Below are 104,484 nucleotides of genomic sequence, written 5' to 3' on the forward strand. Positions count from 1 at the left end.
GACCAAGGACGGCAAGCCGATCACGGTCAAGGGAACGGTCACGCAGCGGCCCTCGACCTCCTGCGTGACCGTTCCCTTGACCGTGATCGGCTTGCCGTCCTTGGTCTCGCCCTGGCAGTCCACGTCGGCGACCTGCCGGGTGGTGCTGCCGGCCGAAGGGGTCGCGCTGGGGCCGCCCTTCAGGTTGGCGGTGCAGGTCAGCCACTTGATCGCGACGTGCTGGTGCTGCAGCGCGGCGGTCGCCGTCTGGTCCGTGGTGACCGCGACCGCGGCGGAGTTGAGCCCGCCGACCGGGTCGCAGGCGGCGGCCCCGCCGATCGCCAGCGCGGCCATGGCCACGGCCGGCAGGGTTCGGTACGCCCTGCGGCGGGCGGTGTGTCGTGCTGGGCGGTGCGACCTCTTGGCCCCCATGAGCGCCAGGGTGCCACCGCGGCACCGGGTGCGGTAGACCCCTTGCGGCCATCCCGTCGCGTTCCGGGGTGGCCCGGTCGCGGTCCGGTCGCGGTCCGGCTGCCGCGCTGGAGGGTCAGGACCAGCGCCCGGTCCTCGCCATCAGTACCGCCGCCCCCACCGTCCCCGCCGTCGACGTGCGCAGCACGCTGCTCCCCAGGCGGTACGGCTTCGCGCCCGCCTCGGCGAACGTGGCCAGTTCTTCCGGGGAGACGCCGCCCTCCGGGCCGACCACCAGGACGATCTCGCCCCGGGCGGGCAGGTCCGCCGTGGACAGGGCGGCCGAGCCGGAATCCCTGTCCTCGTGCAGGACCACCGCCAGGTCCGCCCGCGCGAGGAGCGCCGCGACCTGCTTCGTCGTCATCGCTTCCCGTACGTCCGGGAAGCGCACCCGACGGGACTGCTTGCCCGCCTCGCGGGCCGTACTGCGCCATTTCGCGAGGGACTTGAGGCCGCGCTCGCCCTTCCACTGGGTGATGCAGCGCCCGGCCTGCCAGGGGACGATCGCGTCGACGCCGGTCTCGGTCATCGTCTCCACGGCGACCTCGCCCCGGTCGCCCTTGGGCAGCGCCTGCACCACGGTGATCCGTACCGCGGGCTCCTCCTCGGTGGCGCGAGCCGTGACCCGTACGACCAGGCGGTCCTTGCCCTCGGCCGCGACGACCACCGCGTCCGCCCAGTTCCCGGCGCCGTCGGTGAGGGTCACTTCCTCGTCCGCGTGCAGCCGTTTGACGGAGACGGCGTGCCGGCCCTCCGCGCCGTCCAGGACGAACTCGCCGCCGCCCGGCACCTTGTCGACAACGAAGACCGGGGCGGTCATGACGCACTCCTCATGTTCTTCAGGTTCTGCAGTGTCTGGGTCAACTCCGCTGCCGCGTCGTCGAGTTCGGCGGCCAGGACTTCAACGAGCCTGCCCGCCGGGAGCTCCCTGGCGAGGCGGTGGCCCTGGCCCGCCCACAGCGCCATGCCCTGGGGGTCGCCGGCCTCGGCCGCGGCCTTGCGCAGGCCCGCCGTGAGCTGGTGCACCTGCGGATACGCGGCGGGGGCGTACGGCCCGTGCTCCCGCATGAAACGGTTCACCAGGCCCCGCGCGGGCCGCCCGGAGAACGCCCGCGTCAACTCCGTACGCACGAAAAGGGGATTGGTCAGCGCCTGCTTGTGCAGCACGTTCGCGCCCGACTCCGGGCACGCCAGGAACGCCGTGCCGAGCTGCGCCGCGTCCGCTCCCGCCGCGAGGACCGCCGCGATCTGCGCGCCCCGCATCAGGCCGCCCGCCGCGACGATCGGCAGCTGAACCGTCTCCCGGACGAGCCCGATCAGCGTGAGCAGCCCGATGCCGGCCCCGCCGACCTGCGGATCGTCCCGGTACGTGCCCTGATGGCCGCCCGCCTCGACGCCCTGCACACACACCGCGTCCGCCCCCGCCCACTGCGCGGCCTGCGCCTCCTGGGGGGTGGTCACGGTGACGATCGTGTACGTACCGACCTTCGCGAACGCGTCGAACACCGGGCGCTCGGGGCAGCCGAAGGTGAACGAGACCACCGGCACCGGATCCTCGCGCAGGATCGCCAGCTTGGCCTCGTAGTTGTCGTCGCCCCCACCGTCGGCCTCGCCCAGCGGGGTCTCGTACCAGGTGACCTCGCCGGCCAGCTGGTGGCGGTAGACCTCGATGGCGGCGGGGTCGGTGTGCGGGTCCTGGGGCATGAACAGGTTGACTCCGAAGGGCTGGTTCGTCAGCCCCCGCATCTGCTTGATCTCCTGGTACATGCCGTCGGCGGTCTTGTACCCGGCGGCCAGGAACCCGAGCCCCCCGGCCTCCGAGACGGCCGCGGCCAGCGCCGGACCGGAGGCGCCGCCCGCCATGGGCGCCTGCACGATCGGATACCGGCAGAGATCGGTCAAAGCCATGCCCGCATCGTGCCACGCTGTTGCTCTCGCACCGAATCGCCTGTTCCTCCCGGGGTGGGTGAGGCCGGCCCCCTGCTCAGGGGCTCCGCCCCCGAACCCCCGCTCCTCAAACGCCGGAGGGGCTGGATTTTGGCTGAGGTCCACTTTTCAACCCGCGGACCGAAGGCCTCGGGGGTTTGGGGCGCAGCCCCAAAAGAAAAAGGGGGCTCCGGGGGTCACCCCCGGAGCCCCCCCTCACGGCTCAACGCCCGTTGAACGCGTCCTTCAGCCGGGAGAACAGGCCCTGCTGCCCCGGCTGGAACTGGCCCGTGGGGCGTTCCTCGCCGCGGAGCTTGGCCAGCTGGCGCAGGAGGTCCTCCTGCGCGGGGTCCAGCTTGCTCGGGGTCATGACCTCGACGTGCACGATGAGGTCACCGCGGCCGCCGCCGCGCAGGTGCGTGATGCCGCGGCCGTGCAGCGGGATGGACTGGCCGGACTGGGTTCCCGGGCGGATGTCCACCTCCTCCATGCCGTCGAGCGTCTGGAGCGGCACCTTCGTGCCGAGCGACGCCGCCGTCATGGGGATGGTGACCGTGCAGTGCAGGTCGTCGCCGCGGCGCTGGAACACGTCGTGCGCCAGCTCGTGGATCTCCACGTACAGGTCGCCGGCGGGGCCGCCGCCGGGGCCGACCTCGCCCTCGCCCGCGAGCTGGATCCGGGTGCCGTTGTCGACACCGGCCGGGATCTTCACGGTGAGGGTGCGCCGGGAGCGGATGCGGCCGTCGCCCGCGCACTCGGGGCACGGGGTCGGGACCACGGTGCCGAAGCCCTGGCACTGGGGGCAGGGCCGCGACGTCATGACCTGGCCCAGGAAGGACCGGGTGACCTGGGACACCTCGCCGCGGCCGCGGCACATGTCACAGGTCTGCGCGGAGGTGCCGGGGGCGGCCCCCTCGCCCGAACAGGTCGTACACACCACGGCGGTGTCGACCTGGATCTCCTTGGTCGTGCCGAAGGCCGCCTCGTTGAGGTCGATCTCCAGGCGGATCATGGCGTCCTGGCCGCGGCGGGTCCGCGAGCGCGGGCCGCGCTGGGATGCCGTGCCGAAGAAGGCGTCCATGATGTCCGAGAAGTTGCCGAAGCCGCCCGCGCCGAAGCCGCCGGCACCGCCGCCGCCCCCCGACGACGACAGCGGGTCGCCGCCGAGGTCGTAGACCTGCTTCTTCTGCGGGTCCGACAGGACCTCGTACGCGGCGTTGATCTCCTTGAAGCGCTCCTGCGTCTTCGGGTCCGGATTCACATCCGGGTGGAGTTCGCGTGCGAGGCGCCGGAACGCCTTCTTGATCTCGTCCTGTGATGCGTCGCGGCGCACGCCGAGTACGGCGTAGTAGTCCGTGGCCACTTACGACTCCGCCAGGATCTGTCCGACGTAACGTGCCACTGCGCGTACCGCTCCCATCGTTCCGGGGTAATCCATGCGGGTCGGTCCGACCACGCCGAGTTTGGCGACCGCCTCGCCGCCGGAACCGTAGCCGACCGATACGACGGACGTGGAGTTCAGTCCTTCGTGGGCGTTGTTCTCGTGCCCGATGCGTACGGTCATGCCCGATTCCTTGGCCTCGCCGAGCAGCTTGAGGAGCACGACCTGCTCCTCAAGCGCCTCCAGCACCGGCCTGATGGTCAGCGGGAAGTCGTGTCCGAAGCGGGTGAGATTGGCGGTGCCGCCGATCATCAGCCGCTCCTCGGTCTCTTCGACCAGGGTTTCGAGGAGGGTGGCGAGGACCGTCGAAACGGTTCCTCGGTCCTCCGGTTCAAAGGACTCCGGCAGGTCCTGCACCAGCTGCGGCACGTCCGCGAAGCGGCGTCCCACCACTCGTGCGTTGAGCCGGGCCCGCAGGTCCGCGAGCGAGGCCTCGCCGAACGGCGCCGGGCAGTCGACCATGCGCTGCTCGACCCGCCCGGTGTCCGTGATCAGCACCAGCATCAGCCGGGCCGCCGCGAGTGAGAGGAGCTCCACATGCCGCACCGTGGACCGGGTCAGCGACGGGTACTGGACGACCGCCACCTGCCGGGTCAGCTGCGCGAGCAGCCGCACCGTACGGGCCACGACGTCGTCCAGGTCCACCGCGCTGTCCAGGAAGTTCTGGATCGCCCGGCGCTCCGGCGACGACAGGGGCTTGACGCCCGCGAGCCGGTCGACGAAGAGCCGGTAGCCCTTGTCGGTCGGGATCCGGCCGGCGCTGGTGTGGGGCTGGGCGATGAAGCCCTCCTCCTCCAGAACCGCCATGTCGTTGCGCACGGTCGCCGGGGACACGCCAAGGGCGTGCCGCTCGGTCAGGGCCTTGGACCCGACCGGCTCCTCGGTGCCGACATAGTCCTGGACGATGGCGCGCAGCACCTCCAGCCTGCGTTCACTGAGCATCGCGCACACCTCCAGTTGCCGTCCGTTTGGCACTCACTGTGTTCGAGTGCCAGCAATCCCCCGGCCAGTGTACGGCCGACCGGTACGCCCCTAGCAAGGGCGGCCGACCACGCTACCGTGCGGCGTCGCCCCTCGATTGCGGATAGCGTCGCGTCATGGACGTCAGTTGGGAAGAGTTCGGCTGGGAGCGCCTCGGCGACGGGGTCGGGCGCAGGCGCCTGCCGGTCTGGGACGCCACGGCCGCACTGGTCGCCGGGGAGAGCTCGCTCCTCTTGTACGACACCGGCGCGACGCTCCGCGAGGGCGCCGAACTCCGGACACAGGCCGAGGCCCTCTTCGGCCGCCGTGTGACCCATATCGCGCTCAGCCACCCCCACTTCGACCACGTCCTGGGCACGGCCGCCTTCTCCGGCGCCGAGGTGTACGGGGCCGTCGGCATCGAGCGGGCGCTGGGACGCGACGAGCTGCGCGACGACGCGGCCCGCCAGGGGGTGTCCGCCCAGGACGCGGCCGAGGCGGCCGACCTGCTGGTCGTGCCGCACCACGCGGTGTGCGGCGAGTGGACGCTGGACCTGGGCGGCCGCCAGGTACTGCTCGCGAACGTCGGGCCCGGTCACAGCGGCCACGACCTCGCGGTCCTGGTCCCCGCGACCGGCGACTCGCCCGAGATCGTCTTCTGCGGCGACCTGGTCGAGGAGTCGGGCGAGCCCCAGGCGGGCTCCGACGCGGTGACCTCGCGCTGGCCGGCCGCCCTGGACCGGCTCCTTTCGCTGGGCGGCGAGGACGCGGTGTACGTGCCGGGGCACGGGGCGGTGGTGGACGCCGCCTTCGTACGGGCCCAGCGGGACCAACTCGCGGTGCGGTTCGGGGTGTTGTAGCCCCGGCCCCGATCCGGCCCCGGCCGCGCCACATCGTCGGGGGCCAACCCCCTTTCCTCCCGGCCACCCCGAATAATGGGCCCATGCGTAGCTATAGCCCCGATCTCACCCCGCCCTGGAAGAAGAAGCAGGTGCCCGTTCCTGAGGTGCCTGCCGAGGTCGACCTCGTCGTCGAGGAGGTCTCCACGGGATTCTGCGGAGCCGTGATCCGCTGCGAGAAGACGGCCGAGGGGCCGACGGTCACCCTGGAGGACCGCTTCGGCAAGCACCGCGTCTTCCCGCTGGCACCCCGCGGCTTCCTCCTGGAGGGCAAGGTCGTCACACTCGTGCGCCCCTCCGCTTCGGCCCCCGCGGGGCCCGCCCGTACGGCCTCCGGATCGCTGGCCGTGCCGGGGGCGCGGGCCCGGGTCGCGCGGGCGGGGCGGATCTATGTCGAGGGGCGCCACGACGCGGAGCTCGTGGAGCGGGTGTGGGGGGACGACCTCCGGATCGAGGGCGTGGTCGTCGAGTACCTGGAGGGCATCGACGACCTTCCGGCGATCGTCGCCGAGTTCGCCCCCGGGCCGGACGCGCGGCTGGGGGTTCTGGTCGACCACCTGGTCCCGGGCTCGAAGGAGTCCCGCATCGCGGCGTCCGTGACGCATCCGGATGTGCTGGTCGTCGGGCACCCGTACATCGACGTGTGGGAGGCGGTGAAGCCGTCGTCCGTGGGGATTGCGGGGTGGCCGGTAGTGCCGCGGGGGCAGGACTGGAAGACGGGGGTCTGCCGGGCGCTGGGGTGGCCCGAGAACACGGGGGCGGCTTGGCAGCGGATCCTGTCGGGGGTGCGGTCGTACAAGGACCTGGATCCGTCGCTGCTGGGGTCGGTGGAGCACCTGATCGACTTCGTGACGGCCCCGTAGCCTTTCCCCACCCCACCCCTTCCCGAGACCCTCCGGGGGAATTCGTTCGGCTGACGGCCGGTACTCCTGGGGCTCCGCCCCAGACCCCGTTCGCGCCTGAAAGGCGCTCGTCCTCAAACTCCCCCAAGGCCTCAAGGGCCAGGGGGGACCCCATGACGGGCTGAAGATGTCGGTGCCAGCCAGCGTCAATCCCGCTAGGGGCGCGAGGAACTGCGCGACCGACCACCCACGGGCCGAGGCCGAAAGCTGTTTAGGGGCGCGGGGAACTGCGCGACCAGCCACGCACGGTCCGCAGTCGACCCACTCGCCCCGGGAGGGAGGGCGGTTCAGTCCACCAGGTCCCGAACCACCGCATCCGCCAGCAGCCGACCCCGCAGGGTCAGCACGGCCCGGCCCTCCGTGAAGGACATCGCGTCCAAGAGGCCGTCCTCCGCCGCGCGGCGGGCCGCCGTCAGGCCCGTCGGATGCAGCAGGGTCAGCGGGCAGCCCTCTCGCAGGCGGAGTTCCAGGAGGATGCGTTCCACCCTGCGGTCCTCCGGGGACAGAACCTCCCGCCCCGCGCCGGGGGAGCGGCCGGACGCCAGGGCCGCCGCGTACGCGCCCGGGTGCTTCACGTTCCACCACCGCACCCCGCCCACATGGCTGTGGGCGCCGGGACCCGCCCCCCACCAGTCCGCCCCGCGCCAGTACAGCTCGTTGTGCAGGCAGCGGCCGGCGGGCGTCGTGGCCCAGTTCGAGACCTCGTACCAGGAGTAGCCCGCGGCGCCCAGGACCTCGTCCGCGATCAGGTACCGGTCCGCGTGCTCGTCGTCGTCCGTCATCGGCACCTCGCCGCGCCGGATGCGGCGGGCGAGCTGCGTGCCCTCCTCGACGATCAGGGCGTACGCGCTGATGTGGTCGGGGCCCGCGCCGACGGCCGCGTCGAGCGAGGCCCGCCAGTCCTCGTCGCTCTCGCCCGGCGTGCCGTAGATCAGGTCCAGGTTGACGTGGTCGAAGCCCGCCGCGCGGGCCTCCGCGACGCACGCCTCCGGCCGGCCCGGCGTGTGCGTACGGTCGAGGACCTTCAGGACGTGCTGCCGGGCGCTCTGCATGCCGAAGGAGACCCGGTTGAAGCCGCCCGCCCGCAGCTCCGCGAGGTACGCCGGGTTCACCGACTCCGGGTTCGCCTCGGTCGTGATCTCCGCGTCCTCGGCCAGGCCGAACTCGTCCCGCACCGCCGCCAGCATGCGCACGAGGTCGGCCGCCGCGAGCAGTGTGGGCGTGCCGCCGCCCACGAACACCGTCCGCACCGGGCGGGGGTCCTCGCCGAGGACCTTCCGGGCCAGGCGGATCTCCTCGACGACCATGTCCGCGTAGTTGTCGCGGGAGGCGAGGACGCCGCCCTTGCCCACCAGCTCGCTCGCCGTGTACGTGTTGAAATCGCAGTAGCCGCAGCGCGTCGCGCAGTACGGAACGTGCAGGTAGAAGCCGAGCGGCCGCTCCCCGGCGCCTTCCAGGGCAGCGCGGGGCAGCGACCCGTCCTCGGGCATGGGCTCACCATCGGGCAGTACGGAAGGCATGCCCCCATTGTCCGCCACCCCGGCCAGTCCGATGACCGCCCCCGCACAGGCACCCCCTGGGGCGCGGAACCGCGCGGCCAGCCGCCTGCGGCCCGCACCCGAGCCCCCGCCCGTCCGGCACTGTTCACGTCACCCCTCTCCCTCCCGACCCCGCCCGTACGCCATCGTGTCCCGCGGAACAGACACACCTTCAACCCACCGAAGGGCATCCGGCCCCAACCACCCGAAGGGCAACCGCACATGATGATCCGTCAGCGAACTCTTCTCGTCTCCGGCAGCCTCGCCGCCGCCACCGTGCTCGCCCTGTCCGGGACGGCGGGCGCCGCCGTCGTCAAGCTCAGCCAGTCCGCGGCCGCCTCCCAGCTGTCGGCGGCGGGCGTGACCCACTCCTCCAGCGGCGGCTGCACCACCCGTTCCAACTCCACCTGCACCTCGTACGAGCAGATCAACCAGGCCACCGTCGACGGGCTCAGGACGCTCAAGTCCGCGAGCAAGTGCGCGATCAACGTCACCGGCGGCACCGAGGTGGGTCACGCGGCCGGCACGTACAGCCACTACAACGGCTACAAGGCCGACATCTCGCGCAACACCTGCGTCGACTCCTATGTCACCAACAGCTTCACGCGCATCGCCACCCGTAGCGACGGCGCCACCCGCTGGCGCTCCTCGGCCGGCAACGTCTACGCCAACGAGGGCACCCACTGGGACATCACCTACTGCGGCGGCGACGCCTCCTGCACCGCCGCCGCCAGCGCCTGAGAGCAGCGGCGGGAAGGACCCAGGCCCGCCCGGCGCCGACGGGCGGGCCTGGTCAGTTCGCCCGGAGGACGAGGAGCGCGAGATCGTCCGCGGGCGGGGCCTCGTCGAAGTCGTACACCGCCTGCTTGATCCGGCCGGCCACCCCGGAGGCGGTCAGGCCGACGCAGCCGGACAGTTCCGTGGCGAGCCCGTCGGCGTCGTCGAACATGCGCGGGCCCGAGCGGCGCTCGGTCACCCCGTCGGTCACGCACAGCAGGGTGTCGCCCGAGGTCAGGCGCAGGCTCTCGCTCTCGTAGCGGGCGCCCTCGACCACGCCGAGCAGGACCTGCGGGACGGCGGCCGCCCGGACCGAGCCGTCGGGCCGAAGGAGCAGGGGCAGCGGGTGTCCGGCGCTGGCCAGGGTGCAGCGCACTCCCCGGGCGTCCGGCACCAGCTCTCCGTACAGGAGGGAGAGGAAGCGGGCCTGCGGTCCTTCGGCCTCCCCCACGGGCTCGGCGGTCGCGAGGCGGACCGCCGCCTCGGCCGCCTCGGTGGCGTCGTCGACCAGCAGCTGGTTGAGCCGGTCGAGCACCTCGTGCACCGCGTAGCCCTCGCGGGCGAGCAGCCGCAGCCAGGGCCGGGCCAGGCCGGTCACCACGGCGGCTTCGGGGCCGCTGCCCTGGACGTCGCCGAGTGCGAAGCACCAGCGTCCGTCGGCGCCGGGGAAGACGTCGTAGAAGTCGCCGCCCGCCAGCGCCTCGTTGCTCGGCTCGTAGACGAAGGCGCTGTCGATGCCGGGGATCTCGGCGACCCGGGTGGGCAGCAGGCCGCGCTGGAGCACCCTGCTGATGGTCGCCTGCCGGGTGTACTGGCGAGCCGCGCCGACCGCGAGGGCCACCCGGCGCAGGAAGTCCTCGATCAGGCCGGTGACCTCGTCGGGGATGCGCGACAGGCCGGCCCGGCCGAGCAGCAGCACGCCCACTTCGCTGCCGCCCGCGACCAGGCGGTAGGCGAGCGCCGCGCCGTCCGCGCCGAGCTCGGGCGTGCGGGGCCAGGGCATCGGCACCGGGCCGCCGCGGGCGGAGGCGGGCAGCCGGGGCGGCTCCTTCTCCACGGCGGCCCGCAGCGGCTCTATGGCGGCTTCCTTCGCGTGCCAGACCCGGGCCAGGCGGGGCGCGGCGAGCGGGCCGCCCGCGTCCTCGTCGAGCCAGATCGCGCACCAGTCGGCGAGCCGGGGCACCAGGAGCTGGCCGGCCAGGGCCGCGATCATGTCCTCGTCGAACTGTCCGGCCAGGAGGTCGGAGGCCTCGGCGAGGAAGGAGAGGGCGCCCCGGTTGACCCAGTCGCGGTCGTGCCGGCGCGGGGTGCGGTGCGGGGCCGGGGCGAGGATCTCGGCGGCGCGCAGGCCGCGTTGGAGGAGTTCGTCGCGGTGGCCGGCGGGCGGCTCGGGCGGCTCGTCGGCGTCCACGGTGAGGCGGGCCCAGACGGTTTTCAGCCCGCTGCGGTAGGTGATGCCCCAGCATTCGGCGAGGGCGGCGACGACGTGCAGGCCGCGCCCGTACTCGTACGCCGCGTGCTCGTCCCGGGCCCGGTGCGGCTCGCTGGATACCGCACGGGAGGGATGGTGGTCGGAGACTTCGATGACGAGGGCGGCCGGTTCCTGGCCGTCGCCGCGCTCCAGACGGCACAGCACGTCGACGGTGGTGCCCGCGTGGACGACCGCGTTGGTGACCAGCTCGTTGACGAGGATCGCCGCGTCGTACGTGAACTGGTCGGTGAATTCCGGGAGTTGACCTGATACCGGCGGGCCGAGCCCGGCCCAGTCGGCGAGCGCGGCCCGTATGAATCGCCGGGCGGCGCAGGGGGCGAGCGGGTTGCCGGGCAGGCTGGTGCGGGCGGTCGGGCAGGCGCCGGGTTTCGCCGCGGCGGACTGAACGTGTGCCGCCTCGGTCGGGTCGTAGGAGGTCGGGGAATACGGGCGGTTCATGCTCCCCCGCTGCGCTGGAAAGGGTCCCACGGTGCGGCTCCTGACCGTTCTCGCGAATGCGCCGCTCACGACACCGACAGAGTGACAGACTGAGCGGGCCCATTAGCTCCGAGTCACCGAAGTGGGCCTGCATGAACAGAGACAGTGCTATGCCACCGGACGAGGGCGGCTGGGTCCGTGCCTCGGAGCTCCGTCCCCTCATCGCGGCGATGACGGCCCTGCGCGACGGCGACTTCCGGGTGCGGCTCCAGGAGGTCCACGAGGGGGTGCCGGCCGAGCTGGCCGCGCTCTTCAACCAAGTGGCCGTGCGCAATCAGCACTTCACCGACGAGCTGATGCGGGTGCGCCGCGAGGTGGTCCGGCACGGGCGGCTCGACGAGCGGCTCGCGGCCAGCCCCGGGCAGGGCACCTGGACCGCCGGCATCAGCCATGCGAACACCCTGCTCGACGCCCTGGTGGTGCCGGCGGCGAACGCGACGCGGGTCCTCGACGCGGTGGCGGGCGGCGATCTGACCCAGCGCGTCGATCTGCACGACGGCAACCGGCAGCTGCGCGGCGATCTGCGCCGGCTCGGCCGGGCGGTCAACAAGATGGTCGACCAGCTGTCGCTGTTCACCGGCGAGGTGACCCGGGTCGCGCGCGAGGTGGGCACCGAGGGGCGGCTCGGCGGGCGCGCCAAGGTGCAGGGCCTGAGCGGGAGTTGGCGCGATGTCACCGAGGCCGTGAACACCATGGCCTCGCGCCTGACCGCGCAGGTCCGCGACATCGCGGCGGTGACCACGGCGGTGGCCCGCGGCGATCTGACCCGTACGGTCACGGTCGAGGCGACCGGCGAGTTGCTCGAACTGAAGCTGACCGTCAACACGATGGTGGACCAGCTGTCCGCCTTCGCTGATGAGGTCACGCGCGTGGCCCGTGAGGTCGGCACCGAGGGTCAGCTGGGCGGCCGGGCGCAGGTGCGGGGCGTTTCCGGGGTCTGGAAGGACCTCACCGACAACGTCAACTTCATGGCGTCCAACCTGACGTCCCAAGTGCGCAACATCGCCCAGGTCACCACCGCCGTCGCCAACGGCGACCTGTCCCAGAAGATCACCGTCGACGCGCAGGGCGAGATCCTGGAGCTCAAGTCGACCATCAACACCATGGTCGACCAGCTCTCCGCCTTCGCCGACGAAGTCACCCGCGTGGCCCGCGAGGTCGGCACGGAAGGCAACCTCGGCGGGCGTGCCCAGGTGCGCGGGGTGTCCGGGGTCTGGAAGGACCTCACCGAGAACGTCAACTTCATGGCGGACAACCTGACCTCGCAGGTCCGCAACATCGCCCTCGTGTCGACCGCCGTCGCCCAGGGCGACCTCGGCAAGAAGATCACGGTGGAGGCGAAGGGCGAGATCTTGGAGCTCAAGTCGACCATCAACACCATGGTCGACCAGCTCTCCGCCTTCGCCGACGAAGTCACCCGCGTGGCCCGCGAGGTGGGTACGGAAGGCAACCTCGGCGGTCAGGCGCAGGTGCGGGGCGTTTCCGGGGTCTGGAAGGACCTCACCGACAACGTCAACTTCATGGCGTCCAACCTGACGTCCCAGGTCCGCAACATCGCCCAGGTCACCACCGCCGTCGCCAACGGCGACCTGTCGAAGAAGATCACCGTCGATGCCCGGGGCGAGATCCTGGAGCTGAAGGACACCGTCAACACGATGGTGGAGCAGCTGCGCGCCTTCGCCGACGAGGTCACCCGCGTGGCCCGCGAGGTCGGCACGGACGGCCGGCTCGGCGGGCGCGCCCAGGTGCTCGGTGTGTCCGGCGTGTGGAAGGACCTCACCGACAACGTCAACTACATGGCGGACAACCTGACGTCCCAGGTCCGCAACATCGCGCAGGTCGCCACGGCGGTGGCCCAGGGCGACCTGTCGAAGAAGATCGACGTGGACGCGCGCGGCGAGATCCTGGAGCTGAAGACCACCATCAACACCATGGTGGACACGCTGTCCTCGTTCTCCTCCGAGGTCACCCGGGTGGCCCGCGAGGTGGGCTCCGAGGGTCAGCTCGGCGGCCAGGCGCGGGTCGAGGGCGTGTACGGGACGTGGAAGCGCCTGACGACCAACGTCAACGAGCTCGCCCTGAACCTCACCACCCAGGTCCGCGCGATCGCCGAGGTCGCCTCGGCCGTCGCCCAGGGCGACATGTCCCGCTCGATCACCGTGGAGACCCGGGGCGAGGTCTCCGAGCTGAAGGACAACATCAACCTGATGGTGTCCAACCTGCGCGAGACGACCCGGGCCAAGGACTGGCTGGAGTCCAACCTGGCGCGTCTGGCCGGGCTCATGCAGGGCCACCGCGACCTGATGGAGGTCGCCGACCTGATCCTGCGCGAGCTGACCCCGCTGGTGAACGCCCAGTACGGCGCGTTCTTCCTGGCCGACCCGGACGGCGACGGCACCCCGTCCCGCACCACCAGCACCTCCAAGGGGCTCGCCTTCATCGCCGGGTACGGCTCCGCGCAGGGCGCGACCGTGGACACGACCGGCATGCCGGGCCACGGCCTGGTCCGGCAGGCGGCCCTGGAGAAGAAGCGGATCCTGCTCGAAGAGGCCCCGCCGGACTACATCAAGATCAACTCGGGGCTCGGCGAGGCCTCGCCCGCCAGCGTCGTCATCATCCCGATCCTCTTCGAGGACAAGCTGCTCGGCGTGATCGAGCTGGCCTCCTTCTCCCGCTTCTCCGATGTCCACCTGGCCTTCTTCGACCAGTTCGTGAACACCATCGGCGTCGCGATCAACACCATCATCGCCAACTCCCGCACCGAGTCGCTCCTGAGCGAGTCCCAGCGGCTCGCCGTCCAGCTCCAGGAGCGCTCGGACGAACTCCAGCGCCAGCAGGCCGAGTTGCAGCGATCCAACGCCGAACTGGAGGAAAAGGCCGCCCTGTTGGCTACCAGCTCCCAGTACAAGTCGGAGTTCCTGGCGAACATGTCGCACGAGCTGCGCACCCCGCTCAACTCGCTGCTCATCCTCGCCCGGCTGCTCTCCGACAACCCGGACGCCCATCTGTCCGACCAGGAAGTGCAGTTCGCCACGACGATCCACCGGTCGGGCTCCGACCTCCTCCAGCTGATCAACGACATCCTGGACCTGTCGAAGATCGAGGCGGGCCGCATGGACGTACGCCCCAAGAAGCTCCCCCTCATCAAGGTCCTCGACTACGTCCACGCCACCTTCCGCCCCATCACGCTCGACCGCGGCCTCGCCTTCGACGTGGCGGTGGGCGAGGAAGTGCCGCGCGAGATGTACTCCGACGAGCAGCGCCTCCAGCAGATCCTGCGCAACCTGCTGTCCAACGCGATCAAGTTCACCTCCTCGGGCCGCGTCGAGCTGCGCGTCAGCCGCATCAAGGACCCGGAGAACGGAGTGCTGCGCGGCTCCGACGACCTGATCGCGTTCGCCGTACGGGACACCGGCATCGGCATCGCGCCCGAGAAGCTCCCGGTGATCTTCGAGGCGTTCCAGCAGGCCGACGGCACCACCAACCGCAAGTACGGCGGCACCGGCCTCGGCCTGTCCATCAGCCGCGAGATCGCCGGGCTGCTCGGCGGGCGCATCATCGCCGAGAGCGAGCCGGGCCGCGGCTCCACCTTCACCCTGTACGTCCCCGTCCTCTACCCGGGGCACGTGCCCAGCGAGGCCGAGCAGCAGGGCTCCGAGCTCACCCTCGACACCTCCGACCGGCTCTCCGACGACCATCTCCTGCTGCCCGACCAGGACGACGGCTGGCCCACCGCCACCAGGCTGGAGGAGTGGAAGCGTGGCCGGCCCGGTCAAGTCCTGCTCGGGCGCCGGGTGTTGATCGTCGACGACGACATCCGCAACGTGTTCGCGCTCACCCATGTGCTCGGCCGGGTCGGCATGCCGGTCCTGTACGCGGAGAACGGGCGGGAGGGCATCGAAACCCTGGAGCGCAACCCTGACATCGAACTGGTCCTGATGGACATCATGATGCCCGAGATGGACGGCTACGAGACGATCGAGGCGATCCGGCGCAGCCCGCTGTGGACCGATCTGCCGATCGTCGCGCTCACCGCGAAGGCGATGCCCGGCGACCGGGAGAAGTCGATCGCCCAGGGCGCCAACGAGTACGTACCCAAGCCCGTGGACGTGGACCTGCTCCTCGGTGTCGTCTGCGCCCTACTGGACCCCGAGGGCCGGGCGGAGGAGGCTGACGACACCACCCCGTCCGTCCCGGAGCAGTCGAGCGGCGCCGGGGAGACGGCGGCTGCACCACCGAGCACGTGAGGCGACCTGGCATGAGCACAGAGGCACCACCCGGCGAGCGGGCGAGCATCCTCCTCGTCGACGACATGGAGGACAACCTGATCGCCCTGGAGGCCGTCCTCAGCTCCCTGAACGAGCCGCTGGTCAGGGCGCGTTCGGGTGAGGAGGCGATGAAGGCCTTGCTGCGGCGGAAGTTCGCGGTGGTGCTGCTCGACGTGCGGATGCCGGGCATGGACGGCTTCGAGACGGCGTCCAACATCAAGCGGCTCGACCAGACGAAGGACGTGCCGATCATCTTCCTGACCGGCACGGACGGCGACAACGGCTACGCGTTCCGCGGGTACGCCACGGGCGCGGCGGACTTCCTCACCAAGCCCTTCGACCCCTGGGTGCTGCGCGCCAAGGTGAACGTGTTCCTCGAACTGCACCGCAAGAACCGGCAGTTGGAGCGGATGCTGGCGGGCGAGCAGAAGCAGCTCGACCAGATTTCCGCGCGGCTCGGCGCGATCGAGGACGAGCTGACCCGGGGCGGGCTCGCCGAGGTGACCGAGCTGCGCCACCAGATGGCCCGCCTGGAGGACGCCCTGCGGGCCCTCAGACGGGCCCGCAGCATTACGTGAACGGAACGGTCAGGCCTCCCGGGAGCCCGCGTACATCTCGTCGATCAGGGCCCGGTACTGGCGCTCGACGACCGGCCGCTTCAGCTTGAGGCTGGGCGTCAGCTCGCCGTGCTCCACGTCGAGATCGCGCGGGAGCAGCCGGAACTTCTTGATCGTCTGCCAGCGCTGGAGGCCCTCGTTGAGGCGCTTGACGTAGCCGTCGACCAGCTCCACCGCCCTCGGGTCCGCCACGATCTCGGCGTACGAGCCCTGGATGCCCTGCTCCTTGGCCCAGCCGAGGATGGTGGGCTCGTCGAGGGAGATCAGCGCGGTGCAGAAGTTCCGGTCGGCGCCGTGCACCAGGATGTTGGAGACGAACGGGCAGACCGCCTTGAACTGGCCCTCGACCTCGGCGGGCGCGATGTACTTGCCGCCCGACGTCTTGATCAGGTCCTTCTTGCGGTCGGTGATGCGCAGGTAGCCGTCGGCGGACAGTTCGCCGATGTCGCCGGTGTGGAACCAGCCGTCGGACTCCAGGACCTCGGCGGTCTTCTCGGGCAGCCCGTGGTAGCCCTGCATGATGCCGGGGCCGCGCAGCAGGATCTCGCCGTCGTCCGCGATCCGCACCTCGGTGCCGGGCAGCGGCTTGCCCACGGTGCCGGTGCGGTAGGCCTCGCCCGGGTTGACGAAGGAGGCGGCCGAGGACTCGGTGAGGCCGTAGCCCTCCAGGATGTGGATGCCGGCGCCGGCGAAGAAGAAGCCGATCTCGGGCGCGAGCGCGGCCGAGCCGGAGACGCAGGCCCGCAGCCGGCCGCCGAACGCCTCGCGGATCTTGCTGTAGACGAGCGCGTCGGCGACCTTGTGCTTGGCCGCGAGCGCGAAGGGCGCGCCGGGCCGGCCGGTGCGGCGGAAGTTGTCCTGGCTGGCCTTCGCGTACTCGCGGGCCACCCCGGCCGCCCACTGGAAGATCTTGTACTTGGCCCCGCCGCCCTCGCGGGCCTTGCCCGCGACGCCGTTGTAGACCTTCTCGAAGATGCGGGGCACCGCGGCCATGTAGGTCGGCTGGACCACCGGCAGATTCTCGATGATCTTGTCGATGCGGCCGTCGACGGCGGTCACGTGCCCGACCTCGATCTGGCCCGAGGTGAGCACCTTGCCGAAGACGTGCGCGAGCGGCAGCCACAGGTACTGCACGTCCTCGCCGGTCACGAGGCCGGTCGCGGCGATCGCCTTGGCCATGTACGACCAGTTGTCGTGCGGCAGCCGTACGCCCTTGGGCTTGCCGGTGGTGCCGGAGGTGTAGATGAGGGTGGCGAGCTGGTCGGCGGTGATGGCCGCGATCCGCTCCCTGACCGCCTCGGGGCTCTTCTCCAGGAGGGCGGCGCCGCGCGCCTCAAGCTCGGCGAGGCTGAGCACCCAGCCTTCCGGGTCGCCCTCGGCCGCCTCCGCGCCGGCCGGGTCGATGACCACGACGTGCCGCAGGTTCGGCAGCTCAGCGCGGCGCTCGCGGGCCTTGGCCAGCTGGGCCGCGTCCTCGGCGATCAGGACCCGGCTCTCGGAGTCGGCCAGGATGAACGCCGACTCCTCGGCGTTGGTGGAGGGGTAGATCGTGGTCGTGGCGGCGCCCGCGCACATCACCCCGAGGTCGGCCAGGATCCACTCGACGCGGGTGGCGGAGGAGAGCGCGACCCGCTCCTCGCCGCGCACCCCGAGGTCGGCCAGGCCCGCGGCGATCGCGTAGACCCGCTCGGCGGCCTGGGCCCAGCTGAGCGACTTCCACTCGTCGGGGGCCTGCCCCGCACCCGGTACGGGGTAGCGGTAGGCCTCCGCGTCGGGCGTGGCGTCCACGCGCTGGACGAAGAGGGTCGCCACGGACGGCGGCCGATTCTCGATCAAGGTCTGTGTGTCGCTCACGACGTCCTCCGGGCTGGCCTGCGGCAAGGCTGCGCGACTGGTTGGTTCTCCGGGTGCTCTGGCTGTCCGACGCTTGTTTAACTGGCGAGTAACCATCGGGCGTGATCAGAGTAGAGCGCCGTCGCCCGGCGCGTAAGAGGCAACGGAGAGTGGTTTCATAACGAACGGACCCCCGCGCGAAGGCGCGGGGGTCCGTTGTGGCGGCGGTGCGGAGAGCCGGTGATCGAGGGCGTACTACTTCTTCTTGCCGCCCGACTCGTCGCTGGAGAGCACCGCGATGAAGGCCTCCTGGGGGACCTCCACGGAGCCCACCATCTTCATCCGCTTCTTGCCCTCCTTCTGCTTCTCCAGGAGCTTCCGCTTACGGGAGATGTCGCCGCCGTAGCACTTGGCGAGGACGTCCTTGCGAATGGCGCGGATCGTCTCGCGGGCGATGACCCGGGAGCCGATGGCGGCCTGGATGGGCACCTCGAAGGCCTGGCGCGGGATGAGCTCGCGCAGCTTGCCGACGAGCCGCACACCGTAGGCGTACGCCGCGTCCTTGTGGCAGACGGCGGAGAAGGCGTCGACCTTGTCGCCGTGCAGCAGGATGTCGACCTTGACCAGGCTGGCGGCCTGCTCGCCGGTGGGCTCGTAGTCGAGCGAGGCGTAGCCGCGCGTCTTGGACTTCAGCTGGTCGAAGAAGTCGAAGACGATCTCCGCGAGCGGCAGGGTGTAGCGGATCTCGACCCGGTCCTCGGAGAGGTAGTCCATGCCGAGCAGGGTGCCGCGGCGGGTCTGGCACAGCTCCATGATCGAGCCGATGAACTCCGACGGGGCGAGGATCGTGGCCCGCACGACCGGCTCGTACACGTCCGAGATCTTGCCCTCGGGGAACTCGCTCGGGTTGGTGACCGTGACCTCCTTGCCGTCCTCAAGGACGACCCGGTAGACCACGTTCGGCGCGGTCGCGATCAGGTCGAGGCCGAACTCGCGCTCCAGGCGCTCGCGGATCACGTCCAGGTGCAGCAGGCCGAGGAAGCCGACGCGGAAGCCGAAGCCGAGCGCCGCGGAGGTCTCCGGCTCGTACACCAGGGCGGCGTCGTTGAGCTGGAGCTTGTCGAGGGCCTCGCGCAGGTCGGGGTAGTCCGAGCCGTCCAGCGGATACAGACCGGAGAAGACCATCGGCTTCGGGTCCTTGTAGCCGCCGAGCGCTTCGGTGGCGCCGTTGTGCAGGCTGGTGATGGTGTCACCGACCTTGGACTGTCGGACGTCCTTCACGCCGGTGATGATGTAGCCCACCTCGCCGACGCCGATGCCGTCGGCCGGGGTCATCTCGGGGGACGAGACGCCGATCTCAAGGAGCTCGTGGGTGGCGCCGGTCGACATCATGCGGATGCGTTCGCGCTTGTTGAGCTGGCCGTCCACCACACGGACATAGGTGACGACGCCTCGGTAGGAGTCGTACACCGAGTCGAAGATCATGGCGCGGGCGGGCGCGTCGGCGACGCCGACCGGGGCGGGCACGTCGCGGACCACGCGGTCCAGGAGCGCGTCCACGCCGACGCCGGTCTTCGCCGAGACCTTCAGCACGTCCTCCGGCTGGCAGCCGATGAGGTTGGCGAGCTCCTCGGAGAACTTCTCCGGCTGGGCGGCCGGCAGGTCGATCTTGTTGAGGACGGGAACGATGGTGAGCTCGTTCTCCATGGCCAGGTACAGGTTGGCCAGCGTCTGCGCCTCGATGCCCTGGGCGGCGTCGACCAGGAGGACGGTGCCCTCGCAGGCGGCCAGAGAGCGCGACACCTCGTACGTGAAGTCCACGTGGCCCGGGGTGTCGATCATGTTCAGGATGTGGGCCCGGCCCTGGTCGGGGCCTTCGGTGGGGGCCCACGGCAGCCGGACCGCCTGGCTCTTGATCGTGATGCCGCGCTCGCGCTCGATGTCCATGCGGTCGAGGTACTGGGCGCGCATCTGCCGCTGCTCGACCACGCCGGTCAGCTGGAGCATCCGGTCGGCAAGGGTCGACTTGCCGTGGTCGATGTGCGCGATGATGCAGAAGTTGCGGATCAGCGCCGGGTCGGTACGGCTCGGCTCGGGCACGTTGGGAGGAGTCGCGGGCACGCAGGGTCCTGATTCTTGAGGCCCGCGGTCAAATCGCGGCGCCTCGTCTCGGGTCGACGACGGTTCGATACGTAAGTAGCGCCTCTATGGTCCCACGCCTGCGGGCCTGTGCTCGGTTTGGGCTGGTCGGCGGGCGACTGGTACCGTGGACAGCTGTGTCTCGTCACCCTTGTGGCGGCGGGGCCGACCTAAGATCGAATCATCGAACCTGCAAAGGCTCTTTCGTGGCGAACATCAAGTCCCAGATCAAGCGGAACAAGACGAACGAGAAGGCGCGCCTGCGCAACAAGTCCGTCAAGTCCTCCCTGCGCACCTTCATCCGCAAGGCCAACGAGGCTGTCGCCGCCGGCGACGTCGAGAAGGCCACGGCCGCGACCCGCGCCGCTTCGCGTCAGCTCGACAAGGCTGTCTCGAAGGGTGTCATCCACAAGAACGCCGCCGCCAACAAGAAGTCGGCGCTGGCGCACAAGGTGGCCGGCCTCCAGGGCTGAACACCCCGCTTCATCTGATCGACCCGCCCGACGGGACCAAGCGGCCCCTCTACCGCTCCCCGACGGCACCCCAGTGCCGCGCGCGGACGCGTTCGCCACGCGGGCGCGGCGCTAGCCATAAGTAACCCGAAGGCCCCGTTCCCTCCTTCCCCAGGAGGAAACGGGGCCTTCGTGCTGCCCGGGATCAGTGGTGGACGCGGCCGACCAGGTCGACGACCTCGCCGAGGAAGCCCTCGTCGAGCATGGTGGAGACGGCGGTGTCGCCCTCGTCGCGCAGCCCCGCGTCATGGCAGGCCACCCCGACCAGATAGCCGCCGTCGAGCTCGAAGGTGTCGAACGCCCACTCGCCGTGCGAAGCGGGCTCGCCCTGCGGGGTGAGTAGCGTGGTGGCCTCGGCGTCGAAGCCGAACTGGGTGAAGCCCATCCGCATGCCCTGCCCGAGCGCCTTGGTGTACGCCTCCTTCAGCGTCCAGGTGCGCACCAGGCGGCGCTGCCGTTCGGCCTCGTCGAGGGCGCCGAGCCAGCGGCGCTCGGCGGGGGTGCACAGGTGGCGCTGGACCGCGGAGTACTGGATGCGGCGGTCGGCGAGCTCGGTGTCGACGCCGACCCGGCCGCGCCGGTTCAGACCCACCACCAGGAGGTCCCGGGTGTGGCTGAGGCTGACCTCGATCTGGTCGCAGCCGCGCAGATAGGGGCGCCCGCCCGCCTTGGAGGCGAGCTCGACGGTCTCGGGCGGGGTCTGCAGGGCGGCGCCCGCGGTGTACTTCACCAGGAGCCGGGAGGCGGCGAAGCGGTCGCGGGCCTCGGGGTCGGCGAGGTTGTTGAGGCGCTGCCAGTCGCGGGCGCCGAGCAGGGGGCGCAGCTGGGGGTCGGCGATGGCCGCGGGCAGCCAGTCCCGCCAGTTCGCGTGGACGACGACATGGCCGTGCCAGGCCATGGACTGCCGCACCCGGCTCCATGGGCTGTCCGGTCCCGGCATCAGAAGGGGTTCGGCGATGCCCGTCCTTGTGAGGGGGCTCATGGGGTACCTGCTTCCGCCAGAGGCGCGTCGTGAAGATCGAAACTGCGGCCGGCCCGAAAGCGCGCCAGCAGCTCCTCCGCGACCCGGTCGACGCAGTCCGGCGGCAGCGGAGGAAGGGTGAGGCCGAGCCTGCGCCCGTAGCGGTGCAGGGCGAGCACCAGCCAGGCGGGGTCGGCGAGGAAGCCGGTGGTGTGCCGGTGGCGCTCCCACACGGCGAGGGCCGCGCCGGCCGCGACAAGGACCGAGTGCCGGTCGGCGAGGGCTGCGGTGGCGGGGCTCGCGAGCGCGGCCCGGTCGCCGGGCTCGATGAGGAGGCAGGCCTCGCGCACGGCGAGCAGGTCGGCGTGGAAGGCGGCGGCCATCGTCCGGAGCACTTCGCCGTACGGTCCGGTGGCCGCCGATCCGGCGAGGCGGGCGGCGGACGCGGTGAGGGAGGCGGCCAGGAAGTCCCCGCCGCCCGCGACTTCCAGGCCGCCGATGTCGAGGTGCGGTACGGGTTCGGCGCCGCGGAACAGGGCGGCGGGCGGTTCGGCCTCGCGGCCCCAGAAGTGCCGTGCCAAGACCGGGAGTTGGGGGATGACCACGGCCTGGCAGGAGGCGGTCCCGGCGTGGCCGAGCCCCGCGGCGGGCAGGTCGCGCAGGAGCTTGGTGAGCATGCCCTGGTCGGTGTCGCGGCTGTAGCCGCCGGCCCCGAGCACGGTGGCGAGCTCCTCCAGGTCGTCCCTGAGCAGATCCGGTACGAGGTACTTGAGTTCGGCGGCGGCCAGATGGGCCGCCCCGGGCAGCAGGGACAGGGCGCGCAGCACGGCGGTGGCCATGGCGTCGCCCGCGAGCAGATCGGCGAACACCCCGGCCAGCACGCCGCGTTGGCGCCTGCCCAGGGTGTCCCCGGCTGGCGCGGCCCGCACCGCGGCGCGCAGCACCGTGTCGACGGAGGCGATGACGGCGCCGGTGATGAGGGTGCGGTTGAGCTGGAACGTACGCAGGGAAAGGCGTACGCCCGCGCCCGGTTCGCCGACCAATGCGTCGCCCGGCACCTCGCACGCGTCGAACTCGTACCCGGCGAAGCGGCAGCCGCGCATGCCCGTGGTCGGCCGTCGCTTGAGCAACTGGACGCCTTCTGGCGGGAGTTGTGCCGGGTCGAGCAGGAACACCGAGTGCGAGGCGGGTCCCGGCGCGGGGTCGGTGCGGACGTAGGCGACGACGGCGCCCGCGCGCTCGGCGTTGATGACGACGTCCTTGCGGCCGTCCAGGACGAAGCCGCCGGAGTACTCCATGGCGGTGAGCTCGCCGCGCAGCATCGCTGTGCCGTGGGCGAGCGAGCGGTGCACGATGGCCGCACGGCCACCCGCCACGAGCAGCCGGGCCACGCTCTCGCGCTGCCGCGGCGACCCGGCGGCGAACACCGGGGCCGCCGCGAACAGCGAGGTGATGCCGTAGCCGAAGGCGAGCGCGACATCGCGGCGGAAGACCGGCCGGAGCATCCGCATCAGCTGGTCGGCGTCGCGCAGCCGGCCGCCGAGCGCGAGGGGCACCAGCTCGGCGCCGAAGCCCTCCTGGTCGAGCAACTCTTCGGCGGCGCCCAGGAGTTCACTGTCTCCGTCGGCTGCGAGCAGGGCCCTGAAGCCCAGCGGGTTGGCCGGGTCGCAGGGGTCGCCGAAGCGGAATTCGAGCCGCTCGGCCCGGTGGCGTACGTCCGGGTCGGCGGCGGCCCGGACGGCGGCGATGGGCATGGACTCAGCCTCCTTCTGCGGCGTACGGGGGCGCCGACGCGTACAGCGGGCGCAGTTCGCCGCGCAGGTAGAGCTCGCGCATCAGCGAGCGGCGGACCTTGCCGCTGGTGGTGCGGCGGACGGTGCCGGGGCGGACCAGGACGACGCCGCCAAGGGACGCGCCGAACTCCTGGCGCAGGCAGCCGCGGACGCGCTCGGCGAGGTCGGCGAGCTGGCCGCGGCTCCAGCCGGCGCCGCGGATCTCCTGGATGGCGACGATCTCCTCGCGCTCGGCGGGCGCGGAGAGCACCACGGCGGAGCCGAACGGGGCGCCGGACTGGGCGAGTTGGCGCTCGGCCTCCTGCGGGTGCAGGGTGCGGCCGTCGACGAGGAGGGCGTCCTTGATGCGGCCGGTGAGGTAGAGCTCGCCGTCGCGCAGCGCGCCGAGGTCGCCGGTGCGCAGGAAGCCGTACTCGCCCGAGGAGGTGGCGTGGCCGAAGACGGCGGCGGTCTCCAGGGGGCGGCGCCAGTAGCCGTCGGCGACGGCCTCGCCGCGCACCCAGATCTCGCCGACGGCCCCTTCGGGAAGCACGGCCGAGCTGTCCGGGTCGACGATGCGCACGGTGACGCCGCGCGCCGGTCCGCAGCCGGCCAGGGTGCGCACCGGGTGGCCCGGCACCGGCGGTCTCAGCTCGCCGTGCTCCAGGCCTTCGGCGGACACGGTGGCCGGGGCGGGCGGCAGCCCGTCGGCGAGGCTGACCAGGAGGGTGGCCTCGGCGAGCCCGTATCCGGCCGCGAGCGCGCCGGGGCGCAGGCCCGAGGCCGCGAAGCGGTGGGCGAAGGCGCTGAGAGTGACGGCGGAGACCGGCTCGGAGGCGTTGACGGCGGTGGTCAGCGCGCTCAGGTCCAGGTCCGCGAGGTCGTCGTCGCCGGCTTCGGCGAGGCAGCGGGCGTACGCGGAGTCGGGGGCGGCGGTGACGGTGACGCGGTGCCGGGCCACTTCGCGCAGCCAGCTCAGCGGGGCGGCGGCGAACAGGCGCTGGGGCATCAGGACGGCGGTGGCACCCAGCCAGAGCGGGTGCAGCAACTGGCCGATCAGGCCGAGGTCGTGGTGGAGCGGGAGCCAGCCGCCGATGCGGGCGTCCTCGTCGGTGCCGAGCGCGGCGCGCAGGCTGTCCATGGTGGCGAGCAGGTTGGCGTGGGTGACCTGGACGCCGCGCGGGGCGGCGGTGGACCCGGAGGTGTATTGCAGGAGCGCGACATCGGCGCCGGTCAGGGCGGGCGGCTGCCAGTCGGCGCCGTCGTCGGGCAGGCAGTCGACGGCCAGGCACACCACCGCGGAACGCCCGGCCTCGGCGAGGCGCCGGGAGAGTTCGGGGGCGTGCGCGGACTCGGTGAGCATGACGGCCGCGTCGGTCTCGGCGGCGATCGCGGCGGTACGTTCGGCGGCGGCCCGCGAGCTGTCCGGCGGCGGCACGGGCACGGCGACGGCGCCCGCGTACAGGCATCCGACGAGGGCGGCGACGGTGTGCGGGCCGCCGTCCATCGAGATCAGGACGGGCGCGCCGGCCGCGCGGCGGCGCAGCAGCGCGGCCGCGACGGACCTGGCCCGTACGTCGAGTTCCCGGTAGGTGCGGTGGTCGGCGTTGCCCTCACCGTCCAGGCAGAGCAGAGCGGTCCGTGCGGCCCGGTCGGCGAACCGCGCCGCCAGTGCCTGCGTGAAGCTCTTGGCTGGGGTCATCCTCTGCTCCCTGGTGCTCGGACGATGGATGGTTGGTCCTCCTACTCTGTGCCTCGGCCCTCGACGGGTACTTGAAGATCAACTGTGTGGGGGCGGCCGGGCCGCTCATCCTCTGCGTCCGGGCACCTCGTTCAGCAGGTCCTGCAGGAGCAGGAGCTCCTGGCGGGTGAGCGGGACGTCGGGGCGCAGCCGCTCGGGGTGGCCCGGCGGCGGGCCGTCGTCGTCGGTGCGCAGCATCAGGCGGAACCCGCTGTCGAGCGAGCGCAGCCGGGCCCTGTTCCCGTCGGCGGCGGTCAGATACATGTCAACACCGCCGTGCACCATGAGGGCTTCGCCCACGGGTCGCAGGCAGCGGCCGATGAAGCGGCGCCATGTGCCCTTGGGACGGCGGCGGGCGGAGCCGTCCCGTCCGTCCGGAACGTCCTGGTTCTTCCGGCGGGCCATGTCAGTGAACACCTTCCGAGCTGGGGTGTCCGTTCATGTTCACGTCACCTCTCCCTTCCCCCTGGCCGCCGGACGGCGCCTGGGTGGAGGGAGGATGGGAGCGACCACTTGAGCCGTGGTCGGGTTCTGGCTGAAAGGCGCGGGTGCGGAACCGCTCGTACCGGTCCTGAAACGGCATGTGCCGGATTAGTCTCAGCCCCGGGTCTTGGCCACGGCCTATTGCATAATCCTTAGCAACCGACCCATGATCCAGCACAACGGGGGGCACCATGGTGCGAGTTCTGATTGCCGAAGACATGCATATGCTGCGCAAGGCATTGGTGTCGCTCATTGAACTGGAGTCCGACCTGGAAGTGGTCGCCGAGTTGTCGTCCGGTACGGACATCGTGCCGACCGCGATGGCCATGCGGCCGGATGTCGCCGTTCTCGATATCGACCTGCCCGGCACCGACGGGATCACCGCCGCCGCTGGGCTGCACACCTCGGTACCGGAGTGCCGCACGCTCATCCTGACCAGCCTCGGCAGACCCGGGAACCTCAGACGGGCGCTGGCAGCCCACGTCTCCGGTTTCCTTCCCAAGGACTCCGATCCCGACAGTCTCTGCGCCGCGATCCGCCAGGTGGCGGCGGGCGAGCGGGTCATCGACCCGCAGTTGGCGCTCGCCACGCTCGACTCCGGCCCCTCGCCGCTCACCGACCGCGAGCGGGAAGTGCTCCAGCTCGCCTCGGAGGGCATGGAGGCCGGCCAGATCGCGTCCCGCCTCCACCTCTCCTCCGGCACCGTTCGCAACTATCTGACCTCGGCCGTCAGCAAGCTCAACGCGCGTAACCGGGTCGATGCCATCCGTATCGCCCGCGAGGCGGGCTGGCTGCACTCGGTCTGAGCACCGGGCCGGAGCTGCCGCATCAGCCCCGGCCGAAACGTTCCTGCCGCCCCTGGTCTCAGGCGGCGAGGAGTTCGACCTCGGCCCTGAGCTCGAACCGGCCGTCGGGCCTCGGCCCCGCCGTGAGCCGGCCGTTGACCGCCTCGACGCGCGTCGTCAGATTCCCGATCCCGCTGCCGCCGCCAAGGCGTGAGGCGAGCGAGGGATCGCCGCTCCGGTCCGCCCCGTCGTTGACGAGGCTCAGCCGCACCGCGCCGGCCGTCCGCTCGGCGGTGATCTCGCAGCACTCCGGTCTGCTGTGCCGCAGCATGTTGGTCAGGCCCTCGCGCACGAGTGTGGCGAGCACGGTCTCCACGTCGCCGGGCAGTTCACCGCAGTCGAGCCGGACGGTGGCGTGGATGCCGGCCCCGGCGAGCATGGCCATGGCGTGCTCGGCCTCGGCGCTCAGACACATCCGCCGGCTTCCGCCCGCCACGGTGCGCACATCGGCGAGCGCCTCGTGGACGATGCCGAGCACCTCGGTCAGCTCGCGCCGCGCCTGCACCGGCCGGGTCGGCGCGAGCCGCCGTACCAGTTCGCACTTCAGCGTGATCGCGGACAGGCTGAAGCCGAGCAGATCGTGCAGGTCACGGGCAAAACGCAGGCGCTCCGTCGTCACCGCCAGGCGGGCGATCTCGGCGCGGGAGCGGTGGAGTTCGGTGGCGAGCTGGGCCATCCTGGTCAGGCCGAACACGACGACGGCGCAGATCGGCGTGTACGCGGTCTCGTAGATCACGTCCTGCGTCGAGACGCCCACCGCGTACTGCGCGGCATCGCTCGCCACGGTGACCAGGACCAGTACCGGCCACGCGGCCACCGCGGGCAGGGCGAGCAGCGCCGATCCGGCGAGGAAGCCGGGGATCCCGGCCCAGGCCTCGCCGAACACCAGGAACGGCACGAACTGGAGCAGCGCCTGCGCCCCCAGCGCCCCGTACCGCAGGCGGCCCTTCCAGCTCGGCCCCCAGGCGAAACGCCGGTGGAAGGACTCGGCGAGCTGGAGCGCGAGGCAGCCGAGCAGGCAGAGTTCGACGGTGGGCAACCCGTGCGCGTAGGGGGCGTACGACCAGCCCTCGGCCGAGTACGACAGGAAGTAGCCGACGAGGACGGCGAGGGTGATCGCGCCCGCCGCCCGGGGCATCATGTCGGTGCGGCCCGGGCGCGCCGCCCTGCTCCGGTCGCCGGTGGCCGAGGTACGCCGCCGCGGCCTCGGCGCCTGTGCGTCCTGCCGGAGCGGGACGACCGCGCGCAACCGGAACCAGCCGCGCCCGTCGGCGCCGTGGGTGAGGGTGCCGCCCAGTTCACGCAGCCGGGAGTCGAGCGCGGCGAGGCCACTGCCCGGCTCCGGCCCGGCCGTGCGGCCGCGGCCGGCACCGTCGTTGCCGAGCACCAGGACGGCGACGCCACCGCCGCACTCGGTGGTGATCACGCAGCGCTCGGCCTTGCTGTGCCGCAGCATGTTCGTCAGGCCCTCGCCGAGCGCGGTGGCGAGGACGGTGTCCACGGGGGCGGGCAGCTCACCGCAGCGGTGGCGCACGGTGGTGTCGATGCCCGCCGCCGACAGCATCGAGACGGCGGCGTTCGCCTCGTCCGACAGGGACATCTGACGGTAGCCGCGGCTCACCGAACGCACATCGGCGAGCGCCTTGCGCGAGGTGCGCAGCACTTCGCCGACCTCGTCGTACGCCTTCTCGGGCGCGTCCGCGAGCAGCCGGTACGCGAGTTCGCACTTGAGGGAGATCGCGGAGAGGCTGAGCCCGAGCACCTCGTGCAGATCGCGGGCGAACCGTAACCGCTCCCCCGCCACCGCGAGGCGGGACAGTTCCTCGCGCGACGCGTGCAGCCGGTCGATCATGTCGGACATCCGCGAGAGCCCGATGACGACCAGCGGAATCAGCACCGCCTCGATGGCCCCGTACACGAAGTCCCCGGCGTCGAAGCCGAAATGGCCGAACAGCGCGAGCTCCCCGGCGACCGCGCAGGCGAACAGCGGCCAGCCGAGCGCCGCCGGAAGGACGAGCACCGCCGAAGCCGCGAAGAACTCCGTCATCCCGCCCCACGCGGCCCCGAACGCGATGATCGGCAGATAGGCGAGCAGGCCTTGGAGCACCCAGGTCGCATACCGGTAGCGGCCGAGCCGCAGGATGAACCCCGGGAAGGAATGCACCAGTTGGAGCCCCATGATCGCGGCGAACCCGAGCACGGCGGCCACGGCGTGCCACACCGACGGGTGTTCGGCCCAGACGTGACTGCCGTCGATCACGAAGAAGCCGAGCAGCACCCCTGCGGTGATGGCGATCGCGGTACGCCGCGGCAACGCCCGCCCGGCGGCGCGGCCCGGGACCCGGTGGCCCTGGGCCACCGGGTCCCGGGCCGCCGGGTTCCCGTCCGCCGGATTCCGGTCCACCGGTTTCCGGCCCGCTCGGCCGACTGCATCGGTCCTCAAGTGTCCCCCGTGAGCTTGCTTTTCTTCGGTTGTGGGCGGTGCGTCGCGCGTAGACCGCATCGTGGTGAGGCCTGTGAACGCCTTCCGGCAGGATTGACGCCTCGACGCGTCAGGCAGCCGCGGCGAGGAGCTCGACTTCGGCCTTCAGCTCGAACCAGCCGTCGGGCCGCGCCCCCGCCTCCAGGCGGCCGTTCACCGCGTTGACCCGCGTGGTCAGATTGCCGATCCCGCTACCGCCGTTGACCTTCGAGTCAAGCCCCGGGGCGGCACACCCGTCCACCCCGTCGTTGACGAGAGTGAGCCGCACCCCGGCCGCCGTGCGCTCCGCTGTGATCTCGCAGTGGGCGGCTTTGCTGTGCCGCAGCATGTTGGTCAGCCCTTCCCGCAGCATGGTCGCGAGCACCGTCTCCACGTCGCCGGGCAGCTCACCGCAGTCGGTGTCCACGGTCGCCCGGATACCCACCCCCGCCAGCATCGCGGTCGCATTCTCCGCCTCCGCGGTCAAACTCATGCGCTGGCGCCCATCGGCCACCGTCCGCACATCGGCGAGGGCCTGGCGTGCAATCTGCAGCACCTCGGTCAACTCAGCCTGCGCCTGCACCGGCCGGCTCTGCGCAAGGCGGCGTACCAGCTCGCACTTGAGCGTGATCGCGGACAGGCTGAACCCGAGCAGATCGTGCAGGTCACGGGCGAAGCGGAGACGCTCCGTCGTCACGGCCAGACGGGCGATCTCCGTGCGGGACCAATGGAGTTCAGAGGCCAGCTGCGCCATGCGGGACAGGCCGAAAACGACCAGGGCGCAGATGACGGTGTAGGCCGTTTCGTAGATGAGATCCGTGAGAGTCCCGTCAACCTGGCAGAAGACGATGTCGGTGAGCACCGTCAGAGCAGTGACCAGCCCCCAGCCTGCAGCCGTCGGCAGCATGAGGAGCGCCGAGCCGGCGACGAAACCGGGCATTCCCAGCCAGGTCGGGCCGAGAAAGAACCAAGGCACGCATTGAAGCAGCAGCATTCCAGCGAGGGCGCCGTGGCTCAGCAGGCGTGGGTGGCGGGTCGACCAGGCGTATCGCCATTGGAAGGAGACAGCGAGCTGGATCACGAAAGTTGCGAATATGAGCAGTTCCGTCGCCACGGCCTTGCCGAACGGCGGCTGGTAGGACATGGCGATCAGGGAATACGCGAAGAAATAGCCCACCAGGACCGCGAGTGTGATCGCTGCGGCGGCCCGGGGCACCAGATCCCGGTGGCCGTGGGGTTGCACCGGTGATTGTTCGGCGTCATCCGTGTCGGAGACGGTCACGAGGTCCGAGCCCCGATCCTCTCCGGCCCGTTCTGGCAGCGGCACGACGGCTTCGAGGCGGAACCAGCCCTGGTCGTCGGAGCCGTGGCTGAGGGTGCCGCCGAACTTCTTGATTCGACAGTCGAGTGCGGCGAGGCCTCCGTCCGTGCCGCCCTTGGGGAGCCTTGCACGGCCGATGCCGTCGTTGGCGAGCGTCAGGACGGCGCCGGCGCCCACGCGCTCGGCCCGGATCTCGCACTTCTCGGCCTTGCTGTGCCGCAGCATGTTGGTCAGACCCTCCCGCAGCGCGGTCGCGAGGACGGTGTCCACCGCTGCGGGCAGTTGGCCGACCTCGAACTTCAGCGTCGTGCGGATGCCCGCGGCAGACAGCATCGACACCGCCGCTTCGGCCTCGCCGGACAGCGACATCTCCCGATAGCCCCGGCTGACCGAACGCACATCGGCGAGCGCCTTGCGGGAGGTGCGCAGCACTTCACCGAGTTCCTCGTTCGCCTTGGCCGGCGCGTCCGCGAGCAGCCGGTAGGCAAGCTCACACTTGAGGGAGATCGCCGACAGGCTGAAGCCGAGGACGTCGTGCAAGTCGCGGGCGAAGCGCAGTCGTTCACCCGCGACCGCGAGTCGCGACAACTCCTCGCGGGAACGGTGCAACTTCACGATCATGTCGGACATCCGCGACAGCCCGATGACGATCAGCGGGATCAGCGCGCCTTCGACGACGTTGTAGAGGACGGTGTTGGTATCGCGGCCGCTGTACAGACCCCAGCAGGTAAGCACTCCGGCGCCGAAGAGCGGCCAGCCGATCACCGCCGGGAAGATCAGGACCGAGGAGGCGGTCAGGAACTCCGTCATCCCGCCCCACGCGAAACCGAACAGGGCAAGGGGGACGTAGGCCAGGACCGCCTGGAGGCTCCAGGTCGCGTACCGATAGCGGTAGACGCTGGGAAGTAGCTGCGGAAAGGAGTGGGTGAGTTGCAGACCCAGGATCGCGACGAAGCCGAGCAGGGCGACGATGCGTTCCCACCATGGCGGATTCTCGGCCCAGATGAAGACGGCGTCGATCACGAAAAAACCGAGGAGTGCGGCCGCGGTCACGGCTATTGCCTTACGCGGTGGAAGCACCACGCTGCCGACGTCCGCGGATATTCCTTCCGTACGGTCGACTACTTCTGCTTTCAACTGTCCCCCATGGTTCACGGTGCTCGGTCAGAAGCACGTCTCCGGTCCGGATCATAGGTAATCCGGAGGCCGAATCTGTAGTGCTCGACCGGTTCTCACAGCCGGGCGGCACCGTTGAGATCCACCGCGGAGAGCATTCCGGCGGCGACCGCGTAGGCGCGGGCGGCCTGGACGACGGTCCCCGGAAGCGGAACGTCCAGCGGTGACCGAAAATCGCCCTTCCCTCCCTGCAGATGGAGCAGCAGCCGCGGAGCGTCGGGGCCGTGCAGCTCGATGCGGTGGTCGCAGCCCTCGTACGAGAGCACGGGATCGCGTCCGGGCCTGCGCAGCACCGCTTCCTTCGGCACGCGGAGTTCGCCTCCGGGGGCGACCGGCGGCGGGTGGAACGACGCCCGCGGTGAGAGCGGGATCACGCTCAGGAGCGGCGAGGCGCCGATCGCGAGGTGGCGCACGATCACGTGCTGGAGCGGGGCCAGGGCGTCGAGCAGTTCCCGCGAGGCCTCGTTCCACTCGCCCTCGGGCACGTCGTAGCCGGGAAACCCGGGCACCACATTGGCGAGCGACACGGGCCCCAGCTGCATCCGGCGCAGAGCCTCGCACAGCAGCGGCCCCGGCCGCTCCAGACGCAGCTCCCCCCACGGCGTGCGCAGCACGGTGCTCTGGCCGAACAGCACCGTGACGTCCTCGCGCAGCGACCAGAACTCACCGAGTTCACGGGCCGCGAGGCGGTCGATACGCATGAGAGAGGGTCCTTCCACCGGCAGGGTGTGGTTCGCGTGCGGGTTCAGCGGGTTCAGAGGAAGAGCGGGACCGGGTTGAGGTCCTCGTACGGGGTCGGCGCGGCCAGTCTGCCGAGCTGCACCGGGACGTCGAAGAGGCGTCCGGGGGCGTAGCGGGCCCAGTGCGGTCTGAGTCCGGGCACCACGACCTTGACCACCGGCAGGCCGACGTCGGGCCGCGTCTGGTCGAGTACGAGGAGTTCCATCCCCTTGCCGCGCAGCAGCCCTACGACCGCCTCGATGTCCTCGTACAGGTCGTCGTTCGGAGTGTAGGGGTGCGTGTCCGGGCCCGTCGGGGCGCAGTCCGCGGGGAGGAGATACGGGTGGTCTTCCACGGTCGCCGTACGCAGCCATTCGCGTACGTCGGGGTCCTCGGCGGCCGCGCGGGAGACGCTGCCGTCGGGTGCCACCACGTGCGGCATCATCTGGTTCAGCTCGGTCAGGGCGCGGCGCAGCGCGATCGCGGGGTCGAAGTGGGCACCGAAGCCGAACATGATGTCCTGCCGCTGCCCGGGTTCGGCGCCGACAATCCTCGACAGTGCGGCCATGACCGGGATGCCGAGGTCGGCGGTCAGGTCGAGGACCCACACCTCACGGTCCAACGAGGCGTGCACACGCTTGAGTTCACTGATCCACGGGTCGTCGAAGGCGTCGAGGTCCACGGCGGGGTGGCGGGTGCGGTTGTACCACCACAGGGCCAGCGCGTCGCGCTCGACGAGTTCGAGGAAGCCCTGGAGTACGGCGTCCTCCACCGTTCCGCCGGCTGCGGTGCCGTTCGAGGTGGCCAGGCAGGAGAAGGCGCCGGGCGGCTGGGGCACGCCGTAGTAGAGCAGCGCGGTCGGGAGCAGCTTGTGCCGCTGCTCGGTCACCGACCACAGCGGTGTCCAGTCGGTCGCCGTGTCCTCCTCGAAGGGGTCGGCCACGTACTGGAACGGGCCGTGCACCTCATTCCATGCATCGCGGCCGGTGAACTGCCGCTCGTCGTAGAGCTGGACCGTGTTGGGGTGGATGGCATCGGCGGCCAGTTCGCGGTAGCTGCCGCGGACCGTGGCCTCGCCGCCCTCGAAGTGGCCGGAGTGGCGTTCGAGGGCCTCGGCGAGGGCGCTGACCCTGGCCTGGATCTCGGTGGCACCCTTGCCGCCGCAGGAGGCACGCAGTCCGCCGCGTATCGCGCCGAGACCCTGGTTCCCCGCAGCCGGGTTGAGGCCCGCGGAGAAGGAGTTGAAGAATCCCGGGCCGCATTCGTTGCGCACTATGTCGCGCACCAGCCCAGTCACCGGATCGACCAAGTGGCCGAAGCGGTCCAGAAGTTGCTGAGGCGTGAGACTGCGATGGCCGTTTCCGTTGGTGTCCCGCTTGATCCGCGAGCGCAGCACGATCGGGGCCTGCACCTGGGCGGTGGTCATCGCGGGCTCGCCGCAGGTCGGGCACTGCGGGCGGCGTACGACGGGGTGGAGTTCCCCGGCGAGGGTGAGACCGTCGAGCGTACGCAGCGCCTGCTGGCTCGCATCGCGGTATCCGGCAAGCCACTTGGCGGCTTCGAGGCCGGCCAGCTGAAGGGCGGCGAGCCGGGCGGCGGGCAGCGTGCAGGAGGGCCGGGGCACCGGGCCCGAGCGGCCCAGCATGCGCTGGACGTGGGCCTCCACCGGGCGGGTCCGCCACAGGCGTTCGGCCAGGCAGGACCAGCAGGGCCCGTCAGGGTCGCCGAAGAAGGGGCCGATCCACATCTCGGTGCCCTCGGTCTTCACCGGCAGCCAGCGTCGGCCCGCGGCGCGGAACTCCGCGTCGATCACGGCGAGTTCGGGGTCGAGATAGTCATCGCAAAGGACAACCGTGAGGTCGGCGGGGTCATTGCCGGTCGCGGTGGTGAGTCCTGCGACGGCGAGGCTCGCGGAGAGTTCGTCCGCGTCCGCGCTGCCGACGGAGGTGACGCGTACAGCGCCGTGGGCCAGGGCGGTCGCCGCCCTTGTTCCGTCCAGTCCTGCTGCTTCCCAGTACGCCTGCTCGGCGGCCTCCTGCGCGGTCACCTGGCGCTCGCGGCCGCACAGCAGCCCGGCGCCGGTCAGCCGCGACACCAGCCGGGCGGCCTGCCCGGAGGGGAGCGAGTCCGCGGTGTCCTGGGCGATGCGCTCCAGGGGGCGGGTGCCGTCGAGGAAGGGGGCGAGGCAGGCGATCTGCTCGCCGTGCAGTGCGGTGACGCGCTGGTCGGAGATCAGGTACACCGCTTCACCGGGCACCTGCTCGACCCGCAGGTGCGGCTTGAACCCCAGGAGCGGGGCGGCGGTCTGGACGGCCCCCATCAGACGGTGCGCCGGGCGGTCTCGGCGGTGGCCGACACCGGTATCTGGGTGACGCCGGAGCCCCAGCTGGCATACGCGGGCTGGCTCAAAACGGCGTACCGCCCGAACTCCTCGATCACAAGATCATCACTGACGGACACTGCGAGGCCGATGTTCGCGTTCATAGGTCTTCCCCCAGGCAGACAGCTGTTGAAGGCGAGGGGGACCTGACCCCCTGGCCGTCGCCCCTTGAGTTCTGGTCGAGGCGACGTCCAGAACTCTGCCGGGTCGGCCTAATCCGCCCCAGTGCCGCGGTCACGGGATGCACATGAAACTTTCATACCCGGCCCCAGGACACTCACATGCCGGGTTCAGGAGCCCGGCACTGCCGTAAGTCGGGGCTGGGTGACAGCTTTTGAGGGTGCTTGGAGCCGGGTCCGAAAACCATCGGGTCATCCGGCAGATCCGACCCCGGAGGAATCCCATGGAGATCAAGGTTCTCGGTCCGCTCATGGCCGAGTCGGGCGGCACGTCGGTCGTCCCGAGCGCCGGCAAGCCCCGGCAGATACTGGCGCTGCTCTCGGTGTACGCCAACCAGGTCATGCCGGTGCCGACGCTGATGGAGGAGATCTGGGGGGCCGACATGCCCCGCAGCGCGCTGACCACCTTGCAGACGTACATCCTTCAGCTGCGCCGGCTGATCGCGGGAGCGCTCGGCCCGGACAGCCCCTACACCGCACGTGAGGTGCTCGCCACCCGGCACGGTGGCTACCTCCTCGAAGTGACGCCGGGTGCGGTGGACGTGCACGAGTACGACCGTCTGGTGGCCACCGGGCGCGGTGCCGCCGAGCGCGGTGACGACGAGAGCGCCGCCGCGCTCTACCGCGAGGCGCTCGGCATGTGGCGCGGTCCGGCCCTGGTCGACGTCCGCCTCGGCCCGCTGCTCGAAATCGAGCTGGTGCGCCTGGAGGAGAGCCGGCTCGGTGTGCTTGAGCAGCGCATCGACTCCGACCTGCGGCTCGGGCGACACATGCAACTGCTCGCCGAGCTCACTTCTCTGACGGCTCGTCACCCTCTGCACGAGGGCCTGCACGCCCAGTGCATGGTGGCGCTGTACCGCTCGGGCCGGCAGTGGCAGGCGCTGGACGTGTTCCAGAACCTGCGGCGCGGGCTCGCCGACGAGCTGGGGCTCGACCCCTCGGCGCGGCTCCAGCAGCTGCACCGCGCGGTGCTCGCCGGTGACCCGGCGCTCGACTCGCACCTGGCCGGGCGTCGCCCGGTGCTCGACCTCTTCGCCGCCTGAGCGGCGCGCGGGCGGCCCGACCGCCCGGCAGCAACGCGTCCGGACCCCGCCCTCTCCCCCCACAGGGCGGGGTCCGACGCGTGCGTGGCTCGATCCGGCCTCTAGGCGATCGACGCACAGTGCCCCCCGAACGTCGCCAACGACACTGGGGGTTACCTTGCGAGTCATCGATCTGTCGTCGCCCGTGGACGCGGCCGGCTGGGAGCCGGACCCGATCGTCCACGAGATCATGACGCCCGCCGAGGGCGCCGCGCACATGGCGGCGGAGATGAAGGAGCACTTCGGGCTCGACTTCGATCCGGCCGACCTGCCCGGGGGCGAACTCCTGTCCCTGGACACCCTCACCCTGACCAGCCACACCGGTACGCACGTGGACGCGCCCTCGCACTACGGCTCGGTCGGCGACTACGGGCGGCCCCGGCACATCGACGAGATGCCGCTGGACTGGTTCCTGCGTCCGGCCGTCGTGCTCGACGTGAGCGATGTGGGCATCGGCGCCATCGGCGTGGAGCGCATCGAGAAGCAGATCGCCGAGATCGGGTACACCCCGCAGCCGCTCGACATCGTCATGCTGCACACGGGGGCCTCACAACACTCCGGTACGCCGCGGTACTTCACCGATTTCGCCGGCCTCGACGGCGCCGCCACCGACTACCTGCTCGACCTCGGGGTGCGTGTCATCGGCACCGACGCCTGGAGCCTGGACGCGCCCTTCGGGCACATGATCCGTACCTTCCAGGAGACCGGCGACAAGTCCGTCCTGTGGCCGGCTCACTTCGCCGGCCGGCGCCGTGAGTACTGCCAGGTCGAGCGGCTCGCCCAGCTCGACACGCTGCCCACGCACGGCTTCCGGGTGTCCTGCTTCCCCGTGAAGATCGCCGGAGCGGGGGCGGGCTGGACCCGGGCCGTCGCCCTGATCGACGAATGAGAACCGAGAGCGCCGCACGGGAAGACACCGTGACGCCCTGGTTGTTCTGCTTCCACCACGCGGGCGCCGGGATCTCCTCCTTCGCCAAGTGGCAGAAGATCCTCGGCGACACGGCCGAGGTGGTGCCGGTGCTCCTTCCGGGCCGCGGGCCGCGCGCCAAGGAGGCGCGGATCACCGACGCCACTGAACTGATGAACGAGCTGAGGGAGTTGATCACTCCGCTCCTCGACCGGCCCTACCTCCTGTACGGGCACAGCCTCGGCGGTCTGGTCGCGCACGCGCTGACCCGGACCCTGGAGGACGACGGGCTGCTGCCGCCGGCCCGCCTGGTGATCGGCGCCGTACCGCCGCCGCATCTGCGCAACACGCTGCTGCGCGGGGCGCGCCTGCCCGACCACGAACTCATCGATCTGCTGGTCGACTTGGAGGCGGCGCCGCCGGAGGCCGCCGGGCGGGACCGTTCGCTGTGGCAGCGCCAGGTCATCCCGGCGCTCCGCGACGATCTGCGCCTGGGCGAGGCGCTGTGCCAGGTCAACGCCGACATGGCGGTCGGTACGCCGCTGATGGCGCTTGCCGGGCGGGACGATCCGATCGCGCCGCTGTGGGAGGTGGCCGAGTGGGCCGACTACTCGGTGACCCGCTTCCGGCTCCAGACGCTGCCCGGCGGCCACTTCTTCGTACGCGAGCGCGTGGTGCCCGAGCTGCTGCGCGAAGTGGCCCTTGAGCTGCGGGAGTCGCTCAAGGGGAAGTACGACGGCGAGTCGAGCGGGCGTCAAGAGGGCGGGACGAGACTCCTTCCAACAGCGGATCTCACAGCGGACCTATCAGAGAGGTGACGCAGCCGTGCTGCACATTCCCGGGGCGCACCCCCAGGCCCAGCCCAACGAGGGGGACAGGTGAGCCGACGCGTAGTCATCACCGGAATCGGTGTGGTCGCCCCCGGGGGCGTTGGCACCAAGGAGTACTGGTCCCTGCTGACCGCGGGTCGCACCGCGACCAGGGCCGTCTCGCTCTTCGACGCTTCGGCCTTCCGGTCGAAGATCGCCGCCGAGGTGGACTTCGACCCGGTCGCCCAGGGTCTTACCGAGGAGCAGGCCGGACGCCTCGACAGGGCCGCCCAGTTCGCGCTGGTCGGCGCCCGTGAGGCCGTCTCGGACAGCGGCCTGGACATGGCCGGCGTCGACCCCTTCCGCACCGGCGTCACCATCGGCAGCGCGGTCGGCGCGACCACCGGGCTCGACTACGAGTACGCGGCGGTCAGCAACAACGGCGCCGAGTGGCTGGTCGACCACGAGCGGGCCGTGCCGCACCTGTACGACTACTTCGTGCCGAGCTCGTTCGCGGCCGAGGTGGCCTGGGAGTTCGGCGCGCAGGGTCCCACGGCCGTGGTCTCCACCGGCTGCACCTCGGGCCTGGACTCGGTCGGCCACGCCGTCGAGCTGATCCGTGAGGGCAGCGCCGACGTCATGATCGCCGGGGCCACCGAGGCGCCGATCTCGCCGATCTCGGTCGCCTGCTTCGACGCCATCAAGGCTACCTCGAACCGCAACGACGAGCCGGAGACCGCCTCGCGGCCCTTCGACAAGTCCCGCAACGGCTTCGTGCTCGGCGAGGGCAGCGCCGTGTTCGTGCTTGAGGAGTACGAGCAGGCCGTGGCGCGCGGCGCGCACATCTACGCCGAGATCGCCGGGTTCGCCTCGCGCTCCAACGCGTACAACATGACGGGCCTGCGGGCCGACGGCGCGGAGATGGCCGAAGCCATCGGCGCCGCGCTCGACGAGGCCGGGATCCCCGGCACCGACATCGACTACATCAACGCGCACGGCTCGGGCACCCTGCAGAACGACCGGCACGAGACGGCCGCGTTCAAGAAGAGCCTCGGCGACCACGCGTACGCGACGCCCGTCTCCTCCATCAAGTCGATGATCGGGCACTCGCTCGGCGCCATCGGCTCCCTGGAGATCGCCGCGTCCGCCCTTGCCATCGAGCACGGCATGGTGCCGCCCACCGCGAATCTGCACGAGGCCGACCCCAAGTGCGACCTCGACTACACGCCGATCCACGCCCGCGAGCGGGACATCAACACGGTGCTCAGCGTGGGCAGCGGCTTCGGCGGATTCCAGAGCGCGATCGTGCTCACCAAGCCCGAGCGGAGGAAGACGGCATGACGAGCGAGCTGCTCGAACGTACGGCGGTGCGCTCCGCCACCGCGGTGTTCACCGGGATCGGCGTCACCGCCCCCAACGGCCTCGGTACGGACGCCTGGTGGCGGGCGACGGTGGCGGGCGAGAGCGGCATCCGTCCGGTCTCCCGCTTCGACGCCTCCGGCTACCCTTCCACGCTGGCGGGCGAGGTGCCCGGCTTCGACGCCGAGGAGCACATCCCGAGCCGGCTCCTTCCGCAGACCGACCACATGACGCGGCTCGCGCTGACCGCGGCCAAGGAGGCCCTGGAGGACTCGGGCGCCGACCCGGCCGAGATGCCGCAGTACTCGGCGGGCGCGGTCACCGCGGCCTCCGCGGGCGGCTTCGAGTTCGGCCAGCGCGAGCTCCAGGCGCTGTGGAGCAAGGGCGGCCAGTACGTCTCCGCGTACCAGTCGTACGCCTGGTTCTACGCCGTCAACACCGGCCAGATCTCCATCCGGCACGGTCTTCGCGGCCCCAGCGGCGTGCTGGTCACCGAGCAGGCGGGCGGCCTCGACGCGGTCGCCCAGGCGCGGCGCCAGCTGCGCAAGGGCAGCAAGCTCATCGTCACCGGCGGGGTGGACGGCGCGGTCTGCCCCTGGGGCTGGACGGCGCAGCTCGCCGGCGGCCGGATGAGCCCGGTCGCCGACCCGGCGCGCGCGTTCCTGCCGTTCGACAGCGAGGCCAGCGGTTACGTCGCCGGTGAGGGCGGCGCCATCCTCGTCCTGGAGGACGCCGAGGCGGCCCGCGAGCGCGGCGCCCGGATCTACGGACAGCTCTCGGGTTACGCCGCCACCTTCGACCCGGCACCGGGCCGCGGCGGCGAGCCGGGCCTGCGCCGAGCGGCCGAACTCGCCCTCGCCGAGGCCGGGTTGAGCGCCTCCGACGTGGACGTCGTCTTCGCGGACGCGTCCGGGGTGCCCGAGCTCGACCGCCAGGAGGAGGCGGCGCTGACCGCGCTGTTCGGCCCCCGCGGCGTGCCGGTGACGGCCCCCAAGACCATGACGGGCCGGCTGTCGGCCGGCGGCGCCTCCCTCGACCTGGCGGCGGCGCTGCTCTCCATCCGGGACGCGGTGATCCCGCCGACCGTGAACGTCACGTCCCCGGTCGCGGCCGACGCGCTCGACCTGGTCACCGAGGCCCGGCGCGGCCCGGTCCGTACCGCACTCGTCCTGGCCCGCGGGACCGGCGGCTTCAACGCCGCGGCCGTCGTGACCGCGGCGAACTGAACTCCCATTTGTTGGCATTGAGAGAGGCGAGCTTCATGAATCTCAAGGAACTGACCACGCTGCTGCGCGAGTGCGCCGGTGTCGGCGAGGGGATCGACCTGGACGGTGACGTCCTGGACGTGCCGTTCGACGACCTGGGGTACGACTCGCTGGCGATCCTCCAGGTGACGGGGGTCATCGAGCGGGACTACCAGATACAGCTGTCCGACGACACGGTTGCGGAGGCGGCCACGCCTCGGCTGTTGCTGGAGTTCATCAACGAGTGCCTGTCGTCTACGGCGGCGGCGTAGCCCCTCCGGGGTTCCCTGTGCAATCGGCTGCCCACCCTTTACGGGGTGCGGCGGCCGTTTGCGTTGCCCGGGATGCCCCCCGCGAGGCAACCCCCTGGGGAGTTTGCCCACCCGCCCGCCCGTGCAGGGGGTCTGGGGCTGAGCCCTGGGGCTGAGCCCCAGACCCCCTGAGGGGCTGCGCCCCTCGAACCCCCGCCGGGGGCTCCGCCCCCTGCACCCCCGTTCGCGCCTGAACGGCGCTCGGCCTCAAACGCCGGCCGGGCTGGGGATGCCTGCATGGGCATCCTGCCGAGGTCAACCCTGATAGGAGCGCGGGAACTGCGCGAGCAACCACCCACGGTCCGCAGCCGAACACTTACCCCCGGCGGGTTTCGGGAAGGGGTGGGGCGGAGCCCCAGCGCACGTCGCCGGGCCGCACGCACAGAAGTGCCCGCACGCCGGGGGATTGCGTGCGGGCACTCGTTCTGGGGTGGGTCAGACCAGGTCGTCCCGGGTGATCTGGCGGTCCTCGATCTGCCAGGCGCCCTCGACCCGCACGATGCGGTCCTCGCACAGCGTGCTGGCCTTGATCTCGGGACGTCCGCCCCGCGGCGTCTCGATGACCAGGGCGTAGCAACGCGCGTTCACCGCGCCGTCGGTGACGCCCTCGACCGAGACCATGCCCAGCCAGTGCCGACGCTGGACGCCGGCCTTGGCGTACGCCTCGGTGGCGGCGGCCGCGGCCGCGGTGATGGCCTCACGGCCCACCGCCGGGACCGGCTGCGCGTTGGCGGCGAACACACCGTCGGTGGTGAAGGTGTGGGCCCACTCCTCGACCTTGCCGTCGTCGAGCAGATGCATCTGCTGCGCGTAGAACTGCTGGATCTCCGTGTACAGCCCGGCGGTGGTGGCGGCCTGCGGCAGCTCGGTGACGCTCATGGGGGTCCTCTCCTCCTGGATCTTCCTGCTCCCTGAGCATCACGGCCCCCGCTCGACCCGCGCTGGTGCGCCGGTGGGGGGCCGGAGCCCCGCGAAGGGGTCCAGCCCCGCTCGATACCCGTTCGAGTGCACCGGCGCACGTTGGCCCCCGTACACCAACCCACCCGAGGAGATTCGTATGACTCAGCCCAAGGTCACCAGCGAGCGCCGGGTCGCGCTCATCACCGGGGCGACCAGCGGGATCGGTCTGGCGTCGGCGCGGGCGCTCGGCGCGGCCGGGCTCGCGGTGTTCATCTGCGCGCGCAGCGCCGAGTCCGTGGAGCTCACCGTGAAGGAGCTCCGTGAGGAGGGCCTGGAGGTGTCCGGCGCGACCGCCGACGTCCGCAGCCCCGAGTCCGTCAAGGAGCTCGTGGCCGCCGCCGTCACCGCGTACGGCCGCGTCGACGTCGTCGTCAACAACGCCGGCCGCAGCGGCGGCGGCGTGACCGCCGACGTGTCGGACGAGCTGTGGGAAGACGTCATCGACACCAACCTGAACAGCGTGTTCCGGGTGACCCGCGAGGCGCTGAACGCCGGCGGGATGCGCGAGCGCGGCTGGGGCCGGATCATCAACATCGCCTCCACCGCCGGCAAGCAGGGCGTGGTGCTCGGCGCCCCCTACTCCGCGTCGAAGCACGGCGTGGTCGGCTTCACCAAGGCGCTCGGCAACGAGCTCGCCCCCACCGGCATCACCGTGAACGCCGTCTGCCCCGGCTACGTCGAGACGCCGATGGCGCAGCGCGTGCGGCAGGGCTACGCCGAGGCGTACGACACCTCCGAGGACGCGATCCTCGCCAAGTTCACCTCGAAGATCCCGCTCGGCCGCTACTCCACCCCCGAGGAGGTCGCCGGTCTGGTCGGCTACCTGGCCACCGACACCGCCGCCTCGATCACCGCGCAGGCCCTCAACGTCTGCGGCGGCCTCGGCAACTTCTGACCCCGAGGGGTCGACCGGCCCCGACGACGAGCCCGACGGCTCCCCCAACTCCCCTATCACTTAAGGAAGTTACCCCGTGTCCGTGACCGGAACGAAGCACCACACCCTCCACAGCGTCGCCGTCGCCGCCCCCGCCGAGGTCGTGTACGGGATCGTCGCCGATGTCACCAAGTGGCCGCAGTACTTCGGCCCCAACGTGCACGTCGAGCACCTGGAGCGGGACGACCGCGCCGAGCGCATCCACATCTGGGCGACCGCCAACGGCGCCGTCAAGAACTGGATCTCGCGCCGCACCTTCGACCCGCAGCGTCTGCGGGTCGACTTCCGCCAGGAGGTCTCGACGCCGCCGGTGGCGGGCATGGGCGGCGCCTGGGTGGTCTCCCCCGTGGACGCCGAGACCTCGCTGCTCGAACTCCACCACGACTTCGAGGCCGTCGACGACGCCCCGGACGCCGTGGACTGGATCAACTCGGCGGTGGACCGCAACAGCGCGGCCGAGCTGAACAACATCAAGGAACTCGCCGAGCGGCACGCCCAGTTGGACGAGCTGGTCTTCACCTTCGACGACACCGTGCACATGGACGCCGACGCTGCTGATGTATTCGACTTCCTGAACCGGGCCGACCTGTGGCCCGAGCGCCTGCCGCACGTCGCGCGTCTCGACCTGACCGAGGACGAGCCCGGTGTGCAGGTCATGGCGATGGACACCAGCACCGCCGACGGTTCGGTGCACACCACCGAGTCGATCCGCGTCGTCTTCGCGCCGGACCGCATCGTCTACAAGCAGACCACCGTGCCCGGACTCATGACCGCCCACACCGGTCGCTGGACCATCGTCGAGGTCGAGGGCGGCGTCGATGTGACCTCCCGGCACACCGTCACGCTGCGGACCGACACCATCGAGAAGTACCTCGGTGAAGGCAAGACCGTCGCCGACGCCCGCGCCTATGTGCACCGCGCGCTGTCCACCAACTCGACCAACACCCTGAAGCTGGCCCGCACTTACGCGGAGGCGCTCCGTGGCTGACACCCTGCCCGAGGTGCCCGACCGGCTCGACCAGCTGCTTTCCCGGGCCGCCGCCGCGCACCCCGCGCGGCGCGCCGTCGTCACCGACGACTTCGCGATGGACTACGCCACCTTCGACGCCCGGGTCACCGCCGTCGCCGCCGGGCTCCAGGCGCTCGCGCCCGAGCCCACGGTCGTGGCGGTGGGCACCGTCCTTCACCCGGACGTCGCCGTCGCGTACTACGCGGCCGTGCGGGCCGGGCACACCGTGGCCGTGGTCAACCCGCTGCTGCGCGAGGACGACCTGCTGCACGTGCTCGGTCTCGGCGGGGCCCGCGTGGCCCTGCTCGACACCGGTCTGAACGCGCGCCTGGAGCAGGTCCGCGACCGGCTGCCCGAGCTGCGCGAGGTCGTCCTGATCGGCGCCGGTACCGACGGTCTCGACTCACTCGCCTCCGACCGGCCCCTTGCCGCCCACGGCAAGGGGCCCGGGGACACCGCCGCCCTCCAGTTCACCAGCGGAACCACCGGGCGCCCCAAGGCCGTTCGGCTCAGCCACCGCAACGTGACCGTCAACGCGGCGCAGATCGCCCAGGCGCACCGGCTCGACGGCGACACGGTCAGCCTGAACCACCTGCCGACCTACCATCCGATGCACCTCAACTCGGCCATCGCCGCAGGCGCGACGCAGGTCCTGTGCGCCTCGCCGGAGCCGTACGCCGCGCTGATGACCGCCAACCGGCATCGGGCGACGATCCTGTACAGCCTGCCGGTGCGGCTCGCCCGGCTCGCGGCCGACCCGGATCTGGACTCCGTCTCGATGACGTCCGTGCGGCGGATCGCCTCCGGTGGGTCCGGCCTTCCGGTGCCGGCCGCGCGCCGCCTGTCCAAGCGGTTCGGCGTGCCGGTCTTCCAGGGGTACGGGCTCGCCGAGACCTCCCCGCTGACCCACAGCGACGACCCGGACCACCCGGTGCACGGCTCGGTCGGCACCCCGGTCGCCGGGACCGAGTGCCGGGTCGTCGACATCGACTCGCGCGCGGTGCTCGCGCCGGGCGGCGTCGGCGAGGTGCAGCTGCGCGGCCCGCAGGTGATGCAGGGGTACGCGGGCGGGCCCGACGGCACCGGCCTTGAGCCGGACGGCTGGCTGAGCACCGGCGACGTCGGCCGGATCGACGAGGACGGCCGGCTGTTCCTGGTGGACCGCCTCAAAGACGTCTTCAAGTGCGACAACTTCCTGGTCGCGCCCTCGGACGTGGAGCGCGTGCTGCGCCGCGACCCGCGGGTCGCCGACGTCGTCGTGGTCGAGCTGGCCGATGTCGAGCACGGCGCGGTCGCGGGCGCCCTCGTGGTGCTCGCCGGCGCGCACCCTGACGACCTCGCCGATGTCATCGCGCAGGCCAATGACGCCCTGCCGTACTACCAGCACGTACGCGACGCCATGACGCTCGACGCGATCCCGCGCTCGGGCAACGGAAAGATCCAACGACGGGTGCTTGCCGAGCAGTTGACACATCGTCAGCCCGTCGCAAGCTGAGCCGGAGAGGCACCGCATGTCCTTCACCGTCATCAACACGTTCACGCTGCTCGACCCGGCGGGCGCCGAGGAGTTCGAGGCCCGCTTCCTGGCCCACGTGGAGTGGATGCGCGCCCAGCCGGGCTTCCTCGCCCACCAGGCGGTCCGCTCGGCCGGCCGGCCCGAGGTGTACGTCAACCTCGGCTGGTGGGAGCGGCCCGAGGACTTCCAGAAGGTCCTCGCGAGCGCCACGTTCCAGGAGCACGCCGAGGAATTCCACAAGATCGTCTCTGTGGAGGCCGACCCCTCGATGGGGCTCGCGCGCTTCGACGGCGTCGCGGGCGAGCCCGGCGACGTGCTCTTCGTGGACTTCTTCACCGTCGAAGCCGGCAACGCCGACAGCTCCGACACCACCGACGCCTTCGTCGGGGCCTACCGCGCCCATGCGCAGGCGGCCGCCGCCTTGGACGGCTTCGTCGCCGCCGACCTCGCCAAGTCGCTGTTCGCCCGGCCCGGCGGGTTCACCGCGCTCACCCGCTGGCGCGACGCGGAAGCCGCGCTCGCGGCGACCGCCCTGCCCGAGTACGCGGCGCTCGCCGCGCTCGCCGAGGTGCGCACCGTGCCCGCCGCCCACGTCGCGGGCAACCGCGCCGAGCTCGCCCCGGCCGGGGCCTGACGGCTCGGGAGGCGGGCCCCGCCCGGAACAGAAGGGATTCACCATGGAGTACCGCCGTCTCGGTGCCTCGGGACCGGTGGTCAGCCGGGTCGCGTTCGGGAACTCGCTGACCGCGGGCAACCAGCTGGACGACCGGGCCGCCTCCGCCTGCGTGCGGGCCGCCCTCGACGCGGGCATCACCACGTTCGACACCGCCGACGCGTACGCCGAGGGCCGGGCCGAGGAGCACCTCGGCCGGGCCCTCGCGGGCGTCGACCGGGACGCCGTCGTGATCTGCACCAAGGTCGGCAGGGGCGGCGGGCCCGGCCCGGGCGCGCTGTCGCGGACCCGTATCGCCGAGAGCCTGGACGCCTCGCTGCGCCGCCTCGGCACCGGGCACATCGACCTGTACCAGGCGCACCTGTACGACGACTCGACGCCGCTCGAAGAGACCATGAGCGCCTTCGCGGACGCCGTGGCCGCGGGCAAGGTCCGTTACGTCGGTGTCTCGGAGTGGGCCGCCGACGAGATCGAGCGGGCCGCGGAACTCGCCCGCGACCTTGGCATCGAGCTGGTCTCGAACCAGCCGCAGTACTCGATGCTGTGGCGGGTCATCGAGGCCGAGGTCGTCCCGGCGTGCGCGCCGCTCGGCATCGGGCAGATGGTCTGGTCGCCGCTGGCCGGCGGCGTACTGACCGGAAAGTACAAGCCGGGGCGGCAGGCGCCCGCGGGCTCCCGGGCGGTGGCCGCCAAGGGCGGAGACGTCTCGATCCAGCGCTACCGCTTCCTGTCGGACGAGGTCCTGACCGCCGTCGGCCGCGTCGCCGAGCTGGCCTCGGAGACCGATCTGACGATGCCTCAACTCGCCCTGGCCTGGGTGCTGCGGAACGCCCAGGTCGCCACGGCCGTCATCGGGGCCTCCGCGCCCGAGCAGATCGGCCGCAACCTCGCGGCCGCCGAGGCCGTGCTCGACCCGGAGCTGCTCGCCCGGATCGACGCGGCGCTCGGCCCCGTCGTGGTCACCGACCCCGGGCTGACCCTGAGCCGCATGCTCCGGGCGAAGGCCGCCGCCACCCCCTCCCCCGCCACCCTCTGAGAGGTACTGCGATGAGCACTTCCACGACCGACAGGGAGATCCACCGGACGCGTGCCGGCATCGAGATCGACGCCTCGGCGGACACCGTCTACCGGGCGCTGACCGATGTGGCCGACTGGCCGCTGCTCTACCCCTGGATCGCGCACACCGAGACCCTGAGCCAACAGGGCCAGGACGACGAGGTGAAGTTCTGGGCGGTGCGCCCGGGCCCCGAGGGCGGCCTGCGCATCTGGACGTCCCGGCGCACCCTGGACCCGGTGGCGCTGCGCATGGACTTCGCACAGCAGGGCTCGGTGGGCCCGATCAAGGAGCTCGGCGGCACCTGGGACTTCCTGCCCCGCCCCGACGGCGGCTGCCGGGTGGTGTCCGGGCACTGGTTCACCACGGACGCGGACCCCGCGGAGACGGCGGGCGAGCTCGACCGGCACGGCGGGCTCCAGATGCGCACCCTCAAGTCCAAGACGGAGCGGCCCGGTTCGCTGACCTCCGACGTGATCCGGGTCGAGGACAGCGCGGTCCTGTCCGGCTCGGTCGCCTCGGTGCACGCCCGGCTCCTGGACGCGCTGCCGTGGCGCGACGGCGAGGAGAGCGCCTGGTTCGGCACCCAGGACGACGCGCCGACCGTGCAGATCGAGCACGGCGGCCACACCCTCGTACAGAAACTGCTCACGCCGCCCGCGCCGGCCGAGCTCTACCGGCGCCGCTGGCGTCTGGTGGAGGCGCCCGGCGGGGTCCTGGTGACGGCGGACGTGCTCGCCGTCGCCCCGACCGGCCGCGACCGGGTCCTTGAGATTGCCACCACCGACGTGCGCTTGGCGCTCGCGCTGGCCGGGCAGCGATGACCGCGGCCGCCGAGGAGGTCCGCGCGGGGGCCCGCACCGACGAGGAGCACCGCAGTGACGTGTGCGTCGTCGGGGCGGGCCCCGCCGGTCTGACCCTCGCACTGCTGCTGCTCAAGTCCGGGGTGCGGGTGAGCGTGGTGGAGCGTTCGCGCTCGCACCAGCGGGAGTTCCGCGGCGAGATCCTCCAGCCGGGCGCGATGACGGTCCTGGACCGGCTCGGCGTGCTCGCCGGGGCCCGCGAGCGCGGCTGCCACGAGCACGACCGCTTCCGCCTGGTGGAGCAGGACCGGGTCCTGCTGGACATCGACTACCGGGCGCTGCCGGCCCCGTACGACCACCTGCTGTCCATCCCGCAGTCCCACCTGTTGACCGAACTCCTGCTGCGCTGCGCCGAGTTCCCCGACTTCGAGTACGTGGACGGCTGCCGCGTCAACGCGCTGCTGCGCGACGAGCGGGGCCGGGTCACCGGGGCCGCCGCCGACGGGCACGTCTTCCACAGCAAGATCGTGGTCGGCGCCGACGGGCGGTTCTCCAAGGTGCGCCGGCTCGCCGGCATCGAGGCGGGCCGCAGCGAGGCCTTCGACCAGGACGTGCTGTGGTTCAAGCTGACCAGGGACGAGCCCGAAGTCAGCCACGACGTACGGGTGTTCAGGAGCGCGGGCACCAGCCCCGTGCTCGCGTACGGGTCCTGGCCCAACCGGATCCAGGTCGGCTGGACGCTGCCGCACGGCGGCTACAAGAACGTGGTCGCCGAGGGCCTCGGCCACGTCAAGGCGCAGCTGTCGAAGGCGGTGCCGGCGTACGCGGACCTGATCGAGGAGCAGATCACCTCGCTGCGCGACCTCAGCCTGCTCGACGTGTTCTCCGGGCGCGCCGAGCGCTGGGCCACCGACGGCCTGGTCCTGATGGGCGACGCGGCGCACACGCACAGCCCGATCGGCGCGCAGGGCATCAACCTGTCGGTGCAGGACGCGGTCGTCCTGCACCCGCTCCTTGTCGAGTCAGTGGGCCGGGGGGATGCGAGCGCGGCGTTCCTGGCCCGCTTCGAGGAGCGCCGGGCACCCGACATCGCGACGATGATGCGGCTCCAGGGCATGCAGTCCAAGGCGATGCTGTCGACCGGCACGTTCGCGACGCGGGTGCGCCCGAAGCTCGCGGCCGTCGTCAAGCACACCCCGGTCTACCGCAAGGTGCTGCGCACCATCGCGTTCGGCAACCCGTCGATCGAGGTGGCCGAGGGGCTGTTCACCGCCCGCTGAAAAGTACGCGACGCGAAAGGCGGGCCGGGTCTCGAAGACCCGGCCCGCCTTTCGGTGTGCGGTGGTTCGCGGTGCTCAGACGGTGGCGACCGCTGTGCGGGCCGAGTCGACGACCGCCTTGTACAGACCGCCCTTGACCTCGGCGTGCACGGCCATGGTCTTGGCGTCGGCGGCCATCTCGGGGCTCTGCAGGACCGGCAGGTAGGCCTGGGGGCCGCTCCACCAGCCGATGTTGACGTAGGCGCCGGTCTCGCGGTTGGAGTGGACCAGCTGGTGGCCGAGGAAGCCCTCGTGACCCTTGACGAAGGACAGGTGGCCGAGGAAGGAGCCCTCGAAGGCCTGCTGGTCGGCGCCCTCGCGCAGGGTGAACGTGGTGAGCGCGACGGCCGCGTCCGCGGACGGCACCGCGAGCTCGCCGAGGCCGTCGGCCGCGTCCTGGCCGGCCAGGACCGGGCCGTGCACGCTGGTGATGGCGGCGAGGTAGACGAAGCGGCTGCTGACGGCGGTGAAGAACTGCCAGTCGCCGACGACCGTGCGGTGCGCGTCCGCGTCCCGCCACCAGGTCAGGATGACGAAGTTGTCGGGCTCCTTGATGCCGCGGAGCAGCGCGGTGCGCAGCAGACCGTCCTTGGCGGCGACGGCCTCCTTGTACTTGAGGTAGGCCTTCTCGAACTCGGCGCCCTTCGCCTTGTGCTTCTCCTTGAGGACGAAGTGGGCGACCGCGACGACGGGGCTGTTCTCGCTCATGGGGTGTGACTCCGAATCTGAGTGGGTGTGTGGTTACGCGGTGACCGGCTGGTGCGCATAGGCGTGCACGTACTTGTCGAGGACCGTGCGGTAGTAGTCGGGCCCGAAGCCGAGCCCGTACACCGGCGGCACGAGACGGCAGAGCTTGTCGATGGAGACGGGCTGGGCGCCTGAGGCCTCCACGTAGGACTTCTCGGCGCGGGTGCCGAGCAGGTGCTCCATGTGCGTGACGACGTCCTCGATGTGCGGGGCGTGGCCCGAGGCGACGTTGACGACGTCACGGGTGCGGCCGTCGACGAGCAGCGTGTGCACGATCTTGATGACGTCCTCGACGTCGATCAGGTCGCGCTGCGCGCCGCGGTAGACCTGGATCTCGCCGCTCACCAACTGCCGTACAAGGGCGGGCAGTAGCTGGTGGGCGGGCTGGTTGAAGCCGACGACGTGGGACAGGCGCAGGATCAGGTACTCGACGTCCGAGGACTTGACGACCGCTTCGAGGGAGAGCTTGTGGCGGCCGTACGGGGTCGCCGGGTAGACGGGGCCGTCCTCGCGGCCGGGCGAGGCGTCGGGCACCGAGTACATCCCGGCGGACGCCGTGGAGAAGAACACCAGGCGTTTGCCGGTCTTCTCGCAGTGCCGCAGCACCTCGTACAGGCGCTTGGACTCCCGGGTGTACTGCTCCGGCGGAATGTCACCGGCGGCCGAGACCCCGGCGGCCAGCGCCACCACGTCGGGGTGGTGTCCGGCGATGCCTGCCAGGTGTCCGGCCAGGAAGCCCCTGCCGACTATCTCCATGGGGTGTGCCAACTCCTTGTGGTGGGCGGCTTGTTCAGGCCGCTGCGGGCTCGGCCCAGGCCGGGATCTCCAGGATTTCCAGCACGGCGGTGGTGATGGTGTAACCCGCGCCGCCGCCGTAGAGCATCACGTGGTCGCCGGACTTCAACTGGCCGGTGAGCAGCAGGTTTTCGAGACCCGCGGCCCAGTCCCCGGCGCCGATGTGGCCACTGCGGCGGGCGAACTCCCAGGTCGTCTCGGACTCGTCCACGCCGAGCAGGTGGTGGATCTGGAAGGGGCCCTTGATCCGGCCGGTGGAGGGGATGATGACGTACGCGATGTCGTCCATCTCAAGCCCGGCGTCGTCGAGGACGGCCTGCTTGGCCTCCTGCATCACCTTGCCGAAGCGGATGTTGGTCATCGTCTCGTCGCTGACGGCCTTCTGGGCGTCGCCGCGTGCGGTGAGGTCGATCTGCCGCTCGGCAGCGCGTGAGACCGGGCCGAACTCCTCGTCGCCGCGGGCCATCGGCTCAAGGGAGTTGTCCGCGACGGTCGCCGTGGCTTTGAGCCGGGCGAAGCCGCCTTCGGTGGACAGGATGGTGGCGGTGGCGCCGTCGGCGTAGGCGTTGCCGTGCCGCAGCTGCCAGCGGTTGGCGCCGGGGCCGCCGAAGCGGTCGGCGGTGGTGAGCATGACCGCGCTGCCCTTGCCGTAGCCGGCCGTGAGGTGGGCGGCGGCCAGGTCGAGCCCGCTGATGCCGATGTTGCAGCGCTGCTGCACGTCGAGGCCGGGCACGGTGGCGCCGACGGTCCGCTTGGCGATGTAGGACGCGGCCGGCCAGATGTCGAGGCCCTGGAACCAGGTGCTGCCGTGCAGGAGCAGGGAGTACGCGGACTTGTTCAGGCCGGAGCGCTCGTGCGCGGTGCGGCCGGCGGCGACGGCCATGTCCGGCGGCGCCGTCCAGCCCTCCTCCTCGCTCTCGCGGGCGATCCGCACGGACTCGTACCCGAAGTCGTCGATCCACTCCTGGCCGCACTCCCCGGCCGCGACGGCCTCGGCCACCGGGACGGGCTCGGGCAGCCAGCTGCCGAGCGAGGCGACATAGATCTCGTTCCAACGCATCCAGCTACTCCCCTGTTCGGCGGTTCGGTCGATTCCTTCGGGCATACGGCATGCGCCCAAGGTCGCCACCGCCTCTCGAATAGGACTTGAGTGCGGCCGGGGAAAGCCCGGCCCATGGCGGCTCAAGTGGAGTTCGAGTGGGGCGGGTCACGCTCTTGGCCATACCGACGGGCGGCCCGTGAGGGCCGCCCCCACCCCCCAATCGGAGACCCGCCGTGCGCATCCTGTTCACCGCCCATGCGGGCAAGTCGCATCTGCGCCTGCTGATCCCCCTGGCCCAGGCCGCCGTCCGAGCCGGGCACACCGTCGCCGTGGCCGACGACGAGTCCATGCGCGAGGAGAGCGTGAGCTACGGCCTGGAGTTCTTCCCGGCCGGGTTCGACTGGGCCAAGGACCCCTTCTGCATCGAGGCGATCGCGCTTCCGCTGTTCCGGGCCGACCAGGAGGCGTACGAGGAGGGGCTCGTGGAGTGTGTGCTCGGGCCGCCCGCCCTGGCCGCGGCCCGCGACATCCTGGAGATCGCCGCCGACTGGAAGCCCGACCTGATCGTCCGCGAGGGCGAGGAGATGGGCGGCCTGCTCGCCGCCGAGTCGCTCGGCATCCCGCACATCGCGGTGGCCGGCGGCTCGACCCACCTGCTGCCTCCTGCCGTCACCAACGGACCGCTCAACGAACTGCGGACCGAACTCGGCCTGCCCGCCGACCCCGACGACAACTCCGCCTACCGGCACGGCCTCATCAGCTGGCTCCCGGCCGAGTGCACCGGCGACGACCTGGACCCGCGCACCCTGCGCCACTACCGCCAGACCACCCCGTACCGCAGCGACGACAAGGCCCTGCCCTGGCTCGCCGAACTGCCCGACGACAAGCCGGTGGTGTACGCCTCCATCGGCACGATGGCGCCGTCGATGCCGTGGAAGTCCGACGAGGTGCTGCACGCGGTGATCGAGGCGGTCTCGGGGCTCGACTGCACCGCGCTCGTCTCGATCGGCGTGGGCCGCGACCCCGAGGAGTTCGGCGAAGTCCCCCCGCACGTGCGGCTGCTCACCGAGTGGGTCCCGCAGGACGTGCTCCTGGAGGCGGCCGACGTGTTCGTCACGCACGGCGGCCACAGCAGCATCCGCGAGGGCCTGCGCAGCGGTACGCCGATGCTCGTCACGCCGATGTACGACGACCAGCCCAACTCGGCCGAGCACGTCGCCGAGGTCGGCAGCGGCATCAACCTGCCCGCCTACTGGGTCACCGGCGAGACCGTCACCGAAGCCCTCGGCCGGCTGCTCACCGAGCCCTCCTTCCAGCGCAGGGCCTCCGCCGTGCGGCGCTCGGTCCTCGCCTGCCCGCCGGTGGAACAGCTGGTCACCGACCTCGAAGAACTCGTCGCCGCGCACGCGGTCCAGGAGGAGTCATGCGCGTCCTAGTGACCGCTCTGGTCCCCAGCCACATCGTGCCGATGGTGCCGCTGACCTGGGCGCTGCGGGCGGCCGGACACCAGGTGCTGGTGGCCGGCGACGCCGAGCTCGTGAAGTTCGCGGCCGCGGCCGGTCTCGACACCCGCCTCGTCGGCGGCGGCGAGACCCGCCAGCGGCTCACCCGGCCCGGCGCCGTGGCGATGCCCGACCGGGCCGGCATGGACCGCCGCGCGGACTCCGAGTGGGACGCGGTCGGCGAGCGCTGGCGCACCCGGCTCGGCGGCTACATCGACGACCTGGTGACGCTCGGCCGGGCCTGGGAGCCCGACCTGGTGGTGACCGACCCGGTGGAGTTCGGCGGACTCGTCGTCGCCGGTGCCCTCGGCGTGCCCGGCATCATCCACCGCTGGGGCCCCGACGACTTCACCAGCCCGCTGCTCCGTCAGGCCAAGGTCCAACTGCACGACCTGTGCGTCGAGTTCGGGGCCGACGGCTTCCCCGACCCGGCCCTGATCATCGACCCGAGCCCGGCCTCGCTGCTCCCCGAGGGCGACAACACCCCGGGCCTGCTCTCGCGGTACGTCCCGTACTGCGGCACCGCCGAACTGCCCGACTGGGCGGTCGTGCGGCCCGAGCGGCCCAGAGCCCTGCTGTGCCTGGGCATGTGGCACGGCCGGGTGCTCGCCGAGACGGGCGAACTGCCGCTGGGCTTCCGGAACGTCCTGGACGCGTGCACCGAGCAGGGCCTGGACGTGCTGTTCCCGATCGACGCCCAATACCACTCGGCGCTCGCCGGGATCCCGTCCTCCGTCAAGGTCGTCGACCGCTTCCCGATCGGACCGGTGATGCGCCACACGGCGGTCGCCGTCCACCACGGCGGCAGCGGCACCAGCATGACCTCGTTCGCCTCGGCCGTCCCGCAGCTGGTGCTGCCCGGCGACAAGCCGTTCCTCCAGACCACCGGCCGGCTCGTCCAGGAGTCCGGATCCGGGCTCAGCCTCGCCAGCGAGGCCGAGCAGCACGACCCCGGGCTCGTCCGGGAGGCCCTCGCGGGCCTTCTTGAGGACGAGCGTCACCGCAAGGCCGCGCACGACGTACGCGCGGAGATCGAATGCCTGCCAGGCCCCACGGAGCTGGTCCACACCTTGGAAGGGCTGATCTGACATGCGCTCACTCACACAGGAAAGGGAACAGGTGCCACCCCCCATGGCAGAACAGCACGGCCCGCCCGCGGTCGTCTTCAAGGGTGTCGTCAAGGAGTACGGCAGCGTCCGCGCCGTCGACGGGATCGATCTGACGATCGGCCGCGGTGAGACGGTCGCCCTCCTCGGCCCCAACGGCGCCGGCAAGTCCACCACCATCAACATGCTCCTCGGGCTGTTCCCGCCGGACCAGGGCACCATCGAGGTCTTCGGCAAGAAGCCCGAACTCGCCATGCGCGCAGGGCACTTGGGGGCCATGCTCCAGGAGGGGAAGATGATTCCCCGGGTGTCGGTGCGCGAGCTGGTCGACTTCGTGCGCCAGACCTACCGCAAGCCGCTGCCGCTCCAGGAGGTCCTGGAGCTCGCCGAGCTCACCAAGATCGCCACCCGTAACGTGGACCGGCTCTCCGGCGGCCAGGCCCAGCGCGTGCGGTTCGCGCTCGCCCTGGCAGGCGACCCGGACCTGGTGGTCCTCGACGAGCCGACCGCCGCCCTCGACGTCGAGTCGCGGCGCGAGCTGTGGGCCGCGATGCAGCGGTACGCCGAGCGCGGCAACACCGTCCTCTTCTCGACGCACTACCTCGAAGAGGCCGACGACAGCGCCGACCGCGTCGTCGTCATCGCCTCGGGCCGGGTCGTCGCCGACGGCACGACCTCGCAGATCAAGTCCATGATCGAGGGCCGCACGGTCAGCTTCGTGCCGCGCGGCGCCCAGAACGGCTTCGACCTGCTGCCGGGCGTCAGCTCCGTGGAGTTCCGCGGCGGCCGCGTCCACCTGCGCACCAGCGACTCCGACTCGACGGTGCACGCACTGTCGCGCGCCGACGCCTTCACCGACCTGGAGGTCTCGGGCGTGGGCCTGGAGGAGGCCTTCATCGCGCTCACCCACCAGTCCCGCCACGCGGCCGCCGCTCCGGAAGGACGGACCAACTGATGCTCGGTTACATCCGCCTCGAAATCCTGCGGCTCGTCCGCAACGGCGGCTACCTCATGATGAGCCTCATCATGCCGGTCGGCCTGTACGTCACCCTCGCTGGCGGCGGCCCCGACCAGGAATCCCTGGTGCGGGCGATGGTCGGCGCGGCGGCGTTCGGCGCGCTCGGCGTGGTCATCACCAACGGCACCGGCATCGCCGAGGACCGGGCGCTCGGCTGGCTGCGCCAGCTGCGGCTCACCCCGCTCTCGCCGGTCCAGGTCGTCATCGCCCGCGGCGCCGTCGCCACCTGCCTCGGCATCCTGCCGATCGTGGTGATCGGCCTGATCGGCAAGTTCTACCGGGGCGTCGACCTCTCGCCCGGCACCTGGCTGGAGATCTTCCTGCTGCTCTGGGTCGGCATCGCCCCGCTCGCGATGCTCGGCATCGGCATCGGCTACCTCTTCAAGGCCCAGCTCGCGCAGATCGCCGGCACCGTCTCGTACCTGACGCTCACGCTGCTCGGCGGCCTGATGATGCCGACCGACAGCCTTCCGCAGTGGCTGCAGCCGCTGTCGAAGGAGACCCCGGTCTACCGCTACGCCCAGCTCTCCTGGGACGCGGCGGCCAACTCCGCGCCGAGCGGCACCGGGCTCGGCGTGCTCGCCCTGTGGACGGCGCTGCTCGCGGCCTTCGCCGCCTTCGCCTACCGCAGGGGCGGCCGTCGCGCCTGATCCGTACCGCGTCCGAAGTGCCCGCAGGGACTCCCCCTGCGGGCACTTTCGTGTTCGTACCGGACGCGAGTCGCATTCGAGCGGGTGCCCCCACCCTTGCCCTGCCACTGACCGTACGCGATGGAGTGAGGCAACTGAATGCGCGTGTTGTTCGTGGGGCACGGCCCGGCCCATGTCCCCTGGATCATCCCGCTCGCCTGGGCCTGCCGCCTTGCGGGCCACGAGGTGCGGGTGGCGGTGCGGCCCCAGTGCGTGGCCCCCGTCACCCGGGCCGGTCTGGTGGCCGTGCCCGTCGGCGACGAGGCCGCCACCGCCGAGGTCGCGGCCCGTCAACTGGGCCTGGGCCCCGGGCGGTTGAAGGCGGCCGCCGAGTCGGTGGCCGTCCTCGACGCCGATCTGAGCGAGGCGCTCGTCGAGAAGATGATCGCCGTCGCCGACACCCTCACCGACGACCTCGTCGACTTCGCCCGCTTCTGGCGCCCGGACATCGTGGTGCACGACACCGCGGCCGCCGCGGGCCTGGTGGCCGCCGCCGCGATCAAGGTTCCGGCGGTCGGCCACACCTGGGGCGTCTCGCTCGGCGTGCACTGCGAGAGCGAAGCGGAGCTGCGCCCCTCCTACGCGAAGCTCTTCGAGCGCTTCGGCGCCGACCCGGTGGTCGGCCCCTCGGTGTGGATCGACCCGTGCCCGCCGGGCCTTCGCCCGCCGCACGGGGTGCGCCGCGCCAACATGCGCTACATCCCGTTCGCCGGCCCGGCCGCGCTGCCCGACTGGCTGCGCGCCGAGCGCCCCTCGGGCCGGCCGCTGGTCTGCGTGACCGGCGGGGTCACCACCTCCGCCCTGGACGAGGTGCGCGACCACGTGGTCCGCTCACTGCTCGGCCTGGACACCGACGTGGTCCTCGCGGTCACCCCCGAGCAGGCGGCCAACACCGGCCAACTCCCGGACGGCGTACGGATGGTGGAGTCCTTCCCGCTCGACGTGCTGCTCGCGCACTGCGACGCGCTCGTCCACCACGGCGGCGTCGGCAGCGGACTCATCGCCGTCACCCACGGCCTTCCCCAGCTCCTGCTGCCGCGCAACGCCTTCCAGGAGCACTGGTCCCATCTGGTGCGCGCGTCCGGCGCGGGCACCGCGCTGCCCGCCGACGCCGAGGAGGGCGCGGTCGGCGCGGCCGTCCAGGACCTGCTGACCCGCCCCTCCTACCGGGAGCGGTCGAAGGCGCTGCGGGCCGAGACCGACCGGATGCCCACCCCCGACCAGCTCGTGGGCTTCCTGGAGGAGTGCGCGAGAGCCGGTCACACGGACGTTCCCACACCTGAGGAGACAGGAAGACGATGACCGTACTCCTTGAGCCCACGACGGGCACGAACCGCTTCGTGCGGGGCGAGACGATGCACGGCCTGTTCCAGGACGCGGCCCGCCGCTTCCCCGAGGCAACCGCCGTGTCCCACCGGGGAGTCGGCGTCTCCTACCGCGACCTCGACGCCGCCTCCGACGGGTACGCGGCGCTGCTGCAGGGCCACGGCGTGCGCCGCGGGCAGCTGGTGCCGGTGCTCATGGAGCGCGGCACCCCGCTGATCGCGGTCCTGCTCGCGCTGTTCAAGTGCGGGGCCGCCTATTCGTTCCTGGACGCCCGGTGGCCCGTCGACCGGCTCGAAGGAGTGATCGGCCAGCTGGGCGCGCCGCTCCTGGTGACCACCGTGGACGGCGACTGGTCCGTTCCCACCTGGACGCCGCCGGCCGAGGACCTGACCCTCACCGCGGCGCGCGGCCTGACCCCCGCGCCGGTCGCGGTGACCGGCACCGACGCCTGCTCGGTGTTCTTCACCTCCGGCTCCACCGGCACCCCCAAGGGCGTGGTGTCCAGCCACGAGAACGCGGTGCGCCTGTTCGACGGCGCCTTCTACGCCGAGCTCGGCCCCGGCACCGTGATGCCGCAGACCGCTCCCCCGACCTGGGACGGCTTCACCCTGGACTGCTGGAGCATGCTGCTCACGGGCGGGCGGACCGTACTCCTGGACGAGACGGTCCTGGTGCCGCGCACCCTGCGCGCGCTGATCGCCGAGGAGGGCGTGAACGCCGCGTTCATGACGACGCAGCTGTTCAACATGCTGGTCACCACCGATGTGGGGGCCTTCGCCGGGATGAAGTGGCTGTCCATCGGCGGTGAGCGGGCCGCCCCGACCCGGGTGCGCGCCTTCCTCGCCGAGCACCCCGGCATCCGGCTGCTCAATGTGTACGGGCCCGTCGAGTGCGGCGCCGTCGTCACCGCCCACCGGGTGCGGCCCGAGGACTGCGACGACCCGGCCGGCATCCCGCTCGGCCACGCGCTGGCGCACACGGATGTGCACGTTCTGGACGGCACCCGGGTGTGCGCGCCCGGCGAGACCGGCGAGCTGTGCCTGGGCGGCCCGGGCCTGGCCCGCGGCTACCTCGGCAACCCCTCGCTGACCGAGGAGGTCTTCGTCGAGGCCGAGATCGGCGGCAGGATCCAACGCCTTTACCGCACGGGTGACTTGGGCAACCGGTCGGCCGAGGGCGTGTTCCACTACACCGGCCGCGGCGACCGCCAGATCAAGATCCGGGGGCACCGGATCGAGCCCGCCGAGGTCGAGCGCACCGTGGAGCGGGTGGCCACGGTCACCGGCGCCGCGGTCGTGCCGGTGCCCAAGCCCGACGGCTCCTACCACGGGCTCGCCCTCTTCTACACGCACGGCGAGGGCGGGGCAGGCCCGGAGGAGCTGCGCGAGCGGCTCGCCGAGCTACTGCCCGAGTACCTGGTGCCGCGCCGTGTCCAACTCCTGGACCAGTTCCCGCAATTGGCGAACGGCAAGATCGACCGGCGGGAGCTGGCCGCGCGGGTCCGCCCGGAGCAGGAGCGCGCCGAGGCACCCGCCGAGTCCTTCGAGGGCACCGCGGCACTGGTCGCCGCGGGGTTCCGGGCGGCCCTCGGCACCGAGCGGGTGCCGGGCGACGTCTCGTTCTTCGAGCTCGGCGGCAGCTCCCTGGAGGCGGCCCAGCTGTGCCAGCACCTGGACGCGGTGCTCGGCGCGGCCGTCCAGCCCTCGCAGATCTTCCGCACTCCGACCGTGCGCCGGCTCGCCGCGTGGCTGGACGCCACCGCGCGCTCGGCCGAGGCCGCCGACGCCCCGGTGCCGGGACTTCAGCCCGGCGAGATCCTGCTGCCGCCCGAACAGGCCGGCTTCCTGTTCGCCGCCGCCCACGACAAGGACGGCCTGGGCGGTCTGTGCCGGATGACCTGGTGGATCGAGGGACCGGTCGACGTCGACGCCCTCACGGCCGCGGTCGGCGACGTCCACCTGCGCCACCAGGCCCTGCACGCCCGCTACTTGATCCGCGACAACGAGCTCGGGTACGCGGTGGTGCCGCCGGCCCCGGCCGACGCCGAGGTGATCCGGCTGCCCGACGCCGCCGACGAGGAGGCCGCCGCCACCGCGTGGCTGACGGCCGCGCTCACGCCGCTGGCCGTCCGGGACGCCGAGGTGTGGCGGTGCGCGGTCGTGCGCGCCGAGGACACCGCGCGCACCCTGTTCGGCCTGGTCGCCCACCACGTCGCGTTCGACGGGGCCTCCGAGGCGGTGCTCGCCGCCGACCTGTCGCTGGCCTACGCCGCCCGGCTCTCGGGCCGCGCCCCCGAGTTCCCCGCACCGGCCGCGACCCTCGCCGAGGTGTCCGCCGACCACCGCAGGGTGATCGCCCGGGTCGACCTGGCGGCGCAGGCCGAGTACTGGGAGGACCACCTGGAGCTCCAGGAGCCCCTGGAGCTGCCGGGCCGCGCCGACAACGACCGCAACGCCGGGCCCGGCTACTCACCCTCGCGCACCGTGACCAACGCCGAGCTCGCCCGCTGGGACGAGCGGGCCCGCGCGCTCGGCACGACCCGCTTCGCCATGCTCGCGGCCCAATTCGGCCTCGTACTGAGGGACTTGACCGGGCAGAGCGACATCGCCGTCAAGGTGCCGGTGGCCCGGCGGGGCAGCGAGGTGCTCGCCTCCGCCGTCAGCTGCCGGGTCGACCTGCTCTTCCTGCGCTTCTGGCCGCCGCACAAGGACGACGGCTCCGGGCTCCTGGAGCAGGCGGTGACCCATGTCGACGAGGCCCTCGCCGCCCAGGAGACCGGCGGCGCCCAGCTGGCCCGCACCGTGGTGCTCACCGGCGGCGGCGAGTCCCTGCGCCCGATGCCGAGCTTCCTGATGCAGGACGACCCGGACCCGAGGCTCGAACTCGCCCGCTGCACCGCCCGGTTGTCCCGCATCGGCGCGCCCACCATGTTCACCGAGCTGGAGCTGGACGTCCGCACCACCGCGGACGGCGCCCTGATCACCGCCTCGGTACGCACCGACCGCATCCCGGCCGAGATCGCGGACCGGGTGGTGATCGCGTACACCGAGGGCCTGCGCCGCGGCCCCGCCCAAGGGGCCGAAGCCCCCGCCGCTCCCATCACATCCGAGGACACCTCATGCGTGTACTGATCCTGAGCAGCCCCGAGTCCACCCACTTCACCTGCATGGTGCCGCTGGCCTGGGCGCTGCGCGGCGCCGGGCACGAGGTCCTGGTCGCAGGCCAGCCCGACATCATCCCGATGGCCCGTTCGGCGGGCCTCAACACGGTCACCGTGGGACGGCAGTTCTTCGGCAAGGACCTGCTCAGCCCGCCGCTGCCGCCGAACAAGCGGCCCATCGAGATCGTCGGGCCGCTCACCCCGAAGATGACCATGATCGGCTCCCGGGTGTGGGTCCTGCACACCCGCTACATGGCGCCCGAGTACCTGGAGGTCGCCGAGCGGTTCAAGCCGGACCTGGTGATCTCGGAGATCTTCGACTGGGTCGCCTGCCTGATCGGCGGCGTCCACAAGATCCCGGTGGTCTCGCACCGCTGGGGCGTCGACCCGATGAGCCACCTGATGCGGGCCACCGCCGAGGACCTGCTCCAGGGCACCTGCGAGCGCCTCGGCGTCGAGGGCGGCCTCCCGAAGCCCGACCTGCTGCTCGACCCGGCCCCGCCGCAGCTCCTCGTGGCGGGCGCACCGGCCGGCGCGCCGATCCGGCACATTCCGTTCAACGGCACGGGCCACGTGCCGAGTTGGCTGCGCCGGCGCGGCGACAAGCCCCGGGTCTGCGTGACCATGGGCCGCCAGACCATCTCGCTCGGCGGGCTCCCGATGTTCCGCGGCATCGTCCAGGCCTTCGGCGACCTGCCGGAGACCGACGCGGTGATGACCGTGCAGGAGGAGTTCGTCGACGAGCTCGGCACCATCCCGTCCAACGTCACCATCATCCCGCCGACGCCGCTCAACGGCTTCCTCGACAAGACGGACGCGGTGGTCACCCACGGCGGCGCCAACACCCTGCTCGCCGTGGCCAGTTTCGGCGTCCCGCAGCTGATCATGCCGCAGCTGGTCGACCAGTTCGAGGGCGGCGACCTGCTCGCCGCCGCCGACGCCGGTCTCACCCTGCGCACGGCCGAGGCGCAGAACGACCCGGCCCAGGTGGCCGAGGCCGTGCGCACCCTGCTCGCCTCGGAGCGGATCGCCAAGGGCTCGACCGTCCTCGCCGAGACCATGGCCGCCATGCCCAGCCCCGCCGCCGTCGTCCGTGACCTGGAGAACCTCCGATGCGCGTACTGATCATCAGCACCCCCGTCGACACGCACTTCCTGCCCATGCTGCCGCTGATCCGGGCGCTCAAGGAAAAGGGCCACGAGGTGCTCGTCGCGGGGCAGCCCGACGTCACCGGGCCCGCCGAGGCGGCGGGCCTCGCCACCGCCACGTTCGGCGAGGCCTTCCACTACACCGATCTGCGTCGGGGCCGGCGGCCCGAGGGCCTGCGCCCCATCGAGGTGGTGGGCCGCCCGCCGGCCCAGCAGATCGACGGCGCCGCCCAGATGTGGCGCAACCACGCCCCGTACTTCCTGTACGACTACCTGGAGCTGGCCCGCGAGTGGCGGGCCGACCTGGTGATCTCGGACCACATGGAGTTCGCGGGCCCGGTCGTCGCGAAGGTGCTCGGCATCCCCAGCGTGTGGCACCGGTGGGGGGTGGCCCCCACCACCACGTTCATGCTCGGCCAGACCCGGATGTGGCTCGGCCCGCTGTGCGAGCGGCTCGGCCTCGGCTCCGTCCCCGAGCCGGACCTGATCCTCGACCCGGCACCGCCCACCCTGGCGAGCGCGGAGGCCCCGGCCGCACGGCCGATCCGCCCGGTGCCGCACACCGGCGACGGCACGCCCTGGACGTACGCCGCCCCGCCCGGGCGCCGGGTCGCGGTGGCGCTCGGCGGCCACACCCTCAACCTCGACGGCGCCCCGCTGGTGCGCCGCGTCGTCGACGCGCTGGCCTCGACGGGCGGGGTGGAGGCGGTCGTCTCCGCGGCCCCCGAGCACCGGGCCGCGATCGGCACCCTGCCCGCGGGCATGGCGTACTCCGGCGAGACGGCCCCCGGTCTGCTCTTCCCCGGCGCCGACCTCGTGGTCCACCACGGCGGGCCCGGCTCCACCCTGGCCGCGGCCGCGCTGGGCATCCCCCAGCTCGTGCTCCCCCAGCTCGACGAGACGTTCCTCGCCGGCGACAAGGTGGCAGCCGCGGGCGCCGGGATCACCCTGGACACGGCCGAGCGGCAGAACAGCGCCGCCGAACTGGCCGACAGCGCCCGACAGTTGCTCACCGAACCCACATACGAGGCGGGCGCCCGGCGGCTGCGCGCCGAGGTCCAGGACATGCCGGCCCCGGCCGAGACCGTCACCCCGCTCGAAGAATTGACGACACGTCAGGAGGTACTGGCGTGAGCACGGACGTGACCGCCGAAACCGCCACCAGCGAGGCGGACACCAAGGCCGACGAAAAGGTGACCAAGGAGAAGAAGCCCAATCCGAACGGGATGAGCGACATCCAGGTCCTGGTGCTCATCGTGTGCGCGATGGCCACCATGACGCTGGCCCTGCTCGACGGCTCGATCATCTCCTCGGCCGTCCTGCCGATCGTGCGCGACCTCGACCCCGCCCACGGCATCGACCGCTTCCCCTGGCTGATCACCGCGTACCTCCTTGCCGCGACGGCCGCGCAGCCGCTGTACGGCAGGCTCAGCGACAGCTACGGGCCGCGCCGGATCTACCTGGCCGCGCTCGGCACGTTCCTGGCGGGCTCCGCGCTGTGCGCCACCGCTCACTCGCTCACCCAGCTGATCGCCTTCCGCGCGGTCCAGGGGCTCGGCGGCGGCGGCCTGATGAGCATGACGCTGATCGTGATCGCCACCCTGTACCCGCCCAAGTCCCGCGCCGGGCGCTCCAACGCGGGCGGCGCGCTCATCGCGGCCGGCATCATCGCCGGGCCCATGATCGGCGGCCCGCTCAGCGAGAACCTGTCCTGGCGCTGGATCTTCCTGCTCAACGTGCCGCTCGCAGGCCTCGCGCTCGCCGGAGTGGCCTGGGCGCTGCGCCTCCCGGTGAAGGGCACCCGGCAGAAGGTCGACATCCTCGGCTCGGTCCTGATCGCGGCCGCCACCTGCGCGCTGCTGCTCGGCGTGAAGGCGTACGGCGAGCACAACTCGTTCTCCGGTCCGGTGCTGCCCTACTTCTACGGCGGCTTCCTGATGGCCGGAGCGTTCGTCGCGCGGCAGCTGAAGGCGTCCGATCCCCTGATGCCGCTCACCCTGTTCAAGGACAAGGTGTTCCGGCCCGCGGCGGTCCTCCAGTTCGTGGGCGGCTTCGCGCTGCTCTCGCTGCCGGTGTTCCTCATCAACTACCTGAACATCGTGCGGGGCGTCTCGCTGGACGCGGTCGGGCTCCATCTGATCCCGCTCGCCGTCGGCGTGGTCCTGGTCTTCCTCTGCTGGGGCAAGATCATCACCCGTACCGGGAAGTGCAAGGCGGTCCTGGTGGTCACCACGGCGACGGCGACCGCCGCCGTCGCCGGGCTCGGGTTCACCGTGGCCGACGCGCCCGTCTGGGAGCTCGACCTGCTGCTCCTGCTGCTCGGCGTGGGCCTGGGCGGCGTGACCCAGATCGCGCTGTTCATGACCCAATCCGCCGCTGCGCCCGACCAGTTGGGCGTGGTCACCACCACCTCGCGGTTCGCGACGATGCTGGGCACCACCATCGGCGGCACCGTGCTCGGCGCGGTCCTCAGCGCCCGCTTCGCCTCGGCCGCCGGCGCCTCGGGCATCAAGGACCCGGACTCCGCGGCAGCCCAGCTCGCCGGGCTCGACGCGGAACGGCGCCACCTGGTGACGGACGCCTTCGCGCACGCCACGTCCACGCTGCTCCTGGTGGCCGCGGGGCTCCTGCTGCTCGCGCTGGGGACGGCTCTGGTCATGAAGGACGTCGACGTGAACGCGGTGGCGGACGCGTCCACGGAGGCACCCTCCGCCCCCGCCGCGGAGGTGTCCGACACCGCCGCCCCCCTACCCGCCGAAGAGGCCGCCCCACAGTCCGAGGAGGACGACGAAGATGCGCGTACTGATGCTAAGCACCCCCTTCCCCACCCACTTCACCCCCATGGTCCCGCTGGCCTGGGCGCTGATGGGAGCGGGCCACGAGGTGCTGGTCGCCGCGCAGCCTGACGTCACCGACGCGGCCCGCGCCGCCGGGATCTCGGCCGTCGACATCGGCGACCGCTTCCACGGCCTCGACGTCCTCCAGCGCCACCTCCCGGACGGGGTACGCCCGTTGGAGCTGATGGGCCCGACCCCGCCGGAGAAGATGGCGGGCACGACCAAGCTGTGGGAGACCCACGCCCGCTATCTGGTGAGCTCCTACCTGGAGTTCGCCCGGGAGTGGGGTCCCGACCTGATCGTCTCGGAGCAGATGGAACTGGCGGGCCAGCTCGTCGCGGGCGCGCTCGGCATCCCGAGCGTGCAGCACCGCTGGGGCGTCGACCCGCTGAGCGGCCCCTCGCGCGCCTCGGCCCGCAACTTCCTGCACGGGACCGCCGAGCGCCTCGGCCTGGACGGCCTGCCCGACCCGACCCTGCTGCTCGACCCGTGCCCGCCCGCGCTGCACCACCCGAGCGCTGCGCCGGGCGCGCCGATCGGCTACGTGCCGTTCAACGGCACCGGCACCGTGCCCGACTGGCTGCACCGGCCGGCCGCCGACGGGGTGCGCCGCGTAGTGGTGTGCCTGGGCCGCCAGACGCTGGTGCTCAACGGCACCGGCCTGTACCGCTCGATCATCGCGGCGTTCGAGGGCCTGGAAGACGTCGAGGCGGTGGTGACGGCGGACGCCGCCTTCCACGAGGGCTTCGGTGAACTCCCCGCCAACGTCAAGGTGGTTGAGCCCGTCCCGCTGAACCTGTTCCTGCGCGACTGCGACGCCGTGATCCACCACGGGGGCGCGAACACCACGCTCACTTCGTGCGCGTTCGGCCTCCCGCAGGTGGTGCTCCCCCAGATCGTCGACCAGTTCGCCTCGGCCGAGCTGCTCGCCGCGGCCGGCGCGGCCCGGGTGCTCGGCGAGGCGGCCCCGCAGAACGACCCCGGCCAGGTCCGCGAGGCGATCCGGGACGTCCTGGACGACCCGCGCCACCTCAAGTGCGCCCAGGAGCTGCGCGCCGACATGGCCGCCATGCCGAGCCCGGCCCGGGTGGTGCAGGACCTGGAGCGACTGGCTGCCGCCTGAGCCTCAACTCCCCTACGGGGAAGGGCCCTTGCCGCATCGGCAGGGGCCCTTCTCTCGTGTGCCTGCCCTGCGGAGGCTCCCTTCCGTCCGCGGACCGTGCGTGGCGTTCGCGCAGTTGCCCGCGCCCCTTAGCGGGATCGGTGCGGGCCCGCATCGGCATCCTCAGCCCGTCCGGCGATTGAGGACGAGCGCCCTTGAGGCGCGAACGGGAGTCTGGGGGCGGAGCCCCTTGCGGGGGTCCGCACGCGGAAGGGGCCCGCCGACCGGGGTGGTCGGCGGGCCCCTTCCGGGTCGGCATCCGTACGGACTAGCCGCGGCGCTTCTTGAGGGCGTCGCCGCCGAACTTGACGACGAGGCAGACGACGACAGTGACGGCGAGACCGATGATGAGGTGGCTCATGATGTCCTCCAATGGACGTAAATGGGTGGGGGGTTGGATGGTGCGGCGGAAACTTGTGGTGCCGGTCAGGCGTGGGCGGCGGTGCGCTGTGCGGCGAGGACCGCCCACAGCGCGCCCGGGGTCGCGAAGGTCGCGGCCGTGAGCTTGTCCTCGGGGATCTCCACGTCGTACTGGTCCTCCAGGCGGACCAGGAGCTCGATGGTGGCCATCGAGTCGAGGCCGACGGCCTTGAGGTCGAGCGCGGGGTCCAGCGGGCCCGTGACACGCGGCAGGACCGCGGTCAGCAGCTGCTCGAAGCCGGCGTCCCACGAGACGTCAGTGGTGGTCATGGCTCAATCTCCTTACGGGATTGCGGGATTACGGGGTTACCGACTCGGGGAGTCGGTCACTTCGGTCACTTCTGTTCGCGGCGCAGCCGCTGCTTGTCGGTCTTGCCGTTCGGGGTGAGCGGGAGCTCGTCGAGCAGGTGGCAGGCGGCCGGGACCTTGGCGGCCTCCAGGCGCTCCGTGAGCTGCGCGAGCACCTCGTCGGCCGTCAGCCCGGTGACGGCGTACAGCGTGAGGTCGTGGCCCTCGGCCGGGGCCAGGGCGGCGGCGGCCGTCACACCCTTGACGTCGAGCGCGGCCGTCTCGATCTCCAGGGTGCCCATGCGGACGCCCTTGCGCTTGAACAGGTCGTCGCGGCGGCCCTCGAAGTAGAGGTGGCCGTCCGTGTCGAGGTGGCCGTAGTCGCCGGTGTGCAGGGTGACCTCGCCGGTGACCGGGTCGGGGCGGAACCGCAGGGCGCTCTGCTCCGGGGCCTGCCAGTAGCCGGTCATGATGTGCGGTCCGCGCACGCAGATCTCACCGACCGTGCCGGGCGGCAGGAGCCGGCCGTCGTCGTCCAGGATCAGCACCTCGGTGCCGTCCAGGGCGCGGCCGACCGAGCCGGGGCGGGCGATGTCGCCGTCCGGTTCGAGCACGGTGATGCGCTTGCACTCGGTGGTGCCGAACATCGGCGAAACCTGGGCCGCCGGGAACGCGGCCCGCAACTGCGCGATGACGGGCCCGGTCAGGGCCGCGCCGGTGTTGGTGAAGAGCCGTACCGGGGGCGCCGCGCGGCGGTCCCGCTTCGACAGCGTGAGCAGCATCTCGCCGAGCGAGGGCACCAGCGGAACGACGGTGACCTGGTGCTCGTGCAGCGTGCCGAGCAGCCGTACGTGGCGGTCCGGCGAGGTGAGCACCACCTGGGCGCCCGCGATCACGGAGAGGAGGATCTGGTAGAGCCCGTAGTCGAAGGAGACCGGCACCGCGACCAGGACGACATCGTCCTCTCGGTAGTTCAGGCGGGCCTGGATGGCGCGGGCGGCGAAGACGATCGGGGCGTGCGTGCTCACCACGGCCTTGGGCGCCGAGGTGGAGCCCGAGGTGTAGATGAGCAGACCCAGGTCGTCCGGGGCGACGGGCGTCTCGGCGCCGGCGGGCGCGGCGTCGTACAGCGCCTCGGCGCCGCGCCGCACCTCGTCGAGTCCGAAGACCGGACGGTCAGTCAACTCCCGCAGGATCGCGGTGTCTTGGGCGTCCTGTCCGATCACGAGGACCGGGTCGCAGTCCGGTACGACGGTGTTGAGGTGGAAGCGCTTCATCGCCGGGTTGACCGGCACGAAGGCGATGCCGCGGCGCAGCGCGCCGAACATCAGGGCGGTGAATTCGCGGGTGTTGCCGACGCGGACCAGGATCCGGTCCGCGTGTCCCACACCCTGGGCGGTGAGCCAGTCGGCGTACGCCCGTGACCAGGCGTCCAGTTCCGCATAGGTCCACACGCCCGAGGCGTCGCGCACCGCGGGGGCGTCGGGCCGGGCGGCCACGGCCGCCGCGAGCAGTCCGTGGACGGTATCGGTGCCGGTGTCCGCGGCAACCAGCGTCTGAGTCGTCATCCAGCAACCTCGTGGTCATCGGAACGGAAGTTGGTCACCCTGAGCGTGAGGGGGTTGCCTCGACCCCGGATCGAGCGTCGGTGGACACCCCTTCCGGGGGTGCGGTTTCGGCTGCGGGCCGTCCGTGGCTGGTCGCGCAGTTCCCCGCGCCCCTTGGCGGGATGCGAGTACCGCGGCCCTGGCAGGTGCAGGCACCACCCACTTCGAGCCGCCCTCGTATTCCGGTGGATCCATCACATCCCCCGTTCCTCGTACGGGACTTGAGGCTCGCTGGAGCGCTCTTGACCTGCCCGGGACTCAAGTCCGCTGCGAGGAGGCCGCCCCATGGTGTCGCCGGGCAGCAAGCCCCCATGGTGACGACCCCGCCGCGACGACGTCCGACGGGGAAGGAGGCAGCGCTAAATGAACGCGGATTCCCGGCAGACCGGCAGCCAGGGTGCGGACGGCTCGGCAGGTGAGCGGCCGCTGGACTTCGGTGTCTTCTTCTTCGCCGCGGTCGGCGACCGGGCACAGGAGACCTACCGGCTGATGCTGGACGCGGCCCGCCGCGCCGACGAGCTCGGCTTCGGTTTCGTATCGACGCCCGAGCGGCACTTCCACCGCTTCGGCGGTGCCTTCCCGAACCCGGCCGTGACCTCGGCGGCCATCGCCGCGGTGACGAGCCGCATCCAGATCCGGGCCGGCAGCGTCGTGACGCCGCTGCACCCGGCCGCCCGCATCGTCGAGGACTTCGCGATGGTGGACGGCATCTCGAACGGCCGGGTCGCCATCTCGGTGGGATCCGGCTGGAACGTCAACGACTTCGTGATCGCGCCGGAGAAGTACGAGACCCGGCGCGAGCAGATGATCAAGGATGTCACGGACATCCGGACCGCCTGGCGCACCGGTCACTGGACCGGTCCCAACCCGCTGGGCGTCGAGACCACGCTTCCCGTCTTCCCGCGCCCGGTGCAGGACGACCTGTCGGTGTGGGTGACCGCGTCCCGCAGCGAGGGCACCTTCCGCGAGGCGGGGCGGCTCGGCTGCAACATCCTGACCCACCTGGAGAACCAGGACGTCGAGTCGCTCTCCGACAAGATCGCCCTGTACCGGACGGCCCGCGCCGAGGCGGGCTGGGGCGGCCCGGGCAAGGTCACCGTCATGATGCACACGTACGTCGCCGACGACGCGGCCGAGGCCCGCGAGGTGGGCGGCGGCGCCCTGCGCGACTACCTGCTCTCCGCCATCGACCTGGAGGCCCTCGCGGTCGAGGCCGGCGGCCGGATGAGCGGCAACAAGCAGGGCCGCGAGGTGCTCTCCGCGGTGAGCGCCCAGCGCAAGCTCGCCGAGCTCGGCGTCAACCGCTACCTGTCCGGGAACTCGCTGATCGGCTCGGTCGAGGAGTGCACCGAAACCGCCCGCCGGGTGCGCGCGGCCGGCGTCGACGAGATCGCCTGCCTGGTGGACTTCGTCGCCGACCCGGAGCTGGTGCTCGCCTCCCTGGAGCGCGTCGCCGCGGTCCGCCGCGAAGCCGCCACACCTGCCGAGCCCGTGCTCGCCGCCTGATCCACCGGCCCCAACTCCACGCAAGAGCCTCTCCTCATCCTTGACCAGGATCCGTTATCAGGAGGTTGTCCATGCCGACGATCCTCGCCGTCTCCGGCAGTCCGTCGCCGGTCTCCAGCACCCACCAGGTACTCACCCTCGCGGCGGACCGCCTTGCCGGCCGCGGGCACCGGGTCGAGACGCTCGCCGTGCGCACCCTGCCCGCGGCCGAACTCCTGCGGGCCGACCTGAACCATCCCCAACTGGCCTACGCCGCCGAGCAGTTCGCGAGTGCGGACGCCATCGTCCTGGCCACGCCGGTCTACAAGGCGGGCTACTCGGGACTGCTCAAGTCCTTCCTCGACGTACTGCCGCAGTTCGCCCTCGAAGGCAAGGTGGTGCTGCCGCTGGCCACCGGAGGGTCGCTCGCCCATGTGCTGGCCCTCGACTACGGGCTGCGCCCGGTGCTGATGTCGATGAAACCGCGGGCGGTGTCGGAGAGCTTCTTCGTGCACGCGGGCGGCATCCGCAGGGGCCCGGGCGGCTTCGCCGGCCTTGAGCCCGACACGGACGCCCTGCTGCGTGAAGCCACCGACAAGTTCGCCGACCTGGTGGAGAGCCTCACCGAGGCCGCCACCCCGACCGTCCGGCTGGTGCCCGCCGCCTGACCCGGAATCGCCGTGCGCGGATCGCCGCACACGCGTCACTGTGCGACGAACCGCTGTGCAACATCCCCCATTCATGTGCCTGTTGATGTGTCGAACACGACGTAACCACGACAGAAGAGGACCCCATGAAGGCTCTGGTTCTGAGCGGCGGCACGGGAAGCCGACTGCGCCCGTTCAGCTACTCCATGCCCAAGCAGCTCATCCCGATCGCCAACAAGCCCGTCCTTGAGCGGGTGCTCGACAACATCCGTGACCTCGGTGTCACCGAGATCGGGATCATCGTCGGCAACCACGTCGAGGAGATAGCCGAGGCGCTCGGCGACGGGTCCCGGCTCGGCGTCGAGATCACGTACATCCCGCAGGAGAGCCCGCAGGGCCTCGCCCAGTGCGTGCAGCTCGCCCGGGGCTTCCTCGGTGACGACGACTTCGTGATGTACCTCGGCGACAACATGCTCCCCGAGGGCATCGCCGAGGCATCCGCCGAGTTCCACGCGCTGCGCCCGGCCGCCCAGGTGCTCGTCGCCCAGGTCGAGGACCCGCGCGCCTTCGGTGTGGCCGAGGTGGACGCGACCGGTGTCGTGGAGCGGCTCGTCGAGAAGCCCCCGGTGCCGCGCTCCAACCTGGCGCTCATCGGCGTCTACTTCTTCACCCCGGCCATCCACGAGGCCGTCGATTCGATCGTGCCGAGCGCGCGCGGCGAGCTGGAGATCACCGACGCCATCCAGTGGCTGGTGACCAACGGCTCGACCGTCCGGGCCCAGGAGTACCGCGGGTACTGGAAGGACACCGGCCGCGTCGAGGACGTCCTCGAATGCAACCAGATGCTGCTCGACGGCATCGAGCGCCGCGTGGAGGGCGAGGTCGACGACCAGAGCGTGCTGATCGGCGCGGTCGTCGTCGAGCCCGGCGCGAAGATCACCCGCTCCTTCGTGGAGGGCCCCGTCGTGATCGGCGCGGGCACCGTCCTTGAGGACAGCCACGTCGGACCGCACACGTCCATCGGCCGGGACTGCGTCCTGTCCGGCACCCATCTCGACTACTCGATCGCCCTGGACGGCGCGACGATCTCCGCGGTGCGGGGCCTGCACGGCTCCCTGCTCGGCAGGTCCGCCGCGGTCACGGGCATCGACCTGGCAAGCCGCCACCACCGCCTGGTGGTCGGCGACCACACCCGCGTGGAGGTCGCGGCATGACGAACACCGACACGCAGAGCGCGGAGAAGAGCGGCATGAGCAAGATCCTGGTCACCGGCGGCGCGGGCTTCATCGGCTCGCACTACGTACGCACGCTCCTTCAGGGCGGCTACGAGGGGTACGAGAACGCCGAGGTCACCGTCCTCGACAAGCTCACCTACGCGGGCAACCGCGAGAACCTGCCCGCCTCGCACCCCCGCCTGACCTTCGTCGAGGGCGACATCTGCGACCTGCCGCTGCTCCTTGAGCTGTTCCCCGGCCACGACGCGGTCGTCCACTTCGCGGCCGAGTCCCACGTGGACCGCTCCCTTGAGTCGGCCGCCGAGTTCATCGCCACCAACGTCGGCGGCACCCAGAACGTCATGGAGGCCGCGCTGCGCGCCGGCGTCCAGCGCGTCGTGCACGTCTCCACCGACGAGGTGTACGGCTCCATCGACGAGGGCTCCTGGACCGAGGAGTGGCCGCTCCTGCCCAACTCCCCGTACGCCGCCTCCAAGGCCGGCTCGGACCTCATCACCCGCGCCTACTGGCGCACGCACGGCCTGAACGTGTCCATCACCCGCTGCTCCAACAACTACGGGCCCTACCAGCACCCCGAGAAGCTGATCCCGCGCTTCGTCACCAATCTGCTCGAAGGCGAGACGGTCCCGCTGTACGGCGAGGGCGCGAACATCCGCGAGTGGCTGCACGTCGACGACCACTGCCGCGCGATCCAGCTCGTCCTCACCAAGGGCCGCGCGGGCGAGATCTACAACGTGGGCGGCGGCAACGAGCAGACGAACCGCCAGATCACCGAGCGCCTCCTCGAACTGACCGGCAACGACTGGTCGAAGGTGGTCCGGGTCGCCGACCGCAAGGGTCACGACCTGCGCTACTCGCTCAGCGAGGCCAAGATCGCCGAGGAGCTCGGCTACGCGCCGCGCATCTCCTTCGAGGACGGCCTCGCCGAGACCGCCGCCTGGTACCGCGACAACCCGGGCTGGTGGAAGGCGGTCAAGCACGCGCCGCAGGAGGGCCAGAAGTGACACTGCTCAACGAGACGGCGCCCGCACCGCAGGTGCTGGTCGTGGGCGCCGGGCCGGTCGGGCTGAGCGCCGCCCACGAGCTGGCCCGGCACGGTGTGCGGGTCCGGCTCGTGGACGCGGCGGCCGGCCCGGCCACCACCAGCCGGGCGCTCGCCACGCACGCCCGCACCCTTGAGACGTACGACCAGATGGGCCTCCTGGACGAGCTCCTGCCGCGCGGGCAGCGGGTGGAGCACTTCACGCTCCACCAGAACGGCCGCCGCCTGATCCGCTTCGACACGGACTACAGCCGGCTGCCCACTCGCTTCCCGTTCACGCTGATGGTCGACCAGGTCATCACCGAGGAGGTGCTGCGCACCGCGACGGCCCGCCGGGGCGTGGAGGTCGAATGGGGGGTGCGCCTCACGGAGTTCGAGGACCTGGGCTCCGAAGGCGTACGGGCCCACCTCGTCCACGCCGACGGCACGACCGAGACCGTCACGTCCGACTGGCTGGTCGGCACCGACGGAGGCCACAGCACCATCCGCAAGCAGCTCGGCCTGAAACTGGAGGGGGAGTCGAGCGAGACCTGGCTGATCGCGGACGCCACCGTCCACTGCGACCTGCCGAAGGACAGCATCCACTGGATGCGCACGCCCACCGGCACCGTGATGATGGTGCCGTTCCCGGAGCCCGGCAAGTGGCGCCTGCTCGACACCGCGGAGACGTCCTACGGGGGCGACGACGCGATGGTGGCCCGGCGCTTCTCGGCGAAGATCAGCACCGGCACGGGCAAGGCCGCCGTGGTCGAATCGCCCTCCTGGGTCTCGGTGTTCACCATCCAGCAGCGCATGATCGGCCAGATGCGGGGCGGCCGGGTGCTGCTCGCGGGCGACGCGGCCCACGTCCACAGCCCGGCCTCCGGGCAGGGCATGAACACCGGCGTCCAGGACGCGGTCAACCTCTCCTGGAAGCTCGCCACGGTCCTGCGCGGCGAGGCACCCGACTCGCTCCTGGACAGCTACAGCGACGAACGGGTCCCGGTGGGCGCCGAGTTGCTGCGCACCACCAAGATGGCGACGCTGCTGGTCCAGCTGCGCAGCCGCAGGGCGGCGGCCGCGCTGCGCGCCGCGTTCACGGTCCTGCGCTCGCTGCCCCCGGTCAAGGGCCGCATCCAGCGCAAGATCATGGGCGGCATGTCGGCGCTCGGCCTCGGCTACGCGGCGGGCCCGCTGGCCCACCCGTCGGCCCCTTCGGGGGGCGTACGCCCCGGCGAGCGAGTGGCCCGCGTAACGGCACCGGAGCTGGCCACGAGCCCGGGCTGGCAAGAGGTCGTCTCCGAACTCCAGCGTCCGGAATGGCTGTTGCTCACCTTCGGCGAGGCCCCCGAGGACCGCTACGGCCCCTCGGTACGCATCCGCACGGTGAACACCCCCGGCCCGGACGCCCTGTCCGACCCGGCCGGCCACCTGTCCACGGCCCTGGGCGCCCCGGAGGGCACCTGGCTCCTGATCCGCCCGGACGGCTACCTGGCCGCGAGAGGCACAGCAAAGGAGTCCCCGTCGACCGCACTGACCTCTTTGGGAATCCATCCGGCAGAAGCACGTCAACTGACCTACTGAGAACGCCGATTGGGCCCGCCTCGGACAATGTCCGGTGGCGGGCCCAATCGGCGTTCACACAGGGGGCGGGCGCGCCACCAGCGCCCCAAAGGGGCGCGGGGAACTGCGCGACCAGCCCCCGCCGACCCGCAGCCGAACGCGATACCAGCGGAGCGCCTAGGCAGCGTGCTGCGAGCGCTCCGAACCCCTCCCGTAAAGGGAAAGGCACTGCGCATACGTAGGAAGCAACCCGAGCTCCAAGGCCTCCGCGACGGTAGGAGCCGCCGCATCCTTCTCGGACAGCACCGGGTCCCCCGTGAGCCAGCGTGCCCACGGCAGACCCAGCTCCGGGTCGAACGCCCGCAGGTCGAGCTGCGTACCCGGCACGTACTCCGTGGAGCAGAGATAGCTGATGCACGTGTCGTCGGTCAGCGCCACGAACCCGTGCGCGAGCCCCTCCGCCACGAACATCGCCCGCCCGTCCCGCGCGTCCAGAACCGTGGTCACGTGCTCGCCGAACGTGGGAGATCCCACGCGCACGTCGACGACCACGTCGAGCAGCGCCCCGCGCACGCAGCTCACCAGCTTGGCCTGGCCCGGCGGAATCGCCACGCCGTGCAGCCCGCGCACCGTGTTGCGGGAGGAGGCCGAGTAGTTGACCTGGCGCGGCACGAACTCGTGCCCGGTCTCGGCGGCCAGCAGGTCGTAGCGGTATGACTCGTGGAAACTGCCGCGGGGGTCCGTCAGCAGCTTCGGCATGATGCGGTACGCGTCCGGTACGGCGGTCTCTTCGATCCTCATGCTCCCGGACGGTAGGCGCCCCGACTCAAGTTCCGGTAGCGCCGCATGACCACCTGTCCAGCGGTCCCCGAGCGAGACGCGCCACAGTGCCGCTCAAACCGCGCATACAGGAGGTAGCAACGGTGTCGGTGAGCGACCGAAGAGCAGGCGGCAGGGGCGGCGGCGAAGCCGGGTCGGTGGTGGTGCTCGGCGCCACGGGGTTCGTGGGCCGGCACATCTGCGAGGTGTTCGGCGCGGCGGGCTGGACGGTGACGGGCATCGCCCGCGGCGCCCAGGACCCGTCAACTCCGTACGAAGTCATCCCACTTGACGTGGTGGGCGCGGAGCCGGGGCACATCGCCCGGCTGCTCGCCGAGCGCGGCGCGGGGGCGGTGGTGAACGCGGCGGGCGCGGTGTGGCAGGCCACCGAGGACGACATGACCCGCGCCAACGCCGAGCTCGTGGAGCACCTGGTGGCCGCGACCGCCCGGCTCGACGCGCGGCCCCGGCTGATTCAGCTGGGCTCGGTGCACGAGTACGGCCCGGTGCCGCGCACCGGGATCACGGAGGACACCCCGACCGCGCCGGTCACCCCGTACGGCCGCTCGAAGCTGGCGGGTGCCCGCGCGCTGCTCGACGCGACCGCGTCGGGCGAGGCGGAGGGCCTGGTCCTGCGCGTCTCGAACGTGTCGGGGCCCGGCACCCACCGGGCGAGTCTGCTCGGCATGGTGGCGCACCATCTCGCCACGTCCGCCCCCGAACCGCTGCGGCTCGCCCCGCTGCTCGCCCACCGCGACTTCGTGGACGTACGGGACGTCGCCGATGCGGCGCTCGCCGCGGCGCGCTCCGAGGCGACTGGGCAGGTCCTCAACATCGGTGGCGGGCAGGCGACTTCGGTGCGCAGCCTGGTGCTGCGGCTGACCGAACTCGCGGGTGCGGCGGCCGAGATCGTCGAGGCGCCGAGTGCGGGCGGGAGGCCGCCCGAGGCCGAGTGGCAGCGCATGGACATCGGGCGTGCGAAGCGGCTTCTGGGCTGGTCACCGCGGCGCAGCCTGGACGATTCGCTGCGCGACCTGCTGGCCCACGCCCGTGCCGGGGCCCATCGCGAGTCGTTGTCCAGTGCCCTTCAAGTCGCCCCCACGACGATGGCGCTGTCGGATCACCGCTGAGGGCTTCGTGCCGAACTGACGACCATGGAGGCAGCCAAAATGAGTGACACCAAGGCACGGATTCTCGATTCTGTGCGGGAGTACCACCTGGAGAAGGAGCCGTCCCGCGAGTTCGTGCCGGGAGTCAGCGAGATCTGGCCGTCCGGTGCGGTCCTGGAGCCGGCGGACAGAGTGGCGCTGGTGGAGGCGGCCCTTGACATGCGGATAGCCGCCGGCACCAGCTCCCGCAAGTTCGAGTCCCGGTTCGCCCGTTACATGAAGCGGCGCAAGGCCCATCTGGTGAACTCCGGTTCCTCGGCCAACCTGCTCGCCATGTCGGCGCTCACCTCGCCGCACCTGGAGGACCGCCGCCTGAAGCCCGGCGACGAGGTCATCACGGTGGCCGCGGGCTTTCCCACCACCGTCAACCCGATCCTGCAGAACGGCCTCATCCCCGTCTTCGTGGACGTCGAGCTGAAGACGTACAACACGACGGCCGAGCGCATCAAGGCCGCCGTCGGCCCCAAGACGCGGGCCATCATGGTCGCGCACGCCCTTGGCAACCCGTTCGAGGTCGCCGAGGTCGCGCAGATCGCCGAGGAGAACGACCTCTTCCTCATCGAGGACAACTGCGACGCGGTCGGCTCCCTCTACAACGGTCAACTCACCGGTACGTTCGGCGACTTGACGACGGTCAGCTTCTACCCGGCGCACCACCTGACGATGGGCGAGGGCGGCTGCGTGCTGACCTCGAACCTGGCGCTCGCCCGCATCGTGGAGTCGCTGCGCGACTGGGGCCGGGACTGCTGGTGCGAGCCGGGCGAGAGCGACCGCTGCTTCAAGCGCTTCGAGTACCAGCTGGGCACCCTGCCGGCCGGGTACGACCACAAGTACATCTACTCGCACATCGGCTACAACCTGAAGGCCACCGACCTGCAGGCCGCGCTCGGTCTGACCCAGCTCGACAAGGTCGACGACTTCACCGCCGCCCGCCGCCGCAACTGGCAGCGGCTGCGGGAGGGCCTGGAGGGTGTGCCGCACCTGATCCTGCCCGAGGCGACGCTCGGCAGTGAGCCCAGCTGGTTCGGTTTCGTCATCACCGTCGACCCCGGCGCGCCGTTCAAGCGGAAGGAGTTGGTGAACTTCCTGGAAGAGCGGAAGATCGGCACCCGCAACCTGTTCGCCGGCAACCTGACCCGCCAGCCCGCCTACGTGGACGCCCCGCACCGGATCGTGGGCGACCTCACCAACTCCGACATCATCACCGAGCAGACCTTCTGGATCGGCGTCTATCCGGGGCTCACCGACGAGCACACCGACTTCATGACGTCCTCGATCCGGGACTTCGTCGCCGGCTGGTGACGGCCCCCGACACCCCTCCACCACAGCACCCTTGACGAGGAGAGAGCGTACATGTCGTCGACACTTGCGGAGCTGACTGAGCTTCAGCCGGTGGTCCAGCCCCGTGAGCCGGTGTCGGTCGCCGACCGGATCGCGGCGTCCGCGGCCTCCGCCGGCGGGCTCCTGACCACCGGGGAGTTCCACCACTGGTTCGCCGAGCGCAGGAAGGCGGGCCGCTTCCACATCGAGCGCATCCCGTTCTCGAAGCTGCGCGGCTGGTCCTTCGAGCCGGACACCGGGAACCTGGTGCACTCCAGCGGCCGTTTCTTCAGCGTGGAAGGGCTGCACGTCACGACCGACGACGGCCCGCACAAGGAGTGGTACCAGCCCATCATCAAGCAGCCCGAGGTCGGCATCCTCGGCATCCTGGTGAAGGAGTTCGACGGCGTACTGCACTTCCTGATGCAGGCCAAGATGGAGCCGGGCAACCGCAATCTGCTCCAGCTCTCCCCCACCGTGCAGGCCACCCGCAGCAACTACACCAAGGTCCACCAGGGCACGGACGTGAAGTACATCGAGTACTTCACGGGCAGCGGGCGGGGCCGCGTCCTCGCCGACGTGCTCCAGTCCGAGCACGGCTCGTGGTTCTACCACAAGAGCAACCGCAACATGATCGTCGAGGTGGACGGCGACGTCCCGCTCGACGAGGACTTCTGCTGGCTGACGCTGGGGCAGATCTCCGAACTCCTGCACCAGGACAACCTGGTGAACATGGACTCGCGCACGGTCCTCGCCTGCCTGCCCGCCTATCGTGCGGGCGCCGCGCGGGGGGACGTTTTCAGCCAGTCCCTGGCCCGCTCGCGCGACCCCGAGGCGGGCGCGCTGCTCACGGACGTCGACCTGCTGTCCTGGTTCACCTCGGAGCGCTCGCGCTACGACGTGCAGGCCGAGCGGATCCCGCTGGACGACGTGCCGGGCTGGACCCGGGACGAGGCGCGCATCGGCAAGGACGACGGCCGCTGGTTCAACGTGGTCGCGGTCGAGGTGCAGGCCGGCAACCGCGAGGTGACGAGCTGGACACAGCCCCTGATCGAGCCGTGCAGCCGCGGCATCGCGGCCTTCCTGGCCCGTTCGTTCGACGGCGTGCTGCACGTCCTGGCCAACGCCAAGGTCGAGGGCGGCTTCCTCGACACGGTCGAGCTGGCCCCCACCGTGCAGTGCTCGCCGGACAACTTCGAGGGCCTCCAGGTCCGCCCTCCGTTCCTGGATCTCGTCCTGGAAGCGGCCCCCGACCGCATCCGCTACGACGCCATCCACTCGGAGGAGGGCGGCCGGTTCCTGTACGCGGAGAACCGCTACCTGGTCATCGAGGCCGACGAGCAGGAAGCACCTATCGAGCCACCGACCGGCTATCAGTGGGTAACGATCAGCCAGCTGACGGCGCTGATCAAACACGGACACTACGTCAATGTGCAGGCCAGGACCCTCCTCGCCTGCCTCAACGCCATGGGACATCTGACGGATGACTGAACGACCCCTGCGCATCGCCGTCCTCGGCACCGCCGACATCGCCCGCCGCCGGGTCCTGCCCGCCATGGCGGCGGACCCGGACGTCGAGCTGACCGCGGTGGCGAGCCGGGACGGCGGGCGCGCCAAGGAGGTCGCGGCCCAGTTCGGCTGCGCGCCGGTCGAGTCGTACGACGCGGTCCTGGAACGGGCCGACGTGGACGCCGTCTACGTCCCGCTGCCCATCTCCCTGCACGCCGAATGGGCGGGCCGGGCGCTGCGCGCGGGCAAGCACGTCCTGGCCGAGAAGCCGCTCACCGCCGACCGGCCGACCACCGAGGCGCTGCTCGACCTCGCGCGCGCCTCGGGCCTGGTGCTGATGGAGAACGTCATGTTCGTCCACCACCCCCAGCACTCGGTCGTGCGGGAGCTGGTGGCGAGCGGCGCGATCGGTCAACTCCGGGCGTTCAGCGCCGCGTTCGCGATCCCGGCACTGCCCGCCCAGAACATCAGGCACCGCCCCGAACTCGGCGGCGGCGCCCTGCTTGACGTCGGCTACTACCCGGTGCGGGCCGCGCTGTACTTCCTCGGCGCGGGCCTGGAGATCGTCGGCGCCGCCCTTGAGAGCGCGGGCGGCTCGGCGGTGGAGACCTCCGGCGCGGTCCTGGTGCGCTCCCCCGCCGGCGTCCTCGGCCAGCTGGCGTTCGGCATGGAGCACGCGTACCGCTCCGCGTACGAGCTGTGGGGCAGCGAGGGCCGGATCCGCGTGGAACCGGCGTTCACCCCGCCCGCCGACCACAAGCCGGCGGTGTGGATCACGGACGCGCACGGCCCGCGCGAGCTGACGCTGGCCCCGCACGACCAAGTGGCCGCCACCGTGCAGGCGTTCGTGCGCGCGGTCCGCTCCGGCGCCGCCGAGTCGCCGGACGCCGGGGAGTGCCTGGAGCAGGCGACCCTGCTGGACGCGGTGCGCGCGAGGGCAACGTCTTCCCTTCGCCCTACGCCACCCACTTCGCCTGCTTCTTCCACTTCGACTTCTTCTACTTCGACTTCGCGACAGGAAGGGACCGACCGTGACCGTGACTGAGCAGCCGCCGCCGCAGACCGCGGCGGTGCGCGTCGCCGAACTGCACGTACTGCGCGAGCAGGCCAAGCTCGGCCCCAGCGAGAAGGCGACCGAGGCCCAGCGCGCCAAGGGCAAGCTGACCGCGCGCGAGCGCATCGACCTGCTCCTGGACCCGGACACCTTCCAGGAGGTCGAGCAGCTGCGCCGGCACCGCGCGACGGGCTTCGGCCTGGAGGCGAAGAAACCGTACACGGACGGTGTGGTCACCGGCTGGGGCACGGTCGAGGGCCGCACGGTCTTCGTGTACGCCCACGACTTCCGGATCTTCGGCGGCGCCCTGGGCGAGGCCCACGCCACGAAGATCCACAAGATCATGGACATGGCGATCGCAGCGGGTGCTCCGCTGGTTTCGTTGAACGACGGTGCTGGGGCTCGTATCCAGGAGGGTGTCTCGGCGCTGGCGGGCTATGGCGGCATCTTCCAGCGCAACACGCGCGCGTCGGGTGTGATCCCGCAGATCAGCGTGATGCTGGGCCCGTGCGCGGGCGGCGCGGCGTACAGCCCGGCGCTCACCGACTTCGTGTTCATGGTGCGAGAAACCTCGCAGATGTTCATCACCGGCCCGGACGTGGTGCAGGCGGTGACGGGCGAGGAGATCACCCAGAACGGCCTCGGCGGCGCCGACGTGCACGCCGGGGTCTCGGGCGTGGCCCACTTCGTCCATGACGACGAGGAGACGTGCCTGGCGGAGGTGCGCTACCTGATCTCTCTGCTCCCGTCGAACAACAGGGAGATGCCCCCGCCGCTGCCCCCGGGCGACGACCCGGCGGACCGCCGCAACGACGTGCTCCTCGACCTGGTGCCCTCGGACGGCAACCGCCCGTACGACATGCGCAAGGTCCTGGAGGAGATCGTCGACCACGGCGACCTCCTGGAGGTCCACGAGCACTGGGCCCGCAACATCATCTGCGCGCTGGCCCGGATCGACGGCCGTGTGGTGGGCATCCTGGCGAACCAGCCACAGTTCCTGGCGGGCGTGCTCGACATCGAGGCGAGCGAGAAGGCTGCCCGCTTCGTCCAGCTCTGCGATGCTTTCAACATCCCGCTGCTGACCATGGTCGACGTGCCGGGCTTCCTGCCGGGCGTCTCGCAGGAGCACGGCGGCATCATCCGCCACGGCGCGAAGCTCCTGTACGCGTACTGCAACGCGACGGTGCCCCGCATCTCCCTGATCCTGCGCAAGGCGTACGGCGGCGCGTACATCGTCATGGACTCCCAGTCGATCGGCGCCGACCTGACCTACGCCTGGCCGACGAACGAGATCGCGGTGATGGGCGCGGAGGGCGCGGCGAACGTCATCTTCCGCCGGGAGATCGCGAGTTCGGACGATCCCGAGGCGGTCCGCGCCTCGAAGATCGCGGCGTACAAATCAGAACTGATGCACCCGTACTACGCGGCTGAGCGGGGCCTGGTGGACGACGTGATCGACCCGGCCGAGACGAGGAAGGTCCTGGCCGCCGCCCTGGCGATGCTCCGCACGAAGCACGCAGACCTGCCGTCCCGCAAACATGGCAACCCCCCGCAGTGAGGAGCGAGCGTGTCGAACGATTCGGCTGACCCCCTGTTCCGGGTACTGAAAGGCACCCCGACGGAGGCAGAACTGGCCGCGCTGGCAGTGGTCCTCCTCTCCCTGACCGGGGAGCCCCCCACGGATCTGGCCCCGATAGTCCCCCTGGCCGCTTGGCGCCGCCAGCCGTACGAGCCTCCGGTGAGCTGGCGAAGAGCGGCGTAGCGGGCGGGGGGCCGAGCTTGGGGGTGGCCGGGCTTGGGCCCCGCCTCGGGCGGCCGCATGAGGCGGGGGCCCACGCTCGGCGGCCCCTTGGTACGTCTGCAGGGGTCTGCTCGCCTGGGCCAGCTGAGGGCCGGGCGAAGCCCAGGCCTTTCAGGGGCGCGGGACTGTGACATCGTGCGGCTCCGCCGCGCGGGCGCGACCAGCCACACACAGCCCGCACCCGACGAAAAAGCGGGGTCTGGGGCGAAGCCCCGTTCGAGGGGGCCCGGGGCGAAACCCCGGGAAACCCCACAGCTGGCCCAGGGCGCAACTCAGCCCGCGCTACCGCCCGGACCGCGCCGCCCGGGCAATGGTGACGACGGCCTTCTCAAGGGCGTACTCAGGGTCATCCCCCCCACCCTTGACCCCCGCATCCGCCTCAGCCACGGCCCGCAGGGCCAAAGAGACCCCCTCCGGCGTCCACCCCCGCATCTGCTGCCGCACCCGGTCGATCTTCCACGGAGGCATGCCCAACTCGCGCGCGAGATCCGCCGGCCGGCCCCCCCGCGCGGAGGACAGCTTCCCGATCGCCCGCACCCCCTGCGCGAGCGCACTGGTGATCATGACGGGGGCGACCCCGGTGGACAGCGACCACCGCAGCGCTTCGAGCGCTTCCGCGGCCCGCCCCTCCACCGCCCGGTCGGCGACGGTGAAGCTGGAGGCCTCGGCCCGCCCGGTGTAGTACCGGCCGACGACCGCCTCGTCGATCGTCCCCTCCACGTCCGCGCAGAGCTGCGACACCGCGGAGGCCAGCTCGCGCAGATCGCTGCCGATGGAGTCGACCAGCGCCTGGCATGCCTCGGGCGTGGCCGAACGCCCCAGCGCCCGGAATTCCTGCCGTACGAACGTCAGCCGCTCGGCCGGCTTCGTGGTCTTGGGGCACGCGACCTCCCGCGCCCCCGCCTTACGGGCCGCATCCAGCAGCCCCTTGCCCTTGGCGCCGCCCGCGTGGAGGAGCACCAGGGTGATCTCTTCGGCGGGCGCGTCGAGGTACGCCTTCACGTCCTTGACGGTGTCCGCCGACAGGTCCTGCGCGTTGCGCACGACCACGACCTTCCGCTCGGCGAAGAGCGACGGGCTGGTCAGCTCGGCCAGGGTGCCGGGCTGCAACTGGTCGGAGGTCAGGTCACGCACATCGGTGTCGGAGTCGGCGGCCCGGGCGGCCGCCACCACCTGCTGCACGGCGCGGTCGAGCAGCAGGTCCTCTTGGCCCACGGCGAGCGTGACGGGGGCGAGCGGATCGTCGGTGGAATTCTTCCTGGTGGCCATCGCCTTCCAGCATCCCACGGGCCACTGACAGTCCCGGCCCGCTCCCCGGCCCGCTCCCTTCCCCGCCGCCCCCATATCGGAGAATGGCCAGGTGAACGATGTGACCCGACACGTACTGGTGCTCCCGGACCGCGACGCCGCCGAGGACGTTGCCACCGAGCTGACCGACCTCTTCGGCCTCCCCGAGGAACCCCAGCTCGTCCGCGACGCCCTGGCCGGCGAGGACGACGCCGAGGACGCCCAGTGGCTCGTCGTCGTGGAGGACCCCAGCGCCCGCCTGGACCCCAAGGCCCTGGACACCCTGGCCGCCGAACACGACGGCTGGCTCGAATCCCCCTGACCCGCCCGGCGATTGAGCCCCGTGCCCTCTGGTACGGGGCCAGCCGTCCGTGCCCGACCGTAGATCAGTCGGTACGAGATCGATCGGTACGCGGTCAGTCGCCGCGCGGCCGACCCGTACGCGGTCAGCCCGTCTTCGGCACGATCTGAATGTCGAGGTCGATCGAGATCGAGGACCCGATCGCCGCGATGCCCCGCGCCAGCATGGTCTGCCAGGTGAGCGTGAAGTCCTCGCGGTGCAGTTCGGTGCTGGCCCGACAGGCGCCCCGGGTCTCGCCGCCGAGCCCGGTGCCGAGCCCCAGGTACTGCGTGTCGAGCGTCACCGTACGGCTCACGCCGTGCAGCGTGAGCCCGCCGATGATCGCCCACCGGCCGCCGCCCCGGTGCACGAACCGGTCGCTGTAGAACTCCATCGTCGGGTAGCTCCCGACGTCCAGGAAGTCGCCCGACCGCAGGTGGTCGTCCCGCATCTTGACGCCCGTGTCTATGGAGGCGGTGTCGATGATGACGTGCATGGCGGACCCTTCCATGCGCTCCCCGATCCGGATGGCCCCGGCGAAGGTGTTGAACCTGCCGTGGATCCGGGCCAGGCCGATGTGGCTCGCGGTGAAGCCGATCTGAGAGTGCGTCGGGTCGAGCTCCCACTCGCCCGGGTCGGGCAGCGAAGGAGGGGCCGCGACCTGGAGCGTGACGTCGCCGAGCGCGGCGAGCCCGCCGGCGGCGACGGTCGCGTTGCCGTGGAAGGGGGTATATCCCTCGGCCGTGACGGCCAGCCGGTACTCACCCGCCAAAACCGTCGTGACCACCGTCCCGAACGGGTCGGTCTCCCCGCCCACGACCCGGCGGCCCGACGCGTCGCTGACCACGAACTCGGCCCGCTGCACCGGCTCACTGACCGGATCGAGGACCCGACAACTGAGCACGCCCGCGGTCGACGGGACGGACAGGCCGGCCAGCGGCCCGGTACGAAGCGGAGAACTGGTCGAGCTCTTGCCGAACCAGCGGCTGAACACTGTGCACGCACCCCCGTGCGAAGAAGTATCTGCCGGGCCGCGCAGGGGGCAGACATCCTCGTCCGTCCTCGCCACAGCAGGACTGCGGCCCCTTGACGAAGACGCATTCGATCACTGTTGTGCCGTTCGAGGCAAACGCGGTGCCTGGGCACTGTTGAGGCACCTGTCACCAGAGGCCCGAATTGGCCATTCCGGTTCACCGGGCCGAGCGGGCCGCGTTCCGCCCCCTCCGCACCCCGCTCTCCCCCGCCGGACCTAGGTCCGGCGCCCGAGGCGTTCGGGCCCCAACCCCCGCTAGCGTAACGGGACATGACGACACGCGAGCCGGCGCGCAGCCGCGAACAGCGCAAGCAGGACGTCCTGACCCGCCTCGAAAAGGACGAGGACGCCTGGGTCGCGACCGCTTCCGCCTCCGGTGAACCCCACCTCATGCCTCTCTCCTTCGTCTGGGAGGACGGGACCCTGCTGATGTGCACCCGCATGACCAACCCCACGTTGCGCAACCTCCGGTCCGGCGACCGCCCGGTCCAGGTCACGCTCGGCCACACCCGGGACGTCGTGCACATCACCGGCACCGCCATCGTGATCCCCACCGCCGAACTCCCCACGGCCTCGGGCGACGCCTTCGCGGCCAAAACCATCTGGGACCCCCGCACCAGCGGCCCTTCGTACACCTACTTCCGTGTCGTCCCCCGGCGCATCCAGGCCTGGCGCGAGGTCAACGAAATCCCTGACCGCGACCTGATGCACGAGGGAGCCTGGCTCGTCTGACACCGCGAGACCGCAGGTCGCCCGGCGCCTCACCCCCTCACGAGCCGTGTCACGGGTCGCGGCCCCGAGGAACGGCCCGCAGTCCCTCCCCCACACCCGTGACCGCGATCGCCCCGTCCGTGTCCGTGCGCAGCACGGCCGCGCCCCATGCACGCAGTACGGCGACAGTGCCGGGCGCGGGGTGGCCGTACCGGTTGCCCCGGCCGACCGAGATCAGCGCCAGTCTCGGGCGTACGGCTCCGAGCAGCGCGGGGTCCTGGTGTGCCGAGCCGTGGTGGGGAACCTTGAGGACGTCCACCCGCGCCAGCCCTGGGTTCCGCCTCAACAGACCGCGCTGTGACGGGGGTTCGAGATCCCCGGGCAGCAGCAGCGTCAGCCCGGCGGCGGTGCGGACGAGCAGGGTGACACTGGCGTCGTTCGGCCCGTCCGGCACCGGTCCGGGCGCGGGCGGTGGCCACAGCACCTCCCACGAAAGGCCGCCCAGTGCCCGTCGTTCCCCGTACGCGGCCCGCACCACCGGCACCTCGTCCGCGGCGGCGGTGCGCCGCACGAACGCCGCCTGATCCGGCGGCTCCGCGAACCCCGTCGTCTCGATCAGCCCGACGGACCGCCCCCGCAACACCCCTGCCAGGCCGCCCACATGATCGGCGTGAAAGTGGGTGAGCAGGAGCAGCGGAATACGGCTCACCCCGAGCTCGTGCAGACAGCGGTCGACCGGCAGGGCCTCGGGCCCGGTGTCGATCACCACCGCCGTCCCCGCCCCGGCGGCCAGCACCGTGGCATCGCCCTGCCCCACATCGCACATGGCGTACGACCAGTCCGGCGGCGGCCAGCCGGTGACGATCCTGGTCAGCGGGGCGGGCCGCACCACGGCGAGCAACAGCACGAGCGCGATCACCGCGGCAGCCCAGGGGTATCGGGGCAGCCGCCGAGCCACGAGCACCGCCACCGCGGTGGCGACGGCGAGCAGCGCTCCCCCGCGCCAGCCGCCCGGCCACCCCGACTCCGCCCCGGGCAGGGCCGCTCCGTTGCGAGCCACCGACGCGATCCAGCCCGTAGGCCAACTCGCGCACCAGGCAAGGAACTTGGCGACCGGCATCGCGATCGGCGCGACGGCCAGTGCTGCGAAGCCCGCGACCGTCGCCAGCGCCACCGCCGGCTCGGCCAGCAGATTGCAGGGCACCGCGACCAGGCTGACCCGCGCCGCGAACACGGCCACCACCGGAGCGCACACCGCCTGGGCCGCGCCCGCCGCCGCCAGCAGCTCGGCGAGCCGCGGCGGCACCCCACGCCGTCGCAGTGCCGCGCCCCATCCCGGCGCGATGGTGAGCAGCGCCCCGGTCGCGAGCACCGACAGCAGAAACCCGTAACTCCGGGCCAGTTCCGGCGCGTACAGCACCAGGAGCAGGACGGCGGCTGCCAGTGCTGGGATCAGCGATCTGCGTCGGCCCGTCCCGATCGCCAGCAGCGTGACCAGGCCGCAGGCGGCGGCCCGCAGCACGCTCGGCTCCGGCCGGCACACCACGACGAAGGCCAGCGTGAGCGCCCCGCCCAGCAGCGCGGTCGCCCGCAGGGAGATCCCGAGCCGTGGCGCGAGGCCGCCCCGCTCGGCCAGCAGGGCCTTCCCCGGCGATCCGATCAACAGGGCGAGCAGGATCGCGAAGTTGCTTCCGGATACCGCCATGACATGCATGAGATCGGTCGACTCGAAGGCGGCGCGCAGCTCGGGCGTGACCCGGGACGTGTCGCCGACAACCAGGCCGGGCAGCAGCGCCCGCGCATCCGGCGCGAGCCCTTCGGCCGCCTCACGGAGCCCGTCCCGCAGCCCACCGGCCAGGCGCTGCACAACAGTTGGCGGCCCGGTGATGCGGGGCGGCCCATGGGGAGCCTTGAGCAGGGCGGCGATTTTCCCGTCACCGGGCGCGAGCCGCGCGGTCACCCGCACCCGGGTGGACGGCAGCAGCCCCTGCCAGCTCGCGGGCGCGATCACAAGGACCGGCGTCTGGACCCGCTCGGCTCTGCCACCCGGCCCGAAAACCCGCTCCACCTCGGCATCCACCGCGACCGAGGCGCCGCCCCACCCCGCGGACCTGGTCGGACGCGGGTCGGTGCGGACCACCAACTCCACGGCGGCCTGCCCGAACTCCCGCGCAAGCCCCGGCAGCGGCCCCCTCCGCACCTCGGCGGCGTGCAGCCCCCCGGCCACGATCCCGGCCGCCGCACAGACCAACACCCCCGCGACGGCACCCCGATACCTCCAGACCCCACCACCCCCCACTGCCTCATCGCGCTTCCCCTCGACACCGTCATGACGGCCGCCCTCCTCGCGGCCCCGCTCGCGACGTCCACGTAACCCCGCGCCCGAGATCCATCCCGGCAGAGCCCGCCGAACGACCGGCGCCACCAGCATCCCCGCCACTGCGAGACACACCACTACACCCCAACTCACCCTGTCTGCTGGCGAGTTGACTGCCACGGCCGCGCCGCCCCACGCCCCCAGCGCCGGGCCGATCAGGCGGAGGTCCGCCGGTCCTTCCCGGTGCGGGTTGGCCGCCCCCAGCCGGTGGCCCGACTCGGCGTGGATCTCCAGGCGGTTCACAGCCGCACCAGGGGTTGCAGATCGTTGAACCTGCGCTCGCCGATCCCATTGACCTCTCGCAGTTCATCGACCGAGCGGAAGCCACCGTGCTGGGCTCGATAGTCCACGATGTGCTGCGCGAGCACCGGACCGACGCCGGGCAGCCCGTCCAACTGCTCCGCCGAAGCGGAGTTGAGACTGACCGGCCCGCTCGATCCGCCGCCGGTGCCACCGCCCGTGCCGGTGCCAGTACCGGCGCCCGTTCCGCCCGGCACTCCGGCCAGCACCTGCTCACCGTCCGTGAGGAGTCGCGCCCGGTTGAGGCCGGTCAGATCGGCACCTTCGCGCACCCCGCCCGCCGCGGTCAGCGCATCGGCAACCCGCGATCCGGTGGGCAGCCGGTAGATCCCCGGTCGCCGCACCTTCCCGCCGACGTCCACCACGAGCACTCCGGCCGGCGACGGCACCGCGTTGGCCACCGGCCGGGGCGTCGCCTCGGCGCTCGTGCCACGTCCCGGTCCGCCGCCGCCCTTCGCCGCGGGCAGCGTCGGCGCCGGCCCGTCGACCAGGTCGGGGGCGCGTACGGACTGCGGGCGTCCGGCCCAGAAGTGGTGCACGGCGAACCCCGCCGCGACCACCAGGACCACACAGAGCGCGGCCAGGCTGCGCGGTGCGAGACCGAACCTCAACTGGGCCCACACCGGCAGCCGTTCCCGCACCGCCACCCGGCCCCGCTCCCATGCACCGGGACCAGCACGGCCGACCTGCGGAGCCGGGTCGACCCGCGGAGCCCGATCGATCGGTGCTGGAGGGTCGATCGGTGCTGCGGGAGCGACCAGCACGGCAGGATCGATCGGTGCTGCAGGAATGCCGCGCGCGGCCGGGACAGCCGGTGCGGCGGGAGCCGCCGGTGCGACGCGAGCCGCCCGTGCGACGCGAGCCGCCCGTGCGACGCGAGCCGCCCGTGCGACGCGAGCCGCCCGTGCGACGCGAGAGCCTGGTGTGGCAAGACCTCCCTCCCGCCGGGCCGCCCGCCTCCGGACCACCTGCTCGGGTGCGGGCGGAGGCACCAGCGTCGACTCCCCGAGGATGCGCGCGGTCGGGGCAGCAGGATCGTGCGGCGGGGCCGCCGTACCCGGCGGCGGTGGGAGGAACAGCGCGTCCGCGCGCGTGCGTGCGGTCAGGGCAGAGACGTCGGCCTGGGCGGCGCGGCTGCGGCGGCCCGGGCGGGCCCGGCCGTCGGAGCCGGGTGCCCGGCCCGGTCCGCTCGTAGCGGTGCGTGGTGATCGGAGTGCCATGTCACGAGACGTTAGGCACCCGAGCGCGAGCCCGCTGAGCAGGCCCAATTCCGGTGGACAGCAGGCGAGTTGTGGATAACTCGGCCACCCGTACGAGTGAGTGCGGTCGGGCCAAGGCGTTCAGCAGGCGGGCCACAGCACGCGGACGCCTCTCGGCGCGGCCCCGCACCGGGAGCCGTCGAGACGGGCCTGTTTCGGGGCTTTCCCCGGCCGGGCGGCCCCGAACCGCCGGCCGCCACCCCGCCTCAGCGCGGCGAAACGATCGCCCCCAGCAGCCCCGGCCCCGTGTGCGCGCCGATCACCGCTCCGACCTCGCTCGTGTACAGGTCGACCAGGCCCGGCACCCGCGACCGCAGCCGGTCGGCGAGAGCGGCGGCGCGTTCCGGTGCCGCGAGATGGTGCACCGCGATGTCGACCGGGCTGCTTCCGGCCCGGTCGACCACGATCTCCTCCAGCCGGGCGATGGCCTTCGAGGCGGTGCGTACCTTCTCCAGCATGTCGATCCGGCCGCCGTCGAGCTGAAGCAGCGGCTTGACCGCCAGGGCCGAGCCGAGCAGCGCCTGAGCGGCCCCGATGCGGCCGCCGCGACGCAGATAGTCCAGGGTGTCGACGTAGAAGAAGGCGGAGGTCTCACCGGCACGCTTCTCGGCGGCCGCCACCGCCTCGTCCAGGGTGCCGCCCGCGTCCGCGACCTGGGCCGCGGCCAGCGCGCAGAAGCCGAGCGCCATCGCGACCATCCCGGTGTCGACCACCCGAACCGGCACCGGGGCATCCTTGGCGGCGAGCACCGCGGCGTCGTAGGTGCCGGAGAACTCGGCCGACAGATGCAGCGAGACGATCCCGGTCGCCCCCGCTTCGGCGACCTTGCGGTAAGTGGCCGCGAATACCTCGGGGCTGGGCCGGGAAGTGGTGACGGGGCGTCGTTTCTGCAGGGCGAGCGCCAGCGAGCGGGCCGAGATCTCGGTGCCCTCCTCCAGCGCCTGGTCCCCCAGGACGACGGTCAGCGGCACTGCGGTGATGCTGTGCCGCTCCATCGTCTGCGGCGGCAGATAGGCCGTTGAATCGGTGACGATCGCGACATGGCGGGACATGAGCGGGAGGTTACCCGCCAAGACCGCCGGACGGCAGTCCGGCCCTGGTGGAATGATCAGTTCGGGTCAGCGTCGGGCGTCCCGTCCAGCGTCTTGACCTGGTGTTCGCCGGCTCAGCTCGTGGTTTTGGGGTGCGGCGCCTTCTGCCAGGGGTACGTCACCGGCGGCTCGGCGGCGCCTATCGCCTGAGGCGCCTGGGCCGGCGGCTCGGGCCGCTTCCCCGCGCCCCGCCCGGGCGTCGGCGAGGGCGTCGGCTTGCTCTGCGCGGGCGCGGGGTTGTCCGAAAGGTCGCCCCAGGAAGCGGACTCGCCCGTCGTCGGCCCCTTGGTCGACCAGTCCCGCAGCGCCCCCGACTCCATCTCGATCTGCTCGCTGAGCGAGGCCAGGTCGTCGTCGGCGAACTGCCGGGCCCGGTCCCGCGCGGCCCAGCGCAGCGAGTCCGCGGAGTGCGTGATCCGCTCGGTGCGCTCGCGGAGCTCGGGCATCCGGGCCGCTGTGTTGCGCTTGTCCGGATCCCGCTCCAGGCGCCTGAGCTCGTCGTCCAGTTCGCGGCCGTGCCCGCTGAGCCGCTCGAACAGAGCGAGGGACTCCTTGAGGGACTCGTCCTCGGCAAGGCGGGCGTGCAGCGCGTCCTGCGTGGCTCGCATCGACGTACGCAGCGAAAGCCGCAGTTGGGCGAGTTGGCCCGCGACGCCCGGCTGGCCCACGCTCTTCGCCCGCAACGTGGTGTCCTCGACGGTCCTGCGGGCCTGCGTGACCGTACGCTCCACTCCGCGCTTGGCGGCGCCGACCACCTTGACCGTCACGTACACGCCGAGCACCACGAAGGCGACGAACAGCAGCGCCAGGATCAGGATCGCGGCTTCCATGAACGTCCCCTCGGTCGGTCGGCATCGTCCCCTCCACCGTAAACGGAACGGGCAGGCCGTGGGTTCCCGCGGAACCCCCAACCTGCCCGTAGGGGAAAGCCCCCAGTACCGTTTCGGCCCTTACGCGGGGACGATGTTCACCAGCTTCGGCGCGCGCACGATGACCTTGCGGATGCCCGCGCCGGCCAGCGCCGCGACGACGGCCTCGTCCGCAAGCGCCAGCTCCTCCAACTCGTCGTCGGAGATCGTCGGCGGCACCTCCAGGCGCGCCTTGACCTTGCCCTTGATCTGGACGACGCAGGTCACGGCCTCGTCCACGACGTACGCCGGGTCGGCGACCGGGAAGTCGCGGTGCACCACGGAGTCGGTGTGGCCCAGCTTGCGCCACAACTCCTCGGCGATGTGCGGGGCCAGCGGGGCGATCAGCAGCACCAACCGTTCGGCGACCGGCCGCGGCAGCGGGCCGCCCGCCTTCGTCAGGTGGTTGTTCAGCTCGGTGATCTTGGCGATGGCGGTGTTGAAGCGCAGCCCCGCCAGGTCGCCGCCGGCGCCGTCGATCGCCTTGTGCAGGGCGCGCAGCGTCGCCTCGTCGGGCTCGGCGTCGGTGACGGTGACCTCGCCGGTCGTCTCGTCGACGATGTTGCGCCACAGGCGCTGCAGCAACCGGTACTGGCCGACCACCGCGCGGGTGTCCCAGGGCCGCGAGACGTCCAGCGGACCCATCGCCATCTCGTACAGGCGCAGGGTGTCGGCGCCGTACTCGGTGCAGATCTCGTCCGGAGTGACCGCGTTCTTCAGGGACTTGCCCATCTTGCCCAGCTCGCGCTTGACGGGCTCGCCCTCGAAGAAGAACTTGCCGTCGCGTTCCTCGACCTCGGCGGCCGGGACGGGGAAGCCGCGGCTGTCCCGGTAGACGTAGGCCTGGATCATGCCCTGGTTGTACAGCTTGTGGAACGGCTCGGCCGACGAGATGTGGCCCAGGTCGAACAGCACCTTGGACCAGAAGCGCGCGTACAGCAGGTGCAGCACCGCGTGCTCGGCGCCGCCGACGTACAGGTCGACGCCACCGGTCGGCTGGCCCTCGCGCGGGCCCATCCAGTACTGCTCGATGGCCGGGTCGACCAGCTTCTCACTGTTGTGCGGGTCCAGGTAGCGCAGCTCGTACCAGCAGGAACCGGCCCAGTTGGGCATGGTGTTGGTCTCGCGGCGGTACTTCTTCACGCCGTCACCCAGGTCCAGCTCGACGTTGACCCAGTCCTCGTTGCGGGACAGCGGGGTCTCCGGCGAGGTGTCGGCGTCGTCCGGGTCGAAGGTGCGCGGCGAGTAGTCGTCGACCTCCGGCAGCTCCAGGGGCAGCATCGACTCGGGCAGCGGGTGGGCGACGCCGTCCTCGTCGTAGACGATCGGGAAGGGCTCGCCCCAGTAGCGCTGGCGGCTGAACAGCCAGTCGCGCAGCCGGAAGTTGACGGTACCCTCGCCGATGCCTCGCTCGGTCAGCCAGTCGGTCATCTTCGCCTTGGCCTCGACGACGCCCAGGCCGTCCACCGAGATCTCGTCGTTGGCGGAGTTGACCAGCTTGGCCTCGTAGGAGGCGAACGCGTCGTCCCACGTCGAGGCGTCGGTGCCGCGGTCGTCGGAGGGCTGCACGACGCAGCGCATGGGCAGCTCGAAGGCACGCGCGAAGGCGAAGTCACGGGTGTCGTGCGCCGGTACGGCCATGATCGCGCCGGTGCCGTAGCCCATCAGCACGTAGTCGGCGATGAAGACGGGAACTTTTTCGCCGCTGACGGGATTGATGGCGAACGCGCCGGTGAAGACGCCGGTCTTCTCCTTGGCGTCGGCCTGGCGCTCCACGTCCGACTTGGAGGCGGCGAACGCGCGGTACTTGGCGACGGCCTCGGCCGGGCTCGCGTGCCCGCCGGTCCACACGTCGTGGGTGTCCTCGGGCCAGGCGGCCGGGACGATGGTGTCGACCAGCTCGTGCTCGGGGGCCAGCACCATGTAGGTGGCGCCGAACAGGGTGTCCTGGCGGGTCGTGAAGACGGTGATGGCGTCCGAGTCGCCGACCTTGAAGTCGACGCGGGCGCCCTCGGAGCGGCCGATCCAGTTGCGCTGCTGCAGCTTGATGGCGTCGGGCCAGTCCAGCGCGTCCAGGTCGTCGATCAGGCGGTCCGCGTAGGCGGTGATGCGCATGTTCCACTGGCGCAGCTTGGACTTGAAGACGGGGAAGTTGCCGCGCTCGGAACGGCCGTCGGCGGTGACTTCCTCGTTGGCCAGGACGGTGCCCAGGCCGGGGCACCAGTTGACGGGCGCGTCGGAGGCGTACGCCAGGCGGTACTCGCCCAGCACGTCGGAGCGCTCGGCGGCGCTCAGCGCGGCCCAGTCACGGCCGCCGGGGACCTCGCGGGTGCCGTTCTCGAACGCGGCGACCAGCTCGGCGATCGGGCGGGCCCGCTTCGCGTCGGCGTCGTACCAGGAGTTGAAGATCTGCAGGAAGATCCACTGGGTCCACTTGTAGTACTCCGGGTCGATCGTCGCGATCGACCGGCGCTTGTCGTGGCCCAGGCCCAGCCGGCGCAGCTGCCGCTTCATGTTGTCCATGGCGGCCTCGGTGGAGACCCGGGGGTGCGTGCCGGTGGCGACCGCGTGCTGCTCGGCGGGCAGGCCGAACGCGTCGAAGCCCAGCGTGTGCAGAACGTTGTGGCCGGTCATCCGCTGGTGGCGGGCGTAGACGTCGGTGGCGATGTAGCCCAGCGGGTGGCCGACGTGCAGGCCCGTGCCCGAGGGGTACGGGAACATGTCCATGATGAACTTCTTGGGCCGGGCGACGACCGCCGGATCCCCGGCCAGGTCACCGGTCGGGTTCGGCGCCGCGTAGGTGCCCTCGGCGTCCCAGAAGTCCTGCCAGCGTGCCTCGATGTCGGCGGCCATGGCTGCCGTGTAGCGGTGCGGCGCGGCCGTCTCTGCGGCGGCAGCGGTGTTCGTCTCGCTCATGTCCTCAAAGCTCCATCGATCGTCTCTGCCAGCGGTTACGAGCGTTCGTCCGTCGATCCGCCATCGAATCGCCAAACGAAAAAACCCCTCGCACAGGAGGGGGCGCCGCGCCGAGTCCGACCGGATCTCTTCATCGGTCGGGAGTGTTCAGCGCGGCTCGCTAAGCAGAAGGCGTACGGCACGCATGGCGTCAGGGTACCGCAGGCCCCGCAAGGCCCGCACGGAGCGCCCATGGGGGCGCCTCGGGCTACCCCATGGGGGTGCCGAGGGCGAGGTTACTCCGCGTACCCCCCTCTTCTGGGGCAACCGCTCAAACCCCGTACCGGCTGGTATGGGGCGACCTAGCATGCCGCCACGGGACCGCTTTGCCGAACCATTCGGAGTCGCCCCACCATGAAACCTCGCAATCCGCTCAACCCGCACCGCCCGCGCCAGAATCCGGCACGGGGCCGTCCGGCCCGCAGGGGCGGGCTTTCCGCGGCCGCACTGGGCGTCGTCGCCCTGCTCATACCGCCGTTGGCACTGCTCTCCTCGGACGGGCTGCGCGCCGCCCTGGACTTCACCGCCGGCGTCCTGTCCCTGGTCTCGCTGACCGCCTCCATCGCCTGGGGCCTGCTCGCCACCGACCGGCTGCTCCTCACTCCACGTCACCGCCTCATGGCGCAGGCCGTCCACCGAGCGACCGCCGTCGCCTCGATCGGCTTCCTCCTGCTGCACGTCACCGTCAAGATCGCGCTCGGCCATGTCGGGCTGCTCGGCGCGGTGGTTCCGTTCGGGCTCGGCATCACCGGCGCGTCCGGCCTGATCGGCTTCGGATCACTCGCCGGGATCCTGATGGTCCTCACGGCCGTCACGGGTGCGATGCGCAGCGCCTTCGCCACCCCGGGCCGCATCGCGGCACGCTGGCGCGCGGTGCACATGCTGGCCTATCCGGCCTGGTGCTTCGCCCTGGTGCACGGCCTGTACGCGGGACGCCCGCCGGCCGCCTGGGTGGTCGCGATGTACGGCCTGTCCCTGGCGGGAGTGGCGAGCGCGCTGGCCGTACGCGCGCTGCCGCGGCCGGTGAAGCGCCGGATCGCCGACCGGCTCGCCCCCTTCCGGCCGCGTCCGGAGAGCGAGCCCGCCGAACCGGCCGTACCGCCTCGGCCCTCCGTGCCGCCCTCTTATGAGGCCTATGAGACGCCGCCCTACGAGCCTTCGCACGAGACCTCTTATGAGACCTCTTATGAGACCTCTTATGAGGCGCAGCCGACGCAACCACTACGTGGTGCGCAGCCGGCGTACGACGCCCTCGAAGAGGCGCCGCGGTTCCAGGAGGCGCACGCCCTGTACGAGCCTCCGCACGAGGCGCTGCCCCGCTATCGTCCGGCCGCCGGGCAGGAGGTCCGCGGCGATGCGGGCACGGGCATCTCGGCGGCCTACCGCGCGGTCTCCCTGGCCCCGTCGGCTCCCCCGGCCGCCCGCTGGCCGGCGCCCTCGCCGCGTGCCCCCGAGCCGCTGCCCTCCCCTGCGCCGTCCTCGCCCTATCAGCCGCCGGCCGCCGGCGAGCCCTGGCACTCCCAGCCGGGCTCCGCCTCAGGAGAACGCCCGTGACGGTGCCCGCAACAGCAGGAGTACGACCATGAACACCCCCCTCCCCGATGTTCCCGAGGTCCGCGTCGTCGGCCTGCCCCATCTGACCGCGGGCTTCGATCTCGTCGAGCGCCTCGCCCTGCCGATGCACCTCAAGGTGCACGGCCCGCTGAAGCCGGTCGACGGCGAACGCCTGGCCCAACTCGCCGACGACATCGCCCTCAACGGCCGCGGCGGCGCGGGTTTCCCCTTCGGCCGCAAGCTGCGCGCGGTCGCCTCCGCCGCGATCCGGCGCGGGATACGCCCGGTCGTCGTCGTCAACGCGAGCGAGGGCGAGCCCGCCTGCCGCAAGGACACCGTCCTGGTGTGCCGGGCCCCCCATCTCGTCCTGGACGGCGCTCTGCTGGCCGCCGAGGCGCTCGGTGCCCGCACTCTGGTCGTCGCCGTGACGCGCGACTCCACGGAGGCCTCCGTGCGCGCCGCCCTCGCCGAGCGGGGCCTCGCCGACAAGCGCAGCTCCCCCCTGCGCGCCCGCGTGGTCCGCACCCCCGAGCGCATGGTGTCCGGCGAGGCCTCCGCGGTGATCCGGGCCGTGGACGGCGGCCCCGCCCTGCCGCCGGGCCGCCGCGAGCGGGCCGCCGAATCGGGCGTGGGCGGCGCCCCGACGCTGCTGTCCAACGCGGAGACGTACGCCCAGCTCGCAGTGGCCGCGCGGCTCGGCCCGCGCCGCTTCTGCAACACCGGGGAGCCGACCGAGCCCGGCACCGTGCTGCTCACGCTGTCCGGGGCGGTCGCCCGCCCGATGGTCGTCGAGGTCCCCACCGGGGTGCCACTGCGCTACGTGCTCCAGCTGGCCGGGGCGCCCTCAGCGCCCCAGGGCGTGCTGACCGGCGGCTATCACGGCAGCTGGCTGAACTCGGTGGCCGCCCATGACGCGGCCGTCTCGCGGGCCTCGCTCTCGGCGCTCGGCGGCGCCCTGGGGGCGGGTGCGATCCTGCCGATCGGCGCGGAGACCTGCGCGCTCGGCGAGGCGCTGCGGGTCGCCAACTGGCTGGCGGCCGAGACGGCCGGCCAGTGCGGCCCGTGCAGGCTGGGCCTGCCGGCCGCCGCGGGAGGGCTCGCCGATGTCCTGAACGGCGGCGGCCCGGCCGCCCTGGAGGCGCTGCGCGAGGTGACGGGGGCGGTGAAGGGCCGCGGTGCCTGCAAGCATCCGGACGGCTCGGCCCGCTTCCTGGCCTCGACGCTGGCGGCGTTCACCGACGACCTCGCGGCCCATGTGCTGGCCGGGGGCTGCGGCCGGCCGACCGTGGGCGTGCTGCCGCTGCCCTCGCCCGGCTACCAGGAGGAGGGCGTGCCGAGCGGTGAGAAGGTGCTGGTCGACTGGACGCTGTGCGAGGGCCACGGGCTCTGCGCGGACATCGTGCCGGAGCTGATCAGGCTCGGCCCCGACGGCTACCCGCTCGTCGCCGACGCCACTGTGCCGATGCACCTGCGGGGGCGCGCCCAGCGGGCCGTGCGCCGCTGCCCGGCGCTCGCGCTCCGGATCGAGCAGGCCCCGGCCGCGCTTCCCCAGATCCCCCGCAAAGCCCTGGGCAGCGGCCGGAGTTGACCGTTTCTGATCGTTACGGCGCCCTTAGAGGGGGCGCCGTAACGATCAGAGAGGGAGCACAACAAGAAGGCGGGCCATCCGAATCGGATGGCCCGCCTTCTTCACTGTGGAGCTAAGGAGAATTGAACTCCTGACCTCCTGCATGCCATGCAGGCGCTCTACCAACTGAGCTATAGCCCCTTGTTTTCCCGCCGCCCGGTTTCCCGCGGCGACATCGAGAACATTACACGGTCCCCCCGGTGCTTCACCAAATCGGTTTCCGTTCTGTACGGAGAAGGGCGATAACGTCGGTCTTCGTGACCGTGAAGGTACTCGCGCACACCGCTGCCCGCTTCCCCTCCGCCCGCCGTCCGTGCCGCTCGCCGCGGCCGTCCGCCTGGTCTCCTTCGCGGCGTTCTGGGCTGCTCAGCGAGCCGCCGGGGTTTCGATGATCGACCTGATGGTCTACCGGGCGGAGGGCCCGACCGTACGGGCCGGAGCCGACCTCTATGCGATGCGCGCGACCGAGGCCCGGCTGCCCACCACCTACTCGCCGTTCGCGGCGCCGGCGTTCACCCCGCTCACCCTGCTGGGCGTCCCGGCGCTGCGGGCCCCGGCAACCGCCGCAAGCCTGGGACTGCTGATCACCGCCGTCGTACGGATGAGGAACGGCGCCGGGAACTTTCCGCTCGGCATGACCATCAAGGCCGCCGCGGTGTTCTGCGCGGCCACGGCGACGGCCGCCGCGGCGCTCCCGCACGACTCACTGCGCTTCTGGACATCGATGGTGTTCGAGACCGGCCGGGTCGGTCATGCCGAGGACACCGCCGACCAGTCGCTGCGCGGGGTGCTGGCCCGGCTGTTCCACACCGGCGTCCCCGGCCCGTGGTGGGCGGCGGCTGCGGCCCTCACCGCGGCGCTTGGCCTGGCCGTCGCCGTATGCGCCGAACTGCTTGGGGAGCGCGCCTGGGCGGCCATGGCCTGCGCGGTCACGGCGCTGCTCGTGAGCCCCGTCTCCTGGTCGCACCACTGGGTGTGGTGCGTGCCGGTGGTGGTGCTTGCTCTCAGTTGAAGGCTCGCGCTGGGCGCTGCTCGGCACCCTCTTCTGCTCGTACGCGCTGTGGTGGGTCCCGCACGGCACGGGCCGGCCCGAACTCGCCCAGAGCGGCGGCCAGATGGCGCTCTCGGCGCTCTATCCGCCGGCCGGGACGTGCTTCCTCGTCCTGGCGACGCTCAGGCCGTGGCGAAGGAGTAGAACCGCTTGAGCGTGCAGTGCGCCTCAAGGAGGCGGCCGTAGATCGGCTCCCCTTCGAGTTCCCGATACGTCTCGATCGGGTCGCCCTTTATGATCAGCGCCCGGGCGCATTCCTCGCACCAGTACTGATAGTCGGTGTTGACCGGATCCATGTCCCTGACGATGGGCGTACCGCTGCCGCACCAGTCGCATTTCCGCCTGTGTGCACCCATGTTCAGCTCCAGCTGTGGCCGCAGGCCGTGCACACGTAGGACACCCCGCCGTTGTCGCCGAGCATCTGCGCGACGTGGGAGGAGCCACAGGAGGGACAGCTCAGGCGGGCGCCGGGTGACGCGGCTTCGGGCCCGCCGGGCGGTTCCGGGAATTCTTCGCGACTCGCGGGCATCGCGCACTCCCTCCCGTTCGGTCCGTCGTCCCCCTCCGGCCGTCCCGATTCTGCCATGTCCTCGCAAGGGGGTCAGTGCTGTCGCCGTACGAGACCGGCCACCGGGGGTGGACAACAAGAAGATCCCGCCCCCACGAGGGGACGGGATCCGATTGTGGAGCTAAGGAGAATTGAACTCCTGACCTCCTGCATGCCATGCAGGCGCTCTACCAACTGAGCTATAGCCCCGCTGTTCGCCTTGTTTCCGCTTCTTCGGCGGTCCCGCGCTGCGAACAAGAAGAACTCTAGCCTGTGACCTGCCGGAAAGTGAAATCCGGCCGTCACCGCCCCTGAGCAGCGGTTAGTCGTCGTCGCCGAGGACCGGCTCAGGCAGCGTTCCGGCGTTGTGCTCAAGCAGGCGCCAGCCGCGCGCGCCCTCACCGAGGACGGACCAGCAGCAGTTGGTGAGGCCGCCAAGGCCCTCCCAGTGGTGCGCCTCCAGGCCGAGGAGCCGGCCGATGGTGGTGCGGATGGTGCCGCCGTGGCTGACGACGACGAGGGTGCCGCCGTCGGGCAGCTTGTCGGCATGGCGCAGCACGACCGGGGCGGCCCGGTCGGCGACCTCGGTCTCCAGTTCGCCGCCGCCCCGGCGCACCGGCTCGCCGCGCTTCCACGCCGCGTACTGCTCGCCGTACTGGCCGACGATCTCCTCGTGCGTGAGCCCCTGCCAGGCGCCCGCGTACGTCTCGCGCAGGGCCGAGTCGTGCTCGACCGGCAGGCCGGTCACGGCCGCCAGCTCGGCGGCTGTGGCGGCGGCCCGCTGAAGGTCGGAGGCGACGATCGCGTCCGGCTTCAGGGCGGCCAGCAGGCGCGCGGCCCGGTGTGCCTGGCCGATGCCGGTCTCGGTCAGCTCGATGTCCGTGGAGCCCTGGAAGCGGCGCTCCAGGTTCCAGGCCGTCTGGCCGTGCCGCCACAGGACTATCCGGCGGCCCCGGCCGCCCTTGGTGGTGCCGTTCAGCTCAGCTCACCGTCCGCTTCGTCGGCGCCGGTCAGCGCGGCGTGCTCGGCGGCCTTGCCACGCGTCTTCATGGCGTCGTCCGGCAGCGGCAGCTCGGGACAGTCCTTCCACAGCCGCTCCAGGGCGTAGAAGACGCGCTCCTCGCTGTGCTGGACGTGCACGACGATGTCGACGTAGTCGAGCAGGATCCAGCGGGCGTCGCGGTCGCCCTCGCGGCGCACCGGCTTGGCGCCGAGCTCCTTGTTGAGCCGCTCCTCGATCTCGTCGACGATCGACTTGACCTGGCGGTCGTTGGGCGCGGAGGCGAGCAGGAAGGCGTCGGTGATCGACAGCACATCGCTGACGTCGTACGCGATGATGTCGTGCGCGAGCCGGTCGGCGGCCGCCTGAGCGGCGGCGGTGATGAGCTCGATGGAACGGTCCGTGGCGGTCACAAGCAGGCTTTCGTCGGCGGTCAGATCCAATCGGATCGATTTCCAGGATCTCACGGACCGCCGACAGCCCCGAAAGGATTACTCCGGGCACCTCACTGTGGCGCCTTGTAGTCCTTTCCGATGACGACCGACACGTCGGCGTTGGCGGCCGCCTTGCCCTGTTTGACCGCGCTGTCCGGCAGCCCGAGGGTCTTGGCGACCTCGACGGCCTTCGCTTTCTGCGCCCCGTCCGCGTACAGGACCTGCGAAGTGGCCTCGGTACCGGAGCTTCCGGCGTCGACGAACGCATAGCCGCCGTTGATCAGGGCGACCCGTGCGGCCTCGGCCGCCTTGGAGTTTCCGCTGGCGTTCTTGACGCCGACCCGCACCGCGGAGCCCTGGTCGGACCCGCCGCCGAGCTGACCGCCCAGGACGTCCTTGACCACGCTGTCGCCGGCCTGCTGGCTGAGCGTGCCGTCGGGCTGCACGGGCAGCACCGCCGTCTTGTACGCGCCGATCTTGGCGTGCTCGGCGAGCTTGGCGAGGGAGGCACCGAGGTCGCTCTCGGGCAGCGAGGGGTCGAGGATCTGCGCGAGCGTCTGGACGGTGACGGTGGCGGCCTTGGGGTCGTCGGAGATCTTGCGCAGCACCCCGTACATCACCGCGCCGAACCGCTGGAGCTGCTTGGTCTCGGCCTCGCCGGGGCCTCGATAGGTGGCGTAGGCGACGGCCATCTGGCCGGTGAGCGTCTGGTCGTCGCCCTTCTTCACCAGCGGGTCGCCGCCCTGCTTGGCCCCGGGAACGTCCGCATCCGTAGTGATGTCGATGTTCCCGACGAGGTCGACGAGGTTTTCCAGGTACGGGGTGTCCAGGCGCCAGGTGCCGGTGATCTTGGTGCCGAGGAGGGTGGAGAGCGAATCCCGGGTGCCCTGCGAGCCGTCCGCGTCCACCGACTTGCCCAGGGTGGTGCGGCTGCCGTCGTCATTGGAGACGGCGAGCGAGTTGGGCAGCAGCACCGTAGTGCCCTGTTTGGTGGTCACGTTGTTGACGAGGAGCGCCGTGGAGGTGCCGCCCGCCTTGGTGTTGTGCAGATGCACCACGATCACGTCGCGCTTCTGCGGCCCGGCCGTGGTGGCGCCGCCGTTCTTCTTGTCCGAGGACGACGAGAGCCCGGGCAGCTTGCCGGCGAACCACAGGTAGCCGACACCGCCCACCGCCACCAGAGCCAGCGCCACGACGAGCGCCACGACGCGGTTGCGGCCGCGCCGCTTGGCCTCCTCGCGGCGTTCGCTGCGGCTTTCGGTGAACTTCAGCCAGTCGATGACGTCTTCGGAGTCCTCGTCGGGCTCCTCGATGAACGAGAACTGCTCGGTGCGGTAGTCGCGTTCGCCGCCGTCGCCGTGCTCGTCCCGCCGCTGCTGGGGCAGCACGGGCGCGCCCTGCGCCTCCCGTGTCGGCTCCTGCGCGGGAGGCGCCTGGACGGGCGGCCGCTGCGCGGTGCCGTAGTCGCGCCCGTAGCTCTGCTGCGGAAACTGCGCGGGCTGCTGCTGGGGGAACTGCTGGGTCTGCTGCGGCTGTTGCTGCGCGTACGGGTCGTACGTCGACTGCTGCGGAACGTACGTCTGGTCGTAGCCGTACCCCTGCTGTTGCTGCTGGGGGTCTTGGGGCTGCGCATAGGGGTCGTACGCCTGCTGCTGCGGCTGGACCTGCTGGTACACCGGCCGGCCGTACTCGTCGTACCCGACCAATTGCACCTGGGGTGCGTACGGGTCGTACTGGCGGTCGTTCACCGGTGGCCTTCTCTCACTCGCCGACGTACAGGCGGTACAGCTGGACTCACTCGCCGCGATACAGCTGGCGCTTGTCGATGTAGCGGACCACACCGTCGGGAACCAGATACCAGACGGGGTCGCCCTGCGCGACTCTCGCCCGGCAATCGGTCGAGGAGATCGCCAGCGCGGGCACCTCCACCAGGGAGACCCCGCCCTCGGGCAGCCCGTCGTCCGTCAGCACGTGGCCGGGCCGGGTCACGCCGATGAAGTGGGCCAGCGAGAACAGCTCCTCGGCGTCCCGCCAGGTGAGGATCTGACCGAGCGCGTCGGCGCCGGTGATGAAGAAGAGGTCCGCGTCGCTGTTGCGGTCGCGCAGATCCCGCAGCGTGTCGATGGTGTACGTCGCCCCGCCGCGGTCGATGTCGATGCGGCTGACCGAGAACTGCGGGTTGGACGCGGTGGCGATGACCGTCATCAGATAGCGGTCCTCGGCCGGGGAGACCAGCTTGTGGCTCTTCTGCCACGGCTGCCCGGTCGGTACGAAGACGACCTCGTCCAGATGGAACTGCGAGGCCACCTCACTGGCGGCCACGAGGTGTCCGTGATGGATCGGGTCAAACGTTCCGCCCATCACGCCGATGCGTCGCTTCACCGGACCGGTAGGCACTTCCTGCTCTCCCATGCGTGCAGAGCCTACTGGCCCGGCTTTCGGCCCCGACTCAGCGGTCGCGGTTGAAGCGGGTGGTGATCCAGAGCAGGAGGAGCAGGGCGAACAGCGCGCCGCCGCCCGTCATCCAGGGCTGCAGGCTTTCGTGGTTGCCACCGTGCTCGGCGCCTTCGGCGAGCGTGACCAGGTTGGCGGCGGTGCTGTGGAGGCTCATCTTCGGCAGGACCTATCCGGGAGTCGGGGCGGAGACTTCGCCCACATCGTATGCGGGCGGTCCGGGCACGCTCACGCCGACTCAGTCGTTCTTGTTGTCGTCGCCATCGTTCGAGCGGTATCCGCGCAGCAGGAACCAGGCCAGCAGGCCAGCTCCGACCATGGAGCCGAGCAGCAGGATCCGCAGCAGCGCGCCCGGCCCCTGGCCGGAAGCGGCAGCGAGAGCAGTGACGACGTCCGGCATGGCAGGTCTCCTCGAAGTTATCCACAGGCCCCCGGGCCACGGTATCCCCACCGCCTAATGTGGATGTCGTCAGGGGGGACGGGCCGACGACTCGAACGACAGGGGGCACCCATGACCGAGGACATCAACGACAACGTGCCGAGCAGGCAGCGGCGCAGGTTCCCCGGGATCTCCTCCCGGGCCTACGAACACCCCGCGGACCGCTCGGCGCTGGTCGCGCTGCGCAAGCTCACCGGCTTCGACACCGTCTTCAAGGCGCTGAGCGGGCTGCTGCCCGAGCGCAGCCTCAGACTGCTCTTCCTGTCGGACTCCGTGCGGGTGAGCGACGCCCAGTTCGCGCACCTCAACGCCATGCTGCGGGACGCCTGTTACATCCTGGACCTGGAGAAGGTCCCCCCGATGTACGTCACGCAGAACCCGCAGCCCAACGCGATGTGCATCGGTCTCGACGAGCCGATCATCGTGGTGACGACGGGCCTGGTGGAGCTGCTCGACGAGGAGGAGATGCGCGCGGTCGTCGGACACGAGGTGGGCCACGCCCTCTCCGGCCACTCCGTCTACCGCACGATCCTGCTCTTCCTCACCAACCTCGCCCTGAAGGTCGCCTGGATCCCGCTGGGCAACGTCGCGATCATGGCGATCGTCACGGCGCTGCGCGAATGGTTCCGCAAGTCGGAGCTGTCCGCGGACCGGGCCGGGCTGCTGGTCGGCCAGGACTTGCACGCCTCGATGCGGGGGCTGATGAAGATAGCGGGCGGCAACCACCTGCACGAGATGAACGTGGACGCGTTCCTGGAGCAGGCCGAGGAGTACGAGGCCGGGGGCGACCTGCGCGACTCCGTGCTGAAGATCCTCAACGTGCTGCCCCGCTCGCACCCGTTCACCACAGTGCGTGCCGCCGAGCTGAAGAAGTGGTCGGAGACCCGCGACTACCAGCGGATCATGGACGGTCACTACCCGCGCCGCGACGAGGACAAGGACACCTCGGTGACCGACTCCTTGCGGGAGTCCGCGGCCTCCTACGCCGACGCGGTCAAGAGCAGCAAGGACCCGCTGATGAAGCTGGTCGGCGACATCGCGGGCGGCACGGCGGACCTGGGCGGCAAGCTGCGCGACAAGTTCACGGGCACGGGCACGCGCCCCTCGGACAAGGCGGCGGGACCGGACGCGGAGCCGACCGACGGCAAGCCGGAGCAGAACGGCAACGGGGAGGGCTGAGAGGAGAAAGGCCGAGCAGGGCTGAGCCGGATCAGCCGGCTGCGGGGGACGGCTGGACGCCGGAGGCCAGGGTGCCGCAGACGGCCTCGGGGACGGGACCGATCGCGTACGGGTCGGTGCCGGCCGGGCCCTGCGCGCTCGCCCGCTCCCCCGCGAGGAGCGGCCTCAGCTGGGCCGCGACATCGGCCGAGCAGGCCTGCGGACCGGCCTCGACGGTGCTGGCCTGCAGCTCCGTACGGTTCAGCCGCAGGTCCTCGCGGTCGAGCCGGAAGTGCAGCTCGCGGCGGACGGTGAACAGCGAGGCGTCAGTGGTGTGCGGGCCGTTCCCGGCCGGGTGCAGGGCGTACACGAACACGTAGTCGGTGGCGACGTCGAGTGCGTCCGGTCCGGATTCCGAGTAGCTCATCGAGCCCTGGACCCGGATCTGCGGGTCGGCCAGGACCACCTTGGCCGGATCGAAGCGCACCAGCCAGCCGGTGGCGGAGTGCCGGCCGTCGTCGAGCGGGGTGGCCACGCTCTGGTCGAACTGGGCCATCAGATCGGGGTCGAGCAGCACCCGGATCTCATGGACCGGGCCGCCGGCCAGGACATCGGGGTCCAGGGACGACTTGACCAGGTAGTCCTTTGCGATGGACAGGGCGTTCATCACCTGCGCCTCGGAGAAGTGCGCGGTCTTGGTGGCCGAGGGCAGGTTGATCCCGGACCCGCCGATCCGGAACTGGGCGGCCGGGCTGTGCGCGAAGAGCTGCTCCGCGTCGCCGCCCGGCACCGGGCCCTGCGGGGCCAGCGGCACCACGGCCATCCGCAGCGGCTCGGGGTGGCTGGTCGGGGGCGGCTGGTACGGGTGCCGGATGCCCATGTAGATGGCGGTACTGAACGCGATGAGAAGCAGCAGCACCAACGCGACGGCGGGTTTGGAGGAAGCCCTGAAGGACCAGCTCGGACGGGACCGTACGGCCCGCGCGTGCTCGCGCATGCGCTCCTGGGCGGAGAACTCCTGAAGGCGGGCAGCACGGACGAACGATTCGTCGAAGACGACGGACCGGTACTCGTCGTCACCACCGCCGGGGAGGCCCTCCGGTGTCCCCTCGGGTGGCTCTCCACGCCCTGCCATACCTTCAGGGTAGGTCTGGTGAGGGAAAGGTAAACGCGCTGGTACACGTCAACTTCTGACCAGTTCCTGCGGGGGCGTCCAGGTGCTGCTCAGCGGGGTGGGCG

General features: G+C 71.6%; 87 protein-coding genes, 2 tRNA genes and 1 pseudogene. 47 read left to right on the forward strand and 43 right to left on the reverse strand.

Annotated features, from left to right (window positions below):
- The 5 genes from ADK54_RS14825 to hrcA form a co-directional block, all read right to left on the reverse strand.
- Positions 1 to 411, reverse strand: a 411-nt coding sequence (locus ADK54_RS14825; RefSeq protein ID WP_159047765.1) for a hypothetical protein, incomplete at its 3' end; no start/stop codon positions are given.
- Between the two features lie 115 nt (positions 412 to 526).
- Entirely contained in the window at positions 527 to 1,270 is a 744-nt protein-coding gene (locus ADK54_RS14830; protein ID WP_053726093.1) for a 16S rRNA (uracil(1498)-N(3))-methyltransferase, read from the reverse strand.
- Positions 1,267 to 2,358 (reverse strand): nitronate monooxygenase, encoded by a 1,092-nt coding sequence (locus ADK54_RS14835; protein ID WP_053726094.1) that lies wholly within the window; start codon positions 2,356 to 2,358, stop codon positions 1,267 to 1,269. Before ADK54_RS14835 ends, ADK54_RS14830 begins: the two co-directional genes overlap by 4 nt.
- A 241-nt stretch (positions 2,359 to 2,599) precedes the next feature.
- Complete coding sequence (gene dnaJ, locus ADK54_RS14840; RefSeq protein ID WP_053726095.1) at positions 2,600 to 3,739, reverse strand: molecular chaperone DnaJ; 1,140 nt, start codon at positions 3,737 to 3,739, stop codon at positions 2,600 to 2,602.
- Positions 3,740 to 4,759, reverse strand: coding sequence for a heat-inducible transcriptional repressor HrcA (gene hrcA / locus ADK54_RS14845; protein ID WP_053726096.1), 1,020 nt, complete (start codon positions 4,757 to 4,759; stop codon positions 3,740 to 3,742). It lies immediately after the preceding gene.
- A 155-nt stretch (positions 4,760 to 4,914) separates the two neighbouring features.
- On the opposite strand from hrcA, the gene ADK54_RS14850 reads away from it, so the two are divergent.
- Positions 4,915 to 5,637: an MBL fold metallo-hydrolase gene (locus tag ADK54_RS14850; protein WP_053726097.1), complete on the forward strand. Its 723-nt coding sequence runs from the start codon at positions 4,915 to 4,917 to the stop codon at positions 5,635 to 5,637.
- Positions 5,638 to 5,720: 83 nt separating this feature from the next.
- Complete coding sequence (locus tag ADK54_RS14855) at positions 5,721 to 6,539, forward strand: DUF3097 domain-containing protein (RefSeq protein ID WP_053726098.1); 819 nt, start codon at positions 5,721 to 5,723, stop codon at positions 6,537 to 6,539.
- 326 nt (positions 6,540 to 6,865) lie between these two features.
- Here the strand turns inward: ADK54_RS14855 and hemW are convergent, their stop codons facing one another.
- A complete protein-coding gene (gene hemW / locus ADK54_RS14860) occupies positions 6,866 to 8,098 on the reverse strand; it encodes a radical SAM family heme chaperone HemW (protein ID WP_078966388.1) in 1,233 nt (410 codons plus the stop codon).
- 240 nt (positions 8,099 to 8,338) lie between these two features.
- Between hemW and ADK54_RS14865 the strand changes: the two genes are divergently transcribed.
- Entirely contained in the window at positions 8,339 to 8,857 is a 519-nt protein-coding gene (locus ADK54_RS14865) for a hypothetical protein (RefSeq protein ID WP_053726100.1), read from the forward strand.
- A gap of 52 nt (positions 8,858 to 8,909) precedes the next feature.
- On the opposite strand, the gene ADK54_RS14870 is transcribed toward ADK54_RS14865, so the two are convergent.
- Positions 8,910 to 10,823: an ATP-binding SpoIIE family protein phosphatase gene (locus tag ADK54_RS14870; protein WP_053726101.1), complete on the reverse strand. Its 1,914-nt coding sequence runs from the start codon at positions 10,821 to 10,823 to the stop codon at positions 8,910 to 8,912.
- 209 nt (positions 10,824 to 11,032) lie between these two features.
- Between ADK54_RS14870 and ADK54_RS14875 the strand changes: the two genes are divergently transcribed.
- On the forward strand, positions 11,033 to 15,109 hold the full coding sequence (locus tag ADK54_RS14875) for a HAMP domain-containing protein (protein ID WP_053726169.1): 4,077 nt from the start codon (positions 11,033 to 11,035) through the stop codon (positions 15,107 to 15,109).
- An 11-nt stretch (positions 15,110 to 15,120) separates the two neighbouring features.
- Positions 15,121 to 15,708, forward strand: coding sequence for a response regulator (locus ADK54_RS14880; protein ID WP_053726102.1), 588 nt, complete (start codon positions 15,121 to 15,123; stop codon positions 15,706 to 15,708).
- A gap of 9 nt (positions 15,709 to 15,717) precedes the next feature.
- Here the strand turns inward: ADK54_RS14880 and ADK54_RS14885 are convergent, their stop codons facing one another.
- On the reverse strand, positions 15,718 to 17,601 hold the full coding sequence (locus tag ADK54_RS14885) for an AMP-dependent synthetase/ligase (RefSeq protein WP_053726170.1): 1,884 nt from the start codon (positions 17,599 to 17,601) through the stop codon (positions 15,718 to 15,720).
- Between the two features lie 234 nt (positions 17,602 to 17,835).
- Complete coding sequence (lepA, locus tag ADK54_RS14890) at positions 17,836 to 19,701, reverse strand: translation elongation factor 4 (RefSeq protein WP_078966389.1); 1,866 nt, start codon at positions 19,699 to 19,701, stop codon at positions 17,836 to 17,838.
- A gap of 224 nt (positions 19,702 to 19,925) precedes the next feature.
- Here lepA and rpsT point away from each other — a divergent pair, with 224 nt between their 5' ends.
- Positions 19,926 to 20,192 carry a 30S ribosomal protein S20 gene (rpsT, locus tag ADK54_RS14895; protein WP_053726104.1) on the forward strand — a complete coding sequence of 89 codons (267 nt, stop codon included), beginning with the start codon at positions 19,926 to 19,928 and terminating at the stop codon, positions 20,190 to 20,192.
- 184 nt (positions 20,193 to 20,376) lie between these two features.
- Here the strand turns inward: rpsT and ADK54_RS14900 are convergent, their stop codons facing one another.
- The 4 genes from ADK54_RS14900 to ADK54_RS14915 all read right to left on the reverse strand — a co-directional run bounded on the left by ADK54_RS14900 (position 20,377) and on the right by ADK54_RS14915 (position 25,110).
- The gene (locus ADK54_RS14900) at positions 20,377 to 21,213 is read right to left on the reverse strand and encodes a 4'-phosphopantetheinyl transferase family protein (protein ID WP_053726105.1); all 837 of its coding nucleotides are present in this window, start codon (positions 21,211 to 21,213) and stop codon (positions 20,377 to 20,379) included.
- Positions 21,210 to 22,946: an acyl-CoA dehydrogenase gene (locus ADK54_RS14905; RefSeq protein WP_053726106.1), complete on the reverse strand. Its 1,737-nt coding sequence runs from the start codon at positions 22,944 to 22,946 to the stop codon at positions 21,210 to 21,212. Before ADK54_RS14905 ends, ADK54_RS14900 begins: the two co-directional genes overlap by 4 nt.
- Positions 22,947 to 22,950: 4 nt before the next feature.
- Positions 22,951 to 24,666, reverse strand: coding sequence for an AMP-binding protein (locus tag ADK54_RS14910; RefSeq protein ID WP_053726107.1), 1,716 nt, complete (start codon positions 24,664 to 24,666; stop codon positions 22,951 to 22,953).
- A gap of 105 nt (positions 24,667 to 24,771) precedes the next feature.
- Complete coding sequence (locus ADK54_RS14915; RefSeq protein ID WP_053726108.1) at positions 24,772 to 25,110, reverse strand: DUF6059 family protein; 339 nt, start codon at positions 25,108 to 25,110, stop codon at positions 24,772 to 24,774.
- Between the two features lie 269 nt (positions 25,111 to 25,379).
- On the opposite strand from ADK54_RS14915, the gene ADK54_RS14920 reads away from it, so the two are divergent.
- Positions 25,380 to 25,994 carry a response regulator transcription factor gene (locus ADK54_RS14920; RefSeq protein WP_053726109.1) on the forward strand — a complete coding sequence of 205 codons (615 nt, stop codon included), beginning with the start codon at positions 25,380 to 25,382 and terminating at the stop codon, positions 25,992 to 25,994.
- A gap of 58 nt (positions 25,995 to 26,052) precedes the next feature.
- On the opposite strand, the gene ADK54_RS43385 is transcribed toward ADK54_RS14920, so the two are convergent.
- The 5 genes from ADK54_RS43385 to ADK54_RS45970 all read right to left on the reverse strand — a co-directional run bounded on the left by ADK54_RS43385 (position 26,053) and on the right by ADK54_RS45970 (position 34,195).
- Entirely contained in the window at positions 26,053 to 28,437 is a 2,385-nt protein-coding gene (locus ADK54_RS43385) for a sensor histidine kinase (protein ID WP_053726110.1), read from the reverse strand.
- A gap of 148 nt (positions 28,438 to 28,585) precedes the next feature.
- Positions 28,586 to 30,868 (reverse strand): sensor histidine kinase, encoded by a 2,283-nt coding sequence (locus ADK54_RS43390; protein WP_078966390.1) that lies wholly within the window; start codon positions 30,866 to 30,868, stop codon positions 28,586 to 28,588.
- Between the two features lie 179 nt (positions 30,869 to 31,047).
- Complete coding sequence (locus tag ADK54_RS14935; protein ID WP_053726111.1) at positions 31,048 to 31,692, reverse strand: hypothetical protein; 645 nt, start codon at positions 31,690 to 31,692, stop codon at positions 31,048 to 31,050.
- 53 nt (positions 31,693 to 31,745) lie between these two features.
- Positions 31,746 to 34,031 (reverse strand): TOMM precursor leader peptide-binding protein, encoded by a 2,286-nt coding sequence (locus tag ADK54_RS14940; RefSeq protein WP_053726112.1) that lies wholly within the window; start codon positions 34,029 to 34,031, stop codon positions 31,746 to 31,748.
- Entirely contained in the window at positions 34,031 to 34,195 is a 165-nt protein-coding gene (locus tag ADK54_RS45970; protein ID WP_159047766.1) for a hypothetical protein, read from the reverse strand. Before ADK54_RS45970 ends, ADK54_RS14940 begins: the two co-directional genes overlap by 1 nt.
- Positions 34,196 to 34,494: 299 nt before the next feature.
- Here ADK54_RS45970 and ADK54_RS14945 point away from each other — a divergent pair, with 299 nt between their 5' ends.
- The 6 genes from ADK54_RS14945 (at position 34,495) to ADK54_RS14970 (ending at position 39,943) form a co-directional block, all read left to right on the forward strand.
- Positions 34,495 to 35,313, forward strand: a complete 819-nt coding sequence (locus ADK54_RS14945) for an AfsR/SARP family transcriptional regulator (protein WP_053726113.1) — start codon at positions 34,495 to 34,497, stop codon at positions 35,311 to 35,313.
- Positions 35,314 to 35,470: 157 nt separating this feature from the next.
- Positions 35,471 to 36,241, forward strand: a complete 771-nt coding sequence (locus ADK54_RS14950; protein ID WP_053726114.1) for a cyclase family protein — start codon at positions 35,471 to 35,473, stop codon at positions 36,239 to 36,241.
- Between the two features lie 29 nt (positions 36,242 to 36,270).
- Positions 36,271 to 37,077: a thioesterase II family protein gene (locus ADK54_RS14955; RefSeq protein ID WP_159047767.1), complete on the forward strand. Its 807-nt coding sequence runs from the start codon at positions 36,271 to 36,273 to the stop codon at positions 37,075 to 37,077.
- A gap of 60 nt (positions 37,078 to 37,137) precedes the next feature.
- Positions 37,138 to 38,409 (forward strand): beta-ketoacyl-[acyl-carrier-protein] synthase family protein, encoded by a 1,272-nt coding sequence (locus tag ADK54_RS14960; protein WP_053726116.1) that lies wholly within the window; start codon positions 37,138 to 37,140, stop codon positions 38,407 to 38,409.
- Positions 38,406 to 39,653, forward strand: coding sequence for a ketosynthase chain-length factor (locus ADK54_RS14965; RefSeq protein ID WP_053726117.1), 1,248 nt, complete (start codon positions 38,406 to 38,408; stop codon positions 39,651 to 39,653). Before ADK54_RS14960 ends, ADK54_RS14965 begins: the two co-directional genes overlap by 4 nt.
- 35 nt (positions 39,654 to 39,688) lie before the next feature.
- Positions 39,689 to 39,943 (forward strand): acyl carrier protein, encoded by a 255-nt coding sequence (locus tag ADK54_RS14970; RefSeq protein WP_053726118.1) that lies wholly within the window; start codon positions 39,689 to 39,691, stop codon positions 39,941 to 39,943.
- A 474-nt stretch (positions 39,944 to 40,417) separates the two neighbouring features.
- Here the strand turns inward: ADK54_RS14970 and ADK54_RS14975 are convergent, their stop codons facing one another.
- Complete coding sequence (locus ADK54_RS14975; RefSeq protein WP_053726119.1) at positions 40,418 to 40,861, reverse strand: nuclear transport factor 2 family protein; 444 nt, start codon at positions 40,859 to 40,861, stop codon at positions 40,418 to 40,420.
- A gap of 178 nt (positions 40,862 to 41,039) precedes the next feature.
- Here ADK54_RS14975 and fabG point away from each other — a divergent pair, with 178 nt between their 5' ends.
- The 7 genes from fabG to ADK54_RS15010 all read left to right on the forward strand — a co-directional run bounded on the left by fabG (position 41,040) and on the right by ADK54_RS15010 (position 48,211).
- Complete coding sequence (gene fabG / locus ADK54_RS14980; RefSeq protein ID WP_053726120.1) at positions 41,040 to 41,837, forward strand: 3-oxoacyl-ACP reductase FabG; 798 nt, start codon at positions 41,040 to 41,042, stop codon at positions 41,835 to 41,837.
- A gap of 76 nt (positions 41,838 to 41,913) precedes the next feature.
- Positions 41,914 to 42,864: an aromatase/cyclase gene (locus ADK54_RS14985; protein WP_053726121.1), complete on the forward strand. Its 951-nt coding sequence runs from the start codon at positions 41,914 to 41,916 to the stop codon at positions 42,862 to 42,864.
- Positions 42,857 to 44,380 (forward strand): class I adenylate-forming enzyme family protein, encoded by a 1,524-nt coding sequence (locus tag ADK54_RS14990; protein WP_053726122.1) that lies wholly within the window; start codon positions 42,857 to 42,859, stop codon positions 44,378 to 44,380. The genes ADK54_RS14985 and ADK54_RS14990 overlap by 8 nt, the downstream gene beginning before the upstream one ends.
- Positions 44,381 to 44,396: 16 nt before the next feature.
- Positions 44,397 to 45,035, forward strand: a complete 639-nt coding sequence (locus tag ADK54_RS14995) for an antibiotic biosynthesis monooxygenase family protein (protein ID WP_053726123.1) — start codon at positions 44,397 to 44,399, stop codon at positions 45,033 to 45,035.
- Between the two features lie 43 nt (positions 45,036 to 45,078).
- The gene (locus ADK54_RS15000) at positions 45,079 to 46,110 is read left to right on the forward strand and encodes an aldo/keto reductase (RefSeq protein ID WP_053726124.1); all 1,032 of its coding nucleotides are present in this window, start codon (positions 45,079 to 45,081) and stop codon (positions 46,108 to 46,110) included.
- Positions 46,111 to 46,121: 11 nt separating this feature from the next.
- Entirely contained in the window at positions 46,122 to 46,952 is an 831-nt protein-coding gene (locus tag ADK54_RS15005; RefSeq protein ID WP_053726125.1) for an aromatase/cyclase, read from the forward strand.
- Entirely contained in the window at positions 46,949 to 48,211 is a 1,263-nt protein-coding gene (locus ADK54_RS15010) for an FAD-dependent monooxygenase (RefSeq protein ID WP_053726126.1), read from the forward strand. Before ADK54_RS15005 ends, ADK54_RS15010 begins: the two co-directional genes overlap by 4 nt.
- Positions 48,212 to 48,286: 75 nt before the next feature.
- Here the strand turns inward: ADK54_RS15010 and ADK54_RS15015 are convergent, their stop codons facing one another.
- From ADK54_RS15015 to ADK54_RS15025, 3 genes are read right to left on the reverse strand one after another with little or no spacing between them, the layout of a single operon-like run.
- Positions 48,287 to 48,958: an antibiotic biosynthesis monooxygenase family protein gene (locus ADK54_RS15015; protein WP_053726127.1), complete on the reverse strand. Its 672-nt coding sequence runs from the start codon at positions 48,956 to 48,958 to the stop codon at positions 48,287 to 48,289.
- Positions 48,959 to 48,991: 33 nt separating this feature from the next.
- Positions 48,992 to 49,753 carry an NAD-dependent epimerase/dehydratase family protein gene (locus ADK54_RS15020; protein ID WP_053726128.1) on the reverse strand — a complete coding sequence of 254 codons (762 nt, stop codon included), beginning with the start codon at positions 49,751 to 49,753 and terminating at the stop codon, positions 48,992 to 48,994.
- 34 nt (positions 49,754 to 49,787) lie between these two features.
- Positions 49,788 to 50,852: a ketoacyl-ACP synthase III family protein gene (locus ADK54_RS15025; protein ID WP_053726129.1), complete on the reverse strand. Its 1,065-nt coding sequence runs from the start codon at positions 50,850 to 50,852 to the stop codon at positions 49,788 to 49,790.
- A 215-nt stretch (positions 50,853 to 51,067) separates the two neighbouring features.
- Between ADK54_RS15025 and ADK54_RS15030 the strand changes: the two genes are divergently transcribed.
- The 10 genes from ADK54_RS15030 to ADK54_RS48265 all read left to right on the forward strand — a co-directional run bounded on the left by ADK54_RS15030 (position 51,068) and on the right by ADK54_RS48265 (position 64,743).
- Positions 51,068 to 52,270 (forward strand): glycosyltransferase, encoded by a 1,203-nt coding sequence (locus ADK54_RS15030; RefSeq protein ID WP_053726130.1) that lies wholly within the window; start codon positions 51,068 to 51,070, stop codon positions 52,268 to 52,270.
- Positions 52,258 to 53,424 carry a nucleotide disphospho-sugar-binding domain-containing protein gene (locus ADK54_RS15035; protein ID WP_159047768.1) on the forward strand — a complete coding sequence of 389 codons (1,167 nt, stop codon included), beginning with the start codon at positions 52,258 to 52,260 and terminating at the stop codon, positions 53,422 to 53,424. Before ADK54_RS15030 ends, ADK54_RS15035 begins: the two co-directional genes overlap by 13 nt.
- Positions 53,425 to 53,467: 43 nt before the next feature.
- Entirely contained in the window at positions 53,468 to 54,397 is a 930-nt protein-coding gene (locus ADK54_RS15040) for an ABC transporter ATP-binding protein (RefSeq protein WP_053726132.1), read from the forward strand.
- Positions 54,397 to 55,110, forward strand: coding sequence for an ABC transporter permease (locus ADK54_RS15045; protein WP_053726133.1), 714 nt, complete (start codon positions 54,397 to 54,399; stop codon positions 55,108 to 55,110). The genes ADK54_RS15040 and ADK54_RS15045 overlap by 1 nt, the downstream gene beginning before the upstream one ends.
- Before the next feature lie 138 nt (positions 55,111 to 55,248).
- Positions 55,249 to 56,451, forward strand: a complete 1,203-nt coding sequence (locus ADK54_RS15050; protein ID WP_053726134.1) for a nucleotide disphospho-sugar-binding domain-containing protein — start codon at positions 55,249 to 55,251, stop codon at positions 56,449 to 56,451.
- Positions 56,448 to 59,606, forward strand: a complete 3,159-nt coding sequence (locus ADK54_RS15055; protein ID WP_053726135.1) for an AMP-binding protein — start codon at positions 56,448 to 56,450, stop codon at positions 59,604 to 59,606. The genes ADK54_RS15050 and ADK54_RS15055 overlap by 4 nt, the downstream gene beginning before the upstream one ends.
- Positions 59,594 to 60,760, forward strand: coding sequence for a nucleotide disphospho-sugar-binding domain-containing protein (locus ADK54_RS15060; RefSeq protein WP_053726136.1), 1,167 nt, complete (start codon positions 59,594 to 59,596; stop codon positions 60,758 to 60,760). Before ADK54_RS15055 ends, ADK54_RS15060 begins: the two co-directional genes overlap by 13 nt.
- Positions 60,748 to 61,917 carry a nucleotide disphospho-sugar-binding domain-containing protein gene (locus tag ADK54_RS15065; RefSeq protein WP_053726137.1) on the forward strand — a complete coding sequence of 390 codons (1,170 nt, stop codon included), beginning with the start codon at positions 60,748 to 60,750 and terminating at the stop codon, positions 61,915 to 61,917. The genes ADK54_RS15060 and ADK54_RS15065 overlap by 13 nt, the downstream gene beginning before the upstream one ends.
- The gene (locus ADK54_RS43395) at positions 61,914 to 63,689 is read left to right on the forward strand and encodes an MFS transporter (RefSeq protein ID WP_078966391.1); all 1,776 of its coding nucleotides are present in this window, start codon (positions 61,914 to 61,916) and stop codon (positions 63,687 to 63,689) included. Before ADK54_RS15065 ends, ADK54_RS43395 begins: the two co-directional genes overlap by 4 nt.
- Positions 63,577 to 64,743 carry a nucleotide disphospho-sugar-binding domain-containing protein gene (locus tag ADK54_RS48265; protein WP_053726141.1) on the forward strand — a complete coding sequence of 389 codons (1,167 nt, stop codon included), beginning with the start codon at positions 63,577 to 63,579 and terminating at the stop codon, positions 64,741 to 64,743. Before ADK54_RS43395 ends, ADK54_RS48265 begins: the two co-directional genes overlap by 113 nt.
- A gap of 465 nt (positions 64,744 to 65,208) precedes the next feature.
- On the opposite strand, the gene ADK54_RS15090 is transcribed toward ADK54_RS48265, so the two are convergent.
- The gene (locus ADK54_RS15090) at positions 65,209 to 65,472 is read right to left on the reverse strand and encodes a phosphopantetheine-binding protein (protein ID WP_053726142.1); all 264 of its coding nucleotides are present in this window, start codon (positions 65,470 to 65,472) and stop codon (positions 65,209 to 65,211) included.
- A gap of 65 nt (positions 65,473 to 65,537) precedes the next feature.
- Positions 65,538 to 67,058, reverse strand: coding sequence for a class I adenylate-forming enzyme family protein (locus ADK54_RS15095; RefSeq protein WP_053726143.1), 1,521 nt, complete (start codon positions 67,056 to 67,058; stop codon positions 65,538 to 65,540).
- A gap of 402 nt (positions 67,059 to 67,460) precedes the next feature.
- On the opposite strand from ADK54_RS15095, the gene ADK54_RS15100 reads away from it, so the two are divergent.
- From ADK54_RS15100 to ADK54_RS15120, 5 genes are all read left to right on the forward strand, one after another.
- Positions 67,461 to 68,603 (forward strand): MupA/Atu3671 family FMN-dependent luciferase-like monooxygenase, encoded by a 1,143-nt coding sequence (locus ADK54_RS15100; protein ID WP_053726144.1) that lies wholly within the window; start codon positions 67,461 to 67,463, stop codon positions 68,601 to 68,603.
- Between the two features lie 71 nt (positions 68,604 to 68,674).
- Entirely contained in the window at positions 68,675 to 69,250 is a 576-nt protein-coding gene (gene ssuE / locus ADK54_RS15105) for an NADPH-dependent FMN reductase (RefSeq protein ID WP_053726145.1), read from the forward strand.
- Between the two features lie 125 nt (positions 69,251 to 69,375).
- Positions 69,376 to 70,443: a glucose-1-phosphate thymidylyltransferase gene (locus ADK54_RS15110; protein ID WP_053726146.1), complete on the forward strand. Its 1,068-nt coding sequence runs from the start codon at positions 69,376 to 69,378 to the stop codon at positions 70,441 to 70,443.
- Positions 70,440 to 71,468 (forward strand): dTDP-glucose 4,6-dehydratase, encoded by a 1,029-nt coding sequence (gene rfbB, locus ADK54_RS15115; RefSeq protein WP_420717310.1) that lies wholly within the window; start codon positions 70,440 to 70,442, stop codon positions 71,466 to 71,468. The genes ADK54_RS15110 and rfbB overlap by 4 nt, the downstream gene beginning before the upstream one ends.
- Positions 71,465 to 73,069 (forward strand): FAD-dependent oxidoreductase, encoded by a 1,605-nt coding sequence (locus tag ADK54_RS15120; protein WP_199826968.1) that lies wholly within the window; start codon positions 71,465 to 71,467, stop codon positions 73,067 to 73,069. The genes rfbB and ADK54_RS15120 overlap by 4 nt, the downstream gene beginning before the upstream one ends.
- A 156-nt stretch (positions 73,070 to 73,225) precedes the next feature.
- Here ADK54_RS15120 and ADK54_RS15125 read toward each other — a convergent pair whose 3' ends face one another.
- On the reverse strand, positions 73,226 to 73,849 hold the full coding sequence (locus ADK54_RS15125; protein ID WP_053726147.1) for a dTDP-4-dehydrorhamnose 3,5-epimerase family protein: 624 nt from the start codon (positions 73,847 to 73,849) through the stop codon (positions 73,226 to 73,228).
- A gap of 128 nt (positions 73,850 to 73,977) precedes the next feature.
- Between ADK54_RS15125 and ADK54_RS15130 the strand changes: the two genes are divergently transcribed.
- The 6 genes from ADK54_RS15130 to ADK54_RS48790 are packed head-to-tail and all read left to right on the forward strand — an operon-like array spanning position 73,978 to position 80,681.
- On the forward strand, positions 73,978 to 74,997 hold the full coding sequence (locus tag ADK54_RS15130; RefSeq protein WP_063801984.1) for an NAD-dependent epimerase/dehydratase family protein: 1,020 nt from the start codon (positions 73,978 to 73,980) through the stop codon (positions 74,995 to 74,997).
- Positions 74,998 to 75,036: 39 nt separating this feature from the next.
- Positions 75,037 to 76,338, forward strand: a complete 1,302-nt coding sequence (gene rfbH / locus ADK54_RS15135) for a lipopolysaccharide biosynthesis protein RfbH (RefSeq protein ID WP_053726149.1) — start codon at positions 75,037 to 75,039, stop codon at positions 76,336 to 76,338.
- Positions 76,339 to 76,389: 51 nt separating this feature from the next.
- Positions 76,390 to 77,847 carry an NDP-hexose 2,3-dehydratase family protein gene (locus tag ADK54_RS15140; RefSeq protein ID WP_053726150.1) on the forward strand — a complete coding sequence of 486 codons (1,458 nt, stop codon included), beginning with the start codon at positions 76,390 to 76,392 and terminating at the stop codon, positions 77,845 to 77,847.
- On the forward strand, positions 77,840 to 78,910 hold the full coding sequence (locus tag ADK54_RS15145) for a Gfo/Idh/MocA family protein (protein WP_078966392.1): 1,071 nt from the start codon (positions 77,840 to 77,842) through the stop codon (positions 78,908 to 78,910). Before ADK54_RS15140 ends, ADK54_RS15145 begins: the two co-directional genes overlap by 8 nt.
- A complete protein-coding gene (locus ADK54_RS15150) occupies positions 78,903 to 80,477 on the forward strand; it encodes an acyl-CoA carboxylase subunit beta (protein ID WP_420717311.1) in 1,575 nt (524 codons plus the stop codon). Before ADK54_RS15145 ends, ADK54_RS15150 begins: the two co-directional genes overlap by 8 nt.
- 9 nt (positions 80,478 to 80,486) lie before the next feature.
- Positions 80,487 to 80,681 carry an acyl-CoA carboxylase subunit epsilon gene (locus ADK54_RS48790; protein WP_078966393.1) on the forward strand — a complete coding sequence of 65 codons (195 nt, stop codon included), beginning with the start codon at positions 80,487 to 80,489 and terminating at the stop codon, positions 80,679 to 80,681.
- A gap of 321 nt (positions 80,682 to 81,002) precedes the next feature.
- Here ADK54_RS48790 and holA read toward each other — a convergent pair whose 3' ends face one another.
- Positions 81,003 to 81,989 (reverse strand): DNA polymerase III subunit delta, encoded by a 987-nt coding sequence (holA, locus tag ADK54_RS15155; RefSeq protein ID WP_053726152.1) that lies wholly within the window; start codon positions 81,987 to 81,989, stop codon positions 81,003 to 81,005.
- Between the two features lie 91 nt (positions 81,990 to 82,080).
- Here holA and ADK54_RS15160 point away from each other — a divergent pair, with 91 nt between their 5' ends.
- Positions 82,081 to 82,329: a hypothetical protein gene (locus tag ADK54_RS15160; protein WP_053726153.1), complete on the forward strand. Its 249-nt coding sequence runs from the start codon at positions 82,081 to 82,083 to the stop codon at positions 82,327 to 82,329.
- A gap of 124 nt (positions 82,330 to 82,453) precedes the next feature.
- Here ADK54_RS15160 and ADK54_RS15165 read toward each other — a convergent pair whose 3' ends face one another.
- Complete coding sequence (locus ADK54_RS15165; protein ID WP_053726154.1) at positions 82,454 to 83,341, reverse strand: YceI family protein; 888 nt, start codon at positions 83,339 to 83,341, stop codon at positions 82,454 to 82,456.
- 309 nt (positions 83,342 to 83,650) lie between these two features.
- On the opposite strand from ADK54_RS15165, the gene ADK54_RS15170 reads away from it, so the two are divergent.
- Positions 83,651 to 84,112, forward strand: a complete 462-nt coding sequence (locus ADK54_RS15170) for a pyridoxamine 5'-phosphate oxidase family protein (protein ID WP_053726155.1) — start codon at positions 83,651 to 83,653, stop codon at positions 84,110 to 84,112.
- Between the two features lie 49 nt (positions 84,113 to 84,161).
- On the opposite strand, the gene ADK54_RS15175 is transcribed toward ADK54_RS15170, so the two are convergent.
- The 5 genes from ADK54_RS15175 to leuS form a co-directional block, all read right to left on the reverse strand.
- Positions 84,162 to 86,522, reverse strand: coding sequence for a ComEC/Rec2 family competence protein (locus ADK54_RS15175; protein WP_107090537.1), 2,361 nt, complete (start codon positions 86,520 to 86,522; stop codon positions 84,162 to 84,164).
- A gap of 185 nt (positions 86,523 to 86,707) precedes the next feature.
- Positions 86,708 to 87,415 carry a helix-hairpin-helix domain-containing protein gene (locus ADK54_RS47505; protein WP_053726157.1) on the reverse strand — a complete coding sequence of 236 codons (708 nt, stop codon included), beginning with the start codon at positions 87,413 to 87,415 and terminating at the stop codon, positions 86,708 to 86,710.
- A gap of 818 nt (positions 87,416 to 88,233) precedes the next feature.
- Positions 88,234 to 89,079, reverse strand: a complete 846-nt coding sequence (locus ADK54_RS15185) for a DegV family protein (RefSeq protein WP_053726158.1) — start codon at positions 89,077 to 89,079, stop codon at positions 88,234 to 88,236.
- A gap of 113 nt (positions 89,080 to 89,192) precedes the next feature.
- Positions 89,193 to 89,948, reverse strand: coding sequence for a hypothetical protein (locus ADK54_RS15190; RefSeq protein ID WP_053726159.1), 756 nt, complete (start codon positions 89,946 to 89,948; stop codon positions 89,193 to 89,195).
- Between the two features lie 120 nt (positions 89,949 to 90,068).
- On the reverse strand, positions 90,069 to 92,942 hold the full coding sequence (gene leuS, locus ADK54_RS15195) for a leucine--tRNA ligase (protein ID WP_053726160.1): 2,874 nt from the start codon (positions 92,940 to 92,942) through the stop codon (positions 90,069 to 90,071).
- A gap of 393 nt (positions 92,943 to 93,335) precedes the next feature.
- Here leuS and ADK54_RS15200 point away from each other — a divergent pair, with 393 nt between their 5' ends.
- Together ADK54_RS15200 and ADK54_RS15205 are read left to right on the forward strand one after the other, a co-directional pair.
- Positions 93,336 to 94,535 carry a hypothetical protein gene (locus ADK54_RS15200; protein ID WP_053726161.1) on the forward strand — a complete coding sequence of 400 codons (1,200 nt, stop codon included), beginning with the start codon at positions 93,336 to 93,338 and terminating at the stop codon, positions 94,533 to 94,535.
- A 28-nt stretch (positions 94,536 to 94,563) separates the two neighbouring features.
- Complete coding sequence (locus ADK54_RS15205; RefSeq protein ID WP_053726162.1) at positions 94,564 to 96,123, forward strand: NADH-quinone oxidoreductase subunit NuoF family protein; 1,560 nt, start codon at positions 94,564 to 94,566, stop codon at positions 96,121 to 96,123.
- A gap of 107 nt (positions 96,124 to 96,230) precedes the next feature.
- Here the strand turns inward: ADK54_RS15205 and ADK54_RS15210 are convergent.
- Positions 96,231 to 96,303 (reverse strand) — tRNA-Ala (locus tag ADK54_RS15210).
- Between the two features lie 172 nt (positions 96,304 to 96,475).
- On the opposite strand from ADK54_RS15210, the pseudogene ADK54_RS15215 reads away from it, so the two are divergent.
- Positions 96,476 to 97,367: pseudogene (locus ADK54_RS15215) on the forward strand (glycosyltransferase 87 family protein).
- Here ADK54_RS15215 and ADK54_RS15220 read toward each other — a convergent pair.
- The 9 genes from ADK54_RS15220 to ADK54_RS46770 all read right to left on the reverse strand — a co-directional run bounded on the left by ADK54_RS15220 (position 97,336) and on the right by ADK54_RS46770 (position 102,048).
- Positions 97,336 to 97,569: a hypothetical protein gene (locus ADK54_RS15220; protein ID WP_053726163.1), complete on the reverse strand. Its 234-nt coding sequence runs from the start codon at positions 97,567 to 97,569 to the stop codon at positions 97,336 to 97,338. The pseudogene ADK54_RS15215 and the gene ADK54_RS15220 sit on opposite strands and share 32 nt — an antisense overlap.
- Before the next feature lie 2 nt (positions 97,570 to 97,571).
- Positions 97,572 to 97,742: a hypothetical protein gene (locus ADK54_RS46760; RefSeq protein ID WP_199826969.1), complete on the reverse strand. Its 171-nt coding sequence runs from the start codon at positions 97,740 to 97,742 to the stop codon at positions 97,572 to 97,574.
- A 155-nt stretch (positions 97,743 to 97,897) separates the two neighbouring features.
- A tRNA-Ala gene (locus ADK54_RS15225) sits at positions 97,898 to 97,970 on the reverse strand.
- 112 nt (positions 97,971 to 98,082) lie between these two features.
- Positions 98,083 to 98,739, reverse strand: coding sequence for a histidine phosphatase family protein (locus ADK54_RS15230; RefSeq protein WP_053726164.1), 657 nt, complete (start codon positions 98,737 to 98,739; stop codon positions 98,083 to 98,085).
- Positions 98,736 to 99,173: a ribosome silencing factor gene (rsfS, locus tag ADK54_RS15235; RefSeq protein ID WP_053726174.1), complete on the reverse strand. Its 438-nt coding sequence runs from the start codon at positions 99,171 to 99,173 to the stop codon at positions 98,736 to 98,738. Before rsfS ends, ADK54_RS15230 begins: the two co-directional genes overlap by 4 nt.
- 92 nt (positions 99,174 to 99,265) lie before the next feature.
- The gene (locus tag ADK54_RS15240) at positions 99,266 to 100,942 is read right to left on the reverse strand and encodes an LCP family protein (protein WP_053726165.1); all 1,677 of its coding nucleotides are present in this window, start codon (positions 100,940 to 100,942) and stop codon (positions 99,266 to 99,268) included.
- 46 nt (positions 100,943 to 100,988) lie between these two features.
- On the reverse strand, positions 100,989 to 101,606 hold the full coding sequence (nadD, locus tag ADK54_RS15245) for a nicotinate-nucleotide adenylyltransferase (protein ID WP_053726166.1): 618 nt from the start codon (positions 101,604 to 101,606) through the stop codon (positions 100,989 to 100,991).
- A gap of 37 nt (positions 101,607 to 101,643) precedes the next feature.
- Entirely contained in the window at positions 101,644 to 101,805 is a 162-nt protein-coding gene (locus tag ADK54_RS46765; protein WP_199826970.1) for a hypothetical protein, read from the reverse strand.
- Positions 101,806 to 101,886: 81 nt separating this feature from the next.
- Complete coding sequence (locus ADK54_RS46770; protein WP_199826971.1) at positions 101,887 to 102,048, reverse strand: hypothetical protein; 162 nt, start codon at positions 102,046 to 102,048, stop codon at positions 101,887 to 101,889.
- 111 nt (positions 102,049 to 102,159) lie between these two features.
- Between ADK54_RS46770 and ADK54_RS15250 the strand changes: the two genes are divergently transcribed.
- Complete coding sequence (locus ADK54_RS15250) at positions 102,160 to 103,266, forward strand: M48 family metallopeptidase (RefSeq protein WP_053726167.1); 1,107 nt, start codon at positions 102,160 to 102,162, stop codon at positions 103,264 to 103,266.
- 31 nt (positions 103,267 to 103,297) lie between these two features.
- Here the strand turns inward: ADK54_RS15250 and ADK54_RS15255 are convergent, their stop codons facing one another.
- A complete protein-coding gene (locus tag ADK54_RS15255; protein WP_053726168.1) occupies positions 103,298 to 104,380 on the reverse strand; it encodes a hypothetical protein in 1,083 nt (360 codons plus the stop codon).
- Positions 104,381 to 104,484: the final 104 nt, after the last annotated feature.

This window comes from Streptomyces sp. WM6378, assembly GCF_001279695.1.
Classification (GTDB): domain Bacteria; phylum Actinomycetota; class Actinomycetes; order Streptomycetales; family Streptomycetaceae; genus Streptomyces.

Excerpts from the sequence above, each read along its gene's own strand:
- rfbB (WP_420717310.1), top strand. The coding sequence starts at position 70,440 with ATGACGAACACCGACACGCAGAGCGCGGAGAAGAGCGGCATGAGCAAG.
- ADK54_RS14900 (WP_053726105.1), bottom strand. The coding sequence starts at position 21,213 with ATGAGCCCCCTCACAAGGACGGGCATCGCCGAACCCCTTCTGATGCCG.
- ADK54_RS14905 (WP_053726106.1), bottom strand. The coding sequence starts at position 22,946 with ATGCCCATCGCCGCCGTCCGGGCCGCCGCCGACCCGGACGTACGCCAC.
- ADK54_RS15015 (WP_053726127.1), bottom strand. The coding sequence starts at position 48,958 with ATGAGCGAGAACAGCCCCGTCGTCGCGGTCGCCCACTTCGTCCTCAAG.
- ADK54_RS14970 (WP_053726118.1), top strand. The coding sequence starts at position 39,689 with ATGAATCTCAAGGAACTGACCACGCTGCTGCGCGAGTGCGCCGGTGTC.
- ssuE (WP_053726145.1), top strand. The coding sequence starts at position 68,675 with ATGCCGACGATCCTCGCCGTCTCCGGCAGTCCGTCGCCGGTCTCCAGC.
- ADK54_RS15170 (WP_053726155.1), top strand. The coding sequence starts at position 83,651 with ATGACGACACGCGAGCCGGCGCGCAGCCGCGAACAGCGCAAGCAGGAC.
- ADK54_RS46770 (WP_199826971.1), bottom strand. The coding sequence starts at position 102,048 with ATGCCGGACGTCGTCACTGCTCTCGCTGCCGCTTCCGGCCAGGGGCCG.
- ADK54_RS15005 (WP_053726125.1), top strand. The coding sequence starts at position 46,122 with ATGAGCACTTCCACGACCGACAGGGAGATCCACCGGACGCGTGCCGGC.
- ADK54_RS46765 (WP_199826970.1), bottom strand. The coding sequence starts at position 101,805 with ATGAGCCTCCACAGCACCGCCGCCAACCTGGTCACGCTCGCCGAAGGC.
- hrcA (WP_053726096.1), bottom strand. The coding sequence starts at position 4,759 with ATGCTCAGTGAACGCAGGCTGGAGGTGCTGCGCGCCATCGTCCAGGAC.
- ADK54_RS15045 (WP_053726133.1), top strand. The coding sequence starts at position 54,397 with ATGCTCGGTTACATCCGCCTCGAAATCCTGCGGCTCGTCCGCAACGGC.
- ADK54_RS14920 (WP_053726109.1), top strand. The coding sequence starts at position 25,380 with ATGGTGCGAGTTCTGATTGCCGAAGACATGCATATGCTGCGCAAGGCA.
- nadD (WP_053726166.1), bottom strand. The coding sequence starts at position 101,606 with ATGGGAGAGCAGGAAGTGCCTACCGGTCCGGTGAAGCGACGCATCGGC.
- ADK54_RS14995 (WP_053726123.1), top strand. The coding sequence starts at position 44,397 with ATGTCCTTCACCGTCATCAACACGTTCACGCTGCTCGACCCGGCGGGC.
- ADK54_RS15185 (WP_053726158.1), bottom strand. The coding sequence starts at position 89,079 with ATGTCCCGCCATGTCGCGATCGTCACCGATTCAACGGCCTATCTGCCG.
- ADK54_RS45970 (WP_159047766.1), bottom strand. The coding sequence starts at position 34,195 with ATGAACGCGAACATCGGCCTCGCAGTGTCCGTCAGTGATGATCTTGTG.
- ADK54_RS15205 (WP_053726162.1), top strand. The coding sequence starts at position 94,564 with ATGAACACCCCCCTCCCCGATGTTCCCGAGGTCCGCGTCGTCGGCCTG.
- ADK54_RS15050 (WP_053726134.1), top strand. The coding sequence starts at position 55,249 with ATGCGCGTGTTGTTCGTGGGGCACGGCCCGGCCCATGTCCCCTGGATC.
- ADK54_RS14850 (WP_053726097.1), top strand. The coding sequence starts at position 4,915 with ATGGACGTCAGTTGGGAAGAGTTCGGCTGGGAGCGCCTCGGCGACGGG.
- ADK54_RS14975 (WP_053726119.1), bottom strand. The coding sequence starts at position 40,861 with ATGAGCGTCACCGAGCTGCCGCAGGCCGCCACCACCGCCGGGCTGTAC.
- ADK54_RS15145 (WP_078966392.1), top strand. The coding sequence starts at position 77,840 with ATGACTGAACGACCCCTGCGCATCGCCGTCCTCGGCACCGCCGACATC.
- ADK54_RS14940 (WP_053726112.1), bottom strand. The coding sequence starts at position 34,031 with ATGGGGGCCGTCCAGACCGCCGCCCCGCTCCTGGGGTTCAAGCCGCAC.
- holA (WP_053726152.1), bottom strand. The coding sequence starts at position 81,989 with ATGGCCACCAGGAAGAATTCCACCGACGATCCGCTCGCCCCCGTCACG.
- ADK54_RS15025 (WP_053726129.1), bottom strand. The coding sequence starts at position 50,852 with ATGCGTTGGAACGAGATCTATGTCGCCTCGCTCGGCAGCTGGCTGCCC.
- ADK54_RS15100 (WP_053726144.1), top strand. The coding sequence starts at position 67,461 with ATGAACGCGGATTCCCGGCAGACCGGCAGCCAGGGTGCGGACGGCTCG.
- ADK54_RS14855 (WP_053726098.1), top strand. The coding sequence starts at position 5,721 with ATGCGTAGCTATAGCCCCGATCTCACCCCGCCCTGGAAGAAGAAGCAG.
- ADK54_RS14965 (WP_053726117.1), top strand. The coding sequence starts at position 38,406 with ATGACGAGCGAGCTGCTCGAACGTACGGCGGTGCGCTCCGCCACCGCG.
- ADK54_RS15200 (WP_053726161.1), top strand. The coding sequence starts at position 93,336 with ATGAAACCTCGCAATCCGCTCAACCCGCACCGCCCGCGCCAGAATCCG.
- ADK54_RS14830 (WP_053726093.1), bottom strand. The coding sequence starts at position 1,270 with ATGACCGCCCCGGTCTTCGTTGTCGACAAGGTGCCGGGCGGCGGCGAG.
- ADK54_RS15220 (WP_053726163.1), bottom strand. The coding sequence starts at position 97,569 with ATGGGTGCACACAGGCGGAAATGCGACTGGTGCGGCAGCGGTACGCCC.
- ADK54_RS15175 (WP_107090537.1), bottom strand. The coding sequence starts at position 86,522 with ATGCTGGTGGCGCCGGTCGTTCGGCGGGCTCTGCCGGGATGGATCTCG.
- ADK54_RS15140 (WP_053726150.1), top strand. The coding sequence starts at position 76,390 with ATGTCGTCGACACTTGCGGAGCTGACTGAGCTTCAGCCGGTGGTCCAG.
- ADK54_RS48265 (WP_053726141.1), top strand. The coding sequence starts at position 63,577 with ATGCGCGTACTGATGCTAAGCACCCCCTTCCCCACCCACTTCACCCCC.
- ADK54_RS15190 (WP_053726159.1), bottom strand. The coding sequence starts at position 89,948 with ATGGAAGCCGCGATCCTGATCCTGGCGCTGCTGTTCGTCGCCTTCGTG.
- ADK54_RS15250 (WP_053726167.1), top strand. The coding sequence starts at position 102,160 with ATGACCGAGGACATCAACGACAACGTGCCGAGCAGGCAGCGGCGCAGG.
- ADK54_RS46760 (WP_199826969.1), bottom strand. The coding sequence starts at position 97,742 with ATGCCCGCGAGTCGCGAAGAATTCCCGGAACCGCCCGGCGGGCCCGAA.
- fabG (WP_053726120.1), top strand. The coding sequence starts at position 41,040 with ATGACTCAGCCCAAGGTCACCAGCGAGCGCCGGGTCGCGCTCATCACC.
- ADK54_RS15035 (WP_159047768.1), top strand. The coding sequence starts at position 52,258 with ATGCGCGTCCTAGTGACCGCTCTGGTCCCCAGCCACATCGTGCCGATG.
- ADK54_RS15000 (WP_053726124.1), top strand. The coding sequence starts at position 45,079 with ATGGAGTACCGCCGTCTCGGTGCCTCGGGACCGGTGGTCAGCCGGGTC.
- ADK54_RS15255 (WP_053726168.1), bottom strand. The coding sequence starts at position 104,380 with ATGGCAGGGCGTGGAGAGCCACCCGAGGGGACACCGGAGGGCCTCCCC.
- ADK54_RS14910 (WP_053726107.1), bottom strand. The coding sequence starts at position 24,666 with ATGACCCCAGCCAAGAGCTTCACGCAGGCACTGGCGGCGCGGTTCGCC.
- ADK54_RS15060 (WP_053726136.1), top strand. The coding sequence starts at position 59,594 with ATGCGTGTACTGATCCTGAGCAGCCCCGAGTCCACCCACTTCACCTGC.
- hemW (WP_078966388.1), bottom strand. The coding sequence starts at position 8,098 with ATGCCTTCCGTACTGCCCGATGGTGAGCCCATGCCCGAGGACGGGTCG.
- ADK54_RS15110 (WP_053726146.1), top strand. The coding sequence starts at position 69,376 with ATGAAGGCTCTGGTTCTGAGCGGCGGCACGGGAAGCCGACTGCGCCCG.
- ADK54_RS14935 (WP_053726111.1), bottom strand. The coding sequence starts at position 31,692 with ATGCGTATCGACCGCCTCGCGGCCCGTGAACTCGGTGAGTTCTGGTCG.
- ADK54_RS14945 (WP_053726113.1), top strand. The coding sequence starts at position 34,495 with ATGGAGATCAAGGTTCTCGGTCCGCTCATGGCCGAGTCGGGCGGCACG.
- ADK54_RS15095 (WP_053726143.1), bottom strand. The coding sequence starts at position 67,058 with ATGACGACTCAGACGCTGGTTGCCGCGGACACCGGCACCGATACCGTC.
- ADK54_RS15065 (WP_053726137.1), top strand. The coding sequence starts at position 60,748 with ATGCGCGTACTGATCATCAGCACCCCCGTCGACACGCACTTCCTGCCC.
- ADK54_RS14870 (WP_053726101.1), bottom strand. The coding sequence starts at position 10,823 with ATGAACCGCCCGTATTCCCCGACCTCCTACGACCCGACCGAGGCGGCA.
- ADK54_RS14875 (WP_053726169.1), top strand. The coding sequence starts at position 11,033 with ATGACGGCCCTGCGCGACGGCGACTTCCGGGTGCGGCTCCAGGAGGTC.
- ADK54_RS15010 (WP_053726126.1), top strand. The coding sequence starts at position 46,949 with ATGACCGCGGCCGCCGAGGAGGTCCGCGCGGGGGCCCGCACCGACGAG.
- ADK54_RS14915 (WP_053726108.1), bottom strand. The coding sequence starts at position 25,110 with ATGGCCCGCCGGAAGAACCAGGACGTTCCGGACGGACGGGACGGCTCC.
- leuS (WP_053726160.1), bottom strand. The coding sequence starts at position 92,942 with ATGAGCGAGACGAACACCGCTGCCGCCGCAGAGACGGCCGCGCCGCAC.
- ADK54_RS15055 (WP_053726135.1), top strand. The coding sequence starts at position 56,448 with ATGACCGTACTCCTTGAGCCCACGACGGGCACGAACCGCTTCGTGCGG.
- ADK54_RS15090 (WP_053726142.1), bottom strand. The coding sequence starts at position 65,472 with ATGACCACCACTGACGTCTCGTGGGACGCCGGCTTCGAGCAGCTGCTG.
- ADK54_RS15020 (WP_053726128.1), bottom strand. The coding sequence starts at position 49,753 with ATGGAGATAGTCGGCAGGGGCTTCCTGGCCGGACACCTGGCAGGCATC.
- ADK54_RS14880 (WP_053726102.1), top strand. The coding sequence starts at position 15,121 with ATGAGCACAGAGGCACCACCCGGCGAGCGGGCGAGCATCCTCCTCGTC.
- ADK54_RS15040 (WP_053726132.1), top strand. The coding sequence starts at position 53,468 with ATGGCAGAACAGCACGGCCCGCCCGCGGTCGTCTTCAAGGGTGTCGTC.
- ADK54_RS14835 (WP_053726094.1), bottom strand. The coding sequence starts at position 2,358 with ATGGCTTTGACCGATCTCTGCCGGTATCCGATCGTGCAGGCGCCCATG.
- ADK54_RS15125 (WP_053726147.1), bottom strand. The coding sequence starts at position 73,849 with ATGAGGATCGAAGAGACCGCCGTACCGGACGCGTACCGCATCATGCCG.
- rfbH (WP_053726149.1), top strand. The coding sequence starts at position 75,037 with ATGAGTGACACCAAGGCACGGATTCTCGATTCTGTGCGGGAGTACCAC.
- ADK54_RS14865 (WP_053726100.1), top strand. The coding sequence starts at position 8,339 with ATGATGATCCGTCAGCGAACTCTTCTCGTCTCCGGCAGCCTCGCCGCC.